Origin of the sequence: Pedobacter sandarakinus (assembly GCF_026240095.1) — a bacterium.
Taxonomy (GTDB): Bacteria; Bacteroidota; Bacteroidia; order Sphingobacteriales; family Sphingobacteriaceae; genus Pedobacter; species Pedobacter sandarakinus.
The window spans coordinates 1-114,202 of sequence record NZ_JAPIVG010000007.1 but is presented as its reverse complement, the minus strand read 5'-3'; the positions used below and the strand labels follow the sequence as shown (position 1 = coordinate 114,202).

125 protein-coding genes (1 of these 125 cut by a window edge) are annotated in these 114,202 nt (G+C 38.8%); 30 read left to right on the top strand and 95 right to left on the bottom strand.

Features of this window, described 5'->3' with window-relative positions; genetic code table 11:
• The 7 genes from OQ268_RS17095 to OQ268_RS17065 form a co-directional block, all read right to left on the bottom strand.
• On the bottom strand, nt 1-950 hold the beginning of the coding sequence (locus OQ268_RS17095) for a TonB-dependent receptor (RefSeq protein WP_265857958.1). The gene continues 1,426 nt to the left of window position 1, outside the view; only the first 950 of its 2,376 coding nucleotides appear in the window; its start codon is at nt 948-950; its stop codon lies off the left edge, out of view.
• A gap of 115 nt (nt 951-1,065) precedes the next feature.
• Complete coding sequence (locus tag OQ268_RS17090) at nt 1,066-1,740, bottom strand: fatty acid desaturase (RefSeq protein ID WP_265857956.1); 675 nt, start codon at nt 1,738-1,740, stop codon at nt 1,066-1,068.
• 62 nt (nt 1,741-1,802) lie between these two features.
• Nucleotides 1,803-2,651: a 4-hydroxy-3-methylbut-2-enyl diphosphate reductase gene (locus tag OQ268_RS17085; RefSeq protein ID WP_265857953.1), complete on the bottom strand. Its 849-nt coding sequence runs from the start codon at nt 2,649-2,651 to the stop codon at nt 1,803-1,805.
• Nucleotides 2,652-2,663: 12 nt separating this feature from the next.
• A complete protein-coding gene (locus OQ268_RS17080) occupies nt 2,664-3,338 on the bottom strand; it encodes a carotenoid biosynthesis protein (protein ID WP_265857951.1) in 675 nt (224 codons plus the stop codon).
• The gene (locus OQ268_RS17075) at nt 3,308-4,405 is read right to left on the bottom strand and encodes a glycosyltransferase (protein ID WP_265857949.1); all 1,098 of its coding nucleotides are present in this window, start codon (nt 4,403-4,405) and stop codon (nt 3,308-3,310) included. The genes OQ268_RS17080 and OQ268_RS17075 overlap by 31 nt, the downstream gene beginning before the upstream one ends.
• On the bottom strand, nt 4,402-5,025 hold the full coding sequence (locus OQ268_RS17070) for a 1-acyl-sn-glycerol-3-phosphate acyltransferase (protein WP_265857947.1): 624 nt from the start codon (nt 5,023-5,025) through the stop codon (nt 4,402-4,404). Before OQ268_RS17070 ends, OQ268_RS17075 begins: the two co-directional genes overlap by 4 nt.
• Before the next feature lie 120 nt (nt 5,026-5,145).
• The gene (locus OQ268_RS17065) at nt 5,146-5,652 is read right to left on the bottom strand and encodes a phosphoribosyltransferase family protein (RefSeq protein WP_265857946.1); all 507 of its coding nucleotides are present in this window, start codon (nt 5,650-5,652) and stop codon (nt 5,146-5,148) included.
• Between the two features lie 127 nt (nt 5,653-5,779).
• On the opposite strand from OQ268_RS17065, the gene OQ268_RS17060 reads away from it, so the two are divergent.
• Nucleotides 5,780-6,484 (top strand): head GIN domain-containing protein, encoded by a 705-nt coding sequence (locus OQ268_RS17060; RefSeq protein ID WP_265857945.1) that lies wholly within the window; start codon nt 5,780-5,782, stop codon nt 6,482-6,484.
• Between the two features lie 98 nt (nt 6,485-6,582).
• Here OQ268_RS17060 and OQ268_RS17055 read toward each other — a convergent pair whose 3' ends face one another.
• The 3 genes from OQ268_RS17055 to OQ268_RS17915 all read right to left on the bottom strand — a co-directional run bounded on the left by OQ268_RS17055 (nt 6,583) and on the right by OQ268_RS17915 (nt 8,764).
• A complete protein-coding gene (locus tag OQ268_RS17055; RefSeq protein WP_265857943.1) occupies nt 6,583-6,996 on the bottom strand; it encodes a hypothetical protein in 414 nt (137 codons plus the stop codon).
• Between the two features lie 81 nt (nt 6,997-7,077).
• Nucleotides 7,078-8,487 (bottom strand): 23S rRNA (uracil(1939)-C(5))-methyltransferase RlmD, encoded by a 1,410-nt coding sequence (rlmD, locus tag OQ268_RS17050; RefSeq protein ID WP_265857941.1) that lies wholly within the window; start codon nt 8,485-8,487, stop codon nt 7,078-7,080.
• A gap of 166 nt (nt 8,488-8,653) precedes the next feature.
• Nucleotides 8,654-8,764, bottom strand: coding sequence for a phenylalanyl-tRNA synthetase subunit alpha (locus OQ268_RS17915; RefSeq protein ID WP_265857939.1), 111 nt, complete (start codon nt 8,762-8,764; stop codon nt 8,654-8,656).
• A gap of 207 nt (nt 8,765-8,971) precedes the next feature.
• Between OQ268_RS17915 and OQ268_RS17040 the strand changes: the two genes are divergently transcribed.
• Both OQ268_RS17040 and crtD read left to right on the top strand, forming a co-directional pair.
• Nucleotides 8,972-9,430, top strand: a complete 459-nt coding sequence (locus OQ268_RS17040; RefSeq protein WP_265857937.1) for a DoxX family protein — start codon at nt 8,972-8,974, stop codon at nt 9,428-9,430.
• Between the two features lie 173 nt (nt 9,431-9,603).
• Entirely contained in the window at nt 9,604-11,070 is a 1,467-nt protein-coding gene (gene crtD, locus OQ268_RS17035; protein WP_265857935.1) for a 1-hydroxycarotenoid 3,4-desaturase CrtD, read from the top strand.
• A gap of 39 nt (nt 11,071-11,109) precedes the next feature.
• Here crtD and OQ268_RS17030 read toward each other — a convergent pair whose 3' ends face one another.
• Genes OQ268_RS17030 through OQ268_RS17015 form a run of 4 tightly spaced genes read right to left on the bottom strand, consistent with a single transcriptional unit; the run spans nt 11,110 to nt 14,455 of the window.
• Entirely contained in the window at nt 11,110-11,658 is a 549-nt protein-coding gene (locus OQ268_RS17030; protein WP_265857933.1) for a shikimate kinase, read from the bottom strand.
• 34 nt (nt 11,659-11,692) lie between these two features.
• Entirely contained in the window at nt 11,693-12,748 is a 1,056-nt protein-coding gene (locus OQ268_RS17025; RefSeq protein WP_265857931.1) for an ABC transporter permease, read from the bottom strand.
• Nucleotides 12,745-13,899 (bottom strand): BT_3928 family protein, encoded by a 1,155-nt coding sequence (locus tag OQ268_RS17020; RefSeq protein WP_265857929.1) that lies wholly within the window; start codon nt 13,897-13,899, stop codon nt 12,745-12,747. The genes OQ268_RS17025 and OQ268_RS17020 overlap by 4 nt, the downstream gene beginning before the upstream one ends.
• 4 nt (nt 13,900-13,903) lie before the next feature.
• Complete coding sequence (locus OQ268_RS17015) at nt 13,904-14,455, bottom strand: DUF1599 domain-containing protein (RefSeq protein ID WP_265857926.1); 552 nt, start codon at nt 14,453-14,455, stop codon at nt 13,904-13,906.
• A 92-nt stretch (nt 14,456-14,547) separates the two neighbouring features.
• Here OQ268_RS17015 and folP point away from each other — a divergent pair, with 92 nt between their 5' ends.
• Complete coding sequence (folP, locus tag OQ268_RS17010; protein WP_265857924.1) at nt 14,548-15,405, top strand: dihydropteroate synthase; 858 nt, start codon at nt 14,548-14,550, stop codon at nt 15,403-15,405.
• A gap of 76 nt (nt 15,406-15,481) precedes the next feature.
• The gene (gene cdaA, locus OQ268_RS17005) at nt 15,482-16,273 is read left to right on the top strand and encodes a diadenylate cyclase CdaA (RefSeq protein WP_265857923.1); all 792 of its coding nucleotides are present in this window, start codon (nt 15,482-15,484) and stop codon (nt 16,271-16,273) included.
• 73 nt (nt 16,274-16,346) lie between these two features.
• Here the strand turns inward: cdaA and OQ268_RS17000 are convergent, their stop codons facing one another.
• The 7 genes from OQ268_RS17000 to recJ all read right to left on the bottom strand — a co-directional run bounded on the left by OQ268_RS17000 (nt 16,347) and on the right by recJ (nt 22,301).
• The gene (locus tag OQ268_RS17000) at nt 16,347-16,757 is read right to left on the bottom strand and encodes a BrxA/BrxB family bacilliredoxin (protein WP_265857921.1); all 411 of its coding nucleotides are present in this window, start codon (nt 16,755-16,757) and stop codon (nt 16,347-16,349) included.
• A 103-nt stretch (nt 16,758-16,860) separates the two neighbouring features.
• The gene (locus OQ268_RS16995) at nt 16,861-17,334 is read right to left on the bottom strand and encodes a CCC motif membrane protein (protein ID WP_265857919.1); all 474 of its coding nucleotides are present in this window, start codon (nt 17,332-17,334) and stop codon (nt 16,861-16,863) included.
• 5 nt (nt 17,335-17,339) lie between these two features.
• Complete coding sequence (locus OQ268_RS16990) at nt 17,340-17,660, bottom strand: DUF2752 domain-containing protein (protein WP_265857917.1); 321 nt, start codon at nt 17,658-17,660, stop codon at nt 17,340-17,342.
• Nucleotides 17,644-18,066, bottom strand: a complete 423-nt coding sequence (locus OQ268_RS16985) for a YkvA family protein (RefSeq protein ID WP_265857915.1) — start codon at nt 18,064-18,066, stop codon at nt 17,644-17,646. The genes OQ268_RS16990 and OQ268_RS16985 overlap by 17 nt, the downstream gene beginning before the upstream one ends.
• A 39-nt stretch (nt 18,067-18,105) precedes the next feature.
• Nucleotides 18,106-19,629 carry a GH3 auxin-responsive promoter family protein gene (locus OQ268_RS16980; protein WP_265857913.1) on the bottom strand — a complete coding sequence of 508 codons (1,524 nt, stop codon included), beginning with the start codon at nt 19,627-19,629 and terminating at the stop codon, nt 18,106-18,108.
• Nucleotides 19,630-19,743: 114 nt separating this feature from the next.
• Nucleotides 19,744-20,484 (bottom strand): LPS export ABC transporter ATP-binding protein, encoded by a 741-nt coding sequence (gene lptB / locus OQ268_RS16975; RefSeq protein ID WP_265857910.1) that lies wholly within the window; start codon nt 20,482-20,484, stop codon nt 19,744-19,746.
• A 116-nt stretch (nt 20,485-20,600) separates the two neighbouring features.
• Nucleotides 20,601-22,301, bottom strand: a complete 1,701-nt coding sequence (gene recJ / locus OQ268_RS16970) for a single-stranded-DNA-specific exonuclease RecJ (RefSeq protein ID WP_265857909.1) — start codon at nt 22,299-22,301, stop codon at nt 20,601-20,603.
• A 53-nt stretch (nt 22,302-22,354) separates the two neighbouring features.
• Here recJ and OQ268_RS16965 point away from each other — a divergent pair, with 53 nt between their 5' ends.
• Nucleotides 22,355-23,119: an MBL fold metallo-hydrolase gene (locus tag OQ268_RS16965; protein ID WP_265857907.1), complete on the top strand. Its 765-nt coding sequence runs from the start codon at nt 22,355-22,357 to the stop codon at nt 23,117-23,119.
• Between the two features lie 449 nt (nt 23,120-23,568).
• On the opposite strand, the gene OQ268_RS16960 is transcribed toward OQ268_RS16965, so the two are convergent.
• A complete protein-coding gene (locus OQ268_RS16960; RefSeq protein ID WP_265857905.1) occupies nt 23,569-24,153 on the bottom strand; it encodes a YceI family protein in 585 nt (194 codons plus the stop codon).
• A 729-nt stretch (nt 24,154-24,882) separates the two neighbouring features.
• Between OQ268_RS16960 and OQ268_RS16955 the strand changes: the two genes are divergently transcribed.
• From OQ268_RS16955 to OQ268_RS16945, 3 genes are all read left to right on the top strand, one after another.
• Nucleotides 24,883-25,221, top strand: coding sequence for a hypothetical protein (locus OQ268_RS16955; protein ID WP_265857903.1), 339 nt, complete (start codon nt 24,883-24,885; stop codon nt 25,219-25,221).
• Nucleotides 25,190-25,615, top strand: a complete 426-nt coding sequence (locus OQ268_RS16950; protein ID WP_265857901.1) for a hypothetical protein — start codon at nt 25,190-25,192, stop codon at nt 25,613-25,615. Before OQ268_RS16955 ends, OQ268_RS16950 begins: the two co-directional genes overlap by 32 nt.
• Nucleotides 25,616-25,722: 107 nt before the next feature.
• A complete protein-coding gene (locus tag OQ268_RS16945; RefSeq protein ID WP_265857900.1) occupies nt 25,723-26,085 on the top strand; it encodes a VOC family protein in 363 nt (120 codons plus the stop codon).
• Nucleotides 26,086-26,447: 362 nt separating this feature from the next.
• Here OQ268_RS16945 and gcvP read toward each other — a convergent pair whose 3' ends face one another.
• Nucleotides 26,448-29,324 carry an aminomethyl-transferring glycine dehydrogenase gene (gene gcvP, locus OQ268_RS16940; protein ID WP_265857898.1) on the bottom strand — a complete coding sequence of 959 codons (2,877 nt, stop codon included), beginning with the start codon at nt 29,322-29,324 and terminating at the stop codon, nt 26,448-26,450.
• A 330-nt stretch (nt 29,325-29,654) separates the two neighbouring features.
• Here gcvP and OQ268_RS16935 point away from each other — a divergent pair, with 330 nt between their 5' ends.
• Nucleotides 29,655-30,506: a hypothetical protein gene (locus OQ268_RS16935; protein ID WP_265857896.1), complete on the top strand. Its 852-nt coding sequence runs from the start codon at nt 29,655-29,657 to the stop codon at nt 30,504-30,506.
• A 30-nt stretch (nt 30,507-30,536) separates the two neighbouring features.
• Here the strand turns inward: OQ268_RS16935 and OQ268_RS16930 are convergent, their stop codons facing one another.
• The 3 genes from OQ268_RS16930 to OQ268_RS16920 all read right to left on the bottom strand — a co-directional run bounded on the left by OQ268_RS16930 (nt 30,537) and on the right by OQ268_RS16920 (nt 32,999).
• Nucleotides 30,537-31,100 (bottom strand): hypothetical protein, encoded by a 564-nt coding sequence (locus tag OQ268_RS16930; RefSeq protein WP_265857895.1) that lies wholly within the window; start codon nt 31,098-31,100, stop codon nt 30,537-30,539.
• 208 nt (nt 31,101-31,308) lie between these two features.
• Nucleotides 31,309-32,202: an EamA family transporter gene (locus tag OQ268_RS16925; protein ID WP_265857894.1), complete on the bottom strand. Its 894-nt coding sequence runs from the start codon at nt 32,200-32,202 to the stop codon at nt 31,309-31,311.
• A gap of 80 nt (nt 32,203-32,282) precedes the next feature.
• Nucleotides 32,283-32,999, bottom strand: coding sequence for a pyridoxine 5'-phosphate synthase (locus OQ268_RS16920; protein WP_265857893.1), 717 nt, complete (start codon nt 32,997-32,999; stop codon nt 32,283-32,285).
• An 84-nt stretch (nt 33,000-33,083) separates the two neighbouring features.
• Here OQ268_RS16920 and OQ268_RS16915 point away from each other — a divergent pair, with 84 nt between their 5' ends.
• Together OQ268_RS16915 and OQ268_RS16910 are read left to right on the top strand one after the other, a co-directional pair.
• Nucleotides 33,084-34,724 carry an ArnT family glycosyltransferase gene (locus tag OQ268_RS16915; RefSeq protein ID WP_265857891.1) on the top strand — a complete coding sequence of 547 codons (1,641 nt, stop codon included), beginning with the start codon at nt 33,084-33,086 and terminating at the stop codon, nt 34,722-34,724.
• Between the two features lies 1 nt (nt 34,725).
• Nucleotides 34,726-35,106, top strand: a complete 381-nt coding sequence (locus OQ268_RS16910) for a GtrA family protein (protein ID WP_265857890.1) — start codon at nt 34,726-34,728, stop codon at nt 35,104-35,106.
• 167 nt (nt 35,107-35,273) lie between these two features.
• On the opposite strand, the gene OQ268_RS17910 is transcribed toward OQ268_RS16910, so the two are convergent.
• From OQ268_RS17910 to OQ268_RS16890, 4 genes are all read right to left on the bottom strand, one after another.
• On the bottom strand, nt 35,274-35,495 hold the full coding sequence (locus OQ268_RS17910) for a VF530 family protein (RefSeq protein WP_265857889.1): 222 nt from the start codon (nt 35,493-35,495) through the stop codon (nt 35,274-35,276).
• A 97-nt stretch (nt 35,496-35,592) separates the two neighbouring features.
• Nucleotides 35,593-37,563, bottom strand: coding sequence for a M1 family metallopeptidase (locus OQ268_RS16900; protein ID WP_265857888.1), 1,971 nt, complete (start codon nt 37,561-37,563; stop codon nt 35,593-35,595).
• Nucleotides 37,564-37,650: 87 nt separating this feature from the next.
• A complete protein-coding gene (locus OQ268_RS16895; RefSeq protein ID WP_265857886.1) occupies nt 37,651-38,394 on the bottom strand; it encodes a peptidase associated/transthyretin-like domain-containing protein in 744 nt (247 codons plus the stop codon).
• A gap of 68 nt (nt 38,395-38,462) precedes the next feature.
• Nucleotides 38,463-38,810 carry a Spx/MgsR family RNA polymerase-binding regulatory protein gene (locus tag OQ268_RS16890; RefSeq protein ID WP_265857884.1) on the bottom strand — a complete coding sequence of 116 codons (348 nt, stop codon included), beginning with the start codon at nt 38,808-38,810 and terminating at the stop codon, nt 38,463-38,465.
• 171 nt (nt 38,811-38,981) lie between these two features.
• Between OQ268_RS16890 and OQ268_RS16885 the strand changes: the two genes are divergently transcribed.
• From OQ268_RS16885 to OQ268_RS16865, 5 genes are all read left to right on the top strand, one after another.
• The gene (locus OQ268_RS16885; RefSeq protein WP_265857881.1) at nt 38,982-40,514 is read left to right on the top strand and encodes a sensor histidine kinase; all 1,533 of its coding nucleotides are present in this window, start codon (nt 38,982-38,984) and stop codon (nt 40,512-40,514) included.
• 36 nt (nt 40,515-40,550) lie between these two features.
• Nucleotides 40,551-41,225 carry a LytR/AlgR family response regulator transcription factor gene (locus OQ268_RS16880; protein WP_265857879.1) on the top strand — a complete coding sequence of 225 codons (675 nt, stop codon included), beginning with the start codon at nt 40,551-40,553 and terminating at the stop codon, nt 41,223-41,225.
• A gap of 83 nt (nt 41,226-41,308) precedes the next feature.
• A complete protein-coding gene (gene ribH / locus OQ268_RS16875; RefSeq protein ID WP_265857877.1) occupies nt 41,309-41,800 on the top strand; it encodes a 6,7-dimethyl-8-ribityllumazine synthase in 492 nt (163 codons plus the stop codon).
• Nucleotides 41,801-42,060: 260 nt separating this feature from the next.
• Complete coding sequence (ytxJ, locus tag OQ268_RS16870) at nt 42,061-42,393, top strand: bacillithiol system redox-active protein YtxJ (RefSeq protein WP_265857875.1); 333 nt, start codon at nt 42,061-42,063, stop codon at nt 42,391-42,393.
• A gap of 245 nt (nt 42,394-42,638) precedes the next feature.
• The gene (locus OQ268_RS16865) at nt 42,639-43,274 is read left to right on the top strand and encodes a response regulator (protein ID WP_265857874.1); all 636 of its coding nucleotides are present in this window, start codon (nt 42,639-42,641) and stop codon (nt 43,272-43,274) included.
• Nucleotides 43,275-43,581: 307 nt separating this feature from the next.
• On the opposite strand, the gene OQ268_RS16860 is transcribed toward OQ268_RS16865, so the two are convergent.
• The 3 genes from OQ268_RS16860 to OQ268_RS16850 all read right to left on the bottom strand — a co-directional run bounded on the left by OQ268_RS16860 (nt 43,582) and on the right by OQ268_RS16850 (nt 46,867).
• A complete protein-coding gene (locus tag OQ268_RS16860) occupies nt 43,582-44,052 on the bottom strand; it encodes a CYTH domain-containing protein (protein WP_265857872.1) in 471 nt (156 codons plus the stop codon).
• Nucleotides 44,052-45,998, bottom strand: coding sequence for a beta-N-acetylhexosaminidase (locus tag OQ268_RS16855; protein WP_265857870.1), 1,947 nt, complete (start codon nt 45,996-45,998; stop codon nt 44,052-44,054). Before OQ268_RS16855 ends, OQ268_RS16860 begins: the two co-directional genes overlap by 1 nt.
• A gap of 140 nt (nt 45,999-46,138) precedes the next feature.
• Nucleotides 46,139-46,867 carry a gamma-glutamyl-gamma-aminobutyrate hydrolase family protein gene (locus tag OQ268_RS16850; protein WP_265857868.1) on the bottom strand — a complete coding sequence of 243 codons (729 nt, stop codon included), beginning with the start codon at nt 46,865-46,867 and terminating at the stop codon, nt 46,139-46,141.
• 198 nt (nt 46,868-47,065) lie between these two features.
• Here OQ268_RS16850 and OQ268_RS16845 point away from each other — a divergent pair, with 198 nt between their 5' ends.
• Nucleotides 47,066-48,556, top strand: a complete 1,491-nt coding sequence (locus OQ268_RS16845; RefSeq protein WP_265857866.1) for an NAD(P)H-hydrate dehydratase — start codon at nt 47,066-47,068, stop codon at nt 48,554-48,556.
• Nucleotides 48,557-48,606: 50 nt separating this feature from the next.
• Nucleotides 48,607-49,311 (top strand): AIM24 family protein, encoded by a 705-nt coding sequence (locus tag OQ268_RS16840; RefSeq protein WP_265857864.1) that lies wholly within the window; start codon nt 48,607-48,609, stop codon nt 49,309-49,311.
• A gap of 52 nt (nt 49,312-49,363) precedes the next feature.
• On the opposite strand, the gene OQ268_RS16835 is transcribed toward OQ268_RS16840, so the two are convergent.
• The 3 genes from OQ268_RS16835 to lipA form a co-directional block, all read right to left on the bottom strand.
• Complete coding sequence (locus OQ268_RS16835; protein ID WP_265857862.1) at nt 49,364-50,215, bottom strand: anti-sigma factor; 852 nt, start codon at nt 50,213-50,215, stop codon at nt 49,364-49,366.
• Nucleotides 50,216-50,217: 2 nt separating this feature from the next.
• Nucleotides 50,218-50,769 carry an RNA polymerase sigma factor gene (locus OQ268_RS16830; protein WP_265857860.1) on the bottom strand — a complete coding sequence of 184 codons (552 nt, stop codon included), beginning with the start codon at nt 50,767-50,769 and terminating at the stop codon, nt 50,218-50,220.
• A gap of 117 nt (nt 50,770-50,886) precedes the next feature.
• Complete coding sequence (lipA, locus tag OQ268_RS16825) at nt 50,887-51,780, bottom strand: lipoyl synthase (protein ID WP_265857859.1); 894 nt, start codon at nt 51,778-51,780, stop codon at nt 50,887-50,889.
• 348 nt (nt 51,781-52,128) lie between these two features.
• On the opposite strand from lipA, the gene OQ268_RS16820 reads away from it, so the two are divergent.
• The gene (locus OQ268_RS16820; RefSeq protein WP_265857857.1) at nt 52,129-53,637 is read left to right on the top strand and encodes a malate:quinone oxidoreductase; all 1,509 of its coding nucleotides are present in this window, start codon (nt 52,129-52,131) and stop codon (nt 53,635-53,637) included.
• Between the two features lie 67 nt (nt 53,638-53,704).
• On the opposite strand, the gene OQ268_RS16815 is transcribed toward OQ268_RS16820, so the two are convergent.
• The 3 genes from OQ268_RS16815 to OQ268_RS16805 all read right to left on the bottom strand — a co-directional run bounded on the left by OQ268_RS16815 (nt 53,705) and on the right by OQ268_RS16805 (nt 56,786).
• Complete coding sequence (locus OQ268_RS16815; RefSeq protein ID WP_265857856.1) at nt 53,705-54,694, bottom strand: FKBP-type peptidyl-prolyl cis-trans isomerase; 990 nt, start codon at nt 54,692-54,694, stop codon at nt 53,705-53,707.
• Between the two features lie 70 nt (nt 54,695-54,764).
• Complete coding sequence (locus tag OQ268_RS16810) at nt 54,765-55,739, bottom strand: FKBP-type peptidyl-prolyl cis-trans isomerase (RefSeq protein ID WP_265857854.1); 975 nt, start codon at nt 55,737-55,739, stop codon at nt 54,765-54,767.
• A gap of 36 nt (nt 55,740-55,775) precedes the next feature.
• Nucleotides 55,776-56,786 (bottom strand): DHH family phosphoesterase, encoded by a 1,011-nt coding sequence (locus OQ268_RS16805; protein WP_265857852.1) that lies wholly within the window; start codon nt 56,784-56,786, stop codon nt 55,776-55,778.
• Between the two features lie 192 nt (nt 56,787-56,978).
• Between OQ268_RS16805 and OQ268_RS16800 the strand changes: the two genes are divergently transcribed.
• The 3 genes from OQ268_RS16800 (at nt 56,979) to OQ268_RS16790 (ending at nt 58,513) form a co-directional block, all read left to right on the top strand.
• Nucleotides 56,979-57,398: a nucleoside-diphosphate kinase gene (locus OQ268_RS16800; RefSeq protein WP_265857851.1), complete on the top strand. Its 420-nt coding sequence runs from the start codon at nt 56,979-56,981 to the stop codon at nt 57,396-57,398.
• 110 nt (nt 57,399-57,508) lie between these two features.
• Nucleotides 57,509-58,279: an FKBP-type peptidyl-prolyl cis-trans isomerase gene (locus tag OQ268_RS16795; RefSeq protein ID WP_265857850.1), complete on the top strand. Its 771-nt coding sequence runs from the start codon at nt 57,509-57,511 to the stop codon at nt 58,277-58,279.
• Nucleotides 58,280-58,336: 57 nt separating this feature from the next.
• Nucleotides 58,337-58,513 (top strand): hypothetical protein, encoded by a 177-nt coding sequence (locus OQ268_RS16790; RefSeq protein ID WP_265857848.1) that lies wholly within the window; start codon nt 58,337-58,339, stop codon nt 58,511-58,513.
• A gap of 71 nt (nt 58,514-58,584) precedes the next feature.
• Here OQ268_RS16790 and OQ268_RS16785 read toward each other — a convergent pair whose 3' ends face one another.
• Nucleotides 58,585-58,875 carry a DUF721 domain-containing protein gene (locus tag OQ268_RS16785; protein WP_265857847.1) on the bottom strand — a complete coding sequence of 97 codons (291 nt, stop codon included), beginning with the start codon at nt 58,873-58,875 and terminating at the stop codon, nt 58,585-58,587.
• On the bottom strand, nt 58,868-59,971 hold the full coding sequence (recF, locus tag OQ268_RS16780; RefSeq protein WP_265857846.1) for a DNA replication/repair protein RecF: 1,104 nt from the start codon (nt 59,969-59,971) through the stop codon (nt 58,868-58,870). The genes OQ268_RS16785 and recF overlap by 8 nt, the downstream gene beginning before the upstream one ends.
• A gap of 124 nt (nt 59,972-60,095) precedes the next feature.
• Here recF and OQ268_RS16775 point away from each other — a divergent pair, with 124 nt between their 5' ends.
• Together OQ268_RS16775 and OQ268_RS16770 are read left to right on the top strand one after the other, a co-directional pair.
• Nucleotides 60,096-60,761, top strand: coding sequence for a tetratricopeptide repeat protein (locus OQ268_RS16775; protein ID WP_265857844.1), 666 nt, complete (start codon nt 60,096-60,098; stop codon nt 60,759-60,761).
• 196 nt (nt 60,762-60,957) lie between these two features.
• Nucleotides 60,958-61,320: a DUF1304 domain-containing protein gene (locus tag OQ268_RS16770; protein WP_265857843.1), complete on the top strand. Its 363-nt coding sequence runs from the start codon at nt 60,958-60,960 to the stop codon at nt 61,318-61,320.
• A gap of 191 nt (nt 61,321-61,511) precedes the next feature.
• Here OQ268_RS16770 and OQ268_RS16765 read toward each other — a convergent pair whose 3' ends face one another.
• Nucleotides 61,512-62,714 (bottom strand): class I SAM-dependent methyltransferase, encoded by a 1,203-nt coding sequence (locus OQ268_RS16765; protein WP_265857842.1) that lies wholly within the window; start codon nt 62,712-62,714, stop codon nt 61,512-61,514.
• A 283-nt stretch (nt 62,715-62,997) separates the two neighbouring features.
• Here OQ268_RS16765 and OQ268_RS16760 point away from each other — a divergent pair, with 283 nt between their 5' ends.
• Genes OQ268_RS16760 through OQ268_RS16750 form a run of 3 tightly spaced genes read left to right on the top strand, consistent with a single transcriptional unit; the run spans nt 62,998 to nt 66,804 of the window.
• A complete protein-coding gene (locus OQ268_RS16760; RefSeq protein WP_265857840.1) occupies nt 62,998-64,734 on the top strand; it encodes a GMC oxidoreductase in 1,737 nt (578 codons plus the stop codon).
• Between the two features lie 11 nt (nt 64,735-64,745).
• Nucleotides 64,746-65,378 carry a gluconate 2-dehydrogenase subunit 3 family protein gene (locus OQ268_RS16755; protein WP_265857838.1) on the top strand — a complete coding sequence of 211 codons (633 nt, stop codon included), beginning with the start codon at nt 64,746-64,748 and terminating at the stop codon, nt 65,376-65,378.
• Nucleotides 65,379-65,388: 10 nt separating this feature from the next.
• Nucleotides 65,389-66,804 carry a TlpA family protein disulfide reductase gene (locus OQ268_RS16750; RefSeq protein WP_265857837.1) on the top strand — a complete coding sequence of 472 codons (1,416 nt, stop codon included), beginning with the start codon at nt 65,389-65,391 and terminating at the stop codon, nt 66,802-66,804.
• A 39-nt stretch (nt 66,805-66,843) separates the two neighbouring features.
• On the opposite strand, the gene OQ268_RS16745 is transcribed toward OQ268_RS16750, so the two are convergent.
• The 33 genes from OQ268_RS16745 to OQ268_RS16585 form a co-directional block, all read right to left on the bottom strand.
• Nucleotides 66,844-69,804: a glycoside hydrolase domain-containing protein gene (locus OQ268_RS16745; protein WP_265857835.1), complete on the bottom strand. Its 2,961-nt coding sequence runs from the start codon at nt 69,802-69,804 to the stop codon at nt 66,844-66,846.
• 133 nt (nt 69,805-69,937) lie between these two features.
• On the bottom strand, nt 69,938-70,453 hold the full coding sequence (gene rplQ / locus OQ268_RS16740) for a 50S ribosomal protein L17 (RefSeq protein ID WP_265857833.1): 516 nt from the start codon (nt 70,451-70,453) through the stop codon (nt 69,938-69,940).
• A gap of 127 nt (nt 70,454-70,580) precedes the next feature.
• Complete coding sequence (locus tag OQ268_RS16735; protein ID WP_056848536.1) at nt 70,581-71,573, bottom strand: DNA-directed RNA polymerase subunit alpha; 993 nt, start codon at nt 71,571-71,573, stop codon at nt 70,581-70,583.
• An 85-nt stretch (nt 71,574-71,658) separates the two neighbouring features.
• On the bottom strand, nt 71,659-72,267 hold the full coding sequence (gene rpsD, locus OQ268_RS16730) for a 30S ribosomal protein S4 (protein WP_265857831.1): 609 nt from the start codon (nt 72,265-72,267) through the stop codon (nt 71,659-71,661).
• 62 nt (nt 72,268-72,329) lie between these two features.
• A complete protein-coding gene (rpsK, locus tag OQ268_RS16725; protein WP_010599885.1) occupies nt 72,330-72,719 on the bottom strand; it encodes a 30S ribosomal protein S11 in 390 nt (129 codons plus the stop codon).
• Nucleotides 72,720-72,871: 152 nt separating this feature from the next.
• Complete coding sequence (gene rpsM, locus OQ268_RS16720) at nt 72,872-73,249, bottom strand: 30S ribosomal protein S13 (protein ID WP_010599886.1); 378 nt, start codon at nt 73,247-73,249, stop codon at nt 72,872-72,874.
• A 70-nt stretch (nt 73,250-73,319) separates the two neighbouring features.
• On the bottom strand, nt 73,320-73,436 hold the full coding sequence (gene rpmJ, locus OQ268_RS17905; RefSeq protein WP_010599887.1) for a 50S ribosomal protein L36: 117 nt from the start codon (nt 73,434-73,436) through the stop codon (nt 73,320-73,322).
• 1 nt (nt 73,437) lies between these two features.
• Entirely contained in the window at nt 73,438-73,656 is a 219-nt protein-coding gene (gene infA / locus OQ268_RS16710; RefSeq protein ID WP_010599888.1) for a translation initiation factor IF-1, read from the bottom strand.
• Between the two features lie 71 nt (nt 73,657-73,727).
• Nucleotides 73,728-74,513 carry a type I methionyl aminopeptidase gene (gene map / locus OQ268_RS16705; protein WP_265857828.1) on the bottom strand — a complete coding sequence of 262 codons (786 nt, stop codon included), beginning with the start codon at nt 74,511-74,513 and terminating at the stop codon, nt 73,728-73,730.
• Nucleotides 74,514-74,522: 9 nt separating this feature from the next.
• Nucleotides 74,523-75,863, bottom strand: a complete 1,341-nt coding sequence (gene secY, locus OQ268_RS16700) for a preprotein translocase subunit SecY (protein WP_265857826.1) — start codon at nt 75,861-75,863, stop codon at nt 74,523-74,525.
• Between the two features lie 7 nt (nt 75,864-75,870).
• Complete coding sequence (rplO, locus tag OQ268_RS16695) at nt 75,871-76,317, bottom strand: 50S ribosomal protein L15 (protein ID WP_265857824.1); 447 nt, start codon at nt 76,315-76,317, stop codon at nt 75,871-75,873.
• 103 nt (nt 76,318-76,420) lie between these two features.
• The gene (gene rpmD / locus OQ268_RS16690; RefSeq protein WP_010599892.1) at nt 76,421-76,600 is read right to left on the bottom strand and encodes a 50S ribosomal protein L30; all 180 of its coding nucleotides are present in this window, start codon (nt 76,598-76,600) and stop codon (nt 76,421-76,423) included.
• A 4-nt stretch (nt 76,601-76,604) separates the two neighbouring features.
• On the bottom strand, nt 76,605-77,123 hold the full coding sequence (gene rpsE, locus OQ268_RS16685; RefSeq protein ID WP_010599893.1) for a 30S ribosomal protein S5: 519 nt from the start codon (nt 77,121-77,123) through the stop codon (nt 76,605-76,607).
• 17 nt (nt 77,124-77,140) lie between these two features.
• Nucleotides 77,141-77,494 (bottom strand): 50S ribosomal protein L18, encoded by a 354-nt coding sequence (gene rplR, locus OQ268_RS16680; protein WP_265857822.1) that lies wholly within the window; start codon nt 77,492-77,494, stop codon nt 77,141-77,143.
• A 5-nt stretch (nt 77,495-77,499) separates the two neighbouring features.
• Complete coding sequence (gene rplF / locus OQ268_RS16675; RefSeq protein ID WP_265857820.1) at nt 77,500-78,057, bottom strand: 50S ribosomal protein L6; 558 nt, start codon at nt 78,055-78,057, stop codon at nt 77,500-77,502.
• A gap of 19 nt (nt 78,058-78,076) precedes the next feature.
• On the bottom strand, nt 78,077-78,475 hold the full coding sequence (gene rpsH / locus OQ268_RS16670; RefSeq protein ID WP_322974032.1) for a 30S ribosomal protein S8: 399 nt from the start codon (nt 78,473-78,475) through the stop codon (nt 78,077-78,079).
• 151 nt (nt 78,476-78,626) lie between these two features.
• Nucleotides 78,627-78,896: a 30S ribosomal protein S14 gene (gene rpsN, locus OQ268_RS16665; protein ID WP_010599897.1), complete on the bottom strand. Its 270-nt coding sequence runs from the start codon at nt 78,894-78,896 to the stop codon at nt 78,627-78,629.
• Entirely contained in the window at nt 78,896-79,462 is a 567-nt protein-coding gene (rplE, locus tag OQ268_RS16660) for a 50S ribosomal protein L5 (protein ID WP_323670600.1), read from the bottom strand. The genes rpsN and rplE overlap by 1 nt, the downstream gene beginning before the upstream one ends.
• The gene (gene rplX / locus OQ268_RS16655; RefSeq protein WP_265857816.1) at nt 79,459-79,800 is read right to left on the bottom strand and encodes a 50S ribosomal protein L24; all 342 of its coding nucleotides are present in this window, start codon (nt 79,798-79,800) and stop codon (nt 79,459-79,461) included. The genes rplE and rplX overlap by 4 nt, the downstream gene beginning before the upstream one ends.
• A gap of 1 nt (nt 79,801) precedes the next feature.
• Nucleotides 79,802-80,170: a 50S ribosomal protein L14 gene (gene rplN / locus OQ268_RS16650; RefSeq protein WP_008244575.1), complete on the bottom strand. Its 369-nt coding sequence runs from the start codon at nt 80,168-80,170 to the stop codon at nt 79,802-79,804.
• A gap of 1 nt (nt 80,171) precedes the next feature.
• Complete coding sequence (gene rpsQ, locus OQ268_RS16645) at nt 80,172-80,426, bottom strand: 30S ribosomal protein S17 (protein WP_010599901.1); 255 nt, start codon at nt 80,424-80,426, stop codon at nt 80,172-80,174.
• Between the two features lie 13 nt (nt 80,427-80,439).
• Nucleotides 80,440-80,652 carry a 50S ribosomal protein L29 gene (gene rpmC, locus OQ268_RS16640; protein WP_055910078.1) on the bottom strand — a complete coding sequence of 71 codons (213 nt, stop codon included), beginning with the start codon at nt 80,650-80,652 and terminating at the stop codon, nt 80,440-80,442.
• Nucleotides 80,653-80,724: 72 nt separating this feature from the next.
• The gene (gene rplP / locus OQ268_RS16635; protein WP_010599903.1) at nt 80,725-81,147 is read right to left on the bottom strand and encodes a 50S ribosomal protein L16; all 423 of its coding nucleotides are present in this window, start codon (nt 81,145-81,147) and stop codon (nt 80,725-80,727) included.
• Nucleotides 81,148-81,187: 40 nt separating this feature from the next.
• The gene (gene rpsC, locus OQ268_RS16630) at nt 81,188-82,030 is read right to left on the bottom strand and encodes a 30S ribosomal protein S3 (RefSeq protein ID WP_265857808.1); all 843 of its coding nucleotides are present in this window, start codon (nt 82,028-82,030) and stop codon (nt 81,188-81,190) included.
• A gap of 9 nt (nt 82,031-82,039) precedes the next feature.
• Nucleotides 82,040-82,402 (bottom strand): 50S ribosomal protein L22, encoded by a 363-nt coding sequence (rplV, locus tag OQ268_RS16625; RefSeq protein ID WP_265857806.1) that lies wholly within the window; start codon nt 82,400-82,402, stop codon nt 82,040-82,042.
• A 7-nt stretch (nt 82,403-82,409) separates the two neighbouring features.
• Nucleotides 82,410-82,676, bottom strand: coding sequence for a 30S ribosomal protein S19 (gene rpsS, locus OQ268_RS16620; protein ID WP_010599906.1), 267 nt, complete (start codon nt 82,674-82,676; stop codon nt 82,410-82,412).
• Complete coding sequence (gene rplB / locus OQ268_RS16615; protein ID WP_265857804.1) at nt 82,676-83,500, bottom strand: 50S ribosomal protein L2; 825 nt, start codon at nt 83,498-83,500, stop codon at nt 82,676-82,678. The genes rpsS and rplB overlap by 1 nt, the downstream gene beginning before the upstream one ends.
• Before the next feature lie 20 nt (nt 83,501-83,520).
• Nucleotides 83,521-83,811, bottom strand: coding sequence for a 50S ribosomal protein L23 (rplW, locus tag OQ268_RS16610; protein ID WP_025145221.1), 291 nt, complete (start codon nt 83,809-83,811; stop codon nt 83,521-83,523).
• Nucleotide 83,812: 1 nt separating this feature from the next.
• On the bottom strand, nt 83,813-84,442 hold the full coding sequence (rplD, locus tag OQ268_RS16605; RefSeq protein ID WP_265857802.1) for a 50S ribosomal protein L4: 630 nt from the start codon (nt 84,440-84,442) through the stop codon (nt 83,813-83,815).
• A 4-nt stretch (nt 84,443-84,446) separates the two neighbouring features.
• On the bottom strand, nt 84,447-85,064 hold the full coding sequence (rplC, locus tag OQ268_RS16600) for a 50S ribosomal protein L3 (RefSeq protein ID WP_265857800.1): 618 nt from the start codon (nt 85,062-85,064) through the stop codon (nt 84,447-84,449).
• 172 nt (nt 85,065-85,236) lie between these two features.
• Nucleotides 85,237-85,620, bottom strand: a complete 384-nt coding sequence (locus tag OQ268_RS16595; RefSeq protein ID WP_265857797.1) for a DUF1634 domain-containing protein — start codon at nt 85,618-85,620, stop codon at nt 85,237-85,239.
• Complete coding sequence (locus tag OQ268_RS16590; RefSeq protein WP_265857795.1) at nt 85,621-86,454, bottom strand: sulfite exporter TauE/SafE family protein; 834 nt, start codon at nt 86,452-86,454, stop codon at nt 85,621-85,623.
• A gap of 218 nt (nt 86,455-86,672) precedes the next feature.
• Complete coding sequence (locus OQ268_RS16585) at nt 86,673-87,929, bottom strand: prephenate dehydrogenase (RefSeq protein WP_265857794.1); 1,257 nt, start codon at nt 87,927-87,929, stop codon at nt 86,673-86,675.
• 169 nt (nt 87,930-88,098) lie between these two features.
• Here OQ268_RS16585 and OQ268_RS16580 point away from each other — a divergent pair, with 169 nt between their 5' ends.
• Nucleotides 88,099-88,710 (top strand): hypothetical protein, encoded by a 612-nt coding sequence (locus tag OQ268_RS16580; RefSeq protein ID WP_265857792.1) that lies wholly within the window; start codon nt 88,099-88,101, stop codon nt 88,708-88,710.
• A gap of 86 nt (nt 88,711-88,796) precedes the next feature.
• Here OQ268_RS16580 and OQ268_RS16575 read toward each other — a convergent pair whose 3' ends face one another.
• From OQ268_RS16575 to dgt, 4 genes are all read right to left on the bottom strand, one after another.
• On the bottom strand, nt 88,797-89,681 hold the full coding sequence (locus tag OQ268_RS16575; protein ID WP_265857790.1) for a PorP/SprF family type IX secretion system membrane protein: 885 nt from the start codon (nt 89,679-89,681) through the stop codon (nt 88,797-88,799).
• A 10-nt stretch (nt 89,682-89,691) separates the two neighbouring features.
• Nucleotides 89,692-90,195 carry a gliding motility-associated C-terminal domain-containing protein gene (locus OQ268_RS16570; RefSeq protein WP_265857788.1) on the bottom strand — a complete coding sequence of 168 codons (504 nt, stop codon included), beginning with the start codon at nt 90,193-90,195 and terminating at the stop codon, nt 89,692-89,694.
• Between the two features lie 4 nt (nt 90,196-90,199).
• Nucleotides 90,200-92,467 carry a hypothetical protein gene (locus OQ268_RS16565; RefSeq protein WP_265857786.1) on the bottom strand — a complete coding sequence of 756 codons (2,268 nt, stop codon included), beginning with the start codon at nt 92,465-92,467 and terminating at the stop codon, nt 90,200-90,202.
• Between the two features lie 258 nt (nt 92,468-92,725).
• Nucleotides 92,726-94,069: a dGTP triphosphohydrolase gene (dgt, locus tag OQ268_RS16560; RefSeq protein ID WP_265857784.1), complete on the bottom strand. Its 1,344-nt coding sequence runs from the start codon at nt 94,067-94,069 to the stop codon at nt 92,726-92,728.
• A 142-nt stretch (nt 94,070-94,211) separates the two neighbouring features.
• Between dgt and OQ268_RS16555 the strand changes: the two genes are divergently transcribed.
• Nucleotides 94,212-94,565, top strand: a complete 354-nt coding sequence (locus tag OQ268_RS16555; protein WP_265857782.1) for a hypothetical protein — start codon at nt 94,212-94,214, stop codon at nt 94,563-94,565.
• Nucleotides 94,566-94,825: 260 nt separating this feature from the next.
• On the opposite strand, the gene OQ268_RS16550 is transcribed toward OQ268_RS16555, so the two are convergent.
• The 16 genes from OQ268_RS16550 to OQ268_RS16475 form a co-directional block, all read right to left on the bottom strand.
• Complete coding sequence (locus OQ268_RS16550) at nt 94,826-95,113, bottom strand: hypothetical protein (RefSeq protein ID WP_265857780.1); 288 nt, start codon at nt 95,111-95,113, stop codon at nt 94,826-94,828.
• Nucleotides 95,114-95,211: 98 nt separating this feature from the next.
• On the bottom strand, nt 95,212-95,457 hold the full coding sequence (locus OQ268_RS16545; protein WP_265857779.1) for a hypothetical protein: 246 nt from the start codon (nt 95,455-95,457) through the stop codon (nt 95,212-95,214).
• A gap of 97 nt (nt 95,458-95,554) precedes the next feature.
• Nucleotides 95,555-95,860, bottom strand: coding sequence for a 30S ribosomal protein S10 (gene rpsJ / locus OQ268_RS16540; RefSeq protein ID WP_008244591.1), 306 nt, complete (start codon nt 95,858-95,860; stop codon nt 95,555-95,557).
• Nucleotides 95,861-95,979: 119 nt separating this feature from the next.
• Complete coding sequence (gene fusA / locus OQ268_RS16535; protein ID WP_265857777.1) at nt 95,980-98,094, bottom strand: elongation factor G; 2,115 nt, start codon at nt 98,092-98,094, stop codon at nt 95,980-95,982.
• 101 nt (nt 98,095-98,195) lie between these two features.
• Nucleotides 98,196-98,663: a 30S ribosomal protein S7 gene (rpsG, locus tag OQ268_RS16530; RefSeq protein ID WP_265857776.1), complete on the bottom strand. Its 468-nt coding sequence runs from the start codon at nt 98,661-98,663 to the stop codon at nt 98,196-98,198.
• Nucleotides 98,664-98,680: 17 nt separating this feature from the next.
• The gene (gene rpsL, locus OQ268_RS16525; protein ID WP_010599925.1) at nt 98,681-99,094 is read right to left on the bottom strand and encodes a 30S ribosomal protein S12; all 414 of its coding nucleotides are present in this window, start codon (nt 99,092-99,094) and stop codon (nt 98,681-98,683) included.
• A gap of 668 nt (nt 99,095-99,762) precedes the next feature.
• On the bottom strand, nt 99,763-101,730 hold the full coding sequence (locus OQ268_RS16520; protein WP_265857774.1) for an OmpA family protein: 1,968 nt from the start codon (nt 101,728-101,730) through the stop codon (nt 99,763-99,765).
• 48 nt (nt 101,731-101,778) lie between these two features.
• Nucleotides 101,779-102,753: a PorP/SprF family type IX secretion system membrane protein gene (locus OQ268_RS16515; protein ID WP_265857772.1), complete on the bottom strand. Its 975-nt coding sequence runs from the start codon at nt 102,751-102,753 to the stop codon at nt 101,779-101,781.
• Between the two features lie 69 nt (nt 102,754-102,822).
• Nucleotides 102,823-104,172: a T9SS type B sorting domain-containing protein gene (locus OQ268_RS16510; RefSeq protein ID WP_265857771.1), complete on the bottom strand. Its 1,350-nt coding sequence runs from the start codon at nt 104,170-104,172 to the stop codon at nt 102,823-102,825.
• The gene (locus tag OQ268_RS16505) at nt 104,153-105,172 is read right to left on the bottom strand and encodes a hypothetical protein (RefSeq protein ID WP_265857769.1); all 1,020 of its coding nucleotides are present in this window, start codon (nt 105,170-105,172) and stop codon (nt 104,153-104,155) included. Before OQ268_RS16505 ends, OQ268_RS16510 begins: the two co-directional genes overlap by 20 nt.
• Before the next feature lie 150 nt (nt 105,173-105,322).
• Nucleotides 105,323-106,279 carry a hypothetical protein gene (locus OQ268_RS16500; RefSeq protein WP_265857768.1) on the bottom strand — a complete coding sequence of 319 codons (957 nt, stop codon included), beginning with the start codon at nt 106,277-106,279 and terminating at the stop codon, nt 105,323-105,325.
• A 1-nt stretch (nt 106,280) separates the two neighbouring features.
• Entirely contained in the window at nt 106,281-107,195 is a 915-nt protein-coding gene (locus OQ268_RS16495; protein ID WP_265857766.1) for a hypothetical protein, read from the bottom strand.
• A gap of 1 nt (nt 107,196) precedes the next feature.
• On the bottom strand, nt 107,197-108,126 hold the full coding sequence (locus OQ268_RS16490; protein ID WP_265857764.1) for a hypothetical protein: 930 nt from the start codon (nt 108,124-108,126) through the stop codon (nt 107,197-107,199).
• A gap of 18 nt (nt 108,127-108,144) precedes the next feature.
• The gene (locus OQ268_RS16485) at nt 108,145-110,880 is read right to left on the bottom strand and encodes a collagen-like domain-containing protein (RefSeq protein WP_265857762.1); all 2,736 of its coding nucleotides are present in this window, start codon (nt 110,878-110,880) and stop codon (nt 108,145-108,147) included.
• 20 nt (nt 110,881-110,900) lie between these two features.
• Complete coding sequence (locus OQ268_RS16480) at nt 110,901-111,401, bottom strand: OmpH family outer membrane protein (protein WP_265857760.1); 501 nt, start codon at nt 111,399-111,401, stop codon at nt 110,901-110,903.
• 85 nt (nt 111,402-111,486) lie between these two features.
• Nucleotides 111,487-114,202: beta strand repeat-containing protein (locus tag OQ268_RS16475; protein ID WP_407674017.1), on the bottom strand; the 2,716-nt coding region annotated here is incomplete at its 5' end.

Genomic DNA, 114,202 nt, shown 5'->3' with positions numbered 1-114,202 from the left:
GCGCCCAAGCCTAAGATGGTTAACTCGTTCCTGGTGTTGAATTTTGTTTTAACCTTAAATTGAAAATCCTGATAGGAAGGAAGAAATGGCAAACCTAAAAGCTTGAATAATCCTTGCAAATAAGATAAGCGGTAGGATGCTAAAAATGTTGTTTTTGCACCTATTGGTCCATCCATGGTTACTGCAAAATCACTAGAGCCTATAGTGAGGGAGGCGCCAAGCTTGTCTGTATTGCCATCGCGTTGTTTAAATTCGAAAACCGAACTCAGAGAATTACCCCTTGAAGCTGGGAAAGCGCCAGAATAAAAATCTACTTCCTTGATAAAATCTACATTAATTAACCCTACAGGACCACCGGAAGATCCTTGGGTGGTAAAGTGGTTGATGTTGGGGATTTCTACCCCATCTATAAAAAAGCGGTTTTCATTCGGTGCACCTCCTCGAATAATAATATCATTGCGGAAACTTACCGGCACAGAGACGCCTGGTAAAGATTGTATTACCTTCGAGATATCACGATTGCCACCAGGATTACGCTTGATTTCGTTCACGCCGATGGTTCTCAAAGATAACGGACTTTCTAACGGTTTAACAAAGCGTTGAGATCTTACGGTCACTTCACCAATGTCATTTTGAGTAGTCTCTAAGGCCAAATCAATTGTGGTAGGCTTGGCATTGGCAACCTGTACATCAAACAAACTTTTGTTTGAATAGCCTACAGCTGAAAACTGAATGTTGTAAACACCAGGCTTCAAGGCTGTTAAAGAATAGTTACCCAGGCTATCGGTCTGGGTGCCGATACCAATATTTTGTAATTGGACGGTAACGCCAACTATTGGTTGGTTTGTAAAAACATTGGTTACCTTCCCCTTAATTATGCAACTTTGTGCAAAAGAAAATGCAGAAACAAGAATAAATAGAAAGGTGAACAGGTGTTTCTTATGCAACATATTTCTTGGAAATAAATTAGAAGTTACCAAACCTAGTTTTTTGTCACAAAAATACTGTTTTAAGGAATTTAAAAACGTTCGGTTGTAAAGCAGAATGACATTTTTAAGTCAAATGTTAGTTTTTTTGCTTGTATAGCATCCACCAGGGAACTTGAGGTTTTTGATGATGTTCTAAATGGTAGCCGAAAAAGTAGCAGGAAAAAAAGGCAAGCAAATGGTTTTTCTGTAAGCTGGAAGCATGGTATTCGTTGTCATGCTCTCCTTTATGGGGTAGATAGGTGCCAAAATAAAATAACTGGAAAGTACTAAGCAAGGAAGGCAACACCCAAAAAAGCAACAAATTCCGCTCATCAAACCAAATATTTAAAACATTATATGCAACGGCCATAATTACAAGCTGGATAATGGTAACATAATTCATCATAAATCGAAGATACCATTTCCAAAAGCCATGTGGCGCATAATCCGGGTCATCACCGGTGTGAACATGTCTGTGGTGTTGGTGATGTTTGGCATAGAGACGGTTATAAAAGAAACCAGCGTATAGAAATACAGTTATATAACCTATGAAATTGTTCGAGGCTTTGTTTGATGAAACTGTACCATGCATCGCATCATGCGCCGTAATGAACAAGCCCGTATACAGGTGCATCTGCAAGAGTAGCATGAAGTAAACCAATGGATTACGCCAATTGAAATCCCACTGGAGGAGGTATGATAGGGATGTGAACCAACACAATATTACCAAAATTGCCACGAAAATTCCGGTATGTGTGCTTTCAGTTTTCAATTGATAGGTAATTATTTATGAGTAGTAACAATTAAAACAGGAAACCATTGCGTTGGTTTACATTAATACAATTCTAATTGTGTTTTAACTTTTTCCATTAACCACATCGGCGTAGAAGTTGCGCCGCAAATGCCTACTTTATCTCCAGGTACAAACCAGCTTGACTCCAAATCTTCTACATTGGAAATAAAGTATGAATTTTGATTATATTTTTTACAAACGTCATAGAGCACCTTACCGTTGGATGATTTTTTACCAGAAACGAAAATGATTTTATCGTAATGGCTGACAAAATCTTCCAATTCCTCATAACGGTTAGATACCTGCCTGCAAATGGTATCATTAGCCTTTACCTCGTAGCCGCGACTAATTAACTCATCTTTAATACTGTAAAATTTATCCGTGCTTTTCGTAGTCTGACTGTACAGGGTAAATTTAGCAGGCAACGCTACATGATCTAGTTCGGTCAAATCCTGAAATACGATAGCCTTCCCGTCTGTTTGCCCTTGTAAGCCAATAACCTCCGCATGACCATGTTTACCAAAAATCAGCACCTGTTCTTCATCATCATGCGAATTTTTAATTCGGTTTTGAAGCTTAAGCACCACAGGGCAAGATGCATCAATAAGCGTTAAGTTATTTGCTAAAGCGAGCTGATAAGTAGAGGGTGCTTCACCATGTGCCCTGATTAAAACTTTTTCGTTTCTTAAATTTTTTAAAACTTCATGGTCGATGATTCTAAGTCCCCGATCAGTAAGGCGGGCAACCTCTTCGTCATTGTGCACAATATCCCCTAAACAATATAAATAACCTTCGCTATCTAAAATGTCTTCGGCCATTTCAATTGCGTACACTACGCCGAAGCAAAAGCCAGATGATTTATCGATGTGAACTTTTAAGTTATAACCCATTATAAAGCAAAATTACGTAAAAATATTTGCACCAGTTGTCATATACAAGACAACAAAAAAGATCAGTTGTGAAAGGAACATGGCAGAACCGATTAACTTCTGCTGTTTCAAACCAAATGCATAGTAGAATTTTAGTAAGATAACTGAAACAATAAACCATGCAATAAAGTTCTGAAGCGGGACTTTATGCCAATCCCATTGCCAGTAATCAAACTTCATTGCCACCGGTTCTAAGAAAAAATCAAATGTAATCAGGATGAATGCGCCGAGTAAAGAAGCCACGGTACTGTTCCTCACTTTAAAGCCCTTCATCATTTGCCCAATGCTAAATATGAGTATTACCCAATTTACGCCCATCAAAATAGGCACAGCAGCTATTTTGTAGCCGAGCGTATTTCCATAGTAATAACTGCCAAAAATTTTACCTGTATGTACGCCTAAAACCTCTACCAGCCAACCACATAAAAAAACGCCACTAATGAATAGCGCCAGTCGTTTTACATTGCCATTATAAGTAAAAATAATGATAGCAAACATGAGCAACAGGTGAAAAGGAACCAACTTTAAGAAGTAGGGCTGCGCCATTGGAACCAAAAAACCGATGAGGCCAACTAAATGAAATATAATAATCATTGCAACGGCAACCTTTTTAACTTTTAAATCATTTTGATCGATCTGCCCTTCCATGTGCCTATTTTAAATATGTGTTTAATGATTGATAAAACTGAGATGATTAAAAAGAAAAGCATCTGAAAAGGATGCAAAATCAAATTCATCAGCACAGACTGCCCCGATAAGTAGGAGATCATGGTCCTGCTTAAAAAAATTAATGTAATGGGTAATACTACTAAAGAGGCATTGAAATTAAATATTAAAATAACCGGACCTAATGTTACCAAAAGCTGGTAAATTACTAAGATTATAATGTTATTACCAAACCCGGCTAATAAGTTTTTACTAAAGCCATTTAAACTTTCATTGAGATTTTTGTACATCCTGCAATAAATGAGGTTATTACCCAAAAGTGCTTCGGCATTATAGCCACTACGTTTAACGGCTTTCATAATCTCAACATCCTCTACCACTCTATTTCTAACATGTTCATGCCACTTATTTTGTTGGTAGTTTTGAGCAGTAAAACACATGCATTGACCACTTGCTGCAGCAAACTCTGGGTTTTTGGAAAACCTTACCAAGCGCAGCGGGAGTAAGTTTAATAAGATAAAGTGCATTAATGGCACAGTGAGCTTCTCTCCAATAGTTTTGGTTACCTGATTTGTAAAAATACTAAGGAGGGCTAGCTTACCTAAACTGATTCTATTAATCAAACTATCGATTAAACCTTTTTCTAATGTCTCATCGGCATCTACAAAAAGAAAATATTTGCCCTTTGCGATTTCAGCAAGTTGATGACAGGCATAATTTTTACCGAGCCATCCGGGCGCTAGCTCCTTCCCCTTCAAAACGCGAAAAGAAGGATAGTTGGCTGCAAAACCTGCTACCTTCGAGAAAGTGTCGTCTGTACTTCCATCATCGAGTACAATTACCTCATAATTCTCGTAATTTTGTTGCCGGATTGACTCCATCAATGTTAAGATATTTTCTTCTTCATTGCGGGCAGGAACAAGAATTGAAACCAGATCGTTGTGGCGTTTTACTGTTTTAGGAAGCTTTGGGTTTGATAGAAAGTTAAAAAGCGTTACGGAAAACCGAATGACTAGAAAAATTAATACCGCGTAAATAAAGATTGTCATTCTGTGATTTGTGTTTGTTTAACAACAGATTGATCGTAATGTTTATTGTAAGCACTTTTTAACAGTTGCAAACTTACATACTCTTCTGTTTGCCAGGATTGAAGATTACAGTTCACAATTGGTTTGCGGTTCGAAAAATAATCAGTGAACGTAGCAGCAAATATAATATCGATGTTTTTTTTGCTTGCATTGATCATTTGCATTACCCCCTTTTCGAAGTTGATGCTGGTTAAATGATTGGAGTGTAGCTTACCTTGAGGAAAAACAAGGACTAAGTTATTTTCATCGTCTAACAACTTGCCCGCATATTCGATCATATTAATTATATCCCGGCCATTACTTTCAGCAGCGAAGGCGCCTAGATATTTCAGAAAACCGACCTCTCTATAATTTTCGGCATTCACCAGTACATGAAACTGCCGTTTGAAAAACTTTTTATTAAGATAGAAAACGAAGAAACCATCCCACCAACTGAAATGGTTTGCTAATAACAGAATAGCCGAACCAGGTTTTACTGAAATCTTGTTGTAATTAAATGAGGTGAAATCTTTCTTAATGATATATGAAATGTACCAGGAAAAAAATTGATAAATCAGGTTATTCTTCTTAGGTAGATACATACCGGCATATTGTTAAATAAAGATCTGGGTTACAACAATTACATTAATAAGCACGCATCGGTCGGCTAACGTTTTGGAATGATTAATTGAGCCTGAATAGTCTCCATGGCCTAATATTGCTTAGCTGAGGTAAACGCGGTCCTCTTCTCCGGCTACATCCATTATCACATCAACGTGTTCTTTTAAAACCGTAGCAAGTTCCAAGCCTACAAAGTCGGTGGCTACAGGAAATATTTTGTGGCTTCTATCTACCAAGACCACCGTTCTTATTTTTTTATGAGGTGTATTTAAAAAAACACCTAAACCGTAAGCCAGGGTTTTACCACTGTTCAATACATCATCAACAATAATAATTACCTTGTTTCTCCAATGCGTTTCGTCCAAATCGGTTTTAGCTACTAATTTACTGCTTTCTTTCTGAAGATCAATTCGAAGCAGTGTGATTTTAAAGCCGGAGATTTGTTTGAGTACCTGTTCTAATCTAACCGCTAATTTATATCCTCGATCCCAAATTCCTGCCAAAACAACTTCTTTCTCGTTTAGGTTATCTTCCAAGATTTGATAAGCAATACGATCTATTTTCTGTTGGATTTGTTTTTTATTAAGAATGAGTAGTTGCGATGCCATTGAATGTTACGATTGATTACAAAAAGAATGATTTTAAGGATCAATTTCAAACTATTTGCAAAATAATTTTAATTGCTTGCAACGTTTCGCTTTTGTTGGCGTCTAATTCATAACCAATAACAAAATCATGAAGAACCTTATTAAAACTACCATTCTATTATTTTTGGCGATAAGCGGATGCGCTGCAAATGCTCAGGATTCCAAAAACTTTCCGGTTAGCGGTTTTAAAAGCATAGGTGTAAGCAGTGGCATAGACTTATACCTAACCCAGGGCAATAGCGAAAGTGTAAGCATTAAAACAGATGCTGAAACCTTAAGCAACATCGTTGTAGAACAAAAAGGAGATCAAATTAATATCAAATTTAAAGATGGAATAAGTTGGGGCGGTTTGTTTAGCAACCGAGTAATTAAGGCCTACGTTACCTATAAGACACTTTCGGCAATTGCCGCATCTGGCGGGGCTGATGTTTTTGGGCAAAACCAGATAAAAACCGATAGGCTAGCTATTCGCTCCTCTGGCGGATCAGACATTACACTTAATGTATCTTGCACCGACTTGTCAATCCAATCTAGTGGCGGTAGCGACATTAGCCTTAAAGGTAAAGCCAGTAATTTAAGTATTCAGTCTAGCGGTGGTAGCGATATCGATGCCTATGAATTAATTACCGACTATGCTAAAGTGCAGGCATCCGGAGGTTCTGATGTGAATATTTACGTCAATAAGGGTTTAGAAGCAGCAGCAAGCGGCGGTGGGGATGTAAGTTTTAAAGGCAATGCCGCATTAAAGAAAACATCATCATCAAAAAGTGGCGATGTACACCATGTAAATTAAGTTTAGTTTTAGTTAATATAAAAATGGGGCTGCTTTGTGGATGCAAAGCAGCCTTTTAAATGAAAGGATTTTTACTGTAACTCGGTATAGACCTTGATTTACCCTTTTCTTTTTTTGTAAGGATAATAAATAAAATTAGCCCCTTCCGGAACAATCACGAAAACACACATGTAATCTTCAGGCTTTTTATAAACCTTAAGAAACGGTTCCTTCTTTTCTTTACTGATGATGCCTTTTTCTACAAATTCCTCGAAGGTAGAGGCCTGGATTGTCCAGTCGGTATTCAATTCTTCCCGATTCAGGATCACTTCACCGATATTAACCTGGTGCTGGTGTGCAATAAATATTGGATGCGCTGAAATTCCCTCAACCATTATTTCTATACCCACTTCCTTGATCGCATCTGCGTAAAATTCCAGATCCTTTTCTAAGCTTACCAACGGGCTTTCTTGTTTCTTTTGTGGTGCACCACTATCTTCAGGGGTAGCGCCCAATAACTCTTCTCTATCCATAATTAACGATCAAAACCTACAATGCCAGACCTCAATTTTCAGAAACAGAAACATAAGAAGATCTAACTAAAGCAGGTTATGCTATTTCAATTTTAATAACACAACATTTTCTACATGCTGCGTATGCGGAAACATATCTACAGGTTTTATGCGAAGCACTTCATACTTCTCACTCAACATTTCCAAATCTCTTGCCTGGGTAGCAGCATTGCAACTTACATAAACAATTTTCTTTGCTTCCATTTCCAATAAACGTTTAACAACGTCGGCATGCATCCCCGCTCGTGGCGGATCAGTGACTACCACATCAGGTTTACCATGCTCTGCTATAAATTCGGTAGTAAGGATATCTTTCATATCCCCGGCGTAAAAAATAGTATTTTCGATGCCATTCAACGCCGAATTAAATTTCGCATCTTCGATGGCAGTTGGCACATACTCTACACCAACAACTTGTTTTACACTTCTGGCCACAAAATTTGCTATAGTACCTGCACCCGTATACAGATCGTAAACCAACTCATCGCCTGTAAAACCGGCAAAATCCTTTGTAATTTTATAAAGCTCAAAAGCCTGCTCAGAATTTGTTTGATAGAAAGATTTAACGCCTATCTTGAATTTAATACCATCCATTTCTTCAAAAATATGATCGCGGCCAGCAAAAACGTATACATCCTGGTCGAAGATGGTATCGTTTTTCTTTTGGTTGATGATGTATAAGAGTGAAGTAATTTCAGGGAAGTTAGATTGCAGAAAGCTCATCAAACCATTCACCTGGTCATCTTCTGGATATGCAAAAACAACCGCTACCATGACTTCGCCTGTGCTCGAAGTGCGGATAATCAGGTTGCGTAATGCTCCTTCATGATTTCTCAAATCGTAAAATGACAATGCGTTAGCCAAAGCATATTCTCTAACGGCATTCCGGATCGAATTAGAGGGCTCTGCCTGAAGGTAACAGTGCTCGATATCCAAAATTTTATCAAAACGTAAAGGAACGTGAAAACCCAAGGCATTCATATCGAAATCTTCATCACGTTCGATATCAGTACGATCTAACCAGCGTTTATTGGAGAAAGTAAATTCTAATTTATTGCGGTAGTACCTGTCTTTTGCTGATCCGAGTATTGGCTCGGTATTCGAAGTATCTATCTTCCCTAAGCGTTGTAAAGCTGCCTCAACATTTTTTTGTTTAAATTTCAGCTGGGAGTCGTAACCCATGTGTTGCCATTTACAACCACCACAGGCACCAAAGTGAGGGCAAAATGGATCGGTACGTAATTCAGATTTCTGGTGTATTTGATCAATAACTGCCTCTGCAAAGTTTTTCTTCTTTTTAGTTAAACGAACATCAACCACATCGCCAGGAACTGCCTTATCAACAAAAATTACCAGTTCGTCTGCCTTGCCAACACCTTTTCCTTCTTCTGCAATATCAATAATATGAACGTTCGGTACTATGGTAACCGAACCAGGTTTTCTTCTACTCATTGTTCTGCAAAGATAAGCGTAAAAGCCGAAAGACTAAAGTAGAAAAGCAAAGCCACCCTTATAGCAGGGCGCAAGTTAGATTAGATGTAGGCGGAATTAGCACGAAGAAAAGATCGCAGTGAAGCATCAAAGCAAAATTGCTCGTTAATGAGAAACGGTTGAAAAACTATTTTCCAAGGAATTTGAGTGCTAATCCAAAAAAACCACTAAGCCAGTCAAATTTCAAATCGAATTTTTCATCTACCAATACCGAAAACTCTAATATCTCTTTGCTCATCGTAAAACCTACTTTATGCTACAAAAGTAGAATTTATGAACCAAAAACCAAAATGGTATAAATCAATTATAAGTGAATTTTACATTAGCAGGTTTAATCCCTTATGGTTATAAAATAAATGCATGGTTTCGAACATCCATTTATTAGCATTCTTCGGATTAAAATCCGTAACTTAATGTATCATTCACTAAAAAATGGAGGTTCACCATGAACGTAATCCGTAAAATTGAGCATTGGGGAGATGTTCATCACGCAAAATGGCTAGATTATTTAAGAATGATTCTTGGCCTTATTATCATTGGTAAAGGTGTATCATTTATCAGCGACACCTCGGTTCTTCAAAACATGATTACCGAAAACAATGTATTTGGTTTCTCTGGTATGATGATTAGCGTAGCAATTCACCTGGTGGCTTTTGCACATCTGGTAGGTGGCATTTTGATTACCCTGGGTCTGGTTACCCGCTTCGCCGTGGTGATTCAGATACCAATTCTGTTTTTCGCCGTATTTTTCGTTAACCTTACACCTGGCTTTTCGGCGCCAAATTCAGAGCTATGGCTCTCGGTTATGGTACTGTTTCTACTGGTTATGTTTTGGGTATTGGGTTCGGGTCCGCTTTCTGTTGATGAAAGCCTGAAAAACAAGACCGGCAAACGATACGCATAATCTAAAACAAAATTCTTAGTACCTTCGTTGTTGTTGAAAATGATGAAAACAGAACGATTGGAATACTTGCTTTTTGCGAGATTAGATACTTACGAACTAAGCAGATTAACCTTGCGCATTCATATTCTTTGCCTTGGTGATGATGACGTAAGATCAAGCAAATTCATTACTTCATGATTAAACCAAAAGCGATTATTATTGGTGCAGGTATTGCAGGGATCGCAACCGCTATTAGGTTAGCTGTTAAAGGATATGAGGTAGAAGTTTTTGAGGCAAACCCTTACGCGGGTGGAAAGCTGGCAGAAATTAATTTAGACGGATTTAGGTTTGACGCAGGCCCGAGCTTATTTACTATGCCGCAATATGTTGATGAACTTTTCCATCTCGCCAAGAAAGACCCAAAAGCATATTTTGATTACCTAAAACTTGATGAGATCTGCAGGTATTTTTACGAAGACGGGTTAAGGCTCACAGCATCAGCAAACATTGGCGATTTTGCGGAGGAGATTGAACAGAGAACCCATGCTACGGCTGCTGAGGTAAATCGGTTTCTACAAAAAAGCAAAACCATCTACGAAATCACGCACCGTGTTTTTTTAGAACGCAGCTTGCATAAGTTAGGCAGTTATCTGCATTGGGATACTTTAAAATCTTTTTTAAGGTTTGGAAAAATCGATGCATTTAGAACACAAAATAAAGCTAACAAGCGTTTTTTTAGTGATGAAAGAATTGTACAACTTTTCGATCGTTATGCCACGTACAACGGTTCCAGTCCTTACTTAGCACCCGCAACCCTAAATGTTATCCCACATTTCGAATATCATTTTGGTGCATATTTACCCAAAAAAGGTATGTATGATATTCCCAACGCTTTGGTCAGATTAGCCGAAGATCTCGGTGTCAAATTTAACTTTAATACACCGGTTGAAGAAATTTTATACCATGAGGGGGCAGCTGCAGGGGTGGTTGTAGACGGCAGGAATATCGATGCAAGAATCGTAGTATCTAATCTTGATGTGTGGTTTACCTATAAAAAACTGCTTAAGAATGTTAAGCCACCCCGAAAACTTTTAAACCAGCAACGGAGCAGCTCTGCACTTATTTTCTATTGGGGAATTAAAGGAAAGTTTTCTGATTTAGGCCTGCATAACATCTTTTTTGCTGCAGATTATCAAGCCGAATTTGATGCCATCTGGAAGGAAAAAACCATTTATAGCGACCCAACCATCTATTTAAATATTACTAGCAAACACTTGGAAGCAGATGCGCCAAAAGGATGCGAAAACTGGTTTGTGATGATTAATGTGCCGGCAAATAACAACCAAAATTGGGACGAACTTATAGTATCTGCTAAAAGGAACATCCTGTCGAAACTAACGCGAATGTTGAAACAAGATATTAGCGACCTAATTTCTTGTGAAGAAATTTTAGACCCCAGAAGTATCGAAATCAAAACTGGTTCTTATCAGGGTTCGTTATATGGCAACAGCTCGAACAATCAATTTGCAGCTTTTTTACGACATCCTAATTTCATTTCTAAAATAAAGGGATTATATTTTTGTGGGGGCAGCGTTCATCCGGGAGGTGGTATTCCGCTTGCCTTGTTATCTGCAAAAATAATTGGAGATGAAGTGGTTTAATCTAATTTCGGTAAATAGGTGTTAAATGGTTATCGAACTTTAGATCCGGCGTTTACCTGTAATGGCTTTTTCTAACTTTTCGCCATCCAGATCAAATGCATCCACAATAATTTGAGCCTTTTTATAATATGGATTTCTTTCCTTTAACTTAACGTTGATAAAATCCAGCAACTGAGCATCATCCAGGTCTTTTATGAGCGGCCTTTTTTGTCGGTTGTGTAACCTGGATACCAATGTTTTAGGCTCCATTTCCAGGTAGACAGTTGTGCCAACCGCATTCATCCATTCCATGTTATCAAAAAAGCAAGGCAAACCTCCGCCAGTGGCCACTACACATTGTTCGGGATAATCGAAACTGTGCAATATTTCACGCTCAAAATCCCGAAAACCACTTTCTCCAAATAACTCAAAATATTCCGCTATGGTTTTTCCGGATTTCAGCACAATCTCGGCATCTAAATCAATTACCTTACAGTTTAACCGCTGGCCAAGCTGCCTTGCTTTGGTACTTTTCCCGCAGCCCATATAGCCTACCAAAAAGATTTTCCCTAGTGGTTCGTGCTTATTATCAGTTGCCAACTCAATCATGCTGTTATGTTATTTTTATTGCAGCGCATAAAACTTAGTTCAATTTTACTCGTGGATCGATGTATGCATAAAGAACATCAACTAAGATATTAATTACAACGAAAACGAAAGCGATAAATAATATTGAACCCATTACCACCGGAAAATCAGACATTTCCAATGCGGCCACGGTGGTTCTGCCCAAGCCATTGTAACCGAAGATATATTCTACAAAAAAGGAACCTGCTAACAGTGATGCAAACCAACCCGATATAGCGGTAACAACCGGATTGAGCGCATTTCTAAGTGCATGCTTATAGATAATTGCATTTCTACTTAAACCCTTTGCCCGTGCTGTGCGGATATAATCCTGAGACAATACATCAAGCATAGCACTCCTTGTGAGTTGCACAATAATGGCAAGTGGCCTTAATCCAAGCGTGATCATCGGTAACCACAAATTTCTTAAAGTTAAAATCTCACCATGAAAAGGATCATAAGAATATAAACTTCCATTCATTTTTAAACCGGTATAATCGCTTAGCAAGAAGCCAAATACCCAGGCAATAATGATCCCAGCAAAAAATGAAGGGGCAGAAATTCCTAATATGGCAAACGCATTTGCACTTTTATCTATCCAGGTATCTTTGTAAACAGCAGATAATGTACCAAGCACTACCCCAATAACGGTGGCAAAAATCATCGCAGTTAGCGCAAGAACAAATGTGTTTGGAACAGTTTCTGATAAAATAGCTGTGACATCTCGTTTTGTTTGGTATGAACTGCGGAGGTATGGCCATTTTAGCACTAACGCTTTCGAAGCAGAACCGACAATCTTAATGTAGTGGTATTTCGCTTTTGTAGCGCTATCATTTTTGACTACGCTTATCGGCGAAAGATCGTTTAAATAAAAAATGAGTTGTTCTGGTTTAGATTTATCAAGCCCGAATTCTTTACGAACAGCCTCTAACGACTGCACGTCTGAGCGTTGTCCCATCGTCATTCGGGCAGGGTCGCCGGGCAGAATATTAAAAAGCACAAAAACCACCAGGATAACGCCAATCATTACCAGCAAACCGTATAAGAGCTTTTTTACTGCATAAACTATCATTGCTTATCGAAATATTTTCTGCTTAACTGATCGAATGTTGGCATGTTGTGGTTATGCCATTTATTTACAACAACTCCGTTCTTAAGCAACAGGATGCCCGGATTCGCCCTTACCATACTCTTCAATGGAACCGCATCAGCGTAAAAAACTTCCGAAAACAGATTATTTTCTTTGACAAAAACCTCAGCATCCTGAGCAGAATTAGCGGTTAATAACACCGTGCGAATGTTAAACTGTTGTGTAGCGTTTATGGCAATTGCATTCAACTTTCCAATCGCATTTTTATTGGTATTTTTTAAATCGTAGGCGACAATAATTAAACTGTAGTAAGGATTTTCTATAATTTCTTTGGTGTAATCCGTGCCCGATGCATCAGTAATATTTAAATCTTTTATTTTTGGCTCGAAGCCTTTTTTAACTAACCTTTTGGTTGGCTCGCCAATAATCTCCCAATTTTCATCCTTCCAAATTTCCGTTTTAAGATATGCTTTATCGCTCATATCCTTTTCGTCGTTTGTTTTCTTGTTTTTTAGGTGATACATAATTTCATACTCATCGGGCTTCTCCCCTTCCGGGATAATCATCAATGATGGGATATGGGCGCCAACTTTGTATGGCAAAAAATCGATTACTGGTAACACGTTATAGGTATACAAACCAAACCCAAATGAAATTAATACGATAAGGAATGTGATATTGCGCTGAGTACCCTCCTTTTTATAAATTGGTTTGATTAAATCTCTGTTGAGGAATAGAATTATAATTAACAATAACAAGATTAGGTCTTTACCGAAAGATTGCCAAGGAGTTAATGGAATAGCATCGCCAAAGCAACCGCAACTGGTAACTACTTTGAACGCGGCTGAAACAAAAGTAAGTAAAGTAAAAAAGACAATTAACGCCAACAAACCCCATGTAACTTTCCTGCTCCAAAAACCAAGGATGAGCAACATGCCTAGCACAATTTCTAATGTGCATAGGAGGATGGCTATCCCGGCGGCCATTGGGTTCAAGAAATCTAAATGAAATACTTCGAAGTATTCTTGCAGCTTATAGCCAAACCCGAGCGGATCATTGGCTTTTATCAAGCCAGAAAACACAAATAATATACCTACAAAAAATCGGGAAAAGCTTAAAACTGTTTTTTTCATTATCTTATTTAACACCAAGTTTTATCAAAGCAAAAACGGCATAGTTTAGCATATCTTGGTAATTTGCTTTCACCCCTTCTGATGCGAGTGTTTGCCCCTCATTGTCTTCGATTTGTTTTACTCTAAAAATTTTCATCAAAATTAAATCAGTTAAAGAGCTAATTCGCATATCTCTCCAAGCTTCTCCATAATCATGATTTTTGGCAAACATCAAATCTTTCGTTTCTGCAATTTTTGCCTCAAACAGGGTTTCAACCTGCTCATATGGTAGCTCATTTGGATCTGTTTCGGTAAGTTCTAATTGCATCATAGCGATAGCACAGTAATTTACAATACCGATATATTCTGGAGTGATTCCTTCGCCAACTTTGCTCACCTTCTTGTCTTCGAGCGTACGAATGCGCTGTGCCTTAATAAATAACTGATCGGTAATAGAACTAGGTCTCAAAATACGCCATGCAGTACCATAATCTTTAGTTTTTTTTAAAAATAATGATCTGCATACTGCAATCACTTCATCAAATTCTACAGCGGTATTTGTTTGTGCCAAAGCCAATATTTATTAAGTTTTAGTGTACTTTTGTCTAGAAAAAACAAAAGCTAAAGATACATTTTTAAAGCGAAACACAAATCCCGGAAGGGTTTATTATGTCAGAAAAAATCTTTTTTAAACCTAAGCAAAGCATCAACATTAAGGGAGAGTTGTACGATTTGAGTAAACCAAAAGTAATGGCAATTTTAAACATCACGCCAGATTCTTTTCATCATGCCAGTAGAACAAAAAGTATTGACGATGCGTTAGCGAAAACGACAGATTTTTTAAATAAAGGCGCAACTTTTATTGATGTGGGGGGTTATTCTTCCCGCCCTGGTGCAACCGACATTTCTGCTAATGAAGAGGCAGATCGCGTAGTTCCAGTTGTGGAGGCTCTGGTAAGCGAATTTCCTAAACTGGCCATGTCGATTGATACTTTTAGGGCTCAGGTTGCTGAAGAATGCATCTCCGCAGGCGCCGCGATGATTAATGATATATCGGCTGGTGATATGGACGCATCGATGTTTAAAACTGTGGCTCGGTTACGGGTTCCATATATTATGATGCACATGCAAGGCACTCCTCAAAACATGCAAAAAAACCCGGTTTATAAGGACGTAACATTAGATATATTTGATTATCTCGCTCAAAAAATCGCCGAGTTAAGGGCGCTAAATATCCATGATGTTTTGATTGATCCTGGTTTTGGTTTTGGCAAAACCTTAAAACAGAATTATAAACTCTTGAATGAAATGGAAGCATTTCAAGCATTTAACCTTCCGATTCTTGTTGGCGTTTCGCGTAAGGGGATGATCTATAAAACACTAGAAACTACTGCTGCAGGTGCATTGAATGGTACAACAGTACTAAACACCATTGCCCTCCAGAAAGGCGCCTCCATTTTGCGGGTTCACGATGTTACCGAAGCAATGGAATGCATTAAGCTCCTAGAAGTCCTTGAACAACAATAAATAGGTAAATAATAACTTTAGGGTTTTAAGCGATATATACTTTTAACCGTTATTAATCTTTAGTATCTTGCCATCAATGAAAGGATTTGATTTCGATTTTCTTAAAGTATCGGCAACTGATGTTGTTGACATCGTCTTAGTGGCGTTGTTAATTTACTATGTTTATACGCTTATACGCAACACTTTAGCCGTAAACCTCCTGGTTGGGATGTTTATTATAACTGTTTTCTATTGGATAGTAAAAGGTTTGCAGATGGAGCTCCTTACTACCATTATAGAAAAATTTATGAGTGTAGGGATTATCGCACTGATTGTTATTTTTCACCCGGAAATACGCAGGTTCTTATTACTTATCGGAAAAAATGCTTTTCTGCAAAAAAACAAAGCCTGGTGGGGCTATTTATTTGGGAGAAAAGAAATCGAAAGAAATAATCTGGCGAGAATTAAACCAATTATAGATGCCTGTAAAACGATGAAGAAAACCCGCACCGGGGCTTTAATGGTTTTTGTAAAGTTTTACGACGAGCAGTTTTTTGCAAATAGCTGCGAAGTAGTAGATGCTAAAATATCTAAGCGATTGCTGGAGAGTATCTTCCAAAAAAACAGTCCATTGCATGACGGGGCTGTAGTTATATCTGAAAACAAGATTAAAAGCGCCAGTTGTATTTTGCCATTAACAGATAACGATCAATTGCCATCTCAATTTGGCCTGAGGCATAGAGCAGGCATTGGCGTGTCTGAAACTACCGATGCAGTAGCTGTAATAGTTTCTGAAGAAACAGGGGAAATATCTTATGCCAAACAAGGCAGGGTAAGAATGAATGTGTCTTTCGGTGAGCTTGAAAAATTGCTCAATAAGGATTTTTAATGCTCATCATTCAAAATGATTACACTGGCTAATGGCGAATAAGCCAATGTAATCTATTAAAATTTGGCTTCAATTAGCAATATTGCTCAAAAGCACCAATCAGGTTATCAGCAATCATCTGTGCTGGTCGGCCTTCAATTTGGTGGCGTTCGATCATGTGAACCAATTTACCATCTTTAAATAAAGCCATAGCTGGAGATGATGGAGGAAAAGGCATCATATAACTTCTTGCCTTATCAACCGCCTCTTTTTCCATTCCTGCGAAAACAGTTACCAATTTGTTAGGGTGTTTCTCGTGTGCTGCTGCTGCTCTTGCTGCCGGGCGTGCATTGGCTGCCGCACAACCACAAACAGAGTTTACCACAACCAATACCGTTCCTTCACCTTTAATCGCCTGATCTACGTCTTCGGCATTTTTTAATTCTTCAAAACCTACGTTAGTTAATTCCTTACGCATTGGTTCTACTAAATATTCTGGATACATTATCGTTAGTTTTTATTTACAATTTTAATCCTACAAAAATAACAAAATCGGATGGCGTTCACCATCCGATTTATATTTTTAAGGTAAAATAATGTTAGGTGAATTATTTCATATCTCTGATAATGCGATCATAGATATCTGGATTTGATATGGCACCAACAATGGCTAGCACTACAAAAATGATAGTAAGTGCACTTAAAATGGTAGCCACCATACCGCAAATTTTGCCTGCCTTTGCGTTCTTATAGGAAGATTCGGTGTAAACTCCAGGATTTTGGTGATATCTTCTCACGTCACCAGCGCCAAGTACCCACGCAATTATGCCAAAGATTAAACCAAATATGCCATAGAAACAGCACGATGGAATAGCCAGAATCCCGAGAACTAATGCCACAACGGCGTTAGGAAGATTTTGCTGTCCGAAACCCCCGCCGAACTGACCAAAAGGTGGTTGCTGCTGAAATGGCGGCGGCGTACCTGTTGTGCTATTTGTAAATGAACCGCCTTGGTTTTGCAACGGCGTAGGTTGATCTGAATGTTGTTGGGCTGAATTGTCTTGAGAATTTTCCGTTTCCATATATGTTAAGCTGTTAGTTGATGGTTGTATATCTTGTAAATGTAATTGATTAAAATAATTACGGCAATAAGAATTGCCATTATTTTAATCAAACTCGCACCAAAATTGAAATTATATTTTAGGTGCAAAAGCAAAAACAGACCAATAAAAATTAGCGGAAATGTTGCCGGGTAGAGTTTAACTGAAGTGAAAAACTCACCTCTAAAGATAGAAATTACCGAGCGTTGGAACCCACATCCCGGGCAATCTATACCAAAATTTGCCTTTAGCGGGCAGGCCAAAAGGTGATCACTAAGCCAATCTAATAAGTTAACTTGTTGTCCCATTTAGAGTAATCATTTTACTGGCTTTCCAGGCGTTGTATTTTTCCAGGTCTTTTAAAACTTGTTTATATACCAAGTTAAGCACAAAAATATCATCAACAAAGCCTAATAATGGGATAAAATCTGGCACCACATCTATAGGCGAAAGAAAATACAACAACCCACCAAGTATAGCCACAATTGATCTTTTTGGAATCTCAGTATACTCTCCATTAATGTAGTCTTTTGCGATAGAGAACAGGACTTGCATTTTGTTCCATATTCCATCGAGGTCTCCACGGTTGGAAACCGCTTTGCCTAGTGCTTCCTTGATGGCACTATTTGCTTTCTTCTTGTCTTTTAACAATACTGTTGCCCTGTTTTCCGATTTCCTAAAAAAATCTAAAATCTCTTGCCTGCTCAATTTCATGGTTATTGCTTTACAAATTATCGGCCAGAATAAGGGGTATTACGAATTGGCTGTTCTCAACATCTCCAGAATATCATCTACATATTTTCGCTCATTGGCTAAACGCGGCACCTTATGTTGCCCGCCAAGTTTATTCTTTGCTTTAAGCCAGTTATAAAAAGTATCTTCTGGTGCGTTGTGTACTTTGGGCCTGCAAAGTGCCATGTCCTTAAACCGCTTTGCATCATAATCAGAATTCACCTCTCGTAATGTTTGGTCCATTATGTCGACAAATTTCTCAAAATCACCTGGTTGCTTATCGAACTCTATAATCCATTCATGTCCGCCGGCTTGTTCACCTTTAAAATAAATCGGACCTGCAGTATAGTCTTTAATTTCTGCGCCAGTTTGCTGACAAGCCTTTGCGAGCGCCTGTTCTGCATTATCGATGATCACCTCTTCGCCAAAAGCATTAATAAAATGCTTGGTTCTGCCAGTAATCTTGATTCGGTACGGAGATAATGATGTGAAATGAATGGTATCGCCAATCATATATCTCCAGAGGCCTCCATTAGTAGAGATTACGATGGCATAATTTTTATTCAATTCTACCTCCCCTAACAACAAAGCCTTTGGGTTATCTTCGCCAATATTTTCCATGGGGATAAATTCATAGAAAATACCATAATCTAACATCAACAGCATTTCATCTGAATTGTCTTGATCTTGAATACCAAAAAACCCTTCAGAAGCGTTGTACGTTTCGAGATAATACATCTCTGTAGATGGGATGAGTTGCTTAAACTGTTCGCGGTAAGGGCCAAAATTTACTGCGCCATGAATATATACTTCAAGGTTGGGCCAAACCTCCAACAGATTTTGTTTTCCTGTAAGGGCTAAAACCTTCTTAGCCAATACAATGGTCCAGGTAGGAACACCAGAAATACTGGTTACATTTTCGTTAACCGTAGCCTCTGCCATTCGATCCATTTTCACCTCATAATTGTCCATGAGGGCAATAGACATGTCTGGCGTTCGGTAATACTCGGCCCAAATCGGAAGATTTTTAATCAGCACAGCTGATAAATCTCCGTAAAAACAATCTTCGTTTAATTGATTTACCTGATGACTGCCCCCTAATACTAAACCCTTACCTGTAAACATTTGGTTATTTGGGCGGTTGTTGCAGTAGATGGAAAGCATATCTTTACCACCTTTGAAATGGCATTCTGTTAAACTTTCTTCAGATACTGGAATAAACTTACTTCTATCGCTGGTAGTTCCGGATGATTTTGCAAACCATTTGATATCTGATGGCCAAAGGATATTTTGCTCACCCGCCAGCATCCTTTCGATATAAGGCTTTAAGGTATCGTAATTTTGAATGGGCACCCGCTTTTGATATTGCTTGGGCGTGAGGATGGTTTTGTAATCATACTTTTTTCCCCATTCTGTATGTGCTGCACTATCTATTAAATTATGGAACCATTCTGCTTGTACATCATAGGGGTACTTCATAAAAAGCTCGATCTGATGAATCCGCTTTTTCATTAACCACGTAAAAATTGAATTTACAAATGCCATAATTATTTTTTGCCACAGATTATTAGGATGTTTGTATCTTCTGCAGCGGCTAATTTCAACCAAGTTGGCAGCCACCGTTCACTTGCAACCAGTCCTCCCAAATCGTGGGTAATATTAAATATCAAACTTCTTACGTTTTAGTACAAAATTAGCACCCAGGTAAACTTTTCTTACCATTTCATTCTCTGCTAACACTTCTGGTTCACCTTGTTCTAAGATCTTTCCTTCAAAAAGCAAATAAGCCCGATCGGTAATGGAAAGCGTTTCTTGTACGTTATGGTCGGTTATTAAAATGCCGATATTTTTATGCTTTAGTTTTGCTACAATGCTTTGAATTTCTTCTACTGCAATTGGGTCGACCCCTGCAAAAGGCTCATCCAATAAAATAAAATTAGGGTTTGCCGCCAAAGCACGAGCAATCTCTGTTCTACGCCTTTCGCCACCAGAGAGTAGATCGCCACGGTTTTTGCGCACCTTGTTTAAGCTAAACTCGTTAATAAGTTCTTCTAGCTTATCTTTTTGCTCCGCTTTACTCAGCTGGCTCATTTCTAAGATGGCAAGAATGTTATCTTCTACAGTTAGTTTTCTAAAAACCGAAGCTTCTTGTGCCAAGTAACCGATACCCTTTTGGGCCCTGCGATACATGGCGTCTTCAGTAATATCTTCCCCTTCCAAGAAAATACGACCTTCATTGGGTTTTATTAGCCCAACAATCATATAAAACGAAGTAGTTTTACCTGCTCCATTCGGCCCCAAAAGTCCTACAATTTCTCCCTGACTTACACTGAAAGAGACATCATTCACAACCGTACGTTGCTTATATTTTTTAACCAGATTTTCGGCCCTTAATATCATTCGTGTTATTTATTTTCTTGACCTAGCATTTCGATCAGTATTATTAGCGGATAAGCGGCTTTCGTACTTGCATCTTATGTTTAAAAGATAAAAAGTATGTGGCATGCTTACGCCAGTTAATTTACTTTTATTCCTTTTATATTTAACTGGAGACGCCTTTTTTCTCTCCAAACATTTTCCTCTAACGTATAACAAACAGAAAATGGAACTTTTGGTTGTAAAATATTTTGAAATTCTGCCAGGCCAAATGCTATGCCTTCAAAAGTAGGGGAATTTTGTTGTTTTACATTAATTTTTAAGTGATTTGCACCAACAGCCATTGCCGCCCGATCGAGATAAACATTGTGGCTTACAAAAACCGGCGCCATATTTTCCGGACCAAATGGACCCATTTGTGCCAATACGCGATAAAATTTCCCATCAATTTGCGACAGATCAATTTCTGCATCAATTTTAATCATGGGCGTAAGTTGCTCTTCTGTAATTGATGCTGATACGATTTCCTCGAATTTATCTGCAAATGCAGTTACATTTTGTTCTTGCATGGTCAAACCAGCAGCAAATTTATGCCCGCCATATTGATCGAGCAGATTTGCACAGCCACTCAAAGCCTCATATAAATCGAAACCGATAACAGAGCGACAAGAACCGGCTACATGGCCGTTGGACTTAGTTAGAACAATGGTTGGACGATAATATTTCTCTGTTAACCTGGAGGCTACAATTCCGATAACCCCCTTATGCCAATTCTCGTTAAATACAACTGTTGTTTTCCTATTGATGAGTACCTCGCTATCTCCGATCAAGGCTAATGCCTCCCTGGTGATATCTTGATCGTATGTTTTACGCTCGGTATTCTTAAGGTTTATCATTTCACTTTGCTCCAAAGAGTTGCTATCAACCTGGCATAGCAACATGGCTACCGCATGCTTGGCATGGTCTATCCTACCCGCCGCATTAATACGCGGCCCAAGCGTGAAAACTACGTCTGTAATGGTATAATTTTCGGTCTTTCCCGACACTTCCATTAAAGCACGGAGGCCCTCGCAAGGATTGGAGTTTAGTTTTCTTAGTCCATAATAAGCAAGAATACGGTTCTCGCCAACAACAGGCACGATATCTGCCGCAATGCTTACCATTACCAAATCGAGGTATTGCAAATATGTTTCTGGCTTTAAATGGTGTTTCTGGGCATAAGCTTGTGCCAATTTAAAGCCAATCCCACAGCCAGCAAGTTCTTTAAAAGGATAGCCACAATCATCTCTTTTCGGATCGAGCACTGCTACCGCAGCCGGAAGATCATCACCGGGTAAATGGTGATCGCATATAATAAAGTCTATGCCTAACTCATTTGCGTAATCTACCTTATCAATTGATTTTATACCGCAATCTAAGGCAATAATGAGCGAAAAGCCATTTTGTTTTGCATAATCAATACCGGTTGTAGAAATTCCGTAACCCTCTAAATAGCGATCTGGAATGTAATATTCTATACTTGTTGTAAGTTGAGCAAAAAAGCTGTAAGCAAGGGCTACCGAAGTGGTACCATCTACATCGTAATCGCCGTAAATTAATATCTTTTCATGATTAGCGAGGGCAGTTTCAATTCTTTCAATGGCCAGATCCATATCTTTCATTAAAAAAGGATCGTGAAGATGAGCAATTTCTGGCCTGAAAAAATGTTTCGCTTGATCGAAATTGCAAATGTTGCGCTGTACTAAAATCTGCGCCAGTGATTGATCTATGTTGAGTTGTTCTGCTATGTTCTTTACCGTGTCATCATTACAATTTGATGTCAGCACCCATCTTTTTTCCATTATATTTGTTTCCGAACAGTAAATATACTTTTTTAATTTAAATCTCCATTACCTTGCAAGTTCATACCCTATTTGAAGGAACTTATTCTGTTGATGCAACGAAAAAATTTGTTCCGTTTGATGCTGCTATTCATAGCTACAAAGACAGACCTGCATCTCTTTTTATAAATGTGCAACCTTTTTTGGTTGAATTAAATAATGATTTGGTGCTTTTTGATACTGGTTTGGGCTTTAGCGATGATCATGGTGAACTTATTTTGCACAAAAACATTCGCAATGCGGGTTTCGACCCTACTGATGTTACGAAGGTTTTGATGTCGCACTTGCACTACGATCACTCCGGTGGGATGATCCATAAACTTGGCGATAAAACCGAACTCAGTTTCCCAGATGCAGCATACATCATTAACCGTGGTGAGTGGGAGACTGCTTTTAGTAGCACTTCAAGTTCTTACCATACCGATATTTTTGAGTTTTTGCAGCGTAATGCAGATCTTCAATTTGTTGAAGGTGATGGCAACATCAGCCCGGAAATTGCCTTTGAATTTACTGGAGCGCATTGCCCAAACCACCAGGTATTCCTCTTAACTGAGGGTAACCAAAAAGTGTTTTTTGGCGGGGATGTTTTACCAGAACCCAGCGAACTGATAAAAAATTTCATTGCTAAATATGATTTCGATGGGCGTAAAGCAATGGAATTACGGAAAGCATTTGGAAAAAGAGCCGCTGATGAAAACTGGGAATGCTTGTTTTATCATAGTAAAGACCAAGCTACCGGCTTTGTTGATGAAACCGAGGGCGGATTCAAGATTCGATAAGCGCAGCTCGACTGTTCTTATCTAAAGGCTGAACTGCAACTACGCCTGACCTTATCAATTTCATTTTCAAATATACGAAAATGGGTGATGGCCTTTCTCTTTTAACAACCGTGCAACTTTTGTGTAGTGCAGTTTTGTGAGTTTATAAACCCGACAGCCGCGAAAATACTTTTTGTGTGCAATTACCCAGATAGTTGGTAATGCTGAGGCACGAAGCATTTGCAACCAATGAAAACAGAAACTTTGGATTAGCACTACAGAATGTTACAAAAAGATTGCAGCAAATGGCGGGAGCAAGCGTTAATAATTGTATTGCAGTTGCTTTCCAAATCCTTTTAAGTTTAAATTTATTTTGGAATATGCTTTAGCAATGATGATTTAGTAAGCTTATGCACTAAAAAAGGCCTCAATTTTCATCGAGGCCTTTGTGCTTTCCGAGACAGGAATAATTATTTTTTAGCTACTAATTTTACGGCAATTTCGAAATTATCATCAATAGCTTTGTCGCCAATGCTATCGAAAAAAGATTTAGAACCGTAACGAATATCGTATTTAGTTCTGTCTACAGTAATTTTACCAGCTAGAGCAGAAACAGTTCCATCTGCATTAACTGCTACAGTTGCAGGGAAAGATAATGGTTTCGTAATGCCTTTAATGGTTAAATTACCCGCAACGGTTACATTAGCACCAGCACCTACAACTTTAGTAATTACGAAAGTAGAAGTTGGAAATTTAGCAACACCGAAGAAATCATCAGCCTTTAAGTGTCCTTCCAATTTAGCGCTACCGTCTGCATCTTTAATCGAATTCATGTCGATTGTAAAAGTTCCACCAGTTACTTTTTTACCATCTACATTTAACGATCCTGATTGTAAATTGATTGTTCCGTTATGCGAACCGGTTACTTTTTTACCAATCCAAGTAATAGTAGATTTCGCTGCGTCTACTGTATAACTTACAGGTTTAATAGTTGTGAAGGCCGATAATGCCACAACAGCAACTAATAAAAAGATTGAAGAGATTTTTAATTTCATTTTTAGTTTTTTAATTTATGGTGCAAAGATATACTTAAGATAGATTGGTTGCTATTGATGTATGTTAAGTTTTTTCAAAAATAACTTAATTTATTTTAAACATGGTATTGACTGTAGTAAGGTATTTATGGTTTAATACCACAACCTATTTTTTGTAAATGAGCTGCAACAAGTTTTTGAAAAGCAATTGCAGTGTAACTGTTACTGTTAGTCGGGCTTTCCATTAAATCTTTTTTGCGATCGGGTATTGCGTTATTAAAGAACTTGCCTCAAAAAAGTATACCATTTCAATCCCGTTTAAATGGCCAAAGAGATACTGCTATCTACGTTTAAGGAAGAAAAATTGTTTTTGATTTATTAACTAAAAAATATATCTTTATGATACTCATCCTATTTTTTTCATCCCAAATTTAAAATTTATGAACTTAAATCGTTAGAAATGAAAAAAGTGTCTTTACAATTTGCCTAGCTTTCTGTGTTTTATTATCTATTGCTTCAAAAAGTAAAACTATAGGGCAGAAAGAAGCATTGGGATTTGTTTATGTCTTATACAATGATGGTTGTTATGTATGTTGCTCAGTAGATTTGGATTTACAATCCGGAAACATAACTTTTACCCCACTCTTAAGCGATCCAAGCTATGTATCTAATTACCCAGGTTTCCAACTAAAATTCTGCCCCTATAATTCAACCGAGATGCAAAACATTTGCTAAAAAAAACACCTTAAAATGAAGAAGATAACATGTTTGCTATTTTTCATATCTGTTACATTATCTCTTTTAGCGCAACAGAAAAAACCAGGGAATGATACCAAGATACAGCCGTTGGAGAATGTAATTTTAGCAAAATCCCTTAATTCCAATCAGTATGCTATTTCGTATTTTAACATCGGCGATTCGGATCTCTTTGTAATAGACAAACGAATATTTTCGGGCAGTAAGTTAGAAGAATCTGGCATTAACTTAAGCACTTTAAGGTTTATTAAATTAATTAAAGATTCACTTTCAAAGTCAAATATTAAAAGAATTATCTTCTATGAATCGGTTAAAAGAAAAAATAGCAATTGAGTTTTTTATGCTATTTGACTTTATCATTTTATTTCAATTTGCTACTTGCGCTCAAACTGTAAATAATCAATACAATGAGAATGTAGATTTAGCCCAAAATTTGTTTCTCAATCGCAACTATAAGGAGGCAATACCATTTTATCAAGTTGCTTTTCGTGCTAACAAAGACCAGGCGAAGGTAATTGATAGATATAACCTTGCAACTTGCTGGGCACTCAATAATAAGCCTGATAGCGCCTTCATCCAATTACAAAGAATAGTTGAAAAAGGCAAATTTGCTAGTTACGTTTTAATCTCAAGGGATGTAAATTTATTTGGTCTTCACAAAGATCCTAGATGGGAACCATTAATGAATCTGGTTAAAGCAAATGGAGAACTTTATGGTAAATATTAAATCTAGCTAGATTATTTATCGTAAGAGCCTGGTATTTGGAAATATTCAGGCTCTTTTCATATTTTAAGATTTTTAAGGTATTGTTATTTAATTTAGCATTTTATTGTATGAATCACTACGCAAAATCCATCAGGCCGTTTATTGGTGCTAAAAGTTTTGAAACATCAAGAAGCTTTTACCGCGATTTAGGCTTTGAAGAAACAAAGCTTGGGGAACAAATGTCGGTTTTTAAGACAGGGAATATGGCTTTCTATTTGCAAAATTACTATCTGAAAGACTGGATTGAAAACACTATGATTTTTATGGAGGTTGAAGATGTTAACCTATTCTACAGCCATTTGCTAGATCTAGATTTACCTTCAAAATACAAAGGTGTTAAGCTTACGCCCATTAGAAACGAAGAATGGGGAAGCGAGTGTTTCTTACACGATCCGGCAGGAAATCTGTGGCATTTTGGGGCTTTTAAATAAGGTTTAAATCTTTCCACTTCTAGTAGGTATTTTGTAGTGTAACATTTGCTATTGCAACTAAGAGCAACATTATTAACCATCTTACTGAACCATAAAGCAATGGACAAGAGAAATCTTCCCGGCCAGTTTACATTTTCAAAAAATTTCTCGGCTACGCTCGAAATGATGATTGAGTCTCCCTAAAATAATACTCAGGCACCCTGCGCAGCAAACCACGCATCAAAAAAAATCTGCAGGCTTTATGAAATCAATTCATAAAACCTGCAGATCATTCGGTTTATTAAATGACAAATAAACTTCTAGCGGCTAGAGATAGACGGCCTGGTTAAAGCCAATAAACCTCAAACCTCATTTCAAATGTCTTAAGGCACGATCTCTTCCAGGTAACTTTCTACCGGCGGACAAGCACAAATTAAAGACCTGTCGCCATGGCTATCATTCACCCGACCAACTGATGGCCAAAATTTACGCTCGAGTACATATGGTAATGGGAATGCCGCTGTCTGACGACTGTATGCATGCTCCCATTCGTTAGCAGTAATTACAGCAACAGTATGCGGCGCATTCTTCAATGGGTTATCCACTTTGTCTAAAGTACCATCTGCAACTTCAGCTATCTCTTTTTTAATGGCAATTAGTGCATCGCAAAAACGATCTAATTCATGTTTTGGCTCAGACTCAGTTGGCTCAACCATTAGCGTTCCTGCAACTGGGAAAGAAACCGTTGGCGCATGGAAGCCGTAATCCATTAATCGTTTTGCGATATCTGTTACCTCAATACCGAAAGCTTTAAACGAGCGGCAATCCAAAATCATCTCGTGTGCACAACGGCCATTGGCACCAGAATACAATACGGGATAATGTTCTTCTAAACGAGCCTTCATGTAGTTCGCATTCAAGATAGCATATTTCGTTGCATTGGTTAATCCATCGGAACCCATCATGGCGATGTAAGCATGCGAAATAATTAATATCGATGCAGAACCCCATGGGGCTGAAGAAACTGCTGAAATTGATTTTCCTTTGTCGATATCTACCACAGCATGACCAGGAAGATATGGAACCAAGTGTTTTGCAACGCCAATCGGACCCATACCAGGCCCTCCACCTCCATGCGGAATGCAAAAGGTTTTGTGCAAGTTTAGGTGGCAAACGTCTGCACCAATATTGGCAGGGCTTGTTAAGCCTACCTGGGCGTTCATATTGGCACCATCCATATAAACTTGTCCGCCATTGGCGTGTATGCTTTCGCAGATTTCGATAATACTTTCTTCAAATACACCATGGGTAGATGGGTAAGTAACCATTAAACATGATAAATTATCTTTATGAAGTTCTGCTTTTGCCTTTAGATCTTCTACATCGATGTTACCGTTTTCCAAAGATTTTACGACAACAATTTTCATATCTGCCATTGCCGCCGATGCAGGGTTAGTACCGTGAGCAGATGCAGGAATTAACGCTACGTTTCTGTGGAAATCTCCCCTATCGTGGTGATAAGCACGAATAACCATCAAACCAGCATATTCACCTTGTGCACCTGCGTTAGGCTGCAGGCTCATGGCGGCAAATCCAGTTATTTCACTTAACCATTTATCTAGCTCGTTAAAAACTGAATAATAACCCAATACCTGGTCGGCCGGCGCAAATGGATGCACGCGACCAAAGTGAGACCAGGTAACCGGAATCATTTCTGCGGTAGCATTCAATTTCATTGTGCAACTTCCCAAGGCAATCATCGAGTGGCAGAGCGACAAATCTTTTGCCTCTAATGACTTAATGTAACGCAACATTTCGTGTTCAGAATGGTGCGATGTAAATACGGGGTGCGTGAGGTATGCTGAAGTACGTTGTAACTCAGCGGGTACTACCGTTTCTACATTCTCGTCAACCTCTACTTGGTCGCCAGCAATACCTTTGGCTCTAGCGAAAATTTTCGAAATCAATGTGATGTCTTCGAAAGTAGTAGTTTCATCAACAGAGATAGTTACTGTGTTGCCAACGTAGTTTAAATTTATTTCGTTGTCAAGGCAGTAAGCATGAATACCTCCTTTTAAATCACCTAAATCGAAGCGAATGGTATCGAAATAAGCCGAATTCAATTGCTCGTAACCGAGGTTTTTTAATGTGTTTGCTAAGCTTACGGCTAAACCATGTGTGCGTTCTGCAATGGCTTTCAATCCCTTCGGACCGTGATAAGCTGCATAAAAACCCGCCATGATGGCTAGTAAAGCTTGCGCCGTACAGATGTTTGAAGTAGCCTTATCCCTGCGGATGTGTTGTTCGCGGGTTTGCAAGGCCATACGCAATGCATAGTCGCCATGGCTATCTATGGTTACCCCAATAATTCGACCAGGGATTGATCGTTTATATTCATCTTTCGTAGCAAAGAATGCTGCATGAGGACCACCAAAGCCCATCGGAATGCCAAAACGCTGTGTGGTTCCGACTACGATATCAGCCCCCCATTCGCCTGGAGGGGTTAAAAGCGTTAGGCTCAATATATCTGCGGCTACCGTTAATTTAATATTCTGTTGGTGTAATGCTGCTGCGAAGTCTTTGTAATCAAACACCTCTCCGCTTCCGGCCGGGTATTGCACAATGGCACCGAAAAAATCCGCCGTTGCAACAAAATCTATGTGGCTACCTAACACCAGTTCTATGCCGTAAGGATTGGCACGGGTTTTTAAAATATCTATTGTTTGAGGGAAAAGTAACTCAGACACAAAAAACTTTTTAGCTGCCTGATTTTTACGGGTGCTATATTGCATAAACATCGCCTCGGCAGCTGCTGTACCTTCATCCAACAGAGATGCATTAGCAATCTCCATCCCTGTTAAATCAATTACCATGGTTTGGAAATTTAACAGCGCCTGCAAGCGCCCTTGTGCAATCTCTGCCTGGTATGGCGTATATTGCGTGTACCAACCCGGATTTTCAAATACATTCCGCAAGATAACTCCTGGCGTTATCGTATCATAGTAACCCTGCCCAATAAAGCTTTTGAAAACCTTATTTAACAATGAAGTTTGTTTCAATGCGCCAAGATATTCGGTTTCTGATTTCGCTGCGGGCAAATTTAAAGGCTGTTTTAACCTTATCGCTGCAGGAACAGTTTGTTCAATCAGCTCATCGATAGAATTTACGCCGACAGCTTGCAACATCTCGGCTGTATCTGCCTCATTTGGTGCGATGTGACGATTTTGAAAATCTTCCTTGTAGTGGATATTTAAGCTCATGCGGGTATGAATAATAATTTGCGGGCAAAGGTAGCAAAAAGGCACCTCTTTTTAAACATGAAAAACCGTTGGAACCGTCATATTTTCGTGGTTTAATTCACTTTGTTTTTTACGCAGGGCGGATGGAATTTATTTACAGAAATTGTTACATCGAGATGAATGGGTTTGCCTTTTTTTTAATGCATTATTGTTTAAAACTATTAATCCGATATACTCTTCCCTTCGTATCGCACCTAGCCAGGAAATCTTTCCAACTAAGATCAATATTGAATCGCAAAGTGTTGTCGTCTTTTTACTAGCTTTGAACACATTAATTACATGATAGCCTCTATGCCCAAGCCTGAAAATAATGTTGCCCTTTTGGTACATGCGTGCGACCGTTATGCATTCCTTTATGAGGGGTTTGATTTTTTCTTTTCAAAAAATTGGAATTTTGAAATTCCATGTAGTTATTATTTTGCTACTGAAATTAGGGATGCAGAGGTGAACGGTTTCATAAATATCAAATCGGGCCGTGGCGAATGGGCAGATCGATTGTCTACCCTTCTAAATAACATCGACGAGGAATGGATACTTTATTTCCAGGAAGATATGTGGTTGAACAAGCCCGTAAACGATGTCTTTTTTAGCAAATTGTTTGATTTCGCAAAGCAGAATAATTGCCAGCAGATTAAGCTCCATAGCGCTGGAGTTTACAAAACAATACCAACGCCAGCATTTATAGAAGGATTTAATATTGCTGCGGTAGATAACCAGAACTCTGATTTTTTAATGTCGCATCAGGTTACGCTTTGGAAGAAGGAATTCCTATTGGCGCAACTCCACAAAAACGAACACCCTTGGCGAAATGAGCGAAAAGGAACCAAGCGACTAAAGAAGTTAAACCCGCTAATACATCATGTAGATTATTTCGCCGAAAATGGTGCTGATTGTATTAACAAGAATGACAAACCGATTATGCGCAGCGAATATTTTGCCGTTTCATTTAATAGCGCACTCAACAATAACATTTTGAGGTTCATCGCTGCATTAAAATTAGCCGATAAAACCGCAAACGAGTATGCGGTAGCACTGCAAAAACACTTCGACAGTGGATTAACGCATGATGGCAGACCGAAACCAAAAAAGGTAGATGTATTTAAAAAGTTAAAAAACTGGTTGGTTAAGAAAAAGGATCAATAGTGCCCTTACTCATAAGCCATTGTCCTTGTTCTATTGCTGTACTTTCCAACCTTCTTCTTTATCGAGCTTTAATTTATAGGTTTTGGTGATAAAGTTGCTATTCTTATTTGCATTTTTATCGAAGGGTTCAAAATCTGTGGTAACCATTTTTAAAGACACCGTTACCTTTGCTGTACTGGAATTCACTTGTGAAAAATCTACTGGTTTTTCATCCGCTAAAACATATTCAACTACCTTAACTGTGGCTTTATCATTATCCTGTTTCAGTACCAACGGACTTGCTTTATCTGTTAATTTAATCTGGTAAACGAAGCTACTATCCTTTGAAAGAAACCGTTTCTTAGCTTCTTTTAGATCTAGCGTAACAAGGCCTTTGCTAGCTAAAGATTTGTATTTACCTAGCTCAAATAATTCATCGGTGCTATTAAATTTGATTTCTCCAAAATTGAAACGGGCTGTTTTGTATTCGGGGTTTGCCTTCAAATAATCTGTAATTACCTCACCAGCTTCATCTTGGTTAATAGTGGTTTTGGTTTTACATCCGGCAAAGCCGAAAATAAGAAATGATAAAATATAGAATATGGATTTTTTCATAGAATTGAACTTATAATTTAAAGGTATCTAATTTAGTTTAACTGCCAAAATCGTTTACGGGTATAAGCAATGCCATTTAAGACAAACAATACTTTTATCAAAGAAAATGGAATTTAAGCGTTCTGCTATTAGAATTAAAGTGATGGATTTCATAAAACAATCTGGCATCTTTAAAACTACCAGAGCATCGCTGCCTTGGCACTTTTTACTACTTACTTCTTCTTAAGTACTGTAGGTTTGGCAAAACCATAGCTGATAAAATTACTGCCACACCTAACCACCTTAAAACCGAAACCTGCTCTTGCAAAACCAGACTAGCCATTAATACGGCAACGGGTAACTCGGCGGCACTTAGAATAGAACTTAGGGCAGTACCAATTCTAGGAACACCGTTAGCGTAACATAGGGGTGGGATTACGGTACCAAAAAAGGCAATGATTAGCCCCCATTTTAACAGCGAACCATTTAAGGCACCATTGTATAAAAACTGCGGAGGGAAGATGATGAATATAAGAATACAGGCACCTGTAACCATTAAAGCGCTTTTTTGCAATGGAGGGTATTCATTGCCTAACTTACCATTCAACATTAAAAAACCTGCATAGCAAATGGCTGCCAGCAAGCCGAAGATTATTCCCTTTACGTTAAGACTTGCAATGCTAGCTTCGACCATTCCACTAGCCAGCACCGTGCCACCTAACACCAATAAAATCGCGAAAAGTTGCATCCCGCTAGGTTTTTTTTTGAAAATTACAAAATCGAGTAAAATACTTATCCATATAAATTGCATAAGTAAAATGATGGCAACCGCATTTGGCACAAGTTTTACACATTGATAATAGAAAATGCTTACCAAGCCTGTGCAAGTCCCTGCAAGCAACATTTTCCACCAAGGGGTAATTAATTTAACTTTCTTAGCCTTAAAGTTGGCCATGTTACGTTGCACGATGAAAAGTGCCCATAAAATTACGGCACCAAAAAGAGCTTGTGCGCCTGTAACATCACCCAGCGTATAACCATCATGATAAGCAAGTTTCACAAACGTGGATAGGATGCCGTAACTACAGGCGCCAACAAAAACAAGGATAATTCCTTTTAACATCGATTCACAAATAAGATTTTATAATTTGAGTAGGCTGAGGTGATGATTGGCAGCTATTAGGCTACAATGCAAGACTGAAGTTATAATAACTGGTGCAAATAGTTTTTAACAGTCGTTTCCAGCCCTAAATAAAGCGCATCACTAATTAACGCATGCCCGATAGATACTTCCAATAAACCTGGTATGCTTTGAGCAAAATAATGGAGGTTATGCAAATCCAGATCATGCCCGGCATTAATACCTAATCCTAACTTATTGGCCTGATGCGCAGCTGCAACATAATTTACAACAGCTTTTTCTCGATCTGCGAAATAGTTGTGGGCATAAGCCTCGGTATATAGTTCAATTCTATCTGTTCCGGTTTCTAATGCACCGTCTACCATGGCTACAATCGGATCTACAAAAATAGAAACTCGGATTCCTTCCTTTTGAAAAACGGCTACCATTTCCTTCAAATAATCTTGGTGTTTAATGGTATCCCAACCATGGTTGGAGGTAATTTGACCTTCAGCATCGGGCACTAGTGTTACCTGGGCAGGTTTGTTAGCTAACACCAAATCAACAAATTTATCTTCCCGGCAGTTACCTTCAATATTAAATTCAGTGGCAATTGCCGCTTTAAGATCGTAAACATCCTGATAACGTATATGACGTTCATCTGGACGTGGGTGTACGGTAATACCTTGTGCACCAAAACGTTCACAATCTAGCGCAACCTTCACTAAATCTGGATTGTTTCCCCCTCTGCTGTTGCGCAAAGTGGCAATTTTATTGATGTTAACCGATAACTTTGTCATGCAGTAAAGATAGTGGTTTGCGCCTGTTAAACTGAAACCATTAATAAATTTGACTTTTTTTTACTCATCTTTGTTCAAGTCAAAATGAATTTAAAGGAAAATACAAGATATCAACTTATTATCGTTTTACTTGTTTTAGCAAGTATTCCGGCCTTGTTTGGAGGTGTGATGGAGCCAGATGGCGCACTTTACGCCTCAATGTCTAAGAACATTATTATTTTCAAAGATTGGTTTAATTTATACGGTCGCGGTGCCGACTGGCTTGATAAACCACACCTTACTTTTTGGATAACAGCATTATCTTTCAAAATCTTTGGCATCTCTTCATTCGCTTACAAGTTACCATCATTTCTATTTGGCTTACTTGGTGCCTGGTATTTATTTAAACTTGCAAAAGACATTTACGGTGAAAAAACAGGATTAATCAGTGCGCTGATTTTCTTGAGCGCATTGCACATTATTACCTCAACTTTCGATGTTCGGGCAGAAATTTATATCACCACGTTTACATTGGCATCCATTTACCATTATTACAAGGCGCACAACGGCCCATTTTTACAAATAGTTGCCGGCTCTTTCTTTGCCGCATGCGCCATCATGATTAAAGGTATTTTCGTGCTCATTCCGGTATTTGCAGGCTTTATTCTTTATTGGCTATTTACAAAGCAATACAAACAGCTTTGGCAACCGAAGTGGTGGATCGCCGTGGTATTAATCTTGGTATTTATTACGCCAGAGCTCTACTCACTTTACACTCAGTTCGATTTACATCCAGAAAAAATAGTGCTGGAGAGAACAGGCGTATCGGGATTAAAGTTCTTCTTTTGGGATAGCCAATTTGGGCGTTTCTTTAACAGTGGCCCAATAAAAGGTAAGGGAGATCCATCTTTCTTTTTACACACCACGCTGTGGGCTTTTTTACCTTGGTCTATTTTATTTTACGCGGCGATAGTAAATCTTTTCAAAAAAAAGAACCGTGAAAATTTACCTCCCGAAAGTATTTTTATCTGGGCGAGTGCGGCCGTTACCTTTTTTATTTTTTCCCTTTCTAAATTTCAACTACCACATTATATCCTTATTATTTTTCCTCAATTTGCAATTATAACCACATTGTATTTGCAGCAGCTTGATGGGAAATTGCTTAAGCTGATCTGTACCATCCAAAACATAATCCTTGCGCTAGTATTCGTTCTGTTGCTAGTAATTTGGTTCTTTTTCGGCTTTGAGCAATACTATTTATCAATGTTCTTAATTCTTGCTGGCGCTATTGTTACATTCATCTTTATCAAAGGAAAAGAGGTAAACACCTTGATTGCTAGGAGTGGAACCGCAGCAATAACCTTAGCCTTATTCCTTTTTTTATTCTTTTATCCGGCTATTATGAAATACCAGTCTGGCATGCATGCCGGCAACTGGCTAAAGGCGCATTATCCGAAAGCGAAACCAGCAGTGCTAAATTATATTGATGCCTTTTCTTTTGATTTCTATGCACCGGGAGAGGTGAAATATTTTTACAATTATAGCGATTTGGATAGAAATAGAATGCTAAAAGATTTGGTTATTTACGTTCCGGAAAGCGAATTGCCTAAGTTAAAAAGCCAATACAATGCGCAAGTAATTAAATCTTTTGAATATTTTCATATTACGAAATTAACAGGGAAGTTTCTCAATGCAAAAACCCGATCACAGGTTTTAGAACACTTCTATCTGGTGAAAATCAATTAACATGGAACTCGTTTTTCGCATCATTAAATTTGGCTTAACAGGCTTGCTCGGAATGGCGATTGATTTTGGGGCCACATGGTTCTTCAAAGAGAAAATGAGGATAAATAAATATCTTGCAAATGGAATTGGTTTTAGCTTAGCCGTAACCAATAACTACTTCATCAACAGAATCTGGACTTTCCAAAGCAAAAATGCGCATTGGGGCACAGAATTTAGCAAATTTTTAATCGTAAGCTTAATTGGTTTGGGTTTGAACACATTGATCATCTATCTATTTCATCAGCGAAAAAATGGCACAAACTTTTACCTGGCGAAGTGTTTTGCGATTCTGATTGTTTTTGTTTGGAATTTTTTAGCAAACATGTTGTTTACTTTTAAGTAGCGTTTTTACCGATGAAGTAAATTACAACAAGCCAAATTATGCCTTTAACCAGAAAAAACAGGAAGCCTACAAGGCCTACCCTTTTAAACCACAATTTTAGCTTTTCTTTATCCATAGGTGATGATAGTCAAGATAAGGATTTTGAAATAATTGATGAAAATGCTTAGCTACTTGTGAAAAGTATCAAGATATAAATCCTCCACCTTTTTTCTTGCCCAAGGCATCCTGCGAAGAAAATTCAAGCTCGATTTTATGCTTTGGTTGTTATTAAAACAATCTATGTTAATCAGCGAGCCGAGTTTGTTCCATCCATAGTGCAGCTGCAAATCGGTAACAATTTTTTCTAAGGTGATGCCATGTAAAGGGTTATTCTTTTGCGTTTCTGCCATAGTGCGAAATTACTAATTTGGTTTGTCTTAATAGGCTACCACAAAACAAAACCCCAAAAACGCTAGTCATTGGGGTTTTGTTTAATATCATTTTTTGTTATTTACTTGTCCAGGTGTTGTTATCCGGATTACTATCTGGCAACACTTTATTCGGATCGAGCGTTACTGAAACTACCTCCTCTGTTGTAGGGAAACGCACTAACCAAGTGGTATTTTTCATCCAAACGTCTACAGGAATTTTAACCATTTCCTTTTTGCCACTTTTGGTTTCCACCTGAAGGATGATTGGCATAGGCATTTTTTCGAGATTATTTACGCGAATGGTATAGCCAACTAAATTGCCATCTTGTTTTACTGGCTCTACATTTCCAATTCCTTGGTCCATTTTCCAGCTGTTCAAAAACCAACTTCTCCAAAACCAAGCCAAGTCTTCTCCTGCGCCATTTTCCATAGAGCGGAAAAAATCGAATGGTGTTGGGTGCTTAAATGCCCAGTTTTTAATGTACTGGCGAAAAGCATAGTCGAACCGATCTTCACCTAAAATTTGCTCTCTCAATATATCTAATCCCCATCCTGGTTTAGCATAAAGGTTAATTCCAATATTCTGCTCTATCATACCATCGGGCATTTGCATAATATTTTCATATTTAGGGTTTCCTACTACCTGTTTGCCAATAGCATTAAGGTCTGCTTTGCGCTGGGCATATTCGCCATTGTTAAAGTTTTTAGAAGAAATACCGTTGATAAACGTGTTGAAACCTTCGTCCATCCACCCGTATTTACGTTCGTTGGAACCCACAATCATCGGGAACCAGGTATGACCGAATTCGTGATCGATTACCCCCCAAGCGCTTCCTTTTTTAGCTTTCCATCCGCAGAAAACAATACCAGGATATTCCATTCCGCCGATATTGGTGGCTACGTTTACTGCCATAGGATAAGGATACTCAAACCATTTTGTAGAATAATGTTCTATTGTAGTTTTAACATATTCAACGCCTCTTCCGTAAGCATCTACCCCGTTACTTTCTACAGGCTGAGCAGATACTGCCAATGATTTTTTGCCACTCGGTAAATTGATACGAGCTGCATCAAGCACAAAGGCTTTAGATGATGCCCAGGCTGCATCACGGGCATTAACAATTTTGTATTTCCAAGTTAATTTGTCTTTCGATGGACGAGAAGCAGGATCAGTTACCTCTGCCTCTGTACGAATATGTACCGTAGCATCGCTATTTTTAGCAGCATTCCAACGCTGCAATTGCGTAGCGGTAAACACTTCTGCTGGATTTAATAATTCTCCAGAACCCATCACAATATGAGAAGCCGGGGCAGTAATGGCGAAGTTAATGTCGCCATACTCACAGTAGAACTCACCTCCACCCCAGTAAGGCAAAGTGTTCCAGCCAATTACGTCATCATATACGCACATGCGTGGAAACCACTGCGCAATAGCGAAAATTTCTCCATTTTTGGTTGTAAGGTGGCCTGTCCTATCCGATCCTTCTTTTGGAACAATATAAGAATAATCCATTTTGATCGTAATCACATCTCCATTTGCTGCCATAGGTTGGTCCAGGCGGATCTGCATCCGGGTATCTTCAATTAATGAAGTGAATTTAACCGCAGCAGCTTTCTGAGATACACTAACATTTTTGATTTGATAGCCTCCATCAAAGTTTTCGCCTTGCGCACCGTACCTGCTGCGTGATGGCGTGATCTGCTTTCCGCGAGAATTATCCTTGAAGGTATTTTGATCTAACTGTAGCCATAAATAAGGCAATTTATCGGGGCTATTGTTTTTGTAAGTTAATGTTACAGTTCCAGATACTTGGTTTTTTGTATCGTCTAAGTTGGCGGTAATATTATAATCTACCCTATTTTGCCAGTACTTCGGCCCGGGAGCGCCTATCGCAGAGCGGAATTCATTTCCATTTTGGGTATAAAAAAGCGGCCCAAATGCTTCTGATGGACTGTAATTAGAGACAGGAGCTGTTTGCTGTGCAAATGCAGAAAATGTGGCAAATAGACAGATACAGCATACTTTAATAAGTTTGTTTATTTTCATATTTAAAAAAGTTGTGTTTTGCTGTAAAGATAAAAAATAACCGCTAGCCAACCCAAATATGCCTACAATGTTACTTAAGGAATATTATTAGTTATTTAATTTTAATTTGGGTAAGTCCTGCAGCTTTTGTTGCTGTGGCGTTAGTTTTTGCCATGCTACGTATGCCTTGGAAATATAATAGCTGTAACGAAAGGGCCTTTCGGCCTTTACCTGCTCTACCGATGGGCGGTAAATCACCATAAAGTTTTTCAATTCTTCTCCCTGGAGCTTAGTTAAGTCATTAACAGCTTTTTCACTAAAATTTCCATCAATTTCAGCCAAGTATAAATCTCGTTCTTCCAACGCTGCTTCCTTACGTTGTTGACGCTTATATTTGCCGTAGCCCAAGTTTAAATTTAATCCACCCACCTTATCTGTCATCCGCTTCCTGTTTAAATTACCACCCGTATTAAGCAAGGTATATTTCTCGGCAAGGGGGTCTTTAGCATCCGTAATTTGGCTGTTCATTCTAACGCCCCGAACATCAACATCGGCCAAGCTAGTAGATTTTACAGGTAGATAGATAGATCTATTTAATAAATTGATAAGATAGAGCGTATCTGTATGGTATCCGACAGCAGAAAATTCGATTAGATCGCCCACCTTCGCCGGTATAGTATACTTCCCTTCCTTACTGGTGCTGGTTACCTTCTTATTATTTAAATTTCTTACCGAAACCCCGGGTAGGGTTAGGGTTTTTTTACTGTAATCGAAAACTGTTCCGGTAGTAACTGTTTGTGCAGAAACAGCAATTGGAAACGCAAATAAAAAGGCAAGAATGAGCTTATACATATATAAAAGTAAGTTAGTGCAAGATGAAAAGCTCGTATTTAACAAACTTTAACATTAGAACAAACGAACTAGCCTAGTGTTTTAAGGTAAGCATCTTCATTAAAAGATATTAAAATTGCCTGGCCATTATGCTCTACAATTGGTCTCTTAATCGCACTTGTGTTATCGATTAGATAAGCAACCGCCTTATCTTGGCTATCAATTTCACTTTGAACGTCTTTCGGCAATTTCTTCCAGGTTAAACCTTGTCGGTTAAGCACAGTTTCCCATCCAAAGGTTTTACACCATTCGTTCAGTTTTTCAGCTGAGATACCTTTCTTTTTGAAATCATGAAATTCATAGTCGAGATTTCTCACTTTTAGCCAATCTAGGGCCTTTTTAACGGTGTTGCAATTTGGAATTCCGTAAACGATCATATTAATATTATTAAAAGATACTTGCGCAAAGTTAAAAATCTGTTCATATTAATTATCAGCAAACAGAAATTATGGTGAATAAAGGTTGTTCATCACATTTATGGCATCATCCGTCACATTTTCAAAATCAATTCGCTGGGTGTATGTAAAATTGCAACCATAATATAAGTTATGATGATTGTTACTCCAACCCCAACAGATACAAAAAATATCAACAGGATAGAATTCTGGATCGCTACCGCTCTTTATACATTGGCGATAATTGGCATTTGCACTTCCACTACCTTTGGTCCAGACAATGCATACCGCTTCACCGAAAGCCAAATTAGCTACCGAGTAATGAAAAATTTTTTCCTCCCGGAAATAATTAAAACCACTACCCTTTATGTTAGCTTTCTACTATTTAACTTTAGTTTGATGCCGCAGTTGGTGCGAAGAAACAACATTGCGCTAAACATTATCCTCACTATTTTGGTAACAGGAGCTTCCGTTTTAATCTGGATGGTAGCCAACACCTATTCGCAGGCTTACCGTTTGGTCGAGTTTGATCACCTCTCTAGTGGTTACGATGTGCTATTTGGTGAAGCATTTACCTACATCTTTCTGTTGTACCTATTATTAAATGGTTACGCTTACTTCAACGAACGCGGATTATCACTTTTAGAAAGAATCAAATTTTTAAAAAGGATTACGGGTGATATCATTTCCGAGCTTTTCATCTCAATCAAAATCTGGCTGATCTCATTGATGATTTTTAGTGTAGTACTTTCGCCAAGATTCGATTATGAGCTGGTGGTACTGTGGTTAATCTTTCCCCCCGTTAATATATTTTTTACACTTTTTTCGGTTTACTACATCATTCCCAATCTCCGAAAAACCGGAAAAGGCTTTGGTCGTTATTTTTGGGGAAATGTAGCCTTAACAGCCATGATATGTCTTCTTTTGCTGCTAGCCCTGGCAGGTTTCATGCGAAATGGAGAGGCGATTCCGATAGCGCTTATTTTTACTGCAATAGGCATGATTTGCATTTCGACTCCCTTAGGCTGGTATATTTATAAAAACAAGTTCGAGAAACAAAGTGAAATTCAGATGCTGAAAACAGAACTGGGAAAGTCTGATGCAAGCCTACATTTCTTAAAATCTCAGATCAATCCACATTTTCTTTTTAATGCACTAAATACATTATTCGGCACGGCGTTACAAGAGAACGCTGAACGTACAGGAGAGGGCATTCAAAAACTAGGTGACATGATGCGATTTATGTTGCACGAAAACACCCTGGATCAGATCTCGCTCACCAGGGAATTGGAATATCTTAACAATTATATTGATTTGCAGAAACTACGTACATCCCGCTCCGCAGATATACGCATCGAAACACACATCGAGGAACAACTAAGCAATCTAAAGATAACACCCATGCTACTTATTCCTTTTGTAGAGAATGCATTCAAGCATGGAATAAGTCTGCAACAACCATCCTATATCAAGATCACACTTCAAACTAAAGAGAAAACATTGTATTTCGATGTAAGTAACAGCATCTACATCAAGGCAGACAACGATCCAGAAAAATTGAAAAGCGGCATTGGTTTGGCAAATGTTAAGCAACGCCTATCGTTATTATACGCCGGTAGGCACGAATTAATTATCCGCGAAAGCGCCAATGAATTCTTTGTACACCTAACTTTAACGCTGGACTAATCATTATCGCTATCTTGCGAAAGAAAAGATTAAAATATGATTGCCATTGCCATAGATGACGAACCCATTGCACTTGACATTATAAAATCGCATGCTGCCAAAGTTACCTCTCTAACATTGGTAGAGACTTTTACAGATGCCTTCATGGCAATGTCTTATCTTCAACAAAATCAGGTAGACCTTATTTTTTTAGACATTAAGATGCCAGACATAAGCGGCATCGACTTTCTAAAAAGCTTAAGCAATGCGCCAATGGTAATCTTTACCACAGCTTACAGTGAGCATGCGGTGCAAAGCTTCGAGCTAGATGCGGTAGACTATTTATTAAAGCCATTTTCGCTCGCCAGGTTTTTAAAAGCATGTAATAAGGCACAAGAGGTGCATGTGTTACGTAGCCAACGGGTAGATCTAAAGCCTACATTTATTTTTGTAAAAGATGGTTATGAGCAGGTAAAAGTAGAGTTAGCGGAAATATTATACATCGAAGCTTCGGGAAATTACACCCAAATTCAGCTCAACAATAAAATGGTGAGTTCCAGAATCACTATTAACGATCTATCTGATTTACTACCCAAGAACGATTTTGTACGTTGCCATAGGGCATTTATTGTTGCCAGGAGTAAAATCTCTAAATTCGATAGAAACCAGGTTTGGATTGGCGAAAAGCCCATCCCGATAGGGGCAACTTATACAGGGCTTCATTTTAATTAGCGTAAAAGCAACCCATCAGTAAACTTACATCATTTAAACATTAAGTTCTTTAAACATTAATTACTGAAAACTATCTTTGTAACATGTCTACACAACTTAAAAATTTATCAGATTTCTCTCACACCACGGTACCAAGTGGTGCAAATTATACCTTTGGAATCATTGTTGCCGAATGGAATGCAGCAATAACTGGTGCATTATACAATGGCGCATTAAAAACGCTTTTAGATCATGGTGTTGATGAGGCAAATATTGTGTCCATCCCGGTTCCAGGGAGTTTTGAATTAACCAGTGGGGCAGATATTTTGTTAAGTAAAAGAAAAGACATTGATGCCGTAATTTGTTTGGGCTGCGTAATTCAAGGCGACACTAAACATTTCGATTTTATTTGCGATGCGGTTGCGCAAGGGGTAACAAACGTGAGCATAAAATACAGCAAGCCTGTAATTTTCGGGGTGTTAACTACAAACAATTTAGAGCAGGCCCAAGACCGTGCCGGGGGCAAACATGGCAATAAAGGCGATGAAGCGGCAATTACTGCCATAAAGATGGTCGATTTTTCTGCCAACATTTAATATCTCCTTTTAATAAATATTTGTACCTTAGTGGTTTAAAATGATCTACCCGATGAAAAAAATTGCCATCCTTTTACTGGCGGTGTTTTGCACCATTACCCTATTAGAATCTTGTTCCTCTAAATTGTGCCCTGCTTACGGATCTTATCCTGAAGGCAAACGCAGAAGAAACTAAAATTCGAAAACTTCATTCTTCATTTTTAGGTCATCTGCAGAACCAATTCACACTGCAGATGTTATCTATTAATAAAAATTTTATTATGACTTGGGTAAATTTAACATCAGTAGAGCAATTAGAAGAAATCAAACAAGCTAACGGATACAGCCTTATTTTTAAGCACAGTACGCGTTGTTCCATATCGCTTATGGCAAAAAGGAATTTCGAATTTAGTTGGGATGTAATTCCAGCCGATACTAAACTCTATTTTTTAGATCTTATTAGCTACCGGGATATATCAAATACCATTGCAACCGAATTTAGCGTTGCCCACCAGTCTCCACAGATATTGTTAATCAAGAACGGTGAATGTGTTTTAGAAGCATCGCATAGCGATATTTCTGCAGATGAGGTAGCAGAAGTAATAGCTGCATAAGCAGCTTTTGTTTCACAACTTCTACATTTACCACTTTCTTGCTAATCAACATTGGTTAAAATCTAAAAATGGTGAATTGAATTTCTTCAGTATCAAATCATAAGTTTACACTTATGTCTTCATTACAGCCATGTAAGCGATACAGCCTACATCTTCATCTAAGGAGGTTTACAATTTTATCTTTTTTTAAACATGTTTGCGCAAGTAGTGTTAATTTAAGGAAAGGATAAGATTAAAAACGATTTATGGAAAAAATTACTGTCTTTATTGTGGATGATCAGAACATGATGATTGATGGTATAGAAACAATTTTGAATAAATTCGACGAGTTTAAGGTTGTGGGAAAAGCAAATTCTGCAAAATCAGCTCTTCAACAAATCAGCATTTATCCCGTTAAGTTACTACTCGTTGGCATTAATATTGGCCAAGAGCACACCATTCAATTAACAAAATCTATTAAGAAGACACATTCCCAAACCAAAGTGGTGGTGCTTTCTATGCAAGATGATTTGTTGAGCATGTCTGCACTGTTACAGGCAGGAGCTTCGGGTTACGTACTTAAAAACATTACAAACCGAGAACTCCGCAGCGCACTTCATCAGGTAATTGATGGTAAAACTTATGTTCAAGCTTCACTTATGCCAGCACAGGCGGGGTTAAGTTCTAAACAACAGCACTTCAATATCCCTAATAATTTATCGCCACGAGAAATCGAAATTCTTAAACTAATTGCTCAAGAATATACCACGGCAAGCATCGCCAGCAAGTTGTTTATATCTGCCCACACGGTAGAAACCCATCGAAAAAATATTTGGCGAAAAACCGGCGTCAAGTCAATCATTGGTTTGGTCAAATTTGCCGACAATCATAAGCTGTTGTAGGGTTCATCCATCAGGGTCACGCCTTCATTCCGTTTTTTAAGATAGATAAAGGGAGATAATCCAGATTTCACATCCTATTAGAAATGCCAACTATCCGAAGTTTTTATTAATTAGAATTCATTTTTATGAAAATGAGCGTTCTCTAGTGCTTGGGTTAGTATTGTCCCGCTATCTGCTTTAGCCCCGATATGTCTATGCAAAATTAAAGTAGCATCATAGCACAAAGATTTGTGCGCACAATCGGGGGCTGCCGCGGCTATCGGGTTTAATAACAGCGTTGGTCGCATCAATTTCCCTTTCGAACTATTTAATGCCACAATTTAAATGGCTTAATGCTCAAGTTGGAATTGTAATAACGTTCATCATCGGTTACTTCTTCGGCAATCCATTCGGGCAATTCGAAAGCGTCTTGTTCAGTTTCCAATTCTATTTCTGCAATAATAAGGCCCTCATTTTCTCCGTCAAATACATCGATTTCCCAAATTTTGGTTGCATATTCTATTAAATAACGAGTTTTTTGTACTTCGTCATCAGCGAAATGATTCAGTAGTTCGGCTGCTTCTGCCACCGGAATTTCATACTCATACTCCAATCGGGTAGCCCCGGTTGTTATCCCTTTGATGGTTAGCCAAGCTTGACCTTCGGCAATCCTTACCCTAACAGTTTTATCTGGATTAATTGAAATATAGCCTTGTCTAAATTCCCTACCTAAAGGTTTATCCAACTGGCTCCATTTGGCATGATCTACCAAAAATTTTCGTTCAATCTCTTTACCCATTACCTGGCTCTCTTTTGTAAATCGGCAATTGGTATAGACATTAGCCTACCCGCAACCTGTTTACCCCGATAGGTAATTAATCTCAATAAACTCGCATCTTTTGGCGGTACCAAAGGAGACGTGTACTTCGGATAAAAACGATCTGGTGTTGAATTATCAAAACTATAATAAATATCTAAACCATCAATCTCCGTAGTTAGATCAATCATCAATTGTTTATCAGGCGATCGTTTTACAGCAATAATAGGATCGTAAATGGCAGGAGAATATTTTGTCTCCGCTAAATCTAAACGTTTAAAATGAAGCTGAGTTCGGTCAATGAAATTTACCCAGTTTTTCTTTTCAATGGGACTCCAAATTGATTCTGAAATAGCGAAGGCACGTGGCCAGAGCATATATTGTACCTGGCGAAAGTTATATACCTGCTCGGTCCACAGGTTGGCTTGCCCGCCGATAACGTATTGTGCATTTACCCCTGCCGGAAGTGGATTAAACTGATATACTTTATTTAATCGCAATGACGCATAAACCTTCGGCTCGGTACTCAAATCGCCTTGCATATAATCTAAATAGGCAAAATCCGTCGGGCTCATCACCACGTTGTGCTTATCGTTTGCGGCTTCAATGCCATACTTCATTCCCCTCCAGCTCATAACAGCTGCTGTGGGCGAAACTCCGCCTTCCAAAATCTCATCCCAGCCCATAAATTTTTTACCCTTGGCCACAACAATTTGCTCTACCCGTTTTTCAAAATATGCCTGCACTTGGGGTATTGTTTTTAATCCTTCGCGTTGCATTAGGGCCTTTACCTGATCATTTTTCTCCCAAAAATTATGCGAAGCCTCGTCGCCCCCCATGTGTATGTACTCGAAAGGAAAAAGTTGTGCAACTTGTGTAATTACCGTATCTAGAAAGCTATATACCTTTTCATTAGCCGGACAAAGTGTATTATCTACCAATGCAATCGGTGGTGCCCCCCTACTCCAATCCATAATTTTCTCGCCCGAACGCACTTTGTAATTTACAGCTTCTGGGGTGCAAGATAGTTCGGGGTACGATGCGATAATGGCTAAGCTATGGCCAGGAACATCTATTTCTGGCAAAATATTTACAAAACGATCCTGAGCATACTGCACTAACTCCTTAATATCTTCCTGGGTGTAGAAACCACCATAAGTACGAGGTTCGTTGGCTAATGGAGGAATAAAATCACCAAATGTGCCTTCTTTTTTTACACTCCAGGCACCGATTTCTGTAAGCTTTGGTAAACCCTTTATTTCTATTCTCCAACCTTCATCATCAGCCAGATGCAAATGCAACAGGTTAAATTTATATCGTACCATGTCATCTATAAAACGCTTTACCTCATCCTTGGTAAAGAAATGACGGGCCACATCAAACATTAATCCACGCCATCCCAATTTTGGATAGTCAACTACATCTACACAAGGCAGTTTCCATTTAAAATTTTCTACTTCTTCTTTGCTTTCAATAGCTGCCGGAAAAAGTTGGATTAATGACTGTGAAGCCCAAAAAATTCCCGCTGGCTTATTAGCCGTAATCACAATTTGAGTCGGGTTAACGCTTAAGCGATATCCTTCATTTCCAAGTTGTGCGTCTGCCTGACTATTTAGAATTAATTTTATAGTTGGATGGTTTGCATTATTCACATTGCTCACAAACTTTCCTGTGGCGGTACCGATTCTATCAGTTAAGAATGCAACACTTTGTTTCAACTCACCGCTTTTGGGTGCTTGGATAATTACATTTTCAGGTAATGTAAACATGCCAGCTTTCTTCATTAAAGAAACTGGTTCGGGGATGATGGCAATTTGAACAGATGAGATGGCTTCAGCTTCTCCAGCGTCGCTATCTGAAACGATATTCTGACCGTAACTATTTACTGTGAAAATAAAACAAGCAACCAGGAATAGTAGTTTTTTCATTAGGTGTAGTTTTCAAAGTATTAAACTCGAGTCGCAATTTATCGAAAAAGATTTAAACCCGGGCGTATGCAGTTCCAACAAATTTAAAGATGGAGTTGCCGTGTGTCTTGGAAAAATCGAAACATAGCAGTAATTCGCCATCAGACAATACTTAACGGATTGTTGGCTTGCCATTTCTGCGCTGCTTGTATAAATGCACTATAGATGTTCTGCGCAAATGGGCTTTGAACATCCTTTAAACGCTCGGGATGCCACTGTACAAATAAAAGGAAGGGTAGTTTGGTAGCATGGAGTCGTTCCATAGCTTCAGCAATACCATCTACCGAAATGGCGCTCACTACCAATCCTTTTCCAACCCTATCGGTGCTTTGATGGTGATTGCTGTTAACCAACCCTCGATCTGTATTTACAATGCCATTAAGCCAAGAAGATGGATTAACCACTATTTCGTGGTATCGGTCTGTTTTATCGGGCATTTTTCCATGATCAAACTTTCCCCAAACCGGTATGTCGGGAATTAACGTTCCCCCAAAATAAACATTCCCCACTTGCATACCCCTACAAATTCCTAAAACCGGAATACCGTGTTCTTCGGTGTAGGCTAAAACCCTAAACTCAAACGCATCACGCTGCTCATCCACATCATCTTCGTAGCAGTATTCATAATATTCAGGGCAATTGTAAAAATGCGGATGCACATCTTCCCCTCCAGTTAAAACAATGCCATGGCACTTTTTAATAGCGTCAAAATTATCCTGCTTGTAGCCCAACTGTACCACCTCAATTTTTTCTTCGTAATTTAAAACCCAGTTGCTGTACAATTCAAATTTGCTGCAATCGGTAACGCCGATAATAATTTTTTCTTCCATAGTTGGTGTTTTACTTAAAGGTAACTGCGCAAGGTGAAGCATCTAGCCTTCAAATTTAACCAGTTGCCAAATAAATAAAAATAAATAAGTAAAACTTGTTATTCGAATTGAAAATTAAAAGCTTATTTTCATTATCACATGGAGAACAAAACAATTCGCTCTTCGATGCTATTTATTAACAAAAAGCACCTATAAAGTATGCAAACTTTGCTCACCTCATCGCAGATGCGACTGGTTGATAATTTCACGATTGCCAACATGCCCATTGCCTCCATCGATTTAATGGAAAGGGCTGCCAAAGCATTTGTAAAGACATTTCTACACGATGAATTTGATACCCAAAAAACCATTGCTATATTTTGTGGAGAAGGAAATAATGGAGGGGATGGGTTAGCTATTGCACACATATTGCTCAACAATGGCTACCAAAATTTGAAGGTTTACCTGGTTAGTTTCACAGGGAAGGCATCAAAAGATTATCTGATCAATTTGCAGCGTATAGAAGAATCCAAGTGTAAGAAAGTGTACCTCAGTAAATTCGCAGACCTAAAGAATTTTAAAGCCGATCTCATTATTGATGCCATTTTAGGTTCCGGCCTGAACAGACCGCTTACAGGTGAATTCGAAAAATTGATCGGCTTTTTAAACAAGCAACATAAGAAGATTTATGCAGTAGATATACCCACAGGCTTCCCTTCCGAAGGCAAAACTACAAGAGATTACAAGGGCATAAAAGCGTATAAAACCATCTGTTTCCAACGACCAAAGATTAATTTTTATCTTCCAGAAAGTGTAGCTGCTACACAATATTTTGAGGTTGTAGATATTGGCTTGGATGAATCCTTTATTGAACGCCAAACATCAGATTTCTCTTTAATCACAGCGGGTGACATCAGCAAAATTTTGGAGCCACGTAAATTATTTAGCCACAAAGGTACGTATGGCCACGCACTCATCGTTGCAGGTAGTGTAAACACAATGGGCGCTGCTATTCTAACTGCTATGGCTTGTCTTTATAGTGGATCAGGCCTCACCACGGCATGTATTCCGCAAAGCGGATTAACTACTTTAAATACGGCATTACCAGAAGTGATGGCTTTACCCCGCGATGAGTATACACGGATCGAAAACCCGGCAAAATATCAAGCGATAGCAATTGGCCCAGGTTTAGGTGTTTCCCAAGAGCATGAGCGTTTCATTGAAAGCTTAATTGCTACCAAAAACAGCTTTGTAATAGATGCAGACGCACTTAATATTTTGGCAAACCGATCTGATCTGATGAGTAAGCTCCCTGAACATACCATTATTACACCGCATATGAAGGAGTTCGATAGGCTTTTTGGCGACCACGATTGCTGGTGGGATCGACTTGAAACTGCAAAATCAGAAGCAAAATCACTTGGTATTACCATCATACTCAAAAATCAATTTACGTTCATTTGTTCTGCTGCCGGACATATCTACATCAATCCTACTGGTAATCCGGCGATGGCACAAGGCGGTATGGGCGACGTATTAACTGGGATAATTACGGGCTTGGTGGCGCAAGGCTACAGTACATTGAATGCGGCAATTCTAGGCTGCTTTCTACATGGAAAAGCTGGCGACACCCTAGCAAATAATGCATTTGTAGTGGCAGCTGGTGATGTAGCGAGGGAGATACCCCATCAAATGAAACAATTCTGCTGATAGTACTGAAAATCAATTCTTAAAAACCTAAATCTAAAAACAACGATAACATGAATACCAATAAAACCTATAGCCTGAATGAGCTGATTCAGGAATCAGCCGAAAATCCAAATGAAAATAGTTTTTTCGAACTTGAAAAACCGGCTCTTCTTGAAGTCAACCTCAAAAATCAAAAAATTATGGCCAAAGCGGGCTCAATGGTAGCGTATATTGGCGATATTAATTTTAAAAAAGAAGGAATATTAAGTAAGGGGCTTGGTGGACTGATAAAAAAAGCAATATCTGGAGAAGGTACTTCATTGATGCATGCCACGGGAACTGGCAGATTGTACCTGGCCGATGAAGGAAAAAAAGTAAAAATCATCCAACTTCAAAATGAGTCTATCTTCGTAAATGGCAATGATGTTTTGGCGCTTGAAGACAACATCAAAAATGAAATAAAAATGTTGAAAAGTGTCGCGGGTATGATGAGTGGGGGCTTATTCCAGGTTAAACTGTCAGGCAGCGGATTTATCGCCATCACTACCCATGGAGAACCAATTTTACTCCGCGTAACATCAAGCCAGCCAGTTTATACTGATCCAAATGCAACAGTTGCATGGTCAGAAAACTTATCCCCAAATATTAAGACCAATTTAACCTTTGGCTCATTCATTGGGCGAGGGAGCGGAGAATCTTTCCAGCTAGAGTTTTTTGGAGAAGGATGGGTCTTAGTTCAGCCTTTTGAGGAAGTTAAGTACGCACCAAAATCTTGAACAAAAAAAAAGGCTCGTTTTAAAAACGAGCCTTCACATTGATATACATATTTTAAACACCGCCCATTACGGTTAACTTTTCCATTGTTGGGTTTATACTACCGCCCATTGGTTCAATTGTTACTGCAAAAGCTTGCGCTTCTTCAATCATTTGCATCTTCTGCACTACATCACTTCCTTCTGCATCTATTTTTCCGAAAACACCCAAGCTAACTGGTTTACCATTTACAAGGGCCCAAAGCTGATACTCATGCTGTGCGTCTGTTTTCGGTAAATCCATAGCCACGTAGTTTATCAACACAGATTTATCTTTTTTGTTCCAATACACATTCATCTTCGATTTCGGACTATATGCCTGGCCCTGCATACTAATAGTTGCCCACTCTTTGCTTTCATTCATTTCAACCATGTTGTTCAATCCACGGTTATCGTATTCGAGTTTACTAACTGTACCAGCAAATTTTTCCTTATCAATATTTAAGCTAGCTATCTGATCTTTTGCATCAGTTAACCTACTGTAGGTAATAAACAGCGCACCCGTACTCATTAATAGTAAAGCGACACAAGCAACTAGCGCAAAACGAAGGGTTCTCATTTTACCATCACTGCTATCTAGCGTTACAACTTTTGCCTCTGCTTGTGCAGCTGGCTCAACATCGCCATTGCGCAGCTCATCACTTATACCAAGCTTTTGAAACAATTTTGTTTCAACCTCGCGGGATGGCTCCACTGCATTCTGCATCGCATAGCTCTCTATCGTAAGCTCAATTGCAGCAACCTCATCCCTAACTTCACTATGCTTGGCAATCATTTCTTCCACCTGCAACGTTTCCTCTGGTGATAAATCACCTAAAACGTACAGCTCGAGTACTCCAGATTCGATATATGCTTTTAAATTTTCCACGATTAATTAAAATTCCTTCTCAATTCAATAATAGCCAAACGGATTCTGGTTTTAACAGTCCCCAATGGCAGATCTAACTTTTCTGCGGCCTCCACATGAGTGTAGCCTTTGTAATAAACTAAATCAAGAACGGCTTGTAAGTCCGGCTTAAGATTTCCAACAAGTTGCTTAACTCCAAGAACATCTGGATTAAAGGTAACCTTGTTTTGTTCATCAACGAAACTTACGTTATTTTCTATATCTTGGTTTTTGAGTGAATTCTTAAAGTCTTTGGATCGCAACTTATCAATAGATAAATTCCTGGCAATATTCATCATCCAGGTAAACAAGCGGCCCTTGGTATTGTCGTAATATTCGGCAGATTGCCATATCTTCACGAAGGTCTCCTGTAAAACGTCTTCAGCAAGTTCAGTATGCGTGATAATACGCGAAATAACACCATAAAGTGCAGAAGAATACATACTGTACAGTGTTTTCAGCGCTCCGGAATCTCTCGACTGGAGGGCATGAACAAGTTCAGGCTCGGTTAGGGTTTGTCTTTTTAATGCAGTCACTATTGGTTACTAAGATACAATACAGAACACATAAACCAAAAAAATGTTTTAAATACATACTCCATTTTGAAGTGCTATTTTTAAAACATTTTTATGCCTTTTAAAAACTAAGTTATGTTATAGTATTCCGTCGATTGGAAAAAGATGCTTTTCTGCGTGGTATGATGAACGCACAAGTGGCCCACTTTCTACATATTTAAGTCCTTTAGCGAGACCGGCTTCTTTATACATGGCAAATGTATCTGGATGAATCCAATCTACAACCGGATGGTGATTACGAGTGGGTTGTAAATACTGACCAAGTGTTAAGATATGTACACCATTAGCTACTAAATCGTCCATCGCTTCGAAAATATCCTCTTCTGTTTCTCCCAAACCGAGCATAATTCCGGTTTTTGTTCTCAAACCGAATTCAGAAATCCTTTTCAAAGCCTCCAAGCTTCTATCGTACTTTGCTTGTATTCTCACTTGTCTTGTAAGTCGTTTTACAGTTTCCATATTATGTGAAACAACCTCTGGACGCTCCTCTAAAACTCGATAAAGATTATCCCATTGACCCTTAAAGTCGGGAATAAGTGTTTCCAACGTCGTAACTGGGCTCTCTTTCCGAATGGCCTGAAGCGTTTCTGCCCAAATGATGGAACCGCCATCTTTTAAATCATCTCTATCTACAGATGTAATTACACAATGTTTTACACCCATTAATCTAACAGAATTTGCAACACGACTCGGTTCATCAACATCCACTGCTAATGGCCTACCGGTAGCTACGGCGCAAAACGAACAGCTGCGTGTACAAATGTTCCCTAAGATCATGAAAGTTGCCGTACCTGCACCCCAGCATTCGCCCATATTTGGGCAATTACCACTTTCGCAAATGGTGTGTAGCTTATGTGTATCAACTAAACTACGTACTTGTGCATATTCCTTCCCAACGGGCAGTTTAACACGGAGCCAATCTGGCTTACGTTTCACTTCAGTTACAGCAGGTACTACTGGTAAATCGATCATGGTACAAAGTTAAACATTCCGAATCAAAAGTTACAGCGCTCAAATGTTTAAGACTTGTAATAAAATGTTGGTTATTTAAATAACTTTTCATCTTTAAATACCTAAAAAAGTAGTACTCAGAATGGCTTGCTAATTAGATCAATATGGTATATTAATGCGTTCGAAGTAAAATATTTGTCTTTTTTAAGAATATACATCTAAATATTGATTATTTGGACTGGATTTTGATTTGGGTGGCCATTAGTAATGTTTTAAATGTAAATTTTGCATTTTTTATTGCTATAAGGAGCATGTAAAATTCTTTTAATGTTTGAAATCCTTCTAAATTTGTAATTCCTTAATAATAAGATGACAAAAAAGAAAAAGACAGTTGGTAAAACTGACGCAGATGTAATTCTGATTGGCGCTGGGATCATGAGCGCAACACTCGGTGTTTTGTTAAAAGAGTTAGAACCGGGTTTAAGCATAGAGATTTACGAGAGACTTGATATCGCAGCAGCAGAAAGTTCCGACGCATGGAACAATGCAGGTACGGGCCATTCTGCTTTCTGCGAATTAAATTACACCCCCGAAAAAAAGGATGGAACGGTAGAAACTAAAAAAGCGATTCAGATTGCTGAAAACTTTGAGGTTTCGAAGCAATTTTGGGCATACCTTCTAGAAAAAGGATTGATTTCAAATCCCGAAAACTTTATCAGAAAAATTCCGCATATGAGTTTTGTATGGGGTAAAAAAAACGTAGACTATCTCAGAAAACGTTATGAAGCATTACGTAAATCCATTTTGTTTAGCGCAATGGAATATACCGAAGATGCAGAAACTGTTAAAAACTGGGCACCACTGATTATGAACGGCAGGAAGAAAAACGAGAAAATTGCTGCTACAAAAATGGATTTAGGAACTGATGTTAACTTCGGCTCACTAACCCGAGACATGTTCAACCATTTAAAAGAACAACCAAATGTGAGTCTCTATTTCAACCATGAGATTAGGAACTTAACAAAGAATAAAGATGGCAACTGGAGTGTTAAAGTTAAAGATCTGTCTACTGGCGATAAACGCAAGCGTGTAGCAAAATTTGTTTTTATAGGCGCTGGCGGTGGTTCGCTACCACTCCTCGAAAAATCTGACATCCCTGAAGGAAAAGGCTTTGGCGGTTTCCCGGTAAGCGGACAATGGTTAAAATGCACTAATGAAGAAATCATTGCCAAGCATCATGCAAAAGTTTATGGAAAGGCTGCTGTAGGTGCGCCACCAATGTCTGTACCTCATTTAGATACCCGAATGATAAATGGCAAACAGGCCCTCCTTTTTGGTCCTTACGCTGGTTTTAGCACGAAGTTCCTGAAAAACGGTTCGTTTCTCGATCTTCCCAAGTCGATAAAACTGAACAACATTAGACCGATGATTTCTGCCGGATTGCACAATCTTGATTTAACGAAATATCTAATTGAACAAGTAAGGCAATCGCCGCAAGATAGACTCGAAGCACTAAAGGAATATTTACCTACAGCCCAGCTGCAAGACTGGGAATTGGAATATGCGGGCCAGCGTGTACAGGTAATTAAGAAAGACGAAAAGCAAGGAGGGATACTAGAATTTGGAACGGAGGTTGTTAGTGCCGCAGACGGATCAATTGCTGCGCTACTAGGTGCATCTCCGGGTGCTTCTACCGCTGTGTCTATTATGTTAGAATTATTAGACCGCTGCTTTAAGGAAGATTTGGCTACTGATGAGTGGCAAAATAAAATAAAGGAAATGATCCCAACTTATGGTGCAGAACTTGCAAATGATGCCACTCTTTGCGAGGCAACAAGAGCACGCACCTCGAAGGTACTGGAAATTGAAGCGGTGTAGGTATACGAAAAACGAAAAAAGGTTAGCACATTCATGCTAACCTTTTTTATGCTTTCAACTTTTAAATCTATCTTGGTAAAGCAGATGCGCTTGGAGCAGTGCTGGCCACCCCAGAAGCTTTCTTGATTGCTTTTATCTCGATATCGAATATCAATGGTGTAAATGGATTAATCGGCCCACCACCGTTTTCTCCATAACCAAGTTTGGATGGAATGATTATTTTAATTTTACCACCTATACCGATCAGTTGAACGCCTTCGATAAAACCTGGTGCCAATTGGTTTAAAACAAGAGGACGGGCTGCGTATTGTGCCATTGGTGAATATATTCCAGTCTCTTTGGCAATTTTTGCATCAGAGGTATCAAATACATTTAGTTTGCCATCTGCTTTTTTATTCGTGAACTGACCTGTATAATCAACCATAATGGTATCAGTTAACGTTGCACGATCTGCATTACCTGGCGCTTCAATTACGTATTGTAATCCGGATGATGTTGTTTGTGTCTTTAGTTTATTATCAGCAATGTATTTACTAATCTTTGCATTTTCACTTGCTTTATTTTTTGCAATCAGCGCCTTGTACTCATCCTCGAAAAATGTTCTTTTCTTTTTCTCGAAAAGAGAATCTGGCTCATTTGCTGCCTTATGCAATACCTTCTCAATCTTCACTGTAAAAGTAGAAAAGTTATCTTTACTTCCGGCGGGTTTTGGCTGTCCCGAATATTTAGCCATAGAATCTAAGTTTAGCCTAAACGCTGCACTATCTCCCTCACCCAACAGTTTTAATGCAGCAACCATGTCGCCCTTAAACATTGCTTTACCAATTGGGAAAAACGCAGGCCGCTCATTGTCGTAGGTATTTACCAAAGTAGAATCGCCATTGGCGGTTTCTATAACCTGAATACCGTTTAGTTTTACAAAATCTCCCTCTTGTATTTTGGGCTTACCCTCGCTATTGTAGATTTTGTAGGTCATATCGCCTTCACCTTTCTCGTATTTATTACAAGCAACCAAGGCTGTAGCTGCCGCGAATAAAATAACAACTCTTCTTTTCATACTGATCTATTTATTTAACATAAAAAAAGTGTTACCCTTTACGAGCAACACTTACAAAAGTTTTTTGTGATTATTTATTGCTTGGTACTGCAGATTGAGCTGGCGCTTTTTTAATATCCGTAATTTCGATATCAAATACAATTGGATTGTAAGGCATAATACCAACTTGTGGGGCACCTTGCTCGCCATAGCCAAGTTTTGAAGGAATTATTGCAGTAATTTTACCGCCCTTGCCAATAAGTTGCAAGGCCTCTGTAAAACCTGGAATAGTTCCACCAAGAGCCATTTTAGTTGGCCCGTATGGTCTGCCCACCTGGAATTTATTTTCAGCTTTCGCTAATTTCTCATCGCTTGTATCAAATATAGGATATTTTCCCTTAGCGTCTTTTTTAGCTAATTTACCAGTATAATTCAAGGTTACAGTATCGCCTAATTGGGCACGCTCGGCATTTCCTGGCGCAGTAATGATGTACTGTAAACCACTTGCAGATGTTTGAGTTTTCAAGTTGTTATCTGCAACGTATGCTTTGATCTTTCCTTCTTCAGCATTTTTCTTTTTCTCTGCAGAAGCTTTGAAATCCGCCTGGAAAAATTCACCAGCCCTTTTGTTGAATGTAGAATCGGCCTCACCAGCATTCTTTTTGAATACTTTTTCGATTTTTACAGTAAACGTTAGATACTTATCGTTTTTAAATTGCTCTGGCTTTGGTTGTTTGCTATAAAAAGCCATCGTATCTAAGTTAATTTTAAATGTAGCACTATCACCTTCTCCGAATAACGTAAGTACATCATTCATGTCGCCAGCATACATTTTCTTTTGTACCGGAAAAACCTGTGGATTTTCGTTCTCATAAGTACTTCCCAAAACTGAATCTTTTTCATTCTTTTGGATGAAGTTCATCTTTACGATATCGCCTTCCTTGATTTTCTCGTTTCCTTCTGTATGGTGAACCGTGTATAATAAACCACCAGCACCTTTTTTCTCTTTGTTACAAGCTGCTAAACCCAAGGTTGCTGCTAAAAGAACAATAATTCCTTTTTTCATTTTGTATTTAAACTTTATTTAATTTGGTTATCTGCTTTACGCAATTAATTGATTTTTATATTCTGCTAATATTGATTTAAACTTATCTACCACCTCAGTAAGTGGTTTTTCTGCGGCACCGCCGGCCGCATTTCTGTGCCCGCCACCATTAAAGTACTTTTTACAGATTTCATTTGCAGGAAAATCGCCTGTAGACCTTACAGAAAGCTTAACCTTATCTGTTCTTTCGATAATCAGTGCTGCCAAACGAATTCCATTAATAGATAAGGCAAAATTTACCACACCCTCTGTATCTCCGGTAGCACTGTTAAACTGCGCCAATTCTTCTTTTGTAACAGAGATTATAGCGGTATTAAATTCCCTTATCACTTCTAGTTTATTGGATAAACAATAACCTAAGAACCTTAAACGATCTTCGCTAGCGTTATCATACACCAACTGATGAATTTTAGCATGATCTGCACCAAGATCTATTAAATCAGCGGCTATCCTGTACACGGTAGAATTTGCAGAGGCAAAGCGGAAAGAACCAGAATCTGTCATAATACCCGTGTACAAACACGCTGCAACATCTTTATTGATACCTTCTTTATCTTCTAACTGGTTCACGATGAAATCATAAACCAACTGTGCTGCTGCACATGCATTAATATCCCAATGGCGGTAATCGTCGAAATCCTCGGGCTCTAAATGATGATCTATCATTACCTTGCGGGCTCCCGATGCCCTCACCAACTCTCCTAACTCATTGATCCGACTAAGGGTGTTGAAATCTAAACAAAAGATTATAGATGCATCATTAACGAGCTGGGCAGCCCGCTCTTGCTCTGCCGTAAAAATAAGCACATCGGCATTATTAGGCATCCAATGTAAAAAACTTGGATAATCGGTTGGAGTAATCACTTTTACGTGATGTCCTTTTTGAATGAGATAACTGTACAACCCTAACGACGACCCCATTGCATCCCCATCGGGCTTATGGTGCGTGGTAATCACAATTCGTTGTGGTGTAGCCAGTAAAGATTTTAATGCGGTAAGTGTAAGCATATTTTTTTGCGCTGCAAAGCTAAGTAATTTTAATATAGTATTAAAGGATTTTAGCTTGGCTTAATGTATTAAATCGGTCGCATTTTTTTAGTATGATAAATAATGCAACAACCCTACCCAAGCAGCTGTTATAGATGTTGGTAATTCATCAATTAAAACGTACTTTTGCAAAAAAATTGATATCAAATTACAATGAGCACTAACAGAACTTTTACCATGATCAAGCCTGATGCTGTAGCAAATGGCCACATTGGATCTATCATTAATGACATTACTACTGCAGGTTTTAAAATCATCGCATTAAAATATACAAAATTAACTGATGAAACTGCTGGTCAGTTTTACGCAGTTCATGCTGAACGTCCTTTCTATAAAGATTTAGTTAGCTTTATGTCTTCAGGCCCTATTGTTGCTGCAATTTTGGAGAAAGATAATGCTATCGAAGATTTTAGGAAATTAATTGGTGCTACAAATCCTGCTGAAGCTGCAGAGGGAACTATCCGCCAGAAATATGCAAAATCTATTGATGCAAATGCTGTACATGGATCAGATTCTGATGAGAACGCCGCAATTGAAGGCGATTTCTTCTTTAAGGCAGACGAGCGTTTCTAGTATTGAAAAAATAATTTTAGATAAAACCTCGATTATTTCGGGGTTTTATTGTTTTATCAATTTTGTATCTTTCGAACTTTAATCGATTTAACCAATCATCATTATAATCAATGAAAAAAATTATTATGGCGGCATGTGTTTCTACCTTAGCAATTGCCAGCTACGCACAAACTAAACCAGCAGCAAAAAAGCCTGTTGCAAAAAAAACTACCGCTACTGCTAAACCCATTACAGCACCCATTGCTTTAAAATCTGCGCTAGATTCTACAAGCTATGCCTTTGGCACCTCTATAGGTTCAGGCTTAAAATCTACTGGATTAACGGTATTAAATTATGACGCCCTACTAAAGGGTCTTAAAGATGCATTTACAGGCGGAAAAGTGGTTCTAACGCAAGAACAAGCGCAGGCATGCATCAATGAAGCTATCACAAAAGCATCTGAGGCTAAAAATAAAGCAGAGACTGCCGCTAATAAAATTAAATTTGCACCAATTATGAAAGAAGGACAAGATTTTTTAGATCAAAACAAGAAAAGAGCAGGGGTACAAACTACTCCAAGCGGTTTACAATACGAAGTTTTAACAGCAGGTACGGGTGTTAAACCGCTTGCAACCGATTCTGTATTGGTTCATTACAAGGGAACTTTATTGAACGGTAAACAGTTCGACAGTTCTTATGATAGAGGAGAGCCAATAAGTTTCCCATTGAATCGTGTAATACCAGGCTGGACAGAGGGTGTGCAGTTAATGCCAGCAGGTTCGAAGTATAAATTTTTCATTCCTTATCAGTTGGCATACGGCGAACGGGGTGCTGGTGCAGATATTCCACCATATAGCACCTTAATTTTTGAAGTAGAATTGCTAAAAGTTAACGGCAAATAGCACTCTGGTAAAACTTTCTTGAATATTGAATGTTAGCTATTACAAATTAACATCAATATGAGAAAATTATTCCCAATAGCACTAATCGCATTTTTATGCACTACCTTAAGCAGTTGCGAACTTGTAGGAGGTATATTTAAAGCCGGCGTTTGGTCTGGTATTATTATAGTAGTAATAGTGGTTGCATTATTAATCTGGATTTTAGCCAAAATTTTTGGCGGAGGCCGGAGTTAGGCTACTCAACTTAAAGATCTTTATATCGGGTGTTGAAATGAATATTTCAGCACCTTTTTTATTGGAGCGTGTTACAAAAAAACCATTTCGTTAATTACTTCACTACCAGCGTGTTCATTTAACTTCTGTATAATACCATGGCGCACGAGGACGAGCTCATTTTTAATAACAGAAGATTCTATTCTGATGAACAACTTCTTATCTTTAATATAGATTTGCTTGGTTCTATTTGCAATAGCCGTTCCCATAATTTCTGGCCAAATCGCAACAATTGATGTTTCATCAAACTTCTTGCGCAAACGATACACATCCAGCATCTTGCTGATGGCATCTTTCATGGTAATATCATTGGGTTTACGCATGTTTTATCTTTCCCTCCTCAACTTCAAATAAAGTTACATCGACTTGTATCCTATCGAAAATAGATTTTACCCGTTCCATACCTGTATCTGTAATAAATATTTGCCCGAAATCTTGGTGAGATACCATTTGCATTAACTTCTCCACACGGTGATCATCAAGCTTGTCAAAAATATCATCCAACAATAACAAAGGCTTAAACCCCTTGTTTTTTGCCAGGTAGGCGTATTGAGCAAGCTTCAACGCAATCAAAAAAGATTTTTGTTGCCCTTGAGATCCAAATTTCTTTAAAGGCATTTCATTAATAACAAAAGCCAATTCGTCTTTATGAATTCCCGTTGTGGTACGCTCAAGTATCCGATCTTTCTCAACCGTCTGTTTCAACAGCAATTCAAAAGACATGTCAATCAATTGAGATTGATAATTGAGCGATACAGTTTCCTTTTGTTCGGTAAGATAAGCATAGTATTCATCAAACAATGGAATAAATGCATCCATGAACGCTTTTCTAACAGCAAAAATTCTATTTCCTGCCGCCACAAGTTGGTCGTTAAGAATTTCGAGCAACGTTGGGTCGTACTTGCGTGTTTGTGCAATCTGCTTCAGCAGTGCATTCCGATTCAATAAAACTCGGTTATAGCCAATAAGCTGATCGAGGTAGTGTGAATCAGTTTGCGAAATCACATTATCGATAAATTTGCGACGCTCCTCACTCCCCTCCATTATTAGATTAACATCATATGGTGAAACCATTACCACGGGAAATAATCCGATATGATCTGCCAATTTATCGTATTCCTTTTTGTTACGCTTAAACTGTTTTTTCTGATTTCGCTTTACACCGCAGCTAATTTTTTCATTCTTCTCATTCCTGCTAAAATCACCCTGAATCATAAAAACCTCTTCGCCAGCCTTGATTTGTTGTCCATCAATCGGATTAAAATAACTTTTGCAGAGACACAAATAGTGGATGGCATCAAGCATATTGGTTTTGCCAGAACCATTATTCCCGGTGAAAACGTTTACAGTATCAGAAAAGTGAAGATCTGCATCGTTATAGTTTTTAAAATTTAGGAGCGTAATATTCTTTAACCACATAAATATGGCGCAATTTACCGTTTTTTACCCTCTAAATAACTAATGTTTAATTAAATACTTAAAAATAAAGGTTGATACTTTGATTGAAAAATGTATTTTTGCAATCTTAATTTTTTAAACAAACATGTCTACAACAGATAACCAAACTACTCAACCTATTAAAAAAGGTTCATTCGTACAAGAAAATAATAAAAGCTTACTTTTTATTGCAGGGGCTGTAGTTTTATTAATCGGCGTATATTTTTGGTATCAAAATGTGTACTTAAAAGGCCGTGCAGAAGAAGCTGCAAGCAAGATGTATAAAGCAGAGTCATATGTAGGCGTAGACTCGTTATCTAATAAAGCCGTTAAAGGTGAAGGTGGATATCCAGGCTTGGAAGAAATTGCTAAAGAATATGATAATACAAAATCAGCAAATATAGCGAATTTATACTTGGGCGGAATTTATTTACGTAAAGGTGAGTACAAACAGGCAATTGATGCTTTAGGAAAATATAGTGCTACAGGCAGTCCGGTTGCAGATCCATTGGCGTTAGGCTTATTGGGAGATGCCTACAGTGAATTGAAAGATTACAAACAGGCGGCCACTTATTACAAAAAAGCATCAGATAAAGCGAGCAAATTTACATCGCCAATGTTCTTAAAGAAATTAGGTTTAGTAAATGAAAACCTAAAAGATTTTAGCGGTGCCGTAGATGCATACACCAAGATTAAAACACAATATCCTGAAAGTGCAGAGGCGCAATTAGTAGATGCATACATTGCAAGAGCCCAGGGACAAGTTAAATAATCTCTAAAATATCAGAGAGAAAGATCATCGAGAGGTGGTCTTTTTTTTTTGATCGCGTTTTTTTAGGGATAAATCTTAAGATTATTTTTATCGTTAGCATAACCAGAACATCTACTATTCTAGCATAAATAATGAGTTTATTGGTTGACTATGAGTTTACACGAATTTATTGTAACTTCAAACAAACCAAAGAGTCATGCAAACAGTCGCTCAAATTCTAATTGGCATTGTAGCCATCATCCACATCTACATTTTCTGGTTAGAGATGTTTGCCTGGACTACTAAAGCGCCTGGCATTTTTAAAAGCATCCCAAAAGAGCTATTCGAGCCTACCAAAACTTTGGCCGCAAACCAAGGCCTGTATAACGGGTTTTTGGCGGCTGGATTAATTTGGTCATTATTGATTGAGGACCCCCACTGGAAATTTTATGTAGCTATCTTCTTTTTATGCTGTGTAATTACAGCTGGCTTTTACGGCGCTGCAACTGCAAGCAAAAGAATTCTATACGTGCAAGCTATTCCGGCGTTATTGGCATTAATCCTTCTTCATTTTAAATAGTTAAGGCCTACAGGTGCCAAACATTTCTTGAATTAAGCTTTCAGATTTTGAGAATAGAGTGTGCGCCAAACGGAACATTAAGCTTGTAGTTCTTAAGTAATGGGATTATAAATCTGTTTAATATTTAACTACTTTGAAGCTAAGTATTCGGTTAGTGTCTCAACTATTCACCTCAACCAAAAACTTTATTACTACAATGCTAACATCCGTTCCAGGTGGTGATAACCTATTCCAAAATAGGCTTTAATGTCTTTGATTTTTGCTAAAATTTCCGCCTTTTTTTCGGCTGCCTCGGTGGGTTTTAAGTTATCTGTACGCTTAATGCCTACAACCAATACATTTTTTGGTGTGTGTGCATCAGAAATAAACTCGAAAACTTTGGTTTTATAGCCGAAATATTCCAGTATAAGTGCCCTTATTCCGTCAGTAACCATTTCTGCTTGCCGCTCTAAAAAGATACCATACTTTGTAAGAAATGAAACATCATTTTTAACCTTGCTTACTTCAATTTCTCTACGAATTTGTTTATGGCAACAAGGTGCCACCACAATGAGCTCGGCATTTGCCTTAATTCCCTTGTAAATAGCATCGTCAGTTGCGGTATCGCAAGCATGCAGCGCAATTAGCAAGTTTACATTTGCTGCCTGGTAGCCCTCTATGGTTCCTTGAATAAAATTTAACTGGCTGAAACCAGATTTCCTTGCCACTTCATTGCACAAATCAACCATGTCCTGCCTATATTCCACGCCAACAACTTCCGCGTTTAAATTCAAAACCGAATGTAGATAGTCGTAAAGGGCGAAGGTTAAGTAGCCTTTTCCAGAACCCATGTCGGCAACTTTTTTAATGGTGCCTCCTGGCAGCTCTTTGATCAAAGCATTCAATATCTCAATGTAATGATTAATCTGGCGAAATTTATCCTGTGCATTCTTATAAACCTGACCATCAGCATCCGTAATTTTCAATTCAGATAAATACCCCTTAGCCTGAGGCTTGATCAATCTCGACTTTTCTTTATCGTGAAGCTTATTAGGTGGAGTCTTTGCAGACGCCGCAGCCTCTCTAAATACCACTTTTCCATTATTCAATTCCTCGAATATGATATCTTTATTTACGGTAAAAAGTGTTGCAATTTTAAATCCAGCACCAAGGTATTCACCAACTACATTCATGCCCTCAGGTACACTAAAATTCTTTACAACATCGCGTGTTTTGTACCTAAATGTGATAGCTAATTTATCAACTCTTTTGATCAAAACCCGACGGACCAATAGTTGTTTTAAATGCTCTTCGCTGCCCTTATAATTCCCTAATGATAGCTTAACGAAGTCTTCAGAAACTAAGCTTGATTCTAACGCGGAAATAAACTGATCTATATGTGCCGAAAATACCATTCAATAAGGTTTAAAATCCAAAGATAAATCATTTTATCGGTAAGGAAGCTCATCATTAATAATGTAACAATAGAGCGACTTAAACCCTTAAGAAATCTATCGTTCGACTGTATTTTAATCTAAAATATTTGGCTCACACACCATTGATCAATTATTGAAGTAATTCGATTTAGTTTTACCTGGATAAAGCATTGCACTAATGCCTGTAGATTGATGCCTTTTACTTTTAATTAAAAAAAATTAAGTTTAGATTAGGATAATCATATCATTTTATCAAAATTTCATGAGTGACTTTCAAATAAAAAAATCGCCAACTGTTTATGATGCTATTATTGTTGGCTCTGGAGCCGGTGGCGGAATGGCAGCTTACATCTTAGCAAATTCAGGGCAGAAGGTATTGATGCTGGAAGCAGGACAATATTTCGATCCAAGAATTGATGCACATCAATTAAAATGGCCTTGGGAATCGCCCCGACGAGGTGCAAATACGGTGCGTCCCTTTGGCGATTTCGATGCTTCTTACGGAGGTTGGGAACTAGAAGGCGAACCCTATACCACTAAAAATAAAACCGAATTCGAATGGTTTAGATCTCGGATGCTCGGGGGCAGGACTAACCATTGGGGAAGAATTTCGCTTAGAATGGGACCATTAGATTTCCAGGCAAAAGATGGTTTAACAGACGACTGGCCAATTACTTATGATGATGTTAAGCCTTTTTATGACAAAGTAGATCGGTTAATCGGAATTTACGGTACTAAAGAGGGTTTAGCCAATGAGCCTGATGGAATATTTATGAAACCACCAAAGCCCCGCCTAACAGAGCTTTTTATTAAGAAAGGTGCAGATAAGGCCGGGGTAAAGGTTATTCCAGGACGAGGATCTGTATTAACAGAACCACTCCCCAATAATAGCGACAGGGCACCATGTTTTTACTGTGGCCAATGTGGCAGAAGCTGTAAAGTTTATGGCGACTTCTCCTCCTCTTCCTGCCTTGTTATCCCAGCTGTAAAAACCGGAAATTTAACTGTAATTACAGATGCCATGGTAAGGGAAGTAGTAACGGATAAAGATGGAACAGCTAAAGGGGTTTCGTACGTTAACCGTAAAGATTTGCAAGAATACCAGGTTAATGGCAAATTGGTCATCTTAGGTGCTAGCGCCTGTGAGTCTGCCAGGATTCTTCTCAACTCAAAATCTTCCGCTCATCCCAATGGATTAGCTAACAGCAGTGGCGTAGTGGGCAAATACCTGCACGATTCTACTGGTGCAAGTGTTTCTGGTTTTCTTCCGCAGTTAATGGATAGAAAACGTTATAATGAAGATGGTTTGGGCAGTGTACATATTTATTCGCCGTGGTGGCTAGATAACAAGAAACTTGATTTCCCTAGAGGCTACCATATCGAATACTGGGGAGGAATGGGTATGCCTGCCTATGGTTTTGGCGGTGGCGTTGCCCAAATGAACGGTATGGTTCCTGGTCGTGATGGAAAAATGAAAGATGCCGGTGGCTATGGGAAATCACTAAAAGATGATTACCGCCGCTTTTATGGGACTACGATAGGCATGGCTGGAAGAGGAACCGCTATAGCCAGAGCCGATAATTACTGTGAGATTGACCCCAATACGGTAGATAAATTTGGAATACCCGTTCTCCGGTTCCACTATAAATGGGCAAAAGAAGAAATTTTGCAAGCCAAACACATGCAGGAAACCTTTTTAAGCATGATGAAAGAAATGGGCGCTGTAGTAACCTCAGAAATACAAGGTGCCGAAACCAATTATGGCCTGTTGCCACCTGGAAAAATTATCCATGAAGTAGGCACTATACGCATGGGCGATGATCCATCTAAATCGGCTTTGAATAAGTACTGCCAGGCACACGATTGCAAAAATCTATTTGTTGTAGATGCAGGTCCGTTTGTACAACAGGGCGATAAAAACGCTACATGGACGATTCTAGCCTTATCTATGCGCACAGCAGAATACATTTTGGCACAAAAGAAAAAACAAAACATTTAAATCAATACGAGATGAACAGACGAGATTCCATAAAAGCACTAGGCTTAACCGTTGTAAGTACATCAGTTGTGTTAGAGGCTTGCAAGCAACCCGAAAATCCAACGGTTGAAGTAGCTAAAGAAGAAGGAGCTAAAGAAGCTGGGCGAGAGCAGTGGGAAATTGACCGCGATAAGAGATTAAAGGCCGAAACATTTTTTACCAAACATGAAATGGCTACCATTACCATCCTGGCTGATATTATTATTCCGAAAGATGATATTTCTGGCAGCGCATCCGACGCCAAGGTTCCAGCATTTATTGAGTTTATAGTGAAAGATATACCAGAACACCAAGTGCCCATGCGTGGCGGCTTAAAATGGTTAGATGTTTATTGCTTTAACAAGTTTGCCAAATCATTTATTGATGCCTCAGAAACGGAACAGATCGCTATCATTGATGAAATAGCCTACCCGAAAAAAGCAAAGCCAGAGGTTAGAGCTGGAGTGGTTTTCTTCGAAAGAATGAGGAATTTAACAGCATCTGGTTTTTACACTACGGAAATTGGTGTAAAAGATATTGGCTACGCAGGTAATGCGCCGAACCAATGGACAGGCGTACCTATCGATGTCTTAAAACAGTATGGTATGGAAAATGTAAAAATCTAGTTGAGATCCAATGAAAAAATTAACGCTACTCCTTATTTTAGTAACCCTGGCAAATTTGGGTTTCGGCCAATACAACGTAAATCTGCACGTTAGCAATTTTAACGGTTTCCAAAGAACCCACGAAAAGAATCCAGATTCTGCACTATTTTTTTTAAGAAATTTAGCAGCGCTTGATCATAACTCGACTGATGATTTGCTACACAATAGTTTCGCACAGGAGTTTCTTGAATTTGATGAAACTAAATTATTTGAAAATGGTGCGTTTCTTGAATCTCTAAAAAAGCATAACGTAACGGTCGATTCCGCTCGGAAAAGATTTAAAGAAAAGCGAAAAAACGCCTACATTATTTTAGAGCAGATAAAACATGATGCCAATACAGAAATAAGAGACAACGCTTATGGAATTTCGCATTGGGTAGATGCACAAGATAATCTCAACAATACCGAAAAACTTAGGATCATTGGAAATGAATATTTGAAATATTTAACACAAAGTACTGATTTCTATTCGCAACGCAAAGCACGTTATGGATTACTAATTGCCAAAGTGATGTATAACAATGAAAAGCTTCGCTCCAATGCGGATCTCATCATCCAGAGAATCTACCAAAATCTAAAAGATCATCAAATCGGAGAAAGCTCTAATATTTCTAGATCAATTCAAGAACAACGAAGCTGGTATCGGTATATGCTAGCCTATTGTAATTTCATCCTTTCTCAAAACCCCCAATTGGATAAAGATGAGAAATTGACTTATTTAAAATTCGCCTTCCAATATAGCCCAGATGCACTAGACAAATCTGTCAAACACGCCTATTTTTATGATATGATTTTTTTATTTGGTGATGAAAAATCTTCATTTGAAGATGATTATATTGCTGTATTGGGAAACGATGCTGATAAGTTAGATGTAATGATGACCGTTTCGATGACTGATCCATCTTACAAAGCAAAAGCGAAAGCACTTTTTAAAGATCAGGAAAAATTTAAGGATGTTTGGCTGGAAGAATTTAACAAGAAGGCAAAACCAGCCCCAATATTTGCTCTTAAGCAAATCGACGGTAAGCAATATAGTCTGGAACAAAGCAAAGGATCGTGGACGTTAATCGATTTTTGGGGAACCTGGTGCGAGCCCTGTAGAAGAGAACACCCAGATCTACAGAAAGTATATAATAGTGCAATCAATGGTGAAATGCCGAAATTAAATTTAATCACCATTGCCAGTAGAGATACTGAATCTGCTGTAAAAGCTTATCTGAAAAACTTTGGCTATTCTTTTCCCGTGATCATGTCTGATACTCAAATTGAGACAAGTTATCATGTTTCCTCATGGCCTTCTAAATTTTTGGTTAGCCCCCAAGGGAGATACATTGTTATCCCATTTGGTGTAGACTGGCGAAGATATATTTCCGAATACATCAATTAATAAGAAATGGCCAGCTTATATCAAGCTGGCCATTTTCCTTTATTCAACTAACAATATTAAACCCTTTCCCTTTGGAATTGGAATTGATTTCCCATTGTGATAACTGGTTCCATTTTGAAAATTATCGATATTAGGTGCAGAAATTTTTACCTGATCTGCCCGCAAGCCCAAACGGTTATAATCAATGCTCAAATTAACAATCACATCATCTTCTGCCCAACTCGCCAGAGCAATCATTGTTCTACCCTTCTGTTTATAAACGGTAGCTAATACTTTTGGATGATCGGTTTTAACGGGGCAATTGTCGCTCCAGTAACCAATCATTTCAGCGCCCTTAATACCAAAAGCATCCCAAGTTTGCCACAAAGGCTTAGGATCACTTTTTTCAGACCATCCGAGACGATTGGTCATACCGTAGATCATTCCTCGCCATGGGTTGCCATCGTCTTGTAACATTTCGCCCATTAAACCAAATGGAATGCCGCTAATTTCAGTTAGGAAGAAATCTGGATTATTCTTTTCGTAGTCGAAATATTCACCAAACCACAACCTATTAAGGTATGGAAAATGCTCCATATATAAGATGGCAGAATTATTGAACCCGTCGTTTTTGTTAAATTGATTGGCCGAATGTAAATCAATTATCCCAGGATGGTTATCCTGCGTTAACACCCGCTTAATACGTTTCATGGTCACGCGATCAAAAGCCACATCATCAAGGTAAACGCCATCAATACCAACATTTTTAACCAACCAGTTCATTCCTTCTACGTAATAATTATGCCAGCGATTCATACCACTATTGATAATGGCTGCATCTTTAATTTCAGGCACAAACCAAGCTGCTATATAGTTCGAATCTAAATGTTCTTGCAGCCAACTAAAACCACCGCCTTTACCTGGAGAATATACCTCTGTACCCAAGCTCCTTAAAGCAGGCCATTCATAAGCATGGTTAGAGAGCTCACGAACCGTATTATAGATTTTTACTTTTAACCCTTTTTGATGAGCTTCATCAACATAGCTATGCATTTTTTTCCATTCGATAAATGGGTAATTGATCCATGGATTAATCGGCGTAGCGTGATGGATATTAACCACCGTTGCTCCGGTTGCTCTAATGCTATCTAAGTTTCCATATTTATGGTAAAAGCGATTGTCCCATTGAAAATCCGTATCCAATAAATGGAAAGGTGTAATTAAGAGATTAAAATTATAGTACAACACGTCCCCTTTGTTCATACTCCTTGCTCCGGTAAAATTATCAGCTAGCATCGAACCGCCTTTTACATTAATTTGTATGCCACCCTTTTGTTCGTTTCCCCATGATTTAGGCAACTGCAAGGGCTTTTGGAGATAAAAATTAGTATTGAGCGGACGAACATAATGCTCATCGCGTAAGCTATAATATAAACCTGCATTAACGTTACCAATCCATACGGCATCTTGGTTTTTGTTGGCCACATCCCACTTCCATTTAACAGTATCTGGTCTTACACCACCTTTCTGTCCTAAGCCCATGAGGTATTTGGTGGCATTTTTATTAAAAGGGACATGAAAATCTACGTTACTAAAGTTTACATCGTTTAACGCAGTTACTTTTACCACATAATGCACATAGCCATCAAATTCAATCGCACCCTCCACATCCATTTTGAGATTTGAAGAGGTATTTGTAGTACTCCACTTAACAGTTCCAGGCGCTTCAGCGTCAATTTTGAAATTGCTAGAAATGAATTTCTCCTGAGTGTTTGGATTGTTGTAGAAATGAAAATGAATAGGTTCGTACAATATGTTAGTGGGTTTTTCGGTGTAGCCAGTCGTTTCCGAATTGAAAAACGTCTGAATTTGTTTGGGAAAGCCGTCTGCATTGATTTCGAACTTTCTACCCAGCAACGAGATCACATTGCCCTCAACTACCAAAGGCGTATATGGTGCAACAACGGTATTCGCCTGGGCCATGGTAGAATTCAACCAAGTTAATCGGGTCTGTTTTTCTGGTCTCCCGACACCGGCATCCGCCAAAACCTGGTTTGTTATCGTTAATTGAGCATCAATCACCTTTGTTTCTCCGCTTGCACTAACCACAAACTTATTGCTATACACACCGGGTGAAGCACTTTTTGGAATGTTAACGGTGATCCACATTGGTTGAACATTACCCTTAGCAACATTTACAACAGCTGTTAACGGTTTATTATCGTAGCTTACGCCATTCGTATTTAAACAGTTGATAAAATTTGCGGCTATTACCTTTCCCGTTGATGATTTAAAATCACCGTACGTAACCTTTACATTTTGCAAATTTGTTAGCGCATAAACACCAAGTTGAAAGGCATAATTCTCGCCTCTGCTTGCTGTGCCTATAAATACATTAGATGGTCCTTTCCGAACCCAACGCACAGGCAAATCTCCTTTCATCTTTATCGGAAACATCCGGTCTTCAGGAAAAACAATAAAAGATTTAGTTTGATTCTTAGAAACAATTGCGGCAGTTTCCTTGCGTGTAGCGATTACCTCCATTGGATAAAAAGAGTTGAAAGCATCAATTGCTTGTATCTCGGTTACTAATGCATTTATTGGAACTTGCCTGTTTATTATTTCAAGAGTCTGCAAGGGCTTTAAATAAACACCCTTAGGGTAATTACTTCTACCCTCATTCTTATAGGGCATGGAATAGACGAAGTACTTCCCTGCACGATTTGCACTAAAATAAACATCCCCACTTTCCCGTGAAATATTTTCAGTGGTACTTTTCAACGTATTGCCCCGTTCATCTTGCACAATCACTCTTTTCATTTCAGGATGCTCATCGCGCCTGCGCCATTCGATTCTAACGTGTGCGATTTTGCCAGTTCCTTTAAATTCAACAACTGCCCGATGGTTACCTAAAGAATCTGCATTCCATGTACTACTTCCATCGGTATACTTTACTGTTTGTGCATTTGAAGTGAGCTGCATAAACAGCAGTGCAAAGAGAACTAAAAGCCTAAATTTCATTTTCTAAGGATTTAAGGCTAATTTACAAATTGCATAGTGAAGTAAGATAAATAAAGTATATCCGTACAGAAAAAAGGCACAAAAAAAATCCCGTTCATTTGAACGGGATTTAGCATTCTATAATAGAATAAGATTATTCGCCTTTTTGCTCTTCTTTAGCTGGTGCTTCTTCAGTTGCAACTTCTTCAGTAGTGTCAGCTTTCGCTTCAGCAGCCTTAGGAGCAGCTTTGCTTCTACCACGACGCGTAGTTTTCTTCTCCTCTTTTGCCTCTACATCTTTACCGTAAACTTCATTATAATCTACCAATTCGATTAAAGCCATTTCAGCGTTATCACCTTGACGATTGTTTAACTTAATGATACGAGTATAACCACCTGGACGGTTAGCCACTTTCTCAGCAACCTCACGGAACAAAATAGTTACGACTTCTTTATCCTGTAAGTAAGAGAAAACCGTACGACGAGAGTGCGTAGTATCGTTTTTTGATTTGGTAATAAGCGGCTCAACATATGTACGTAATGCTTTAGCCTTAGCTAAAGTTGTAGATATCCTTTTGTGCTTAATTAGTGAAGTAGCCATGTTAGCTAACATCGCTTTTCTGTGGCTGTCGGTTCTGCCTAAGTGATTAACTTTTTTACCGTGTCTCATTGTTTTTGAATTAAGTGTATACCGTCTCTTCGCAGAGGGAATTATACACTGTGAAATAATATTTTACTATTAAAGTAGTAAGTTTTAAGCTTTACGTGATTGGTACTGCCTATAACTTATAACAATTTTATTCTTCGTCTAATTTAAACTTAGACAAGTTCATGCCGAACGACAAACCTTTTGATTTAACTAATTCCTGAATCTCAGTTAAAGATTTTTTACCGAAGTTTCTGAATTTCAACATATCAGCAACATCGTAAGAAACTAAATCTGCCAAGGTGCGGATATCTGCAGCTTTTAGGCAGTTTAATGCCCTAACTGAAAGATCCATATCTACTAATTCAGTTTTAAGGATTTTACGCATATGTAAAATTTCCTCATCTACCTCTTTAGTTTCTTCTTTGGCTTGAGATTCTAACACCAAGTTCTCATCAGAGAATAACATAAAGTGTTGGATAAGGATTTTAGCCGCTTCCTTTAATGCTTCTTCTGGATGGATAGAACCATCTGTAGAAATATCTAAAACCAATTTCTCATAATCCGTTTTTTGCTCAACACGAAAGTTTTCGATCGTGTATTTCACATTTTTCATCGGAGTATAAATTGAATCGATCGCAATAACACCTACAACAGCATCAGCAACTTTATTTTCTTCAGCCGGTACATAACCACGTCCTTTATTGATGGTTAATTCCACTTCCAAAGTAACAGATTTATCCATATTGCAGATTACATGCTCTGGATTTAAAACTGTAAAGTTGTTAGAGAATTTAGTGATATCGCCAGCTTTAAACTGATCTTGACCATTAACAATGATAAAAACCTTCTCAGCATCTCCTGAATCACCAGTTTTCTTAAAACGTACTTGTTTCAAGTTTAAGATGATATCAGTTAAATCTTCTACAACACCTTTCATGGTAGAAAATTCATGAGAAACGCCTGAAAAACGAATAGTAGTAATAGCATAACCTTCTAATGAAGAAAGTAAGATTCTTCTTAAGGCATTACCAATTGTTACACCGAAACCGGGCTCTAAAGGACGAAATTCAAATGTGCCATCGAAATCAGTTGATTTCTGCATGATCACTTTGTCTGGTTTCTGAAATGCTAAAATTGCCATTTATAATTTTTTAAATTCGTTATTGAATATATAGTAACAAGAAAAAAGTTAATTGCCCTTTCGAGGCAATTAACTATCTTATTTATTACTTTGAGTATAACTCGATGATTAGGTTTTCCTTAATGTTTTCAGGAATCTCATCACGTTGAGGATAGGTTAAGAATTTACCAGTTAATTCACTAGCGTTCCATTCTAACCAAGCAAACTTATTGATTGCTCTACCAGCAACTGAGTTACTAATTGATTCTAATGATTTAGATTTTTCGCGAACAGCAACCACATCTCCAGCTTTTAACTGGTATGAAGGAATATTTACAACTTCGCCATTCACTGTTACGTGTTTGTGGCTAACCAACTGGCGTGCACCAGAACGGGTTGTAGAAATACCTAAACGATAAACTGTATTATCTAAACGTGCTTCTAACAATTGAAGTAAGTTATCTCCAGTGATACCTGCACGAGAAGATGCTTTTTTAAACAAGTTACTGAACTGCTTTTCTAATACACCATAAGTATATTTTACTTTTTGTTTTTCCATTAACTGGATTGCATATTCAGATTGTTTACCTCTTCTTTTTGATGAGCCATGCTGCCCAGGAGGATAATTTTTTCTGTCTAATACCTTATCAGGACCGAAGATTGGTTCTCTGAATTTACGGGCGATTTTTGATTTTGGGCCTGTATATCTTGCCATTTTTTGTTTTGTTTTAAAGTACCATTCGGCCTATAACCGAAGATTCTTAGCTTTAAAATTAATTAAACTCTTCTCTTTTTAGGAGGACGACATCCGTTGTGTGGAAGTGGCGTAATATCTTTAATAGATGTTACCTCTATACCAGCTACCTGTAAAGTTCTGATTGCAGATTCGCGACCTGAACCAGGACCTTTTACAAAAACCTCAACTTTACGCAAACCTAGGTCGAATGCAACTTTACCGCAATCTGATGCTGCTTGACCAGCTGCATAAGGCGTGTTCTTTTTAGAACCTTTGAAGCCCATTTTACCTGCAGAAGACCATGAAATAGTCTGTCCGTTGTTGTTTGTTAAGGTAACGATGATGTTGTTGAAAGTAGCATTGATGTGTGCCTGTCCAACAGGCTCAATTACAACGATACGTTTTTTTGTTACTTTTTTGCTCTTAGCCATTTTATCTTTTTAGATTTGAGATATGAGAAGTGAGATAGGAAACAAACGCTACCTCGGCACTCAGTATCTAATTTTTATCTTTCTATTCCAGATTTGAGCAGAGTAAAAGATATTTTCATATCTAGAATCTCACATCCCACATCTATCAATTTCTATTTAGTAGCTTTTTTCTTGTTAGCAACTGTTTTTCTCTTACCCTTACGAGTACGTGAGTTGTTTTTAGTGCGCTGACCACGAGAAGGCAAACCTTTCCTATGGCGTAAGCCACGGTAACAACCAATATCCATTAAACGTTTAATGTTTAATTGAACCTCAGAACGTAAAGCACCTTCTACTTTAATCTCATCGTTAATCATCGTACGTATTGCTGATAATTCATCATCAGACCAATCTTGTACCTTTTTGTTCAAATCGATACCTGCAGTAGTTAATATACGTTGTGCAGTTGTTCTACCTATTCCGTAGATATAAGTTAAACCGATCTCTCCTCTTTTGTTTCTTGGTAAATCAATACCTGAAATCCTTGCCATATTTATGTATGTATTTAAGTAAGTCCGAACGGCGGGCCACCGTTGTACGGCACGTTACAATGTTTTTAAATTACCCTTGACGTTGCTTGTATTTAGGATTTTTCTTGTTGATAACGTAAAGTTTACCTTTACGGCGAATAATCTTGCAATCAGCGCTACGTTTTTTAATTGATGATCTAACTTTCATTTTATTTATATCTATAAGTGATGCGTCCCTTTGTCAAATCATAAGGAGACATCTCTAATTTTACTTTGTCGCCAGGTAAGATCTTGATGTAGTGCATACGCATCTTACCTGAAATGTGGGCAATGATCTCATGTCCGTTCTCAAGTTCTACCCGGAACATCGCATTAGATAATGCTTCTCTTATTACTCCGTCTTGTTCAATTGAGGCTTGTTTAGCCATATTTTATTGATTGTTACTTAATTAGCTGCTTCTAAACAGGGTTGCAAAATTAAATAAAATATTTTAATTATTTAATTTTTTTGTTGTAAAACTTTTTCTATCAACGAAAAGCTAGATAAAATATCTGCTTTGCCCTTTTTGATCGCAACAGTATGTTCGAAATGTGCAGATGGTTTATTGTCTTTACTGGTAACTGTCCAGCCATCTTTATGAAATTTTACACCAGCTACACCAGCATTAATCATCGGCTCGATTGCGATTACCATCCCCTCCTCGAGTTTAGGTCCTGCACCACGTTTTCCGTAGTTTGGTACCTCAGGTTTTTCATGCAGTTTAATACCAACCCCATGGCCAACAAGTTCTCTAACTACACCGAAACCATTTGCCTCTGCATATTGCTGAACCGCGAAGCCGATATCTCCAACACGCATTCCCACCACAGCTTTATCAATCGCAAGATCAAGGCATTTTTTGGTTACATCTACCAACTTTTGCTTTTCTTCATCAATTTGGCCGATGGAAAAAGTGTAGGCTGAATCTCCGAAATAACTGTTTTTGATTACACCACAATCAACAGAAATCAAGTCGCCATCTTTAATTACATACTCGCTTGGAAATCCATGAACAACTTGCTCATTTGGCGAAATGCATAAAGAATTGGGAAAGCCGTTGTAATTTAAAAACGCCGGCGTTGCACCATTGTCACTAATAAATTCGTAAGCCAACTTGTCTAATTGAATTGTAGTCATGCCTGCCTTTATTACTTTAGCAACTTCTGCCAATGTACTCGAAACAAGCATGGCGCTTTCGCGGATCAATTCAATCTCTTCTGAAGATTTATAGTAGATTTTAGACATTCCTAAAGCCTACAACGCAGCATTACTGCTGGCAGCAGGAATACCAGTTCTACCAGTTACCCTACCAGTTTTCATCAAACCATCGTAATGACGCATAAGCAGATAACTTTCAATTTGCTGTAAAGTGTCTAACACAACACCTACTAAAATTAAAAGTGAAGTACCACCAAAGAAATGCGCAAACTCTTGCTTAATTCCAAACTTAACAGCAATAGACGGCAAAATCGCGATGATCGCTAAGAAAATTGCACCCGGAAAAGTAATCTTCGAGATAACATCATCTATGAAAGTAGACGTTGCGAACCCTGGCTTAACACCTGGAATAAAACCTCCGTTTTTCTTCATATCATCACTCATTTGAGTTGGATTTACCGTAATTGCAGTATAGAAGAATGTAAATGCAATAATTAAAAATGCGAATGTTAAGCTGTAAGCCAAAGAAGTAGTGTTACTAAATTGGATTAGCCATGAATCTTGAAAAGAAGGAACAAACTGCATTAAAGCACCTGGGATAAACATCAATGCTTGAGCAAAAATGATAGGCATAACCCCAGCTGCATTCACTTTCAAAGGAATGTACTGACGAACACCACCAAACTGGCGGTTGCCTACAATTTTCTTAGCATACTGAACAGGCACCTTGCGTACGCCCTGAACAATTAAGATAGTAAACATCACAACTGCAAAAAGCGCAACAATTTCCAAAACCAAGGCAACAGGGCCTCCGCCTTCACTTGATGAACCTACACGTGCGCTAAACTCTTGAGAAATGGCTACTGGTAAACGAGCAATAATTCCCACCATAATAATTAATGATGTACCATTACCAATTCCTTTATCAGTAATTTTTTCACCTAACCACATTACAAATAGCGTACCCGCAGTCAATACGAATGTTGATAATACTAAGAATAGGGTGTTTGGCAAAAGTATAGCCTCAGGCGGAACCTGTGTTTTAACGTAACCAACAGATTGAACGACAGTAATCGCCACCGTAAGGTAACGTGTAATCTGGTTCATTTTTTTTCTACCACTTTCGCCTTCTTTCTGCATTTTTTGGAAAGAAGGAACAGCAATACCTAATAGTTGCACCACAATCGACGCAGAGATATAAGGCATTACCCCCAAAGCGAGAATAGACACACGTGAGAAAGAACCACCGGCAAACATATCTAGTAAGCCTAAAAGTCCTGATTTTTCATTTGCGCCTAAAGCATTTGGATCTACACCTGGCAAAACCACGTGCGATACGAAACGGTATACCAAAAGAATTAAGAGCGTAAACAAGATACGCTCTTTTAATTCTTGAATTTTCCAGATATTACTTAAAGTAGTAAATAGCTTCTTCATTTAATAATTACAATTTTACAATTGAACCACCTGCCGCTTCAATAGCTTTTTGTGCGGTTGCAGAAAACGCATGTGCAGTTACATCTAATTTTGCTTTAACTTCTCCACGACCTAAGATTTTAACCAAGTCGTTTTTCGAAGCCAAACCATGTAATTGTAAAGCAGCGAAATCGATAGTTGTTAAGCTGTGTTTCTCAGCTAAATTTTGTAACACATCTAAGTTTACACCAACATATTCGGTACGGTTAATAGGTTTGAAGCCTACTTTAGGCACACGGCGTTGTAATGGCATTTGACCACCTTCGAAACCGATTTTAGTTGAGTGACCAGAACGAGAACCCGCACCTTTATGACCACGAGTTGAAGTACCACCACGACCAGAACCTGTACCGCGACCAATCCTTTTGCTGTTTTTTGTAGAACCTTTTGCAGGTTTTAAATTACTTAAATTCATTTTTTTGAATTTGTGTTGCCCTTCGCTTTCACTAAACAGGTACAACGATTAAACATATATAAAGGTAGTGATAGCGGTTGCCAACACTACCTTCAAATCTTTATTAAATTGCTTCGATTGCTACTAAGTGATTCACTTTACGAACCATACCGATTATCTGCGGTGTAGCTTCTACCTCAACACTTTGGTTCATTTTAGATAAACCCAAAGCCTGAACGGTTCTTTTTTGGCGCTCGCTTCTGTCGATAACGCTTTTTACTTGTGTTATTTTGATCTTAGCCATGATATTATCCGTTAAATACTTTGTTTAAATCTATACCACGAGTTTGAGCTACTGTGTAAGCATCACGCATTTTCGTTAATGCATCTACAGTTGCTTTTACTACGTTGTGTGGGTTCGATGATCCTTTAGATTTTGCTAATACGTTATGCACACCAGCACTCTCTAATACAGCACGCATCGCACCACCAGCAATTACTCCGGTACCCACCGCAGCTGGCTTTATTAAAACAAAACCACCTGAGAATTTACCGATTTGCTCGTGAGGAACAGTACCGTTTAAAATTGGAACTTTTACCAAGTTCTTTTTAGCATCGTCTACACCTTTAGCAATTGCTTCAGTTACCTCTTTTGCTTTACCTAAACCGAAACCAACAACACCGTTTTCATCTCCAACAACAACAATTGCTGAGAAGCTGAAAGTACGACCACCTTTGGTTACTTTAGCAACACGTTGTATACTAACCAAACGATCCTTTAATTCGATATCGGTGGTTTTAACTCTTTTTATATTGATAGTTGACATCTTACTTTTTCCTCAGATTAAAATACTAAACCAGCTTCGCGGGCACCCTCTGCCAACGATTTTACACGACCGTGGTATAAATAGCCATTTCTATCGAAAACAACTTGTTTAATACCAGCAGCAATTGCTTTTTCAGCTACTAATTTACCTACAGCAACTGATTGGTCGCTTTTGTTACCAGTACCAGTAAAATCTTTTGATAATGATGATGCTGAAACTATTGTTATACCGGTTACGTCGTTAATTACCTGAGCATAAATACCTTTATTGCTTCTAAATACAGATAACCTTGGACGCTCTTCCGAACCGGTAAGTCTTTTTCTGATCCCTTTTTTAATACGATCTCTTCTTGATAATTTTTTACCTGCCATGATTACTATTTTTTAGATGCTGATTTACCTGCTTTTCTTCTTAACACTTCACCTACAAACTTAATACCTTTACCTTTGTAAGGCTCTGGTGCACGTAACGAACGAATTTTCGCTGCTACCTGACCAATTAATTGTTTATCGATACTCTCTAAAACAATTTTAGGTGTTTGTCCTTTCTCAGAAGATGTAGTTACCTTAATTTCTTCTGGTAATTGGAAAACATAGTGGTGAGAATAACCTAAAACTAAATCTAGTGTATTACCTTGGTTTGTAGCACGGTAACCAACACCTACTAATTCTTGAGTTAATTTATAACCTTCTGTAACACCAATAACCATGTTATTAAGCAATGAGCGATATAAACCGTGTAATGCTTTGTGTTTCTTTTGTTCTGATGGACGTTGAACTGTTAAAATTCCATCCTCTTGACTTACAGTGATGTCTGCATCTACTGCTTGTGTTAATTCACCTTTAGGGCCTTTAACAGTTACCACGTTATCGTTAGATACGGTAATTGTAACACCTGAAGGGATTGTAATTGGGGCTTTTCCTATTCTTGACATTGTGTAGTTCTCCTAAAAATTAATAAACGTGACACAATACCTCACCACCAATATTCAATTTGGCTGCTTCTTTATCAGTCATTACACCTTTTGAAGTCGATAAGATTGCGATACCTAAACCGTTTAATACTCTTGGCATATTTTCAACACCAGCATAGTTTCTCAAACCTGGTTTACTTACTCGCACTAATGTACGAATAGCAGGAACTTTAGTAATAGAATTGTATTTCAAAGCTATTTTAATGGTGCCTTGAACTGTAGTATCTTCAAACTTATAGTTCGCGATGTAACCTTTATCGAAAAGAACTTTTGTAATTTCTTTTTTAAGGTTTGATGCAGGAATTTCTACAACACGGTGGTTGGCCTTAATGGCATTCCTTACTCTTGTTAAATAATCTGCTATTGGATCTGTATTCATTATTTATTGTTTTTGATAGTGGTTTCCTTCTGCTACCCAGCTGTGGGACCTGCTATCGGTTAAAATTCTTTTAAAAGCACAAAGACTAAAGCACAAAGATTAAAGCGACATTAATTCGCTTTAATCTTTGAACTTTCAGCTTTAAGCTATATTACCAAGATGCTTTCTTAACACCCGGTATTTTACCGTCTAGCGCCATTTGGCGGAAAGTTACCCTTGAAATACCAAAGGTACGCATATATCCACGTGGGCGGCCAGTTAATTTACAACGGTTGTGTAAACGTACTGGAGATGAGTTTTTAGGTAATTTATCTAAACCTTCGAAATCTCCCGCAGCTTTTAATGCTGCACGTTTTTCAGCGTATCTAGCTACCAATTTTTGGCGCTTAACTTCGCGTGCTTTTACACCTTCTTTTGCCATTATTCTGCTGTTTTTTGATTTTTAAATGGTAATCCGAATTGTTTCAATAACTCAAGCGCTTCAACGTCAGATTTTGCCGAAGTTACGAAAGTTATATCCATCCCTAAAATTTTATTGATTTTATCTATATTAATCTCAGGAAAGATGATTTGTTCAGTAACACCTAATGTGTAGTTACCTCTTCCATCGAAACCTTTATCGTTAATACCTTTGAAATCACGAATACGTGGCAAAGCTACAGAGATCAAACGATCTAAGAACTCGTACATATTGTTATCACGTAATGTTACGCGTACACCAACTGGCATACCTTTACGTAATTTAAAGTTAGAGATATCTTTTTTAGATTGTGCCTGAACCGCTTGTTGTCCAGTAATGGTAGACAATTCAACGATTGTCGTATCCATAATCTTTTTATCAGTAACAGAAAAACGACCTACACCCTGGTTGATACAGATTTTCTCCAATTTAGGAACCTGCATTACAGTTTTATACTGAAATTTTTCTTTTAACGCATTTACAACTTCTTCTTTGTATTTGCTTTTTAATCTAGGTGTAGCCATTATTTAATTTCCTCCCCTGAAATTTTAGCAACTCTAACGATTTTACCATCAGCGTTTAGTTTACGACCAACGCGTGTGGTTTTACCAGATTTTGGATCAACCAACATCAAGTTAGAAATGTGAAGAGCAGCTTCTTTTTTAATAATACCACCGTTCGGATTTGCAGCATTTGGTTTAGTATGTTTAGATACTAAGTTAATGCCTTCTACAATGGCTCTGTTTTTATCTATTTGTACTGAAAGTACTTTTCCTTGTTGACCTTTTGAATCGCCAGCAATTACTTTAACTAAATCTCCTGTGCGGATTTTAAGTTTCGATGGTGTATTTACTTTGTTTCCCATTTTATAATACCTCCGGTGCTAATGATACAATTTTCATGAATTGTTTTTCACGTAGTTCTCTCGCAACCGGGCCAAAGATACGTGTACCTCTTGGCTCATCCTGTGCGTTCAATAATACAGCAGCATTATCGTCAAAACGGATATAAGAACCATCTTTACGACGAATTTCTTTTTTAGTTCTTACAACAACTGCTTTAGAAACTGTACCTTTTTTAATATTACCTGACGGTAATGCGCTTTTTACGGTAACAACTATTTTATCACCAATTGAAGCATAACGTTTGCCGGTTCCACCTAGCACGCGAATTACCAATACTTCTTTTGCGCCGCTGTTATCAGCAACGTTTAATCTCGATTCCTGTTGTACCATCTTATTTAGCTCTTTCTAAAATTTGTACCAATCTCCAGTTCTTGTTTTTACTCAAAGGACGAGTTTCCATTATCAATACAGTATCACCGATACCACATTCATTCTTCTCGTCGTGAGCCATAAATTTGGTAGTTTTCTTAACGAACTTACCATAAATCGGGTGTTTTACTTTACGTTCCACGCTCACTACAACAGATTTATCCATCTTGTTGCTTACAACCAATCCCGTTCTTGTTTTTCTTAATTGTCTTTCCATGTCGACTTTCAAATTAATTAGTTTCAGTAGCTGACTCCGTGTTTTTCACTTTAGTCAACTCAGTGTTTAAACGGGCTATGTCTTTCCTTACTTTTGCAATACGTGAAGGATTTTCGATAGCTGAAATAGTGTGAGCGAACTTCAATTTCGATAAGTTCTCTTTTTCTTCCGCAATCTTAGCTACTAATTCTTCTTTTGAAAGCCCTGTGATTTCTGAATTTTTCATTTTGTTTTTCTTTTACGTTGAGTGTAGCGGTTATAATAAACAAGTATTTACAACATTCACCTCAACACTTTACTATGCTTCTACGTAATCTCTACGCACTACGAATTTGGTTTGGATTGGTAATTTCTGAGCTGCTAAACGTAATGCTTCTTTAGCTACTTCTAAAGGCACACCTTCAGCTTCGAAAATTACGCGTCCAGGTCTTACAACTGCTACCCAATACTCAGGAGCACCTTTACCTTTACCCATACGTACCTCAGCAGGTTTTTTAGTTACTGGTTTGTCCGGGAAAATCCTGATCCATACTTGGCCTTCACGTTTCATGAAACGTGTAACCGCGATACGGGCAGCCTCTATCTGGCGACTTGTAATCCAAGTTGCTTCTAAAGATTTGATACCGAAAGATCCGAATGCTAATTCAGCTCCACGAGAAGCTAAACCCTTCATTCTGCCTTTTTGCATCTTCCTGAACTTCGTTCTTTTTGGCTGTAACATTTTATTTTGTTCTAATCGTTAAACGATGTTAATAAATCAATTATTTACGAGGACCTCTGTTAGCGCCTGCGCCACCACCTCTGTTTGCACCACCTTGGCCCGGACCACGACCACCGCCTTGGTTTCCACCACGTCTGTCGTTACCACCACGGTTATCTCTTCCACCACCTCTGTTATCTCTTCCACCAAATGCTGGTTTCTCTGATTGGCCTTTTGGACCGTTGTTTGTCGAGCCAATGTTTGGAGACAAATCACGTTTTCCATAAACCTCACCTTTACAGATCCACACTTTTACGCCGATTTTACCATAAGTGGTTAAAGCTTCAGCTAAAGCATAGTCGATATCAGCACGGAATGTATGCAAAGGCACTCTTCCCTCTTTGTACTGCTCAGTACGTGCCATTTCAGCACCACCTAAACGACCAGAAGTCATGATTTTAATACCTTCAGCACCCATACGCATTGTTGATGCGATAGAAGATTTCATTGCTCTACGGAATGAGATCCTTGCTTCTAATTGTTTTGCAACACCTTCTGCAACTAATTGTGCATCAAGTTCTGGGCGTTTAATTTCGAAGATGTTAATTTGAATTTCCTTCTTAGTTAATTTCTTTAACTCTTCTTTAATTTTATCAACCTCAGCACCTGCTTTACCGATTACAATACCTGGACGGGCTGTGTGAATGGTTACAGTAATGCGTTTCAATGTACGCTCGATAACCACTTTAGCAACACCACCTTTAGCAATACGAGCAGAAAGGTATTTTCTTATTTTCTCATCTTCAACTAATTTATCGGAGTAGTTGTTGCCACCGAACCAGTTAGAATCCCATCCTTTGATGATACCTAACCTGTTACCTATTGGATTTGCTTTTTGTCCCATTTCCTAAAATTAGTTTTGAGTTGTTTCTGTATTTTTACTATCTACAATCAGCGTTACGTGGTTAGAACGTTTACGAATTCTATATCCACGGCCTTGAGGCGCTGGACGTAAGCGTTTTAACTGACGGCCACCATCAACCATAATTGTTTTAACAAAAAGTTGACTTTCTTCAGGGCGAGCACCTTCATTTTTAGATTCCCAGTTTTTGATAGCAGATAATAATAATTTCTCAACTCTTATTGCTGCTTCTTTGTTGGTAAACTTTAAAATGCTTAATGCTTTCTCTACACGTTCACCTCTGATAAGATCTACAACCAAACGCATCTTACGCGGTGAGGTTGGACAATTGTTTAATTTTGCTACTGCTTCCATTGTCTAATTATTTTTTCTTTTCAGCGTGTCCTCTGAATGTTCTGGTTGGAGCAAATTCTCCCAACTTGTGACCAACCATGTTTTCTGTAACGTACACAGGGATAAATTTGTTACCGTTGTGTACAGCAAATGTATGATTAACGAAATCTGGTGAAATCATTGATCTACGAGACCAAGTTTTGATTACAGACTTTTTGCCTGAATCATTCATAGAGTTTACTTTTTTCTCTACGTTATGGTCAATATAAGGTCCTTTTTTTATCGAACGAGCCATTATTTCTTCCTTCTCTCTATGATGTAACGATTAGAATATTTTTTAAGTTCTCTGGTTTTGTAGCCTTTAGCTAAAACGCCATTTCTTGAACGTGGGTGACCACCTGATGATCTACCTTCACCACCACCCATTGGGTGATCTACTGGGTTCATCGCTACCGGTCTAGTTCTCGGACGACGGCCCAACCAACGTTTACGACCAGCTTTACCTAATACTTCATTTGCATGATCTGAGTTAGAAACAGCACCGATAGTAGCCAGACAAGTTGTCAAGATTAAACGGGTTTCGCCTGAAGGCATTTTCAAGGTAGCATATTTACCATCGCGGGCAGCTAATTGTGCGTAAGCACCTGCACTACGAGCTAATTGTGCTCCTTTTCCAGGGTGAATTTCCACGTTGTGGATAATAGAACCTAATGGAATGTTCGATAATTTTAAAGTGTTACCTACTTCTGGTGCTGCATTGTCGCCCGATAATATTACCGAACCAACTTGCAATCCTTCAGGAGCAATGATATAACGCTTCTCGCCATCTGCATAATGTAATAATGCGATGCGGGCAGTACGGTTTGGATCGTACTCAACAGTAGCTACTGTTGCAGGAATATCAAACTTATCACGTTTGAAATCAATCAAACGGTAAGATTTTTTATGACCACCGCCCATGTAGCGCATTGTCATTTTACCTGTATTGTTACGTCCACCAGACTTTTTTGATGATACAACCAATGATTTTTCGGGCTTGGTTGCTGTAATCTCCGCAAAACTAGCACCAACTCTAAAGCGGGTACCTGGAGTAACTGGTTTAAATTTTCTTAAGCCCATAGTTATAATTAATTATTAAATTAAAGGGTTGCGTAATAATCTATTGTTTCGCCGTCTTTTAACGTTACGATTGCTTTTTTGTATTTCGGGCTACGGCCAGATACAAAACCTGCTTTAGTGTAACGAGACTTAGCTTTTCCATCAACAACCATTGTGTTAACTGCAACGATTGTTACGCCGTACAATTTCTCGATTGCTGCTTTAATTTGGATTTTGTTAGCCTTATGGTTAACGCTAAATGTGAAACGGTTAGATTTCTCAGTTAAAGCTGAAGCTTTTTCGGTTAATATTGGTTTTTTTAAAATTTCCATATTACTTGGCAAATGCCTCCTCCAAAGTTTTAACAGAATCTGCAGTTAACACAAGTACGCCAGCGTTTAACACATCATAAGTGTTTAAATCTGATGCTGAGATTACTTTAGTTTTCTGAACGTTTCTGCTTGATAAATAGATATTTTTATTTTGTGCAGGTAAAACCAATAAAGTTTTTTGTGTACCCACATTTAATGCAGCCAATAAACTTGTATAGTTTTTTGTTTTAGCAGTTTCGAAGTTGAAATCTTCCAAAATTACCACGTTGTTATCTTTTGCTTTATACGCTAAAGCAGATTTACGTGCTAATGATTTTAATTTCTTGTTCAATTTAAAGCTATAATCACGTGGTTGAGGACCGAAAACACGACCACCACCGTTGAATAACGGAGATTTAATGCTACCAGCTCTTGCACCACCTGTACCTTTTTGCTTGTATAGTTTACGGGTAGAACCTGCAATCTCATTACGCTGTTTAGATTTGTGCGTACCTTGACGTTGGTTAGCCAAATACTGCTTAACATCTAAATAAATCGCGTGGTCGTTAGGCTCGATACCAAATACCGATTCAGGAAGTTGCACCTTGGCACCTGTTTCTTTACCTGAAATGTTTAATACTTTAACTTCCATCTGATTACTTGTCTAAGATTACGTAAGAACCTTTAGCTCCTGGAATGGAACCACTAACTACTAATAAGTTTTGATCAGCATAAACTTTCAAAACCTGTAAGTTTTGAATTTTTACTCTGTCTCCACCTGTTCTTCCTGCCATGCGCATTCCTTTGAATACACGTGATGGGAATGATGACGCTCCCAATGAACCTGGGGCACGTAAACGGTTATGCTGACCGTGAGTCTGCATACCAACACCGGCAAATCCGTGGCGTTTTACAACACCTTGAAAACCTTTACCTTTTGAGGTACCTACAACATCAACAAAATCGCCTTCTGCGAATGCATCAACAGTTACCACATCACCTAAATTAAGTGAAGTTGTAAATGAATCAAATTCTACCAGCTTGCGTTTCGGAGTTGTGTTTGCTTTCGCGAAATGGCCTTTTAACGGTTGAGTTGTGTTTTTCTCTTTTTTCTCATCATAACCCAATTGGATTGATGAATACCCGTCTTTTTCTTCGGTCTTTACTTGTGTAACTACACAAGGCCCAGCCTCGATTACCGTACAAGGAATGTTTCTTCCTTCGGCATCAAAGATACTGGTCATTCCTACTTTTTTTCCAATAATTCCTGACATTTTATCTTTTCTTTTTAACACCCATCGAAGCAGTAGGGCTTCGTTCAAGGTGGTTGTACATCCCCCGAAAGGGACGGCAAAGATAGACAAGAATTATTAATTTTCAAATAGTTAGCGAAATATTTTTTCAAATAAATTGCTGATACGATGGGAATTAACTTGGAAACATTTGTTAGTGAGCTAAACCTCCGTTTAAACTAATGGTTAAGATGGCTAAAATGATAAAACCAATGAGTACATAGAGATAATCTTTCTCAATAAAAAAGCTAATTATTGCCATGATAATACGTGCTACAGGCGTAAATATGAGCATTAAAATACCAAATTGTACGATAGCATCACCATGGAAGGATGTTAGTCCGCTGAATATTGCGTTAATAGATGAAAACTTAGCAAGTTCGGGCTTGAATACGCGGTAATCTGTTATAACACCCTGATGGTGCACTAAGTATACAACTCCACCGATCAATACGATGCTCATCGAAATGATTACACCAGCACGGAGCAGTGTACCTAGCACAACCTGAATATCCTTATCGTTTATTTTTGCTTTCATTTACAAACCAGTTATGCCTTTATAAATCATCTGTAATGCTAAGAAAGTTACCACTATAGCAAATACAATCTTTAACTTATCTGTTTTAGCTTTAAGTAGCACTTTTGAACCAACTGTAGCACCTATTAAGACGCCAATACATACGGGCATCGCTATTCCCGGATCGATTTGCCCACGGTGCAAGTAGACAATGGCACTCGCCGCCGCGGTAACGCCCATCATAAAATTACTGGTAGTTGTTGAAACCTTGAAGGGCAAACGCATGATATTATCCATAGCGATTACTTTGAGTGCGCCACTGCCAATGCCTAAAAGACCAGATAGCGTACCCGCAAATAACATCATTAAAAACCCACCAGGCACATGTTTTACTGCGTAGTTGTGTGTTATTCCTTTATCAGGATATGAACCATTAAGTCTAAAAAATTTAGCCCATCTGTCATTCCGATCCTGGGTAGAGTGATCGACTTTTTTCTTCAAGGTCATCGCTGCCGAGAAAATTAAAATACATCCAAAGATAATGGCTATGTAGTTGGCATTCAAATATACGGCTGCAACTGCGCCACAAATGGCCCCAATAGTTGTTGCAATTTCGAGGAACATTCCAATTCTAATATTAGTTATTCCTTCTTTTACATAGGCTGCCGCCGATCCAGAAGACGTTGCAATTACAGATACGATGGATGCGCCAATGGCATAATGAATATCGACTCCAAGTGCAAGCGTAAGCAAAGGTATAATGATTACCCCACCCCCTAAACCTGTTAACGACCCTAATAAACCAGCTAAAAAAGAGCCCAGCAACACAATTATCGTAAATAATAATACCGACATGCAGGCAAATATAAGCGACTACTTTTGGCTAAACGAATGATTTTATCAATAAAACAAAGTCTATATATTAAGGGGATAATCTAGATTTACTGGTTGTTTATCTTTAGATCAAGGCTTTGATTTCGGTTCATGATAAATTACATGGTGGAAGATCGAGAATCTTTTCAGCTGACACTTCAGTAAGCTCTACTAAATTGGCAAACATTGATATTACTCGACTACTTCCCTAATCTTCTGATCATTTCTGCACTCAGATCCCGGCCATCACTTAATCTATTGGCAAAAAAAGATTTCGCAGCCTCGAAATGTTCTTTATAGCCTTTTAGGTCTCCATAACCAATAATTGATGCCCACTCGTGTACTGCGGTATGAAATTCCAAATCGTCTCCTCGAATAGACTTATCATAAAGTGCCGTATTAATAGATTCTTCCAACATCTCCTCGTTTTTAAAGAGATATTCGGCAATGCCCAACCTCAATTTAAATGGTGGTGTTTGGCAGATTAAATTATCATAAGGATTTACACCCATTTTATACCAAGCATAAACCATACTAAGCAAACTAAGGTGGGAGTTTGGTTTCTGGTTGTGGTGTGCATCAGAAAGACTGAACTCTTTCATAATCTTATCATCCAGTAGTAGAAGTGTTCTGCTCTCGTGAAAAACAAAGTCTCTGGCAGCAAAGATTTTTGCCCGAAATTCCTTTTCATTTTCACAAATCATCAACTTATATAACTCAGACTCTGCCTGGGCATAATATTTTACTTGCTTTTGAGCATAAGGGTTTAGAATGGCCAATCCGGCATAGATGTGAGATTTGTAGCTAAAAATCCGAAGGGTGGTTAAGATTTTAACGTTATCGATTCCACCTGCATATGCTGGGTTATCCCAGGGGAAGAAGCCAGCGTTTTTCCATGCAGAGCCCATGCTTTCGAAACCCATGTGTGTTACCGCTTGCGTATCAGCAACAATCCTGTCATGCTCTCGATAGTCGCTCATTTCGATGATGTTTGACTTTAGGGATCGATATACATCAAGCGCCTTGGCATAAACCTCATCGGAAGCGCGGTGACGAACCACCACCAGGGTTTGTCCCTCTGGACTAAAAGCTGGCCCATGCAGGGAATGGCAGGTAACAATTTGTGTATCCTTAGGTAAATGCTTCTCAAATGCTTCAATTTCGGGATGCTTAACTGACGTTTGGCCAGCGACAATTGCTCCGAATTTAGTGGAATGGGCAAACGTTGCTACCACTTCATCAATTTTTTCGGCTTCCACGCAATAGATAATAAAGTCAGATTTGCGGGCAACCTCATGCCCGTCTAATAAAACAACGATTCCTTTAGGCTCAAGTTCATTTTTAAGCTCGGCAAACCGCATTGGCATATCTGCCCCACATACTTCATAGCCGGCATTTATAAAGGATAAAGCGTATAATTTACCCATATCTCCCAGCCCAATTATTCCTATTTGCATACGGCAAATGTAATCTATCAGAAATAAAATTATAATAAAACAGACATAAAAGTGTTATTTTATAAATTACAAAAGACCATTTTGATACAAAAGCCAAAATTGAATTTTTTTTTAGCGCAAGAATTGTATAAAAATGTAGTTTTACAATATAACACCGATATTTTAAACCATGCAGAAACTTAAACCTACCCTTTTGTTTATAGGGGCATTACTATTGTTCAATGTTGCTTATAGCCAAGCGCCGCAAGACACTTCAAAAAATACTGATCCATCATTGAACGGCCAATATCAATTCATGTTGAGGAAATCTAAGAGTTTGTATGGTGCAAGGCTGATTAATCCATCAAGGCTAACTGCACTTTGGAAAAGCGTTACCGATACATTAAAGAAAGAGCGTTTGCAACTGCGTACCGCGAACGAGGAAATAAAGGCACAAGGTCAAAATATATCTAGCCTAAAGGGCGAGGTTAGCGGAAAAGAGAATGCATTATCTACCGCAACGGCATCTGTGAACGAAATAAATTTCTTAGGCATTGCATTCAATAAAGGTACTTACAATACCATTGTCTGGGCCTTAATAATTATACTCAGCGCAGGTTTAGCAGTTGTTATTCTTCAATCTGGCAGATACCGAAAAGAAGCAACATACCGAACGCAACTTTACCAGGAAGTAGCCGATGAATTTCAGGCACACAAAGTGAAAGCTAAAGATAAAGAAATGAAGCTTGCGAGGGAGCTCCAAGATGAACGAAATAAGTGGGATGATTCTCGCGGAAGGTAGAAGAGAAAGCCCATCTCCGATACCTCTAGCAGCTAAAGTAATCCAACTTTAAGCAACTCGGGTGTGCAGAAATGGGCTGTCCTTATCTAAAAGGTTTTAAGGTTGTAACGTAATCCCACCTCGAAGTCGCCATTGCTGTAATTTTGCATCTGTGAGGTATTGGTGGTGTATTGAAATAAGATTGAAAACTGTTGTTTATAGTTTGCCCCAAATCCAAGTGTTACGCTATTGGTGCTGTGATATATCCCGCTTAGCATCAATTTATCTTCTAGAAACTGTAAGTTTACACCTGCATCGAAAATTCCATCGTAATTCTGCACTCCACGGTAAACTAACTTAGGCTCAACCGTACTAAATAAATCTGTCGACGTAAATTTGTAACCTGCGGCAATAAAATAGATTGATCGATCTACGACATTGCGGATTTGATCTCGTTTAAAAAAGCGCTTTAAATTGGGTAGTGAACCTTGTATGGTTAGCTTCTCATCTCGATAGGCTAATCCGAAATCGCCATCCAGATATAATTTTCTGTCGTTGAAACTATTCAATACATCGTCAGTCAGATCTCCCTTTGCCTTTCCGAAATCGATCCATTCGTTCATGATTCCGGCCGAGATTCCAAAATCAAGGTAACTGGTTTCATTGTTTAAGGGTAAATGATAGGCATAGGTTACTGTTGCCCGGGTTCTGTTTATTACCCCTGCCCCTTCATTGTAAACCAGGAAACCTAAGCCTACCTTATTATTTGATAGGCCATAATCGGCAGTGAGGTATTGGGTTTTGGGTGATCCCTCTATCCCAACCCACTGCGCCTTGAAAGCACCATTTAGTTTTAGCTCATTTTCTAAACCAGCCATAGCAGGATTGGCTAAGAACTGATTCTGGTAATATACACCACCCATTGGGTTAAGCTGCCCGAAAACCGGACTTATTGCCAATAACAACAGCCCCATTAAGTAAATCTTCATCATCTCTGCTTTGTTATTTTTTATGTAAAACCGATATAAACCCTTTAACGGTACCATCAACTCCTAAATCAAGCATATAGTAGTAAGTATCTTCTATTAACGGGTTGCCGTTGAAATATCCATCCCAGTTATTCTGGTAATTCTCTGTAATAAACAGCGTTCTTCCACCCCTATCAAAAATTGTTAGTTTATTTTTGGGATGATTTTCCAAACCTTTCACTACAAAAAAATCATTCTTACCATCGGCATTTGGGGTAAGGATATTGTTTACAATTGTTACGTCAGTAGTATTTTGAACCATTAAAAAAGGTTGCAAAAAACCCTGCGTAAGCACCACATTCGGACTTTGAAAAGTCTGCACTAAAATCATTTCACCTATACTGAAATCATAAAGCTGATTGTTGATGTTTCCGTAATTGCTTGCAGCATTTAACGTTGATGGCAAAGTTTGAGCCTTAGTTTCTCTTGCGGCAAAAACCAGCAGGGCGCAGAGAAACAGGAATTGGATCTTTCTCATAAGCTTAGTTTAAAACTATCCATGCCGCACCATCACTTTGAATAGTGTAAGTTTTTGCACCAGTGATTGTTGAAGTAGTGGTGTCATCATTTAGCGTAATTGGGCTACTTAATGTGATGTTACCAGATGATAGCGCCTTAACAATAATATAAATTCTACCCTTACACGCTGCGGCAGCAGGCAAGCTGATATTTACTGCCAACCCCGTATTTTTAACTCTAATGGTATAGTGTGTAGCATCCAGTGTAATTGTACCTGCCGTGGTGAAGCTGAGGATGCTTGCAGCAAATGATCCGTTAAGGTTTAAAGTACTTGTATTTGCAGGCGCATAAGAAGTGCTGATAGCTGCGGAAGCATTGTTCACCGTAAGAGAACCTCCATCTGTTGCCATAACACCAGATAATAGCGGTAGGGTAGTATTAGAATTTGCTACCACGAGAGCATTACTCGTATTGGTTAGGGTACTTCCTGCATTGCTACCCAAAAAAACGTTTCCACTCCCTATCACCTTGTTTCCAGCGGAGAAACCAATCGCGGTATTGTTGTTACCATTGTTCGCCTCTAAAGCCAAACTACCAATTGCGGTATTGGCATTACCCGTTGCATTAGCCATAAGCGTGTGAGTACCTATAGCACTATTGTTAGAGCCAACAGTGTTAACACTTAAAGACTGAGAACCAAAAGCACTGTTGTTAATTCCACTAAAGCTGCGTTGCAAGGTCATAAATCCAAATGCACTATTTTCATATCCAGAGATATTTAAAGACAAAGATTCTCTTCCAAAAGCACTATTGTAAAATCCCGAGACATTCGAGGTGATGGTTTTATAGCCATAAGAAACATTATTCTCGCTCGAATTGCCTAAGCGGCCAGACTTCTGCCCATTCACGAGAAAGTTTATGGCAACATCATCTGTATTTCCCAGGAAGTTATTTGTTTGATCGATTCCGCCAGTATTTCCACGAAGTGCCCAACTATTCGCGTTGCTGATTGCGCTGATGTTTACCAGTTCTGGCTTACCCGTGGTGGCATTAGTAACATAAATCTTATTTGCATCTGCGGCTCCCTGTGTTGCCATTTTATCGATGGTAACAGAAGCATCAGCAATTTTTAGGTTGGTAACGGCAGCATCTGCAAGCTTCGGTGTTGTAACCGATCCATCAGCTAGTTGCAAGGTATTTACTGCCGAATCATCAATGTTGGTATTCTTTACCTCCTTATTACCAATCTTAACTGATGTAACAGCAGCATCTGCTATCTTTTGAGTAGTAACTGCTGCATCGGCAAGCTTTGGTGTTGTTACCGAGCCATCTGCCAACTGTAGCGTGTTTACTGCCGAATCATCAATATTATTATTTTTAACTTCTTTATTGCCAATTTTAACTGATGTAACAGCAGCGTCTGCAAGTTTTAGTGTAGTTACTGATGCATCTGCAAGTTTTGGCGTAATAACTGCTCCATCTGCAAGTTTAGCAGAGGTAACAGCTGCAGGTTTTATGTCGATTGTTACATCCTTGAGCAATGCGCTAGATCCATTTGTACTTAATTGTAAATCTGTAGATGAAAGCGCCTTTCCACCCGCAACCTGACTAACATCAAGGGTTACTGGCTTCCAAGCAGTTCCATCAAACAATAACACCTGGTTATTTAATGGCGCTGAAGCAGTTAAAGTTTTGCCTTGCAGATTCGCAATAGTTGGATTAGGATAGCTACCGGTTAGATCGCCAGAAGCAGCACCAGTTGATGGTCCGGCAGGCCCGGTATCTCCTTTCACCCCTTGTACACCTTGCGCACCGGCAGGGCCAGGTACACCTTGAGGACCAGCAGGACCCGTTGCGCCGGCATCACCTTTCGGGCCTATTGGGCCACTTGCAGAATACAGTGCATACGGTACACTTAACAACTGAGCCGTTCCAGCAAGAGAAAAATTTGAACCATTATCTGGATCGATTTCCACCTTTGCAAACTTTAGTCCTGTAGCCCAGGTTACTGCGCCAATAGAACCTGTAGATGATGTTGATCCTGTGGCACCTATAACAATTGAATAAAGACCGTAAGCGTTTGTAGTTACGGTTCTTACCTCGGTGTATTGTGCGGTACCGGTAGCAGAACCATCAAGTATACTTATCCTGAGGGATATTGATTTGTTAGCCAGTGGCGTTCCGTTTGCGCTTCTGGCAGCTCCTTGATAATTAAATTGTTGAGGGGCCTGTGCTTTAATAGTAAAGGTAAGGCCCATGCAGAGCATTGCAAGTAGTAAAAGTTTTTTCATGAATAGGGACAAGACTAAGTTGTTTAATTTAGAACGCGAATGAACACGCCTTAACTCTCAAATCTAATAATTAGTACACCCCTCATTAGTAGCTTTACACGAAATGACTAATTTAAACTACTCATAATTGTATATTTTATTGATTATTAACCAATTGAATTTTCAAGGAAAATAAAAAGTTTACACAAACAACCACTTTATCACCGTTTTTAAGTGATATAAAGCGATAGAAAAGAGGCCAAAAAGGCACTATTATCATTATGTTTCTGACGGAAATGAAATGCCTTTAATATTTCTGTATAAATCTACTGCATATAAGTCGGTCATTCCTGATACAAAATCCAGCACGCTTTGAGTCCTTGAATAGATGTCCGAACGATCCGTATGGTACTGCTTTGGAATGAGCTTTACAAGCTTTTTGTAATAGTGCGTATTGTTATTAATAAGTGCGGGAACGAATTCTTCTAATAATCCGGCCATAATTTTATATCCAGCAACCTCTTTCTGTATTACCGATGTATAATTGTAAATCCGATCTACTGAAACTTTTTCAATTTCTTTCCAAGCTGTTAAATATGGTTCGGGTAGAAGATCTGTTAAGCTAAAGTTGAGTGTTCCGTTCAGCAGTTCCGCTTGTGCCTCGAAAAATATTCCTGCACAGATATTGGTTAATGTGTTAATTGCTTTGGCACGCAAGAGACCAATCTTTGCATCATCATCTTCATAGTCGTGTTTCAATCTATCTTCTATTGTTTTTGAATTTGCAAGCGGTAGCAAAAAACCTTTTACCTCTTCGTAAGATAATATTTTCAATCTATGTGCATCTTCCAGATCAATTATACTATAGCAAATATCATCTGCCGCTTCTACTAAATAAACTAATGGATGTCTTTTGTAGATTAAATATTCGTTGTCTTCTTTAGCTAGCTTTAATTCCTTTGCAATTAGTTGAAAGGTATCAGCTTCCGATTGGAAGAAGCCATACTTTTTGCGGTGCAATAAACCCTTCTGCTTCCCTGCAATTGATGCACACGGATATTTGGCAATAGAGGCAAGCGTAGAATAAGTTAGCGCATATGCATCATTACCTTTTCCTTTTAATGGGTGCGTTAAAATTCTCAAGGCATTTGCATTTCCTTCAAAGTTGATTAAGTCATGCCATTGCATCTCGTTCATTTCCTTTTGATAAACTCTTCCATCACCATCAGTGAAATAGCGAGATATCGCGGCTTCGCCGGAGTGTCCAAATGCCGGGTTTCCAAGATCATGTGCTAAAGATGCAGCTGCCACAATATTCCCAACCTCGTTAAGCAAAGGCACTTTTTCTAGAAGTGCTGGGGTTTGTTCTTCTACTCGATTGATGAAAATACTTGCCATAGAACGGGCTACGCTTGCAACCTCCAAGCTGTGAGTTAATCGATTATGTACAAAAACGCTCCCTGGAAGAGGGAAAACCTGTGTTTTATTTTGGAGCCTTCTAAAGGGAGAGGAGAATATGAGCCGATCGTAATCTCGCTGGAAATCAGATCGGGCTTTATCCTTATCACCTGTCCAACTTTCCTGTCCGAATCTTTTATTCGATAGTAAATACTTCCACTCCATTATTTTGCCGCTAAATTTGGCACAAGTTAGCAAAAGGAAAAATGGGTTTTTCAGGGTGTAGAAAAATATTTCACTTTCCCTTTACCGCGAATTGCAAAACCAAATGCAACAGGAAAGTGTTAGTCTATAGAAAAGATACCATATGAAAACGAATGCTTATAGAAAAGATAGCCACATCGAGGGATATGTGGGATCAGGTGAAGCCGAACAAAAATCAGATCTTCAAAAAGACTACGAAAAGACAAATGAGGTTAACGAAGTAACTGCTTTTGGGAAAGAACCTAGTGAGTTAATTGCTGGTAATAGTGAAGCACGAGATGGTTATGACAATGCCGGAACGCAAGGTAAAGATTCGCTTAGCGATGATAGTATGGCAAGCGTAGGTAAGGAAGGTACACTGGAAAGTGCGGCAAGCAAAACTGGAAGCGCTTCGAAGGATTTTGAGGACGAGAGAGAAAGTAATCCGGACAACAGTAAAGGTAGTACGAAAAACTAGTTGTAGAGAAATCCTTATCTCAGTTAAAGCATCATCAAACAACTAAATCCTAATATAGAAAGATCGGGGAACTAATTGCTCATAGATTCAGGGGTGATTGTTAACAGGACCTATTAATTCACGTAACTATGTGTAACCGACGAAACGGAAGAGAATCCATTAAACCGGTGAGATATTTATAACATTAACACAGCTATTGGATCATCTCACTAACAAACATTGTTCGGGGCTACCTAGTAATAACATTCATTTTACGAGTGCTAAATATATTTACCCCCAACACCCTTGTTATCATCTTTCTTTCTACTACCAGGATCTTCACCTTCTGCCAGATTCACATTTTTTAATTCCTTATTAACATCCTTTTTACCTTCCTCATTCGCTTGCTTCAAATGTTCAGCGCTAGGGCTGTTTTTGCGTTTAAACTCAGGCTTCACCACACTATGCCCATAGGTAACCTCTCCATTGTCCCATTCAATATGCTGATCCGTACCAAGTTGCACGTTATCTGGTTGTTCCGTCCCGTCTGTTTTCTTACTTGTGCTCATCTCCGTAATTTATTTTAAATACAACATGCCAAGCTTTAATAAAGTTTAAACAAATTAAATTTTACTTAGCTGCCGCATTTATGTTTATATATTCGAATCTAGCTTGTCCCCTTACTTTGTTCCTGATCATTTTTTGGCGTATCCACATCACTCTCGCTTGAACCATTGGTATCTCTTTCTTCAGGTGGATGTTCCATTCTCGTCTTTTCCAAATCTGAAAAATCTCCTCCTTTTTGATTGGCTACTTCTCCATGGGATGAGGGATGGCTTTTAAGCTCATCTGGATTTGCAAAATCCTGACCTTCAACCGGTAGGTTAGCATCTTTTGTATTGGGCTTTTTCATACTTTTAAAACCCTGCAATAATACTTTTGTTTGACTTTTTAGGCAACAAAAAAGGCCTTGATGTGCATCAAGACCTTTCCAATTCATTTTAAATCAATTAAACTTTGATTTCTACTTCAACACCGCTAGGCAATTCAAGTTTCATTAAAGCATCAACTGTTTTAGAGTTAGAGCTGTAAATATCCAATAAGCGTTTGTAAGCGCATAACTGAAATTGTTCTCTAGCCTTTTTGTTTACGTGTGGAGAACGTAAAACAGTAAAGATTTTTTTCTCTGTAGGAAGTGGAATCGGACCACTTACAACTGCACCCGTAGGCTTAACAGTTTTAACGATTTTCTCAGCAGATTTATCTACCAAGTTATAATCGTAAGATTTTAACTTAATTCTGATTCTTTGGCTCATTTTGTTTTTAATTATGACTACCTGTTAGAGCTATTAATAACAAGCGGTCGGATTTATCTTTAAGTACCAAGTATCAAGGCTTTATTTCATCTTGATACTTGATACTGACTATTTGGATACTAATCTTCAGATTTTACTCTACCTTTAGATTTAGCAATTACTTCGTCTTGAACATTTTTAGGTGCTGGCTCGTAGTGATCGAATTCCATTGTAGAAGTTGCACGGCCTGATGTGATGGTACGTAATTGTGTTACGTAACCGAACATCTCTGAAAGTGGAACTAATGCTTTAATTACTTGAGATCCATTACGAGTATCCATACCTTGTAATTGACCACGACGACGGTTCATGTCACCGATTACATCACCCATGTTTTCTTCAGGAGTTAAGATTTCGATTTTCATGATTGGTTCCATCAGTGATGGTCTACATTTTGGTAATGCTTCGCGATATGCCATACGAGCAGCAAGCTCGAATGATAAAGCATCTGAATCGACTGCGTGGAATGATCCATCAATCAAACGAACTTTCATATCAGGAAGTGGATAACCTGCTAAAACACCATTGGTCATTGCAGATGCAAAACCTTTCTCCACTGAAGGGATAAATTCACGAGGAATTGAACCACCAACAATTTCGTTAACAAACTGTAAACCGCCTTTTTCGAAATCTGCATCAATTGGAGAGATTACCACTTTGATATCAGCAAATTTACCACGACCACCTGATTGTTTTTTGTATACTTCACGGTGTTCAGCAGTACCAAAAATTGCTTCTTTGTATGCAACTTGTGGTGCTCCTTGATTTACTTCTACCTTAAATTCACGTTTTAAACGGTCAATTAAGATATCTAAGTGAAGCTCACCCATACCAGAAATTACAGTCTGACCAGTTTCTTGGTCTGTTTGAACCCTGAAAGTAGGATCTTCTTCCGCTAATTTAGATAAGCCCATACCCAATTTATCAACGTCAGCTTGAGTTTTTGGCTCGATAGCTAAACCGATAACTGGCTCAGGGAAAACCATTGATTCTAAAACGATCGGATTTTTCTCATCGCAAAGCGTATCACCTGTTTTAATATCTTTAAAGCCTACTACAGCCGCAATATCACCAGCACCAACATTAGGAACAGGATTTTGCTTATTGGCATGCATTTGGAAGATACGTGAAATACGTTCTTTATTATTCGAACGTGTATTATAAACGTAAGAACCAGCCTCTAAGTTACCAGAATATACACGAATGAAACACAAACGACCTACAAATGGATCAGTTGCAATTTTAAAAGCTAATGCAGCAAAAGGCTCGCTTTCCGATGGCTTTAATAAAACTTCAGCCTCGGTGTTAGGATTTGTACCAACAACACCTTCAGAATCTAAAGGTGAAGGCAACAATTCCATCACGTAATCAAGCATAGTTTGTACACCTTTATTTTTGAAAGATGAACCACAAACCATAGGTACAATTTTAGCGTCTAATACAGCTGCACGTAAAGCATCTAAAATTTCACGCTCAGTAATAGAATTCGGGTCTTCGAAGAATTTCTCCATCAAAGTTTCATCATAATCCGCAACTGATTCTAGTAATTTTTCTCTCCATTCTGCAACCTCATCCAGCATATCATCAGGAATTGGCACTTCAGTAAAGGTCATTCCTTTATCATGCTCGTTCCAAACAATACCACGGTTGTTAATCAAATCAACAACACCAGTAAAGTTATCTTCTGCACCAATAGGTAATTGCAATGGAACTGCATTAGAACCTAACATATCTTTAACTTGCTTAACAACTTTTAAGAAGTCGGCTCCAGAACGGTCCATTTTATTAACGAAACCAATACGAGCAACATTATAGTTGTTAGCTAAACGCCAGTTAGTTTCCGATTGAGGTTCAACACCATCAACTGCAGAAAACAAGAACACTAAACCATCTAATACACGTAAAGAACGGTTTACCTCTACGGTAAAATCCACGTGTCCCGGAGTATCGATAATGTTAATGTGGTATTTATTTCCTCTGTAGTTCCAGTTAACTGTTGTAGCAGCAGAGGTAATGGTAATACCACGCTCTTGCTCTTGCGCCATCCAGTCCATTGTTGCAGCACCTTCGTGCACCTCACCAATTTTATGACTAACACCAGCATAATAAAGGATACGCTCTGTTGTTGTAGTTTTACCTGCATCAATGTGAGCTGCGATTCCGATATTTCTTGTAAATTTTAAATCTCTTGCCATTTTTTTTATTAATGAATGAATGAGAAAATGATTGAATGAAAGAACCTGCCTAAACAAGATTCAACATTCAATCATTCCATCATTCAATTTTCAATTTTATCTTAGAATCTAAAGTGAGAGAACGCTTTATTAGCTTCTGCCATCTTATGCGTATCTTCTTTCTTTTTAACAGCAGCACCTTCACCTTTTGCAGCAGCTACCATCTCACCAGCTAATTTCTCTTTCATCGTTTTTTCACCACGACGGCGAGCATATAAAATTAACCATTTCATACCTAAAGCTGTTTTACGCTCAGGTCTAACCTCGGTCGGAACCTGGAAGTTAGCTCCACCAACACGACGAGATTTAACCTCTACAGCCGGCATGATGTTAGTTAAAGCACGTTTAAATATCTCTAAACCATTCTCGCCAGCTTTTTTCTCAGCTAGTTCAACAGCATCATAAAAAATAGTATAAGCGATAGATTTTTTTCCATCGTACATCATATTATTTACAAAACGAGTTACCTGAACATCATTAAATTTTGGATCAGGAAGAATAATTCTCTTTTTTGGTTTTGACTTTCTCATTTCTTATTTCCTCCCGATTATTTTTTCTTTCCTTTTGCAGGTGCAGCAGCTGCTTGACCTGGTTTAGGACGTTTAGTACCATATTTAGAACGACGTTGGTTACGACCAGCTACGCCTGATGTATCTAATGCACCACGAATAATGTGGTAACGCACACCTGGTAAATCTTTAACACGACCACCACGAATCAATACGATAGAGTGCTCTTGTAAGTTGTGACCTTCTCCAGGAATGTAAGCATTAACCTCTTTACCGTTCGTTAAACGAACACGGGCTACTTTACGCATTGCTGAGTTTGGTTTTTTAGGGGTAGTGGTGTACACACGTGTACATACACCTCTTCGCTGTGGACAGCTGTCCAACGCTGGAGACTTACTCTTGAACTCCAGTGCTACTCTACCTTTTCTAACTAATTGTTGAATGGTTGGCATTGTGCTTTTTTATGTTTTTTATTTAATAATTTACCGCTCCCCCGGCATCCTTACAGGTAGCCCATAAAACGGACTGCAAAAGTAGAACAATTATTTCTTAAAATCAAGGGCTTAACATAAAAATTTTCCAATCTATCTCGTCGGTTTTATTTGAACATTAGCAAGTTGTAAAATTTTCAGCAAAGATAAATCGCCACTTGGTTCACTCAACCGAGCCACTAAGCTATTAGCCGATTTTTTTCTTGGAAAGCAATTGCAGCAATACTTTGGTATGGTTCGGCCCCGCTAATGCTTCAAGTGCCGATGAAAAATCGGCAGCTTTTCGCGAATATCGGGTTTAGATGGCTTCAAGCATGGTCCTATGATCGATAATGCCTTCTAATGTATCCAAGCAAAAGTACAGGCTAAGCGGATAGGCACCAATGTTTGTAGTTTCTATTTTGAATGCATAAAATATGTACAAAGAATTATCAATTTTCTTCATAATTCATGTTCGCCACAATATGTATTCTAACAAAGAACCTACGGTGTTCAAGTAGGCCATCAAACATGTACAAATTCTTGGTTCAGCTATTCAATTCAATCGGCAGGATGTAAAAAAAGGCTTTAACAAAAAGAAGGCTTATCAAATTTCATTTGACAAGCCTTCTAATCATGTAAAAAAGTAACTACTGTTTAACAATCTTAAATTCCGTGCGTCTATTCAACTGGTGCTCTTCCTTACTACACTTAACTCCATTTTCGCAACGGTTTAGTAACATACTTTCACCATAACCTTTTGCTGTAATTCTAGACTTATCAATTCCCCTGCTAACAATATATCTCACTGCAGAATTTGCCCTGTTTTGAGATAACTTTTGGTTATAATCGTCATTTCCTCTACTGTCAGTATGAGATCCTAGTTCAATCCAAATGGTTGGGTTCTCTTTTAAAATTTTAACTAACTTATCTAACTCTTTTGCCGCATCCGGTCTAATGTTAAACTTATCAAAGTCATAATAGATATTTTCCAGCCTAATAGGTTTAGCAATGATAATAGAATCCAAGTAGAAATCTTTCCTAATAACCTTTGAAACATCTAAATTCTTCGTGGTTAGTTGGTCTGTAGCATTTCTAAAATTTGTCTTATCCGCTGTCATATCATAATCAGTACTTTCACTTAAATCAAACTGATACCGGCCTTTGTCATCCGTTTGAATCTTTAACGGTACTCCATCAACCTTTTTTAGGCCAACGATAGCGTTAACCAATGGCAACTTCGTTTCTTTATTAAACACTGTACCTTCCAATTTAAAAATCAACTGTTGTTGTTCTATAAAACTGTAAATATCATCACTTCCAAGCCCACCATCTCGATTGGACGCAAGGTATCCTTTAGCTTTACCCTTAGGTTGGTAGGCAAAATCATCCTGGGGTGAATTTATAGGATAGCCCATATTTTCAGTTTTACCTATGTTGCTACCATCCATTTTGGCCTTGTAGATGTCAAGTCCGCCCATTGTAATGTTACCATCGGTAGAAAAATAAAGGAAATTATTATGTACCATTGGGCTACGTTCGTTTCCATTTGTATTAACAGCCGACAGATTTACCGCCTCTGTCCATTGATTGTCTTCAGTCCGTTTGCAAAAGTAAATGTCAGTACCTCCCTTGCCACCTGGCATATCGGAAACAAAATACAAAATCTTTCCATCCTGACTTAAAAAGGGATCTCCCACCGACCATTTTTGAATATTGTTATAACGGAACGAGATCGGCTCACTCCAAGCATTGCCTTGTTTCTTACTACTGTAAATGGCAATGTTTAGTGTAACGGGAGAACCCTTTACTTTTTCAATTTTTTCAGGGATTTTTGTTAGCGTAAAAAATACCTCATTTCCATCCGCACTAAAACTTGGTGCTGCAATATGATACTCTGAAGCATCTTTAATCGGAAATACGGCTATACTATCACTATCGTTTGATTTCTGGTAGATTCTTAAGTATCTATTTCCTGTCCATCCGTAAACATTCTTCTCAGGCAAATTACTTCCATCAAATTTTAAAAAACGCTTTCCAGATCCAGCTTTACCCATTCCAGAAATTGTCCTGTCGGAGCTAAACAAAATACCGTCTTGGTAAGGTATTGCACTCCAGTCAGATTGTGCGCTGTTTAAATTTTTCTCATTAGTAAGGATAACCCTATTAGGTTTTCTCATCCATTTCAGGGCAGAATCACATGAGTTTTGCCAAAACTTAATTTGCTCGGTTTGAGGATTTGTTAAATTCTTTGATGCGGCAGCATATTTTGTGAACTGCTCTTTAGCCTCACTGTATTTAGCATTATTCATTAACATTTCAGCATACCATTTATATGCTTCGGGTGTTGCACCATCCATCGCAACTAAGATTGCATACCAGCTCTCTGCTTGTTTGAAATCTCTCATCAAACGATAACTGTCTGCCAGTCGCTCTACTGTACGCAAGGTTTTCTTTTTTTGATAAGCTTCTGTATATAAAACTACGGCTTTACTATAATTGTATAGTTCATACTGTAAATCGGCTTCCTTTAATACGTACTGGGCGCTCACCTTAATATGGGCAAACATTAATATGAAGACAACAATTACGGTAATGCTTACGGATTTTTTCATCATAGGTTTTTACTTTGATGGTTCGAATGTTTTAGTTAACTCTAATGATTTCTAGAAATATCGTGGGGTCAACATTCTCACATTCTTTGGCTTAAGATAAAAGCCAACAGATATTTCATGAGAACCACCATTGTATCCTAATAGACTGCTAATCGTGTAGTCGAACGCATAGCCTATCCTAAGTTTTGGACTGGCAAAGATTTCGGTCATTGCAACGATCGCATTTTTTTTATCAAGATCTTTCTGTAAGTAAGCTTTATTGTAAAGGCTAACGGCGGTACGGTAGGTACCTCCTAACCAAATTCTCTCGCCCAACAGTACAAAAGCATTAATATCTAAACTTGTTGGCCCACCTCTGTCGTCTTTCAGTAAAAATGAAGGCTTAATTTGCACAGCTTCGTTAATTGGCAACAATAGCCCAGCAGTAATATAATAATGGGCTTTGGGCGTTGGAAAATAGATTACGTCGTTATTGTTTCTAACAGTGTATTGAGCCATTAAATTGTCTACAGAAATACCGGCATACCACCGACTAGTAGAATAGAAAGCACCAACCCTGGCATCTGGCAATAAATTATTTTGCATACCAACAGGGATTTTTACGTCTCCAAAATCAATGGGATCCAAAAGGCTTCCATTGAGTCCGTTTTGAATTATCCCAATGCCCAACCCAAAGGCCAGTCTAGTACTTTCATCATTTCCAACCCTGATTCTATAAGCATAATTAGCATAGGCTGCCAAACTGCTTTGAGCGCCTAGCTTGTCAGACGATACCTGAAAGGCCAAACCAACATTTCCATCATTCGCGGTTGCATCTATAGCCAGAGACATGTTCTTTGGAGAACCCTTAATGCCAACCCATTGATTGCGGTAAAAACTATGGAGGTTTAGTTCCTCTTTATAACCCGCATAGGCAGGGTTGATGTATATGCCATTAAACATATACTGACTATATTGTGCGTCTTGCTGTGCCTTAACTGCACAAGTTACTAGCAATAAAGTAAATAATATAAGTGCCTTTTTCATTTTAAGTTTTTTTACATCATCTTACTTACATATATTTTGAATGCAATTGGGATGTTTGAAACGCCTTTTCTAATTTCTTAGCAAAGTAACCCACCTCACAAAGGTTTGCCACTTTCCAGTTTTATCTTTCAATCTTAGGTTAAAGTAATATGTACCTTCATTTAGCCCTTCGCCACTCCAATTCTCTTGGTAAGGTCCATTGCTTCGGAACACCTCATTACCCCATCTGTTGAAAACTGATAGTGAATTCTCTGGGTAGGCCATTAATCCAAGTATTTTTAAAGCATCGTTTTTACCATCTCCATCTGGCGTAATAACATTCGGCATACGTAGACCAAATATCTCTTTACTTACGGACGAGGTGTTATTTGCTAAGTTCACGTCTTGCTCTTTGCTAGTTACTGTGGCGGTATTTATTACAACCCCCTCATTATCGGTTTTAACTTTGAAGGTTAAGGTTACAGATGCTCCAGCAGATAAATTGCCTAAAGTCCAATTCAAATCTCTGGTAGAAGAATTGTAGCTCGCTGTTCCATAATTTGTTGATGAAGAGACGAAGCTTAAACCTGCAGGTAATATATCTGCAACCACTACTCCAGTCGCCAAATTTGCGCTCGTATTTCTAACTTCGATGGTGTAATCAAATTCTTCACCAATTGATGCTATCGCTGCTGATACGCTCTTAACAATACTCAAATCTACCATCGCGGCATTGGGATTGAGCGTAATGGTTGAAGAGTTATTCCCAGGTACAGGATCGAGTTCTGCTCCTGCTATCACTGCTGTATTGCTATATGGACCTGTAGCATTTACCTTGGCGGTTATAGTCATGGTTGCTGTTGATCCATTTGCAAATGTGCCAATCGTCCACACCCCTGACACTGGATCGTAAATACCGGTAGATACTGTTGAACTTACGTAGGTATAACCAGTCTGCAAAAGATCAGTTATTTTTACGTTTGTGGCATTATTTGGTCCGGCGTTGTTAGCGGCAATTGTAAATACAACGTTATTGCCAATAGTTGGTGTCAGTGTACTTGCTGTTTTTATTACCCCTAAATTAGCTTGGAGCACTCCAGGTACCGGTGTTACTGTTGATGTATTATTTGAAGGATCGGGATCTGTTTCACTACCACTTACAGTAGCTGTATTCGCATATGAACCACTTGCATTTACAATAGCTGTGATTGATAAGGTCTCACTTACACCATTTGCCAAGTTTCCAACTGTCCAAACCCCGGTTAGCGAATTATAAGCGCCAGCTGTTGCAGTTCCGCTTACATAGGTATAACCGGATGGTAGTAAATCCAAAATCTGAACGTTGCTTGCAGTTGCAGGTCCGTTATTTTTTACAACTATCGAGAAAATGAGGTTATTACCCACGGTTGGCGTTGCGTTATTAACAGTTTTTGTAACCATCAAATCGGTACAGTTTACAGTAGTTTTGGTAAAGAAAGCACTTGCCCCCAACAGCACCGGGAATCAGCAGATTATTGCCGGTATTGATACTAATTGGGCTACCGCCATTGGTGCCGCTGCACGATTGAGACCATATCCCAGGTGTCAATTGTTGGCTCACAAAGGCCAGCGCATTATTAAATAAGCTTTCATTGGTACCAGTTCCGTTTGTGTTGGTTGCCGAGTTATGCTGCAAGGTTAGATTAGCAGCACCTGCAAGATTACTGCTGATTTGCCAAGTTCTGTCCATACCTTTGTTGGCAAGAGTTGTTTCCAGGGCAGCACTACTTGCATAATTTTTAACTTGTACATTAATATTTCTAATTGCCGCCTGATTGGTAAGGGTTACGGGGGTATAATCGAGTCCAGCAATACTAACTGGGAATAAAAATGAGGCCCCTGATCCTAGATTTTCTTTCACTATATTACCAGAACCATTTGTTACAACATGCTTGCTTACATCATATCCATTAAACAAAGCGTCATCATCCAGAACGATATTGAAATTGTTTAAGATGAGGTGGCCGGATTTGAAGCCAATCGTATTGGTGACCCTAGTATTCCCTGTTAATGAAAGTCCATCTGCATTATCTATTTCTATATTTGGAAGTGATGGATTAATCCCAGAACTATAACCACCATTTAAGGTTTGTTGCAATGGGTAGCCTGCATAGAGCGGATTATTTCCCCTAAACACTATCACACCCGTACCTGTTTGACTATTGCCTGGTAAAGAGATAAATTTTGCAGCCGGGTCTACGACCATGTTTTTGCCATAGAAAAGCGCTGTTGCACCATCTTCAATATACACAACTGCATTAGGGCCAAAAGTTACGTCCCCATACCAGGTTAATGGTACGCCTGCATTTATATCAATTGGGCCATTAATATAAGTAGCAGACTGCCCGTAGGCGGTATAGGCAAAAAGCCCGATAAAAAGCAGTGTTAGTAACCTCTTCATATTATTTTTCAGTTCGTTCTTAAATCAGTTCGTTCTTAAATTTAAACCATCCACATGTACGTTTAGATAATACCGGAAGCTTCTCATCCGACAACTAATACGTGATTCTGACCTATGTGCATTTACAAGTCGGCATTTGTTTTTTTACTACTAGTTTGCGTAAGACGCAACAAATCCATAAGAAGTAAAGGCTAAGTTTATGTTTGCCGCGTTGGCAATCTCATAAGCTTTCAATCTAGCGTTATACCTGCCAGGAGGTAGCGTCAATGAACCGGATATGGTAAAGTTTGCATACCATGAACCATGTAATTGCATCGTCGGACCAAATAAAGTTCCGTCTCCTGTTCCGGTAACAACTACCCCTGTTATTGTATCAAATATTTCAAGGTCGTAAGTTACAATGGGTGTTGCTACAGAATTCGTTGAGATATCATCAATTGCAGCCGTAAAACGGATAGTCGTCAATGTTGGCGTAGTGATTATCATATCGGCATCTAATAGATTTTTAATATTGCTGACGCCAGTTGAGGTCTTGTTAAGTGTTTGGGCAGTTGCAAGGCTATTTGTTGCGATACCTAAGGCCACTGTATTGGTTACAATTCCCGGGGATCTATAAAACTTTCTGATATAAGTAGTTGAAGGGAAACTGGACGAACCAGCAATTGGCCCATAATTTAGCACATGCCAGGTAGTTCCGCCTGTAGGATCAGCATTTCTTACAACTACAAGTGACCAACCTGGATTAAGTGATAGCGAACTAACGGCTGAATTGCTGGTATTAATTAGCTCTGACGAACTTGTTATAACTGTCAAAGAATTACTTGAACTGGCATTCCTAATGAAGTAAATCCTCCCATTTCTATTAGCTGCGGTTCCAGCAGATATGGATGGCAAAGTGTAAGTTGTATTTGCTACATTATTAGTGTAATCCACTATATAATCATCACCAAGTGTATACGCAATTCCAGGATTTACTTTATAATTTCCAGCAAATGATCCGGCATTATGTAACGTGCTTAATGCTGTGCCTGTGCCAGTACCTGTTTGTGTATATCCCTTTAAACAAAAACAAATAACCAGTGATAATATGAAAAATGTTGTTCTCATTTTAGTTTGAATAAGATGCTATAATGGAATATGAAATGAAACCCAATGTGAGGGCTGGACCTCCAGCACCAAAGTTTGACTTCAGTCTGGCATTATAGGTTCCGGCAGGTAAGTCAATCTCGTCAACCAAAGTAAAGTTAGCTTGCTCGCCACCTACCATTTCCACTTGAATAGAAAGTTGCGTTCCCTGTCCAGTTCCTGCTACAGCATTACCCGTAGTTGTATCATACAGTTCAAGGAAGTAATTGAGGTAAGGCTGAGTGGTAGAGGTGCTATATTCATTAATGCCAGTAACAAATGTAAATTGTACTTTCTTTGAAGTAGGAACAATTAAATCGGTATCAAAAAGATCAGTATTACCGGTACTCGATAAAAAGGTTACCTCAGAAGCTCCTCTCCCTCCCATTGCAACTGTAGGTCCTGCTGTATTTTTTACAGTTCTCAGATAGGTCTTTGATAGCGGCTGGATGTCGGCTACGTCAACGATAGCCCAAGTATTGTTTGTACCCCCCGAAACAGTTGCGTTTCTAACCACCATAATCGATCTTTTTGCAGACAAAAAATAGCTATTACTGCTTACTTGACCATCATTTAGGGTTTCACTTCCTGAACCTCGAATTGTTAGAGTATTACTGGCACTACCATTCCTGATAAAATATACTCTACCATTTCTATTTAAAGACGTACCTTCAGAGATAGAAGGAAGGGTATAGACCGTTCCTGCTATATTGTCATTATAATCTACTATATAATCGTCACCTAGTGTATAGGTGGTTCCAGGATTACTTAAATATTTACCAGCGTAAGATCCACCATTGTGTAATGTACTTAATGGAGTTTGAACATTTATCCCAGTTTGGGCAAATGAAACCACTGACAAAAAAATAAGCGACAGTACTAAAAGTATATTTTTCATTCTATCTTAGATAACTAGGGTCCATTGAATAAGAGACAAAATGGAAATTTCCATTTTGCGTTGGGAAATTGCTAACGTAATAAACTTTCATTCTTGCATTGTAGGTTCCTGCAGGCAAGGCAATGTCGTCCATGAGTGTAAAAGATGTATTCTGACCAGATATCATTTCGACAACTGTGCCAAGTGAAGAATTTGGCCCAGAACCTGCAACAACTGCGTTTGTTATCGTGTTATATATCTCCAAATAAAAGTGAACGATCGGATGAGAACTTTGATCACTGGATGAATCATCTATTCCAGCTCTGAAGGTAAATGTCACAGTTCTAGGCGATTGAATATTAAAATCATTAGATAAAAGTTTATTACCAAAAGCCCCAAACATTGTACTTGCGCTAGCGGGTGAATTGGTCGATGAAGATGCTGGTACTCCGAAACCATACGTACCTGATACCGTCTTTCCAGAAACATCAAGCACCCCCCCTAAATCAGAGTAGCTTAATATGTTCCAGGTGTTATTTGTACCGCCTGGTGGCGTTGCATTTCTGATAATAGTAACGGCATGACCAGGGTAAAGCAGAATGGTATTTGAGTTAGCTGTGCCAGAATTGATCGTTTCACTGCCTGATGCTTTGACAGTGATTGCATTAGATCCAACTGCCCCATTGCGTATAAGATAAGTTCGTCCATTTCTGCCCGCGGCATTGCCTTCTGAAATAGATGGCAAGGTATAAACAGTATTTGCAGTCGAAGCCGTAAAATCAACTACATAATCATTGTCTAAAGTATAGGTTACCCCAGGATTTACATAATTTCCAGCGAAAGAGCCAGTATTATGCAACGTACTTAAGGGCGAGCCCGTACCGATTCCAGTTTGGGCCAGCGCCTGTATTGAAGCACAAATAGATAAGGCCAATATTATTGCTTTTTTCATAAGACGATTAACTTTCAACTATTTGTTAAGCAATTGTTCAAGCTTTTTAAGTCTGCTTTCCGTTCTATCCTGCTGAAGCTTTAATGCTTCTTTGAGTTTAAAAATTTCTTTATCTTTGGCATCAAGCTGCTTCTGTTGATCGATAACATGAAGGAAAAGCTCTTCAACCTTTTCGAGATTTTGAATTGTAAGCTCAGAAAGATCGTAAGAATATCCCTTGTCGGTTTTCTCTAATTCAGTGATAGGAGTGATGCCAGGCAAGTGGTTATTGGCTTTGATAAATGCTTCTGTTTCTTTGAGTGATTTGAACTTGTATTTCGCATTGAGAGTAGAAAATCCTTTGAAATAATCCTCAAATACATAATCCGCATAAACCGAGGATACTGTTCTGATTTTACCATTTACACGCAAGGCTTCATCGGCGAAAGAAGATTTTGAACTCGTGCCTATACCCACCCATGTACCAAGCGTATATATTTGGTCAGTGTTCGAAGTAGCCTTTACGCTGCCGCCAAATACATTCCAAGGCTCAATCTTCAACGGTGATAAATCTAATACTGGATTATTTGCATCTTCATTTAAATAAGTAAGCGCATTCGTTACACCATCAAATGCTAAAGTGGTTGTAGTTTCGGTCGCTTTAATATCAACTAAAGTAGTTCCACTGGCTTCATTCGTATAGGTAAAAGTACTATTACCATTGTTTACTAGAGTAGACGTAGGCGTATTCACCACATAAGGACTACCAGTTGTACCAGCACCTGTAATCGAAATATTCGTGCCTGCTGTAGTAACTCCTCCAACTCCTGCCGGGCCTTGAGGGCCTGTTGCACCAACCGGACCCTGTGGACCAACTCCACCTGTTGCACCAACAGGGCCTTGTGGACCGACTGCGCCTGCAGGACCTACCGCACCAGTTGCACCAACTGGGCCTTGTGGGCCGACTGCACCTGCTGGACCTACCGCCCCAGTTGTTCCAACAGGGCCTTGAGGGCCAACTGCACCAGTCGCTCCTGCGGGACCAGTTGCTCCTGTAGCGCCTCTAAAATCTGATGTAGTAAAAGTTGTGCCATCCGTATAAGTGATTGTAAAAGTTCCATTGCCATTATTAACGGTTGATGTTACACCATTACCAGCAGGACCAGCTGCACCAACTGCACCTTGTGGGCCTACCGCACCAGTTGCACCAACTGGGCCTTGTGGGCCAACTGCACCAGTCGCTCCTGCGGGACCAGTTGCTCCTGTAGCGCCTCTAAAATCTGATGTAGTAAAAGTTGTGCCATCCGTATAAGTGATTGTAAAAGTTCCATTGCCATTATTAACGGTTGATGTTACACCATTACCAGCAGGACCAGCTGCACCAACTGCACCTTGTGGGCCTACCGCACCAGTTGCACCAACTGGGCCTTGTGGGCCAACTGCACCAGTCGCTCCTGCGGGACCAGTTGCTCCTGTAGCGCCTCTAAAATCTGATGTAGTAAAAGTTGTGCCATCCGTATAAGTGATTGTAAAAGTTCCATTGCCATTATTAACGGTTGATGTTACACCATTACCAGCAGGACCAGCTGCACCAACTGCACCTTGTGGGCCTACCGCACCAGTTGCACCAACTGGGCCTTGTGGGCCAACTGCACCAGTCGCTCCTGCGGGACCAGTTGCTCCTGTAGCGCCTCTAAAATCTGATGTAGTAAAAGTTGTGCCATCCGTATAAGTGATTGTAAAAGTTCCATTGCCATTATTAACGGTTGATGTTACACCATTACCAGCAGGACCAGCTGCACCAACTGCACCTTGTGGGCCAACTGCACCTGCTGGACCTACCGCACCAGTTGCGCCAACGGGGCCTTGAGGACCAACTGCACCAGTCGCTCCTGCGGGACCAGTTGCTCCTGTAGCGCCTCTAAAATCTGATGTAGTAAAAGTTGTGCCATCTGTATAAGTGATGGTAAAAGTTCCATTCCCGTTATTAACAGTTGATGTTATACCATTGCCAGCAGGACCAGCTGCACCAACTGCACCTTGTGGACCAACTGCACCTGCAGGACCAACACCGCCAGTCGCCCCTGCGGGACCTGTTGCCCCAGTGGCGCCTCTAAAATCTGATGTAGTAAAAGTTGTGCCATCTGTATAAGTGATGGTAAAAGTTCCATTCCCGTTATTAACAGTTGATGTTATACCATTGCCAGCAGGACCAGCCGCACCAACTGCACCTTGTGGACCGACTGCACCGGCAGTGCCAGGAGCACCAATAGGTCCCTTGAGCGTGCCGCCATCCGGGCTCCAAGTGCTTCCAGACTTCATATATGTCAAACCGGTTGACGTATCGACATAACTGTCACCATCCTTTCCTGTACTGTTTGACGGCGTAGTGGTGCCACTTAACATTGATTTACCATCAACTCCATTGTGAACATTTGATTGGTCGAGTACACGTATCCATTTGTTATCCGCTGTACTCCAATAATAGTAACCCGGGGTTACATCACCAGTTGTCGCTGTATTAAAAACGGTTAATGCATTTGCCGGCAAGGTTACTGGCGCAGCGATGGCGGTATTAGTGAGTGCTACCCTGGGCAATAAGGCACCCTTATTGGTTGCCGTCATGTCTATTACCGATGATGGAGCTGGACTACTTGTACCAAAGCCCTGCTGCGCTTTTGCTATCCGGTTTGAAAGTACGATGATAAATAGTAGCGCAAGTGCCTTCAAAGCACTAGGTTTACCTTTTAAAACTAATATTGATGAAATATTCATGGCAAGAGACTGGTTGATATTTATTTACCTGTTAATTCTTTAATTACTAGCGCTGTGATATCTGTAGCAGGATTGAGATAAAGTAGGTTGGTAGTAGCGCTATCAACCACCTGCATAAACTTGCCCCGCAAGGCCACTCCTTTAATAACAGACACTACCTTCTCAGTGTAAGGTTTTGTAAGTAATTGCTTATAATCTGCAATTTTTTTATTTGCTACCTCTACATAGGCTTTAAGATCCTTATCGGCTGTTTGTGCATCAGCTATCGCTTTGGTCGTAGTTGATGATTTTGGATCTAACCTCTGTAGACTATCTGCATATAGTACAAGTTTACCCAATTGACCTTGCTTTTTGCTATATTCTGCAGTGTAGCTAGCAGCTTCCCTATTTACTAACGTATCTATTTTTGCAAACTCCTTCATGCTTGCAATTACCTTCTGGCTATTAACAACAGCGAGCTGGGCTTTCGTTTGTGCAATAGAAAGAGTTGAGAAAAGTATTATAAACAAGTATTTTGTCATTCTTTTAAATAGTATACTCAAGTATGGAAATGATTTGAATTTATTGAGAGCGTAGAAAAAACTTACCTACGCTCTTTTAAAGTTTTTATATACGGCTTATGATGAACCAATTTGTACCATCCGATTGGAATACCCAACCTTGCCATGATAGTGTGCCTGTAACACCAGTACCAGCAGCGTTGCCATCAATAGTACCTCCCGCTGAGACTACATTCACTCCGTTTGATGACGCATCTATTTTCTTAACGCTATACTTTTTCCCTAAAGCTGAACTTGCAGCTGGTAGCGTAATTACTACAGCACCTGACGAGGCATCAACCAAAATGGTTTCATCAGCTGCTAATGCAGTGTAGTTATTAGTTTCAGTACGGATGGCAGGGGCGGAAATTAGAGTTGATCTATCAACTGTTTTCAACACACCATCAATATCTGCCACCACGATTTTATCTGAGCCACCACCAGTGTTCGTATTGATATCTCTCACCCTCACAGCGCCATTTGCAACATCTAAACGCTGACTTGGGTTTGATGCTGAACTACCCAGACCAATATTACCACTGTTACCGTAAATCCAATTATTGATGTTTAACTGATTAGATGCAGTAGCTGAGATGTTTCCAGACACGCCATATCCCATCAATATGTTATTATCGCCAGTAGTTGCATTAGCGCCAGTGTATGCACCGATAAATATGTTACTATTGCCACTTGTAAGTTGATCCGCAGTGAAACTGCCTAAAAAGGTGTTGTTACTTCCAGTACTAGCACGTCCAGCATTGCTTCCGAGAAATACATTGTCAATGCCAGTTACGTTTAGTAAACCAGAGATATATCCAATAGCTACATTTCTATTACCTGTAGTATTAGAAATACCTGCTGATGCACCCACAAAAATGTTCGCCTGACCTGTGGTGTTTGAACTACCAGCAGCAGCACCAAAAAAAGCATTATCACTACCTGATGTATTATTCATACCAGCTACTGCACCTACAAAGGCATTACTTACCCCCATGTTCGACTTTCCAGCTTGGTACCCATAAACCGTATTATGAGATCCATAACCTCCTAATCCTGCAAGCATTGTAGTAATCTGCGACTCTCCCGCCTGATAACCAAAAGCAGTAAAATATGCACCAGTAATTGTTCTGTCAACCAAACCAGCATATTTATTATCGACTTTAAATATTAATCGTTGGTCATCTGTCGTACCTAAGAAATTAACTGTTTCGTCTGTACCTGCATTACCAGTAAGTTGCCAATTCGTTTTATTAAATGCCGATTGGTCTAGCGTTTTAAGAACCCCGGTAGTTGGATCGCTAACAATTACTTTATCTGTTCCAACAGTTCCTGCTTGTAAACCCGCGATTGCTAATGTACTGGCACCAGCTGTAGTAATGGTTGTCGCTTGAGTTAGTATACCACCGAGTGCAATGTTATCACCGGTTTTAGTCAATCCGTTATCGGCAGTTACTGTTGCTGCAGAAGTGCCAATGCGCAACTGACCATCTGGTCCTGCAACAACCGGGCGGTTACCCGTAGTTGTAGTAGCACCTGTGGCCAAATCTGCAACCTTTAAGGTATTATTTATTGTAAGTATTCTAGTGGTGAAATCTCCATCAAGCAAAGGAGTATTAGTTTCACTATTGTCGATCATTAAACGGTTGTCGCCAGTATGTGCCCAACCTACTCTGTAACCCAGTAAGACGTTACCACTTCCAATCCCTGCACCGAATCCTGTGCTTCCTCCAGCCTGTGTTCCAATGACAGTATTTGATATAGCTCCGGGTTTTATTTGTAAAGCTGAAGCAGTACCGATTGAAATATTGCCGGTTCCGGTAACTAAACCAGGCATAACTGATCGTCCGATTGCAATGTTAGTGCTACCATCAGTCAAATTTTCCAGCGTTCTATTACCCATAGCAACGTTGTCATTTCCTATAGTAAGACTGCGTAAAGTATATCTACCAATAGCCGTATTTTGAATACCTGAGGTTACGCTGGTTAAGGCACTCACACCAAAAGCATCATTTCTACGTCCAGTTGCTGCTAAATTCAATGCATTTGTACCAACCGCTGTACTTTCGTCACCGTTATTATGAATAAATGGCGCACCCCCTTTCGTTATTATAGCGGTAGTTGCCGTAGAGTTTGGAATATCAATATTACCGTCTGCAGTTACACGCATTCTTTGGATCGAATTGGTTTTAATTATCAAATCTATAGCATCTGTTGTGCCTAAGAAATTGGTTGATGCATTTGTACCCACATTACCATTAAGTAACCAATTATTTGCATTTAATGTCGATTGATCAATAGTTTTTAGTACTCCAGTAGTAGGATCACTAACGATTACCTTATCTGTTCCGGCAGTTCCGGTAGATAATCCTGTTAAACCTAGACTGTTTCCTGTAGTTACGTTAATCACTGTTGGTTTGGTGAGATCGCCACCCAGCTGAACGTTATCGTTAGCAACGGCTAAACCATTGTTGGCTTTCACTGCAAGCGTTACATCTGTTAATGTAGCGCCTGTGTTACCGGTAAGTGCTATAGCGCCATTGGTGGTACTAATATTCTTGCCTAGGGTCGCCGTATTCACTGAAAGTTCACCATTATTTACAGACACTGTCGGATTTGTAGCAGCTTCCTTAACGACTCCAATGGTTGTACCATTTGCGGTAGCTACATTTACCTTGTAAGCATTACCAGTTACACCAGATCCACTAACTGTGGTGTTATTGCCATCTTCAATTAACCCAATACCACCTTGTGGACCTACTGCACCGGTTGCGCCAGTCGCGCCA

Bases quoted from the DNA above. Each gene is read 5' to 3' on its own strand.
- OQ268_RS16865 (WP_265857874.1), top strand. From the start codon at position 42,639: ATGGAAAAAATTACTGTCTTTATTGTGGATGATCAGAACATGATGATT.
- OQ268_RS16890 (WP_265857884.1), bottom strand. From the start codon at position 38,810: ATGATCGTTTACGGAATTCCAAATTGCAACACCGTTAAAAAGGCCCTA.
- OQ268_RS16570 (WP_265857788.1), bottom strand. From the start codon at position 90,195: ATGAGAAAGATCCAATTCCTGTTTCTCTGCGCCCTGCTGGTTTTTGCC.
- secY (WP_265857826.1), bottom strand. From the start codon at position 75,863: ATGAAGAAGCTATTTACTACTTTAAGTAATATCTGGAAAATTCAAGAA.
- rpsC (WP_265857808.1), bottom strand. From the start codon at position 82,030: ATGGGACAAAAAGCAAATCCAATAGGTAACAGGTTAGGTATCATCAAA.
- lipA (WP_265857859.1), bottom strand. From the start codon at position 51,780: ATGATCGATTTACCAGTAGTACCTGCTGTAACTGAAGTGAAACGTAAG.
- rpsS (WP_010599906.1), bottom strand. From the start codon at position 82,676: ATGGCTCGTTCGATAAAAAAAGGACCTTATATTGACCATAACGTAGAG.
- rpsQ (WP_010599901.1), bottom strand. From the start codon at position 80,426: ATGGAAAGACAATTAAGAAAAACAAGAACGGGATTGGTTGTAAGCAAC.
- rlmD (WP_265857941.1), bottom strand. From the start codon at position 8,487: ATGAGTAGAAGAAAACCTGGTTCGGTTACCATAGTACCGAACGTTCAT.
- OQ268_RS16595 (WP_265857797.1), bottom strand. From the start codon at position 85,620: ATGAAAGCAAAAATAAACGATAAGGATATTCAGGTTGTGCTAGGTACA.
- OQ268_RS16925 (WP_265857894.1), bottom strand. From the start codon at position 32,202: ATGTTAAAAGGAATTATCCTTGTTTTTGTTGGCGCCTGTAGTTACGGC.
- OQ268_RS17000 (WP_265857921.1), bottom strand. From the start codon at position 16,757: ATGTATCCAGAATATTTAGTAGAACCAATGCGTAAGGAATTAACTAAC.
- OQ268_RS16495 (WP_265857766.1), bottom strand. From the start codon at position 107,195: ATGAAAAATATACTTTTAGTACTGTCGCTTATTTTTTTGTCAGTGGTT.
- OQ268_RS16480 (WP_265857760.1), bottom strand. From the start codon at position 111,401: ATGACAAAATACTTGTTTATAATACTTTTCTCAACTCTTTCTATTGCA.
- OQ268_RS16810 (WP_265857854.1), bottom strand. From the start codon at position 55,739: ATGAAAAAAGGAATTATTGTTCTTTTAGCAGCAACCTTGGGTTTAGCA.
- map (WP_265857828.1), bottom strand. From the start codon at position 74,513: ATGTCTAAAATCTACTATAAATCTTCAGAAGAGATTGAATTGATCCGC.
- OQ268_RS16855 (WP_265857870.1), bottom strand. From the start codon at position 45,998: ATGAAAAAACTACTATTCCTGGTTGCTTGTTTTATTTTCACAGTAAAT.
- OQ268_RS16550 (WP_265857780.1), bottom strand. From the start codon at position 95,113: ATGAGCACAAGTAAGAAAACAGACGGGACGGAACAACCAGATAACGTG.
- rpsG (WP_265857776.1), bottom strand. From the start codon at position 98,663: ATGAGAAAGTCAAAACCAAAAAAGAGAATTATTCTTCCTGATCCAAAA.
- OQ268_RS16800 (WP_265857851.1), top strand. From the start codon at position 56,979: ATGAGCACTAACAGAACTTTTACCATGATCAAGCCTGATGCTGTAGCA.
- OQ268_RS16545 (WP_265857779.1), bottom strand. From the start codon at position 95,457: ATGAAAAAGCCCAATACAAAAGATGCTAACCTACCGGTTGAAGGTCAG.
- OQ268_RS16735 (WP_056848536.1), bottom strand. From the start codon at position 71,573: ATGGCAATTTTAGCATTTCAGAAACCAGACAAAGTGATCATGCAGAAA.
- rpsN (WP_010599897.1), bottom strand. From the start codon at position 78,896: ATGGCAAAAGAAGGTGTAAAAGCACGCGAAGTTAAGCGCCAAAAATTG.
- OQ268_RS16985 (WP_265857915.1), bottom strand. From the start codon at position 18,066: ATGAAATTGAGCAGGCAAGAGATTTTAGATTTTTTTAGGAAATCGGAA.
- recJ (WP_265857909.1), bottom strand. From the start codon at position 22,301: ATGGAAAAAAGATGGGTGCTGACATCAAATTGTAATGATGACACGGTA.
- rpsL (WP_010599925.1), bottom strand. From the start codon at position 99,094: ATGCCAACCATTCAACAATTAGTTAGAAAAGGTAGAGTAGCACTGGAG.
- gcvP (WP_265857898.1), bottom strand. From the start codon at position 29,324: ATGAGCTTAAATATCCACTACAAGGAAGATTTTCAAAATCGTCACATC.
- rplB (WP_265857804.1), bottom strand. From the start codon at position 83,500: ATGGGCTTAAGAAAATTTAAACCAGTTACTCCAGGTACCCGCTTTAGA.
- OQ268_RS16515 (WP_265857772.1), bottom strand. From the start codon at position 102,753: ATGAAAAAGGCACTTATATTATTTACTTTATTGCTAGTAACTTGTGCA.
- OQ268_RS16775 (WP_265857844.1), top strand. From the start codon at position 60,096: ATGTCTACAACAGATAACCAAACTACTCAACCTATTAAAAAAGGTTCA.
- rpsE (WP_010599893.1), bottom strand. From the start codon at position 77,123: ATGTCAACTATCAATATAAAAAGAGTTAAAACCACCGATATCGAATTA.
- OQ268_RS16840 (WP_265857864.1), top strand. From the start codon at position 48,607: ATGAATACCAATAAAACCTATAGCCTGAATGAGCTGATTCAGGAATCA.
- OQ268_RS16750 (WP_265857837.1), top strand. From the start codon at position 65,389: ATGAAAAAATTAACGCTACTCCTTATTTTAGTAACCCTGGCAAATTTG.
- ribH (WP_265857877.1), top strand. From the start codon at position 41,309: ATGTCTACACAACTTAAAAATTTATCAGATTTCTCTCACACCACGGTA.
- infA (WP_010599888.1), bottom strand. From the start codon at position 73,656: ATGGCTAAACAAGCCTCAATTGAACAAGACGGAGTAATAAGAGAAGCA.
- OQ268_RS16995 (WP_265857919.1), bottom strand. From the start codon at position 17,334: ATGGAAACGGAAAATTCTCAAGACAATTCAGCCCAACAACATTCAGAT.
- OQ268_RS16880 (WP_265857879.1), top strand. From the start codon at position 40,551: ATGATTGCCATTGCCATAGATGACGAACCCATTGCACTTGACATTATA.
- folP (WP_265857924.1), top strand. From the start codon at position 14,548: ATGTCAGAAAAAATCTTTTTTAAACCTAAGCAAAGCATCAACATTAAG.
- lptB (WP_265857910.1), bottom strand. From the start codon at position 20,484: ATGATATTAAGGGCCGAAAATCTGGTTAAAAAATATAAGCAACGTACG.
- OQ268_RS16490 (WP_265857764.1), bottom strand. From the start codon at position 108,126: ATGAAAAAAGCAATAATATTGGCCTTATCTATTTGTGCTTCAATACAG.
- OQ268_RS16580 (WP_265857792.1), top strand. From the start codon at position 88,099: ATGCAGAAACTTAAACCTACCCTTTTGTTTATAGGGGCATTACTATTG.
- OQ268_RS16795 (WP_265857850.1), top strand. From the start codon at position 57,509: ATGAAAAAAATTATTATGGCGGCATGTGTTTCTACCTTAGCAATTGCC.
- OQ268_RS16770 (WP_265857843.1), top strand. From the start codon at position 60,958: ATGCAAACAGTCGCTCAAATTCTAATTGGCATTGTAGCCATCATCCAC.
- OQ268_RS16935 (WP_265857896.1), top strand. From the start codon at position 29,655: ATGCCCAAGCCTGAAAATAATGTTGCCCTTTTGGTACATGCGTGCGAC.
- rpsJ (WP_008244591.1), bottom strand. From the start codon at position 95,860: ATGAGCCAAAGAATCAGAATTAAGTTAAAATCTTACGATTATAACTTG.
- OQ268_RS16945 (WP_265857900.1), top strand. From the start codon at position 25,723: ATGAATCACTACGCAAAATCCATCAGGCCGTTTATTGGTGCTAAAAGT.
- OQ268_RS16910 (WP_265857890.1), top strand. From the start codon at position 34,726: ATGGAACTCGTTTTTCGCATCATTAAATTTGGCTTAACAGGCTTGCTC.
- OQ268_RS17055 (WP_265857943.1), bottom strand. From the start codon at position 6,996: ATGGATAGAGAAGAGTTATTGGGCGCTACCCCTGAAGATAGTGGTGCA.
- rpmD (WP_010599892.1), bottom strand. From the start codon at position 76,600: ATGGCTAAGATCAAAATAACACAAGTAAAAAGCGTTATCGACAGAAGC.
- OQ268_RS16485 (WP_265857762.1), bottom strand. From the start codon at position 110,880: ATGAATATTTCATCAATATTAGTTTTAAAAGGTAAACCTAGTGCTTTG.
- OQ268_RS16510 (WP_265857771.1), bottom strand. From the start codon at position 104,172: ATGGTTACAAAAACTGTTAATAACGCAACGCCAACCGTGGGTAATAAC.
- OQ268_RS16575 (WP_265857790.1), bottom strand. From the start codon at position 89,681: ATGATGAAGATTTACTTAATGGGGCTGTTGTTATTGGCAATAAGTCCG.
- OQ268_RS16950 (WP_265857901.1), top strand. From the start codon at position 25,190: ATGAATCGGTTAAAAGAAAAAATAGCAATTGAGTTTTTTATGCTATTT.
- fusA (WP_265857777.1), bottom strand. From the start codon at position 98,094: ATGGCAAGAGATTTAAAATTTACAAGAAATATCGGAATCGCAGCTCAC.
- rplD (WP_265857802.1), bottom strand. From the start codon at position 84,442: ATGGAAGTTAAAGTATTAAACATTTCAGGTAAAGAAACAGGTGCCAAG.
- OQ268_RS16585 (WP_265857794.1), bottom strand. From the start codon at position 87,929: ATGCAAATAGGAATAATTGGGCTGGGAGATATGGGTAAATTATACGCT.
- OQ268_RS16500 (WP_265857768.1), bottom strand. From the start codon at position 106,279: ATGAGAACAACATTTTTCATATTATCACTGGTTATTTGTTTTTGTTTA.
- rplO (WP_265857824.1), bottom strand. From the start codon at position 76,317: ATGAATTTAAGTAATTTAAAACCTGCAAAAGGTTCTACAAAAAACAGC.
- OQ268_RS17065 (WP_265857946.1), bottom strand. From the start codon at position 5,652: ATGGCATCGCAACTACTCATTCTTAATAAAAAACAAATCCAACAGAAA.
- OQ268_RS16915 (WP_265857891.1), top strand. From the start codon at position 33,084: ATGAATTTAAAGGAAAATACAAGATATCAACTTATTATCGTTTTACTT.
- rpsK (WP_010599885.1), bottom strand. From the start codon at position 72,719: ATGGCTAAGAGCAAAAAAGTAACAAAAAAACGTATCGTTGTAATTGAG.
- OQ268_RS16885 (WP_265857881.1), top strand. From the start codon at position 38,982: ATGATGATTGTTACTCCAACCCCAACAGATACAAAAAATATCAACAGG.
- OQ268_RS16555 (WP_265857782.1), top strand. From the start codon at position 94,212: ATGAAAACGAATGCTTATAGAAAAGATAGCCACATCGAGGGATATGTG.
- OQ268_RS17080 (WP_265857951.1), bottom strand. From the start codon at position 3,338: ATGGAAGGGCAGATCGATCAAAATGATTTAAAAGTTAAAAAGGTTGCC.
- OQ268_RS16765 (WP_265857842.1), bottom strand. From the start codon at position 62,714: ATGGTATTTTCGGCACATATAGATCAGTTTATTTCCGCGTTAGAATCA.
- OQ268_RS16785 (WP_265857847.1), bottom strand. From the start codon at position 58,875: ATGCGTAAACCCAATGATATTACCATGAAAGATGCCATCAGCAAGATG.
- OQ268_RS17070 (WP_265857947.1), bottom strand. From the start codon at position 5,025: ATGTATCTACCTAAGAAGAATAACCTGATTTATCAATTTTTTTCCTGG.
- OQ268_RS16845 (WP_265857866.1), top strand. From the start codon at position 47,066: ATGCAAACTTTGCTCACCTCATCGCAGATGCGACTGGTTGATAATTTC.
- OQ268_RS17060 (WP_265857945.1), top strand. From the start codon at position 5,780: ATGAAGAACCTTATTAAAACTACCATTCTATTATTTTTGGCGATAAGC.
- rpsH (WP_322974032.1), bottom strand. From the start codon at position 78,475: ATGAATACAGATCCAATAGCAGATTATTTAACAAGAGTAAGGAATGCC.
- OQ268_RS16590 (WP_265857795.1), bottom strand. From the start codon at position 86,454: ATGTCGGTATTATTATTTACGATAATTGTGTTGCTGGGCTCTTTTTTA.
- OQ268_RS16930 (WP_265857895.1), bottom strand. From the start codon at position 31,100: ATGAAAAAATCCATATTCTATATTTTATCATTTCTTATTTTCGGCTTT.
- OQ268_RS16805 (WP_265857852.1), bottom strand. From the start codon at position 56,786: ATGCTTACACTTACCGCATTAAAATCTTTACTGGCTACACCACAACGA.
- rplC (WP_265857800.1), bottom strand. From the start codon at position 85,064: ATGTCAGGAATTATTGGAAAAAAAGTAGGAATGACCAGTATCTTTGAT.
- OQ268_RS16955 (WP_265857903.1), top strand. From the start codon at position 24,883: ATGAAGAAGATAACATGTTTGCTATTTTTCATATCTGTTACATTATCT.
- OQ268_RS16850 (WP_265857868.1), bottom strand. From the start codon at position 46,867: ATGGAAGAAAAAATTATTATCGGCGTTACCGATTGCAGCAAATTTGAA.
- rplQ (WP_265857833.1), bottom strand. From the start codon at position 70,453: ATGAGACACGGTAAAAAAGTTAATCACTTAGGCAGAACCGACAGCCAC.
- rplX (WP_265857816.1), bottom strand. From the start codon at position 79,800: ATGGGAAACAAAGTAAATACACCATCGAAACTTAAAATCCGCACAGGA.
- rplV (WP_265857806.1), bottom strand. From the start codon at position 82,402: ATGGAAGCAGTAGCAAAATTAAACAATTGTCCAACCTCACCGCGTAAG.
- OQ268_RS16755 (WP_265857838.1), top strand. From the start codon at position 64,746: ATGAACAGACGAGATTCCATAAAAGCACTAGGCTTAACCGTTGTAAGT.
- OQ268_RS16860 (WP_265857872.1), bottom strand. From the start codon at position 44,052: ATGGGTAAAGAGATTGAACGAAAATTTTTGGTAGATCATGCCAAATGG.
- dgt (WP_265857784.1), bottom strand. From the start codon at position 94,069: ATGGAGTGGAAGTATTTACTATCGAATAAAAGATTCGGACAGGAAAGT.
- rplW (WP_025145221.1), bottom strand. From the start codon at position 83,811: ATGGAAATTTTAAAAAAACCAATATTAACCGAAAAAGCTTCAGCTTTA.
- OQ268_RS16760 (WP_265857840.1), top strand. From the start codon at position 62,998: ATGAGTGACTTTCAAATAAAAAAATCGCCAACTGTTTATGATGCTATT.
- ytxJ (WP_265857875.1), top strand. From the start codon at position 42,061: ATGACTTGGGTAAATTTAACATCAGTAGAGCAATTAGAAGAAATCAAA.
- OQ268_RS17025 (WP_265857931.1), bottom strand. From the start codon at position 12,748: ATGATAGTTTATGCAGTAAAAAAGCTCTTATACGGTTTGCTGGTAATG.
- OQ268_RS17915 (WP_265857939.1), bottom strand. From the start codon at position 8,764: ATGAGCAAAGAGATATTAGAGTTTTCGGTATTGGTAGATGAAAAATTC.
- OQ268_RS16980 (WP_265857913.1), bottom strand. From the start codon at position 19,629: ATGGCATTTGTAAATTCAATTTTTACGTGGTTAATGAAAAAGCGGATT.
- OQ268_RS16790 (WP_265857848.1), top strand. From the start codon at position 58,337: ATGAGAAAATTATTCCCAATAGCACTAATCGCATTTTTATGCACTACC.
- OQ268_RS16520 (WP_265857774.1), bottom strand. From the start codon at position 101,730: ATGATGAAAAAATCCGTAAGCATTACCGTAATTGTTGTCTTCATATTA.
- OQ268_RS16505 (WP_265857769.1), bottom strand. From the start codon at position 105,172: ATGAAGAGGTTACTAACACTGCTTTTTATCGGGCTTTTTGCCTATACC.
- OQ268_RS16565 (WP_265857786.1), bottom strand. From the start codon at position 92,467: ATGAAAAAACTTTTACTACTTGCAATGCTCTGCATGGGCCTTACCTTT.
- OQ268_RS16990 (WP_265857917.1), bottom strand. From the start codon at position 17,660: ATGGGACAACAAGTTAACTTATTAGATTGGCTTAGTGATCACCTTTTG.
- OQ268_RS17910 (WP_265857889.1), bottom strand. From the start codon at position 35,495: ATGGCAGAAACGCAAAAGAATAACCCTTTACATGGCATCACCTTAGAA.
- rplP (WP_010599903.1), bottom strand. From the start codon at position 81,147: ATGTTACAGCCAAAAAGAACGAAGTTCAGGAAGATGCAAAAAGGCAGA.
- rplR (WP_265857822.1), bottom strand. From the start codon at position 77,494: ATGGCAGGTAAAAAATTATCAAGAAGAGATCGTATTAAAAAAGGGATC.
- OQ268_RS16895 (WP_265857886.1), bottom strand. From the start codon at position 38,394: ATGTATAAGCTCATTCTTGCCTTTTTATTTGCGTTTCCAATTGCTGTT.
- OQ268_RS16815 (WP_265857856.1), bottom strand. From the start codon at position 54,694: ATGAAAAGAAGAGTTGTTATTTTATTCGCGGCAGCTACAGCCTTGGTT.
- rplN (WP_008244575.1), bottom strand. From the start codon at position 80,170: ATGGTACAACAGGAATCGAGATTAAACGTTGCTGATAACAGCGGCGCA.
- recF (WP_265857846.1), bottom strand. From the start codon at position 59,971: ATGTGGTTAAAGAATATTACGCTCCTAAATTTTAAAAACTATAACGAT.
- OQ268_RS16745 (WP_265857835.1), bottom strand. From the start codon at position 69,804: ATGAAATTTAGGCTTTTAGTTCTCTTTGCACTGCTGTTTATGCAGCTC.
- OQ268_RS16900 (WP_265857888.1), bottom strand. From the start codon at position 37,563: ATGAAAATAAACAAACTTATTAAAGTATGCTGTATCTGTCTATTTGCC.
- rplF (WP_265857820.1), bottom strand. From the start codon at position 78,057: ATGTCAAGAATAGGAAAAGCCCCAATTACAATCCCTTCAGGTGTTACA.
- OQ268_RS16960 (WP_265857905.1), bottom strand. From the start codon at position 24,153: ATGAAATTAAAAATCTCTTCAATCTTTTTATTAGTTGCTGTTGTGGCA.
- OQ268_RS16820 (WP_265857857.1), top strand. From the start codon at position 52,129: ATGACAAAAAAGAAAAAGACAGTTGGTAAAACTGACGCAGATGTAATT.
- OQ268_RS17085 (WP_265857953.1), bottom strand. From the start codon at position 2,651: ATGGGTTATAACTTAAAAGTTCACATCGATAAATCATCTGGCTTTTGC.
- OQ268_RS17040 (WP_265857937.1), top strand. From the start codon at position 8,972: ATGAACGTAATCCGTAAAATTGAGCATTGGGGAGATGTTCATCACGCA.
- rpmJ (WP_010599887.1), bottom strand. From the start codon at position 73,436: ATGAAAGTTAGATCATCAATTAAAAAACGTAGCGCTGATTGCAAGATT.
- cdaA (WP_265857923.1), top strand. From the start codon at position 15,482: ATGAAAGGATTTGATTTCGATTTTCTTAAAGTATCGGCAACTGATGTT.
- OQ268_RS17030 (WP_265857933.1), bottom strand. From the start codon at position 11,658: ATGATTGAGTTGGCAACTGATAATAAGCACGAACCACTAGGGAAAATC.
- crtD (WP_265857935.1), top strand. From the start codon at position 9,604: ATGATTAAACCAAAAGCGATTATTATTGGTGCAGGTATTGCAGGGATC.
- OQ268_RS17020 (WP_265857929.1), bottom strand. From the start codon at position 13,899: ATGAAAAAAACAGTTTTAAGCTTTTCCCGATTTTTTGTAGGTATATTA.
- rpsM (WP_010599886.1), bottom strand. From the start codon at position 73,249: ATGGCAAGGATTTCAGGTATTGATTTACCAAGAAACAAAAGAGGAGAG.
- OQ268_RS17075 (WP_265857949.1), bottom strand. From the start codon at position 4,405: ATGACAATCTTTATTTACGCGGTATTAATTTTTCTAGTCATTCGGTTT.
- rpmC (WP_055910078.1), bottom strand. From the start codon at position 80,652: ATGAAAAATTCAGAAATCACAGGGCTTTCAAAAGAAGAATTAGTAGCT.
- OQ268_RS16920 (WP_265857893.1), bottom strand. From the start codon at position 32,999: ATGACAAAGTTATCGGTTAACATCAATAAAATTGCCACTTTGCGCAAC.
- rpsD (WP_265857831.1), bottom strand. From the start codon at position 72,267: ATGGCAAGATATACAGGCCCAAAATCAAAAATCGCCCGTAAATTCAGA.